Source organism: Gemmata palustris (genome assembly GCF_017939745.1).
GTDB classification, from domain to species: Bacteria; Planctomycetota; Planctomycetia; order Gemmatales; family Gemmataceae; genus Gemmata; species Gemmata palustris.
Genome location: NZ_JAGKQQ010000001.1, coordinates 5809089 through 5917304, shown reverse-complemented (window position 1 = coordinate 5917304; position 108216 = coordinate 5809089). Strand labels below are relative to the sequence as shown.

The 108216-nt window shown below is 61.9% G+C and carries 141 protein-coding genes, 1 tRNA gene and 2 pseudogenes (1 of these 144 cut by a window edge); 88 read left to right on the top strand and 56 right to left on the bottom strand.

Translation table 11 applies throughout. The features are described from left to right. The 8 genes from J8F10_RS24635 to J8F10_RS24605 all read left to right on the top strand — a co-directional run. Positions 1–639: the 3' portion of a pilus assembly protein TadG-related protein gene (locus tag J8F10_RS24635; protein ID WP_210658445.1), read on the top strand. The gene continues 615 nt to the left of window position 1, outside the view; only the last 639 of its 1254 coding nucleotides appear in the window; its start codon lies off the left edge, out of view; the stop codon is at positions 637–639. A 312-nt stretch (positions 640–951) separates the two neighbouring features. Beyond that, positions 952–3681, top strand: a complete 2730-nt coding sequence (locus J8F10_RS24630; RefSeq protein WP_210658443.1) for a PAS domain-containing hybrid sensor histidine kinase/response regulator — start codon at positions 952–954, stop codon at positions 3679–3681. A gap of 88 nt (positions 3682–3769) precedes the next feature. Further along, positions 3770–4183 carry a response regulator gene (locus tag J8F10_RS24625; protein ID WP_210658441.1) on the top strand — a complete coding sequence of 138 codons (414 nt, stop codon included), beginning with the start codon at positions 3770–3772 and terminating at the stop codon, positions 4181–4183. A 294-nt stretch (positions 4184–4477) separates the two neighbouring features. Further along, positions 4478–4735 (top strand): hypothetical protein, encoded by a 258-nt coding sequence (locus tag J8F10_RS24620; RefSeq protein ID WP_210658439.1) that lies wholly within the window; start codon positions 4478–4480, stop codon positions 4733–4735. Between the two features lie 467 nt (positions 4736–5202). After that, on the top strand, positions 5203–5337 hold the full coding sequence (locus J8F10_RS40005) for a hypothetical protein (protein WP_261363085.1): 135 nt from the start codon (positions 5203–5205) through the stop codon (positions 5335–5337). Positions 5338–5772: 435 nt separating this feature from the next. Beyond that, the gene (locus J8F10_RS24615; RefSeq protein ID WP_210658437.1) at positions 5773–7935 is read left to right on the top strand and encodes a hybrid sensor histidine kinase/response regulator; all 2163 of its coding nucleotides are present in this window, start codon (positions 5773–5775) and stop codon (positions 7933–7935) included. 86 nt (positions 7936–8021) lie between these two features. Further along, positions 8022–11021, top strand: coding sequence for a PAS domain S-box protein (locus tag J8F10_RS24610; RefSeq protein ID WP_315854158.1), 3000 nt, complete (start codon positions 8022–8024; stop codon positions 11019–11021). A 511-nt stretch (positions 11022–11532) separates the two neighbouring features. After that, complete coding sequence (locus J8F10_RS24605; protein ID WP_210658435.1) at positions 11533–11988, top strand: YcxB family protein; 456 nt, start codon at positions 11533–11535, stop codon at positions 11986–11988. 88 nt (positions 11989–12076) lie between these two features. On the opposite strand, the gene J8F10_RS24600 is transcribed toward J8F10_RS24605, so the two are convergent. The 3 genes from J8F10_RS24600 to J8F10_RS24590 form a co-directional block, all read right to left on the bottom strand. Next, positions 12077–12388, bottom strand: a complete 312-nt coding sequence (locus tag J8F10_RS24600) for a hypothetical protein (RefSeq protein WP_210658433.1) — start codon at positions 12386–12388, stop codon at positions 12077–12079. A 16-nt stretch (positions 12389–12404) separates the two neighbouring features. Continuing rightward, entirely contained in the window at positions 12405–12863 is a 459-nt protein-coding gene (locus J8F10_RS24595) for a hypothetical protein (protein WP_210658431.1), read from the bottom strand. Positions 12864–13474: 611 nt separating this feature from the next. Next, a complete protein-coding gene (locus tag J8F10_RS24590; RefSeq protein ID WP_210658429.1) occupies positions 13475–14188 on the bottom strand; it encodes a hypothetical protein in 714 nt (237 codons plus the stop codon). Positions 14189–14837: 649 nt separating this feature from the next. On the opposite strand from J8F10_RS24590, the gene J8F10_RS24585 reads away from it, so the two are divergent. Next, positions 14838–15164, top strand: coding sequence for a hypothetical protein (locus tag J8F10_RS24585; protein ID WP_210658427.1), 327 nt, complete (start codon positions 14838–14840; stop codon positions 15162–15164). A gap of 430 nt (positions 15165–15594) precedes the next feature. Here the strand turns inward: J8F10_RS24585 and J8F10_RS39230 are convergent, their stop codons facing one another. The 5 genes from J8F10_RS39230 to J8F10_RS24560 form a co-directional block, all read right to left on the bottom strand. Continuing rightward, on the bottom strand, positions 15595–16296 hold the full coding sequence (locus J8F10_RS39230; RefSeq protein WP_315854157.1) for a hypothetical protein: 702 nt from the start codon (positions 16294–16296) through the stop codon (positions 15595–15597). A 3-nt stretch (positions 16297–16299) separates the two neighbouring features. Then, positions 16300–16557, bottom strand: coding sequence for a hypothetical protein (locus J8F10_RS24575; RefSeq protein ID WP_315854156.1), 258 nt, complete (start codon positions 16555–16557; stop codon positions 16300–16302). A 590-nt stretch (positions 16558–17147) separates the two neighbouring features. Beyond that, positions 17148–17708, bottom strand: a complete 561-nt coding sequence (locus tag J8F10_RS24570; RefSeq protein WP_210658425.1) for a sigma-70 family RNA polymerase sigma factor — start codon at positions 17706–17708, stop codon at positions 17148–17150. Between the two features lie 38 nt (positions 17709–17746). Continuing rightward, positions 17747–17992, bottom strand: a complete 246-nt coding sequence (locus J8F10_RS24565) for a hypothetical protein (protein WP_210658422.1) — start codon at positions 17990–17992, stop codon at positions 17747–17749. Further along, on the bottom strand, positions 17971–18159 hold the full coding sequence (locus J8F10_RS24560; protein WP_210658420.1) for a hypothetical protein: 189 nt from the start codon (positions 18157–18159) through the stop codon (positions 17971–17973). Before J8F10_RS24560 ends, J8F10_RS24565 begins: the two co-directional genes overlap by 22 nt. Before the next feature lie 394 nt (positions 18160–18553). Here J8F10_RS24560 and J8F10_RS24555 point away from each other — a divergent pair, with 394 nt between their 5' ends. From J8F10_RS24555 to J8F10_RS24540, 4 genes are all read left to right on the top strand, one after another. After that, the gene (locus J8F10_RS24555; protein ID WP_390891118.1) at positions 18554–19960 is read left to right on the top strand and encodes a DUF1573 domain-containing protein; all 1407 of its coding nucleotides are present in this window, start codon (positions 18554–18556) and stop codon (positions 19958–19960) included. An 859-nt stretch (positions 19961–20819) separates the two neighbouring features. Next, positions 20820–21890: a hypothetical protein gene (locus tag J8F10_RS24550; RefSeq protein ID WP_210658416.1), complete on the top strand. Its 1071-nt coding sequence runs from the start codon at positions 20820–20822 to the stop codon at positions 21888–21890. Between the two features lie 8 nt (positions 21891–21898). After that, positions 21899–22795, top strand: a complete 897-nt coding sequence (locus J8F10_RS24545) for a DUF1559 domain-containing protein (RefSeq protein ID WP_210662116.1) — start codon at positions 21899–21901, stop codon at positions 22793–22795. A gap of 413 nt (positions 22796–23208) precedes the next feature. Then, on the top strand, positions 23209–24249 hold the full coding sequence (locus J8F10_RS24540; RefSeq protein WP_210658414.1) for a hypothetical protein: 1041 nt from the start codon (positions 23209–23211) through the stop codon (positions 24247–24249). Here the strand turns inward: J8F10_RS24540 and J8F10_RS39225 are convergent. From J8F10_RS39225 to J8F10_RS24485, 13 genes and pseudogenes are all read right to left on the bottom strand, one after another. Further along, a pseudogene (locus tag J8F10_RS39225) lies at positions 24203–24499 on the bottom strand (hypothetical protein); the annotation flags it as partial. The gene J8F10_RS24540 and the pseudogene J8F10_RS39225 sit on opposite strands and share 47 nt — an antisense overlap. Before the next feature lie 560 nt (positions 24500–25059). Continuing rightward, a complete protein-coding gene (locus J8F10_RS24535; protein ID WP_210658411.1) occupies positions 25060–25443 on the bottom strand; it encodes a TubC N-terminal docking domain-related protein in 384 nt (127 codons plus the stop codon). Continuing rightward, positions 25440–26828, bottom strand: a complete 1389-nt coding sequence (locus J8F10_RS24530; protein ID WP_210658409.1) for an AAA family ATPase — start codon at positions 26826–26828, stop codon at positions 25440–25442. The genes J8F10_RS24535 and J8F10_RS24530 overlap by 4 nt, the downstream gene beginning before the upstream one ends. After that, the gene (locus J8F10_RS24525; RefSeq protein WP_210658407.1) at positions 26825–27280 is read right to left on the bottom strand and encodes a hypothetical protein; all 456 of its coding nucleotides are present in this window, start codon (positions 27278–27280) and stop codon (positions 26825–26827) included. The genes J8F10_RS24530 and J8F10_RS24525 overlap by 4 nt, the downstream gene beginning before the upstream one ends. 84 nt (positions 27281–27364) lie before the next feature. After that, positions 27365–27733: a helix-turn-helix domain-containing protein gene (locus J8F10_RS24520; protein WP_210658405.1), complete on the bottom strand. Its 369-nt coding sequence runs from the start codon at positions 27731–27733 to the stop codon at positions 27365–27367. A gap of 113 nt (positions 27734–27846) precedes the next feature. Next, on the bottom strand, positions 27847–27975 hold the full coding sequence (locus J8F10_RS40000; RefSeq protein WP_261363084.1) for a hypothetical protein: 129 nt from the start codon (positions 27973–27975) through the stop codon (positions 27847–27849). Continuing rightward, positions 27972–29057, bottom strand: a pseudogene (locus tag J8F10_RS24515) (hypothetical protein); the annotation flags it as partial. The pseudogene J8F10_RS24515 and the gene J8F10_RS40000, both read right to left, overlap by 4 nt. Then, positions 29006–29275, bottom strand: coding sequence for a hypothetical protein (locus tag J8F10_RS24510; protein WP_210652645.1), 270 nt, complete (start codon positions 29273–29275; stop codon positions 29006–29008). The gene J8F10_RS24510 and the pseudogene J8F10_RS24515, both read right to left, overlap by 52 nt. 63 nt (positions 29276–29338) lie before the next feature. Then, complete coding sequence (locus J8F10_RS24505) at positions 29339–29479, bottom strand: hypothetical protein (protein WP_210658402.1); 141 nt, start codon at positions 29477–29479, stop codon at positions 29339–29341. Positions 29480–29613: 134 nt separating this feature from the next. Then, entirely contained in the window at positions 29614–30387 is a 774-nt protein-coding gene (locus tag J8F10_RS24500) for a hypothetical protein (protein WP_210658400.1), read from the bottom strand. 130 nt (positions 30388–30517) lie between these two features. After that, positions 30518–30886, bottom strand: coding sequence for a hypothetical protein (locus J8F10_RS24495; protein WP_210658398.1), 369 nt, complete (start codon positions 30884–30886; stop codon positions 30518–30520). Continuing rightward, complete coding sequence (locus J8F10_RS24490; RefSeq protein ID WP_210658396.1) at positions 30883–31377, bottom strand: hypothetical protein; 495 nt, start codon at positions 31375–31377, stop codon at positions 30883–30885. Before J8F10_RS24490 ends, J8F10_RS24495 begins: the two co-directional genes overlap by 4 nt. Beyond that, positions 31370–31759, bottom strand: coding sequence for a hypothetical protein (locus tag J8F10_RS24485; protein ID WP_210658394.1), 390 nt, complete (start codon positions 31757–31759; stop codon positions 31370–31372). The genes J8F10_RS24490 and J8F10_RS24485 overlap by 8 nt, the downstream gene beginning before the upstream one ends. Before the next feature lie 258 nt (positions 31760–32017). On the opposite strand from J8F10_RS24485, the gene J8F10_RS24480 reads away from it, so the two are divergent. Then, positions 32018–32299: a helix-turn-helix transcriptional regulator gene (locus J8F10_RS24480; protein WP_315854155.1), complete on the top strand. Its 282-nt coding sequence runs from the start codon at positions 32018–32020 to the stop codon at positions 32297–32299. 164 nt (positions 32300–32463) lie between these two features. Then, positions 32464–32919, top strand: coding sequence for a YcxB family protein (locus tag J8F10_RS24475; RefSeq protein WP_210658390.1), 456 nt, complete (start codon positions 32464–32466; stop codon positions 32917–32919). 88 nt (positions 32920–33007) lie between these two features. Here the strand turns inward: J8F10_RS24475 and J8F10_RS24470 are convergent, their stop codons facing one another. After that, the gene (locus J8F10_RS24470; protein ID WP_210658388.1) at positions 33008–34186 is read right to left on the bottom strand and encodes a tyrosine-type recombinase/integrase; all 1179 of its coding nucleotides are present in this window, start codon (positions 34184–34186) and stop codon (positions 33008–33010) included. Between the two features lie 152 nt (positions 34187–34338). Between J8F10_RS24470 and J8F10_RS24465 the strand changes: the two genes are divergently transcribed. After that, a tRNA-Asp gene (locus J8F10_RS24465) sits at positions 34339–34412 on the top strand. A 168-nt stretch (positions 34413–34580) separates the two neighbouring features. Further along, a complete protein-coding gene (locus tag J8F10_RS24460; RefSeq protein ID WP_210658385.1) occupies positions 34581–35609 on the top strand; it encodes a tyrosine-type recombinase/integrase in 1029 nt (342 codons plus the stop codon). Here the strand turns inward: J8F10_RS24460 and J8F10_RS24455 are convergent. The 5 genes from J8F10_RS24455 to J8F10_RS24440 form a co-directional block, all read right to left on the bottom strand. Then, positions 35578–35829, bottom strand: coding sequence for a helix-turn-helix domain-containing protein (locus J8F10_RS24455; RefSeq protein WP_210658383.1), 252 nt, complete (start codon positions 35827–35829; stop codon positions 35578–35580). The two genes, J8F10_RS24460 and J8F10_RS24455, sit on opposite strands and share 32 nt — an antisense overlap. Before the next feature lie 80 nt (positions 35830–35909). Continuing rightward, a complete protein-coding gene (locus tag J8F10_RS39995) occupies positions 35910–36035 on the bottom strand; it encodes a hypothetical protein (RefSeq protein ID WP_261363083.1) in 126 nt (41 codons plus the stop codon). 194 nt (positions 36036–36229) lie between these two features. Continuing rightward, positions 36230–36553: a hypothetical protein gene (locus tag J8F10_RS24450; RefSeq protein ID WP_210658381.1), complete on the bottom strand. Its 324-nt coding sequence runs from the start codon at positions 36551–36553 to the stop codon at positions 36230–36232. An 11-nt stretch (positions 36554–36564) separates the two neighbouring features. Beyond that, a complete protein-coding gene (locus tag J8F10_RS24445; RefSeq protein ID WP_210658379.1) occupies positions 36565–36759 on the bottom strand; it encodes a hypothetical protein in 195 nt (64 codons plus the stop codon). A 261-nt stretch (positions 36760–37020) separates the two neighbouring features. Beyond that, positions 37021–37470, bottom strand: a complete 450-nt coding sequence (locus J8F10_RS24440; protein WP_210658376.1) for a hypothetical protein — start codon at positions 37468–37470, stop codon at positions 37021–37023. 117 nt (positions 37471–37587) lie between these two features. Between J8F10_RS24440 and J8F10_RS24435 the strand changes: the two genes are divergently transcribed. Beyond that, positions 37588–38922, top strand: a complete 1335-nt coding sequence (locus tag J8F10_RS24435) for an IS701 family transposase (protein WP_210652997.1) — start codon at positions 37588–37590, stop codon at positions 38920–38922. 227 nt (positions 38923–39149) lie between these two features. On the opposite strand, the gene J8F10_RS24430 is transcribed toward J8F10_RS24435, so the two are convergent. The 8 genes from J8F10_RS24430 to J8F10_RS24400 form a co-directional block, all read right to left on the bottom strand. Then, positions 39150–39722, bottom strand: a complete 573-nt coding sequence (locus J8F10_RS24430; protein WP_210658374.1) for a hypothetical protein — start codon at positions 39720–39722, stop codon at positions 39150–39152. Between the two features lie 151 nt (positions 39723–39873). Next, on the bottom strand, positions 39874–41265 hold the full coding sequence (locus tag J8F10_RS24425) for a hypothetical protein (RefSeq protein WP_210658372.1): 1392 nt from the start codon (positions 41263–41265) through the stop codon (positions 39874–39876). 50 nt (positions 41266–41315) lie between these two features. Beyond that, positions 41316–41471, bottom strand: a complete 156-nt coding sequence (locus tag J8F10_RS24420; RefSeq protein WP_210658369.1) for a DUF1232 domain-containing protein — start codon at positions 41469–41471, stop codon at positions 41316–41318. Positions 41472–41511: 40 nt separating this feature from the next. After that, complete coding sequence (locus tag J8F10_RS24415; protein ID WP_210658367.1) at positions 41512–42282, bottom strand: ParB/RepB/Spo0J family partition protein; 771 nt, start codon at positions 42280–42282, stop codon at positions 41512–41514. A 3-nt stretch (positions 42283–42285) separates the two neighbouring features. Then, positions 42286–43362 carry a hypothetical protein gene (locus tag J8F10_RS24410; RefSeq protein ID WP_210658365.1) on the bottom strand — a complete coding sequence of 359 codons (1077 nt, stop codon included), beginning with the start codon at positions 43360–43362 and terminating at the stop codon, positions 42286–42288. A 623-nt stretch (positions 43363–43985) separates the two neighbouring features. Further along, the gene (locus J8F10_RS24405) at positions 43986–44297 is read right to left on the bottom strand and encodes a hypothetical protein (RefSeq protein WP_210658362.1); all 312 of its coding nucleotides are present in this window, start codon (positions 44295–44297) and stop codon (positions 43986–43988) included. Positions 44298–44391: 94 nt separating this feature from the next. Further along, the gene (locus J8F10_RS39990; protein ID WP_261363082.1) at positions 44392–44517 is read right to left on the bottom strand and encodes a hypothetical protein; all 126 of its coding nucleotides are present in this window, start codon (positions 44515–44517) and stop codon (positions 44392–44394) included. Positions 44518–45389: 872 nt separating this feature from the next. Next, the gene (locus tag J8F10_RS24400; protein WP_210658360.1) at positions 45390–45854 is read right to left on the bottom strand and encodes a TIGR03067 domain-containing protein; all 465 of its coding nucleotides are present in this window, start codon (positions 45852–45854) and stop codon (positions 45390–45392) included. 375 nt (positions 45855–46229) lie between these two features. On the opposite strand from J8F10_RS24400, the gene J8F10_RS24395 reads away from it, so the two are divergent. The 5 genes from J8F10_RS24395 (at position 46230) to J8F10_RS24375 (ending at position 48204) form a co-directional block, all read left to right on the top strand. Beyond that, the gene (locus tag J8F10_RS24395; RefSeq protein ID WP_210658358.1) at positions 46230–46469 is read left to right on the top strand and encodes a hypothetical protein; all 240 of its coding nucleotides are present in this window, start codon (positions 46230–46232) and stop codon (positions 46467–46469) included. 357 nt (positions 46470–46826) lie between these two features. Further along, complete coding sequence (locus tag J8F10_RS24390) at positions 46827–47060, top strand: hypothetical protein (protein ID WP_210658356.1); 234 nt, start codon at positions 46827–46829, stop codon at positions 47058–47060. A gap of 89 nt (positions 47061–47149) precedes the next feature. Further along, on the top strand, positions 47150–47359 hold the full coding sequence (locus tag J8F10_RS24385; protein WP_210658354.1) for a hypothetical protein: 210 nt from the start codon (positions 47150–47152) through the stop codon (positions 47357–47359). Beyond that, positions 47356–47592, top strand: a complete 237-nt coding sequence (locus tag J8F10_RS24380; protein WP_210658352.1) for a hypothetical protein — start codon at positions 47356–47358, stop codon at positions 47590–47592. Before J8F10_RS24385 ends, J8F10_RS24380 begins: the two co-directional genes overlap by 4 nt. A 180-nt stretch (positions 47593–47772) precedes the next feature. Further along, positions 47773–48204 (top strand): TIGR03067 domain-containing protein, encoded by a 432-nt coding sequence (locus J8F10_RS24375; RefSeq protein WP_210658350.1) that lies wholly within the window; start codon positions 47773–47775, stop codon positions 48202–48204. Between the two features lie 96 nt (positions 48205–48300). Here the strand turns inward: J8F10_RS24375 and J8F10_RS24370 are convergent, their stop codons facing one another. Further along, positions 48301–49092: a PEP-CTERM sorting domain-containing protein gene (locus J8F10_RS24370; protein WP_210658347.1), complete on the bottom strand. Its 792-nt coding sequence runs from the start codon at positions 49090–49092 to the stop codon at positions 48301–48303. Positions 49093–49338: 246 nt separating this feature from the next. Next, entirely contained in the window at positions 49339–50007 is a 669-nt protein-coding gene (locus J8F10_RS24365; protein ID WP_210658345.1) for a GP88 family protein, read from the bottom strand. 200 nt (positions 50008–50207) lie between these two features. Here J8F10_RS24365 and J8F10_RS24360 point away from each other — a divergent pair, with 200 nt between their 5' ends. From J8F10_RS24360 to J8F10_RS24310, 11 genes are all read left to right on the top strand, one after another. After that, on the top strand, positions 50208–50690 hold the full coding sequence (locus J8F10_RS24360) for a hypothetical protein (RefSeq protein WP_210658342.1): 483 nt from the start codon (positions 50208–50210) through the stop codon (positions 50688–50690). A gap of 166 nt (positions 50691–50856) precedes the next feature. Continuing rightward, on the top strand, positions 50857–51117 hold the full coding sequence (locus J8F10_RS24355; RefSeq protein ID WP_210658340.1) for a hypothetical protein: 261 nt from the start codon (positions 50857–50859) through the stop codon (positions 51115–51117). An 11-nt stretch (positions 51118–51128) separates the two neighbouring features. Next, positions 51129–51464: a hypothetical protein gene (locus J8F10_RS24350; RefSeq protein ID WP_210658338.1), complete on the top strand. Its 336-nt coding sequence runs from the start codon at positions 51129–51131 to the stop codon at positions 51462–51464. Between the two features lie 101 nt (positions 51465–51565). Continuing rightward, positions 51566–52036 carry a J domain-containing protein gene (locus J8F10_RS24345; RefSeq protein WP_315854154.1) on the top strand — a complete coding sequence of 157 codons (471 nt, stop codon included), beginning with the start codon at positions 51566–51568 and terminating at the stop codon, positions 52034–52036. 214 nt (positions 52037–52250) lie between these two features. After that, on the top strand, positions 52251–52439 hold the full coding sequence (locus J8F10_RS24340) for a hypothetical protein (RefSeq protein WP_210658334.1): 189 nt from the start codon (positions 52251–52253) through the stop codon (positions 52437–52439). A gap of 212 nt (positions 52440–52651) precedes the next feature. After that, positions 52652–53008: a hypothetical protein gene (locus J8F10_RS24335; RefSeq protein WP_210658332.1), complete on the top strand. Its 357-nt coding sequence runs from the start codon at positions 52652–52654 to the stop codon at positions 53006–53008. A 158-nt stretch (positions 53009–53166) separates the two neighbouring features. Then, positions 53167–53505, top strand: coding sequence for a hypothetical protein (locus J8F10_RS24330; protein WP_210658330.1), 339 nt, complete (start codon positions 53167–53169; stop codon positions 53503–53505). Positions 53506–53508: 3 nt separating this feature from the next. Further along, positions 53509–54069 carry a hypothetical protein gene (locus J8F10_RS24325; protein WP_210658327.1) on the top strand — a complete coding sequence of 187 codons (561 nt, stop codon included), beginning with the start codon at positions 53509–53511 and terminating at the stop codon, positions 54067–54069. Then, positions 54062–54748, top strand: a complete 687-nt coding sequence (locus tag J8F10_RS24320; protein ID WP_210658325.1) for a hypothetical protein — start codon at positions 54062–54064, stop codon at positions 54746–54748. The genes J8F10_RS24325 and J8F10_RS24320 overlap by 8 nt, the downstream gene beginning before the upstream one ends. Further along, complete coding sequence (locus tag J8F10_RS24315; RefSeq protein ID WP_210658323.1) at positions 54738–55040, top strand: hypothetical protein; 303 nt, start codon at positions 54738–54740, stop codon at positions 55038–55040. Before J8F10_RS24320 ends, J8F10_RS24315 begins: the two co-directional genes overlap by 11 nt. A 116-nt stretch (positions 55041–55156) precedes the next feature. Next, positions 55157–55378: a hypothetical protein gene (locus J8F10_RS24310; protein ID WP_210658321.1), complete on the top strand. Its 222-nt coding sequence runs from the start codon at positions 55157–55159 to the stop codon at positions 55376–55378. A 14-nt stretch (positions 55379–55392) separates the two neighbouring features. Here the strand turns inward: J8F10_RS24310 and J8F10_RS24305 are convergent, their stop codons facing one another. The 4 genes from J8F10_RS24305 to mobF form a co-directional block, all read right to left on the bottom strand. After that, positions 55393–56001, bottom strand: a complete 609-nt coding sequence (locus tag J8F10_RS24305) for a hypothetical protein (protein ID WP_210658319.1) — start codon at positions 55999–56001, stop codon at positions 55393–55395. A gap of 94 nt (positions 56002–56095) precedes the next feature. Beyond that, positions 56096–56458 (bottom strand): hypothetical protein, encoded by a 363-nt coding sequence (locus J8F10_RS24300; RefSeq protein ID WP_210658317.1) that lies wholly within the window; start codon positions 56456–56458, stop codon positions 56096–56098. Positions 56459–56460: 2 nt separating this feature from the next. Beyond that, positions 56461–56835, bottom strand: a complete 375-nt coding sequence (locus tag J8F10_RS24295; protein ID WP_210658315.1) for a hypothetical protein — start codon at positions 56833–56835, stop codon at positions 56461–56463. Continuing rightward, the gene (gene mobF / locus J8F10_RS24290; RefSeq protein WP_210658313.1) at positions 56828–57814 is read right to left on the bottom strand and encodes a MobF family relaxase; all 987 of its coding nucleotides are present in this window, start codon (positions 57812–57814) and stop codon (positions 56828–56830) included. Before mobF ends, J8F10_RS24295 begins: the two co-directional genes overlap by 8 nt. 381 nt (positions 57815–58195) lie before the next feature. On the opposite strand from mobF, the gene J8F10_RS24285 reads away from it, so the two are divergent. Both J8F10_RS24285 and J8F10_RS24280 read left to right on the top strand, forming a co-directional pair. Then, a complete protein-coding gene (locus tag J8F10_RS24285; protein ID WP_210658311.1) occupies positions 58196–59041 on the top strand; it encodes a hypothetical protein in 846 nt (281 codons plus the stop codon). Positions 59042–59408: 367 nt separating this feature from the next. Next, positions 59409–59945: a hypothetical protein gene (locus J8F10_RS24280; protein WP_210658308.1), complete on the top strand. Its 537-nt coding sequence runs from the start codon at positions 59409–59411 to the stop codon at positions 59943–59945. A gap of 19 nt (positions 59946–59964) precedes the next feature. On the opposite strand, the gene J8F10_RS24275 is transcribed toward J8F10_RS24280, so the two are convergent. The 8 genes from J8F10_RS24275 to J8F10_RS24240 form a co-directional block, all read right to left on the bottom strand. Further along, on the bottom strand, positions 59965–60123 hold the full coding sequence (locus J8F10_RS24275; protein WP_210658307.1) for a hypothetical protein: 159 nt from the start codon (positions 60121–60123) through the stop codon (positions 59965–59967). Next, positions 60124–60507, bottom strand: coding sequence for a hypothetical protein (locus J8F10_RS24270; RefSeq protein ID WP_210658305.1), 384 nt, complete (start codon positions 60505–60507; stop codon positions 60124–60126). It abuts the gene before it with no gap. Continuing rightward, positions 60504–60980 (bottom strand): hypothetical protein, encoded by a 477-nt coding sequence (locus J8F10_RS24265; RefSeq protein ID WP_210658302.1) that lies wholly within the window; start codon positions 60978–60980, stop codon positions 60504–60506. The genes J8F10_RS24270 and J8F10_RS24265 overlap by 4 nt, the downstream gene beginning before the upstream one ends. A 61-nt stretch (positions 60981–61041) precedes the next feature. Further along, positions 61042–61659: a phage replication initiation protein, NGO0469 family gene (locus J8F10_RS24260; protein ID WP_210658300.1), complete on the bottom strand. Its 618-nt coding sequence runs from the start codon at positions 61657–61659 to the stop codon at positions 61042–61044. A gap of 247 nt (positions 61660–61906) precedes the next feature. Further along, positions 61907–62185: a hypothetical protein gene (locus J8F10_RS24255; RefSeq protein ID WP_210658298.1), complete on the bottom strand. Its 279-nt coding sequence runs from the start codon at positions 62183–62185 to the stop codon at positions 61907–61909. A gap of 144 nt (positions 62186–62329) precedes the next feature. Beyond that, a complete protein-coding gene (locus tag J8F10_RS24250) occupies positions 62330–62500 on the bottom strand; it encodes a hypothetical protein (RefSeq protein ID WP_210658295.1) in 171 nt (56 codons plus the stop codon). Then, positions 62497–62916 (bottom strand): hypothetical protein, encoded by a 420-nt coding sequence (locus J8F10_RS24245; RefSeq protein WP_210658293.1) that lies wholly within the window; start codon positions 62914–62916, stop codon positions 62497–62499. Before J8F10_RS24245 ends, J8F10_RS24250 begins: the two co-directional genes overlap by 4 nt. Then, positions 62909–63085, bottom strand: a complete 177-nt coding sequence (locus tag J8F10_RS24240) for a hypothetical protein (RefSeq protein ID WP_210658291.1) — start codon at positions 63083–63085, stop codon at positions 62909–62911. The genes J8F10_RS24245 and J8F10_RS24240 overlap by 8 nt, the downstream gene beginning before the upstream one ends. A gap of 115 nt (positions 63086–63200) precedes the next feature. On the opposite strand from J8F10_RS24240, the gene J8F10_RS24235 reads away from it, so the two are divergent. The 12 genes from J8F10_RS24235 to J8F10_RS39985 all read left to right on the top strand — a co-directional run bounded on the left by J8F10_RS24235 (position 63201) and on the right by J8F10_RS39985 (position 68642). Further along, entirely contained in the window at positions 63201–63407 is a 207-nt protein-coding gene (locus J8F10_RS24235) for a MerR family transcriptional regulator (protein WP_210658289.1), read from the top strand. Then, positions 63404–63592: a hypothetical protein gene (locus J8F10_RS24230; protein ID WP_210658287.1), complete on the top strand. Its 189-nt coding sequence runs from the start codon at positions 63404–63406 to the stop codon at positions 63590–63592. Before J8F10_RS24235 ends, J8F10_RS24230 begins: the two co-directional genes overlap by 4 nt. 29 nt (positions 63593–63621) lie before the next feature. Next, positions 63622–63927: a VRR-NUC domain-containing protein gene (locus J8F10_RS24225; protein WP_210658285.1), complete on the top strand. Its 306-nt coding sequence runs from the start codon at positions 63622–63624 to the stop codon at positions 63925–63927. Positions 63928–64276: 349 nt separating this feature from the next. Continuing rightward, on the top strand, positions 64277–64663 hold the full coding sequence (locus tag J8F10_RS24220) for a YdaU family protein (protein WP_210658283.1): 387 nt from the start codon (positions 64277–64279) through the stop codon (positions 64661–64663). A gap of 254 nt (positions 64664–64917) precedes the next feature. Next, positions 64918–65685 (top strand): hypothetical protein, encoded by a 768-nt coding sequence (locus J8F10_RS24215; protein ID WP_210658281.1) that lies wholly within the window; start codon positions 64918–64920, stop codon positions 65683–65685. Then, complete coding sequence (locus J8F10_RS24210; protein ID WP_210658279.1) at positions 65682–66590, top strand: hypothetical protein; 909 nt, start codon at positions 65682–65684, stop codon at positions 66588–66590. Before J8F10_RS24215 ends, J8F10_RS24210 begins: the two co-directional genes overlap by 4 nt. A 148-nt stretch (positions 66591–66738) precedes the next feature. Further along, positions 66739–66909, top strand: coding sequence for a hypothetical protein (locus J8F10_RS24205; RefSeq protein ID WP_210658276.1), 171 nt, complete (start codon positions 66739–66741; stop codon positions 66907–66909). Further along, positions 66906–67064, top strand: coding sequence for a hypothetical protein (locus J8F10_RS24200; protein WP_210658274.1), 159 nt, complete (start codon positions 66906–66908; stop codon positions 67062–67064). Before J8F10_RS24205 ends, J8F10_RS24200 begins: the two co-directional genes overlap by 4 nt. Before the next feature lie 320 nt (positions 67065–67384). Next, on the top strand, positions 67385–67744 hold the full coding sequence (locus J8F10_RS24195) for a response regulator (RefSeq protein ID WP_210658273.1): 360 nt from the start codon (positions 67385–67387) through the stop codon (positions 67742–67744). Continuing rightward, positions 67741–67917 (top strand): hypothetical protein, encoded by a 177-nt coding sequence (locus J8F10_RS24190; RefSeq protein ID WP_210658271.1) that lies wholly within the window; start codon positions 67741–67743, stop codon positions 67915–67917. Before J8F10_RS24195 ends, J8F10_RS24190 begins: the two co-directional genes overlap by 4 nt. Beyond that, a complete protein-coding gene (locus tag J8F10_RS24185; protein WP_210658270.1) occupies positions 67914–68429 on the top strand; it encodes a hypothetical protein in 516 nt (171 codons plus the stop codon). Before J8F10_RS24190 ends, J8F10_RS24185 begins: the two co-directional genes overlap by 4 nt. 84 nt (positions 68430–68513) lie before the next feature. Next, on the top strand, positions 68514–68642 hold the full coding sequence (locus tag J8F10_RS39985) for a hypothetical protein (RefSeq protein ID WP_261363081.1): 129 nt from the start codon (positions 68514–68516) through the stop codon (positions 68640–68642). A gap of 77 nt (positions 68643–68719) precedes the next feature. Here the strand turns inward: J8F10_RS39985 and J8F10_RS24180 are convergent, their stop codons facing one another. Beyond that, positions 68720–69055 (bottom strand): hypothetical protein, encoded by a 336-nt coding sequence (locus J8F10_RS24180; RefSeq protein ID WP_210658268.1) that lies wholly within the window; start codon positions 69053–69055, stop codon positions 68720–68722. Between the two features lie 181 nt (positions 69056–69236). Here J8F10_RS24180 and J8F10_RS24175 point away from each other — a divergent pair, with 181 nt between their 5' ends. From J8F10_RS24175 to J8F10_RS24010, 34 genes are all read left to right on the top strand, one after another. Next, complete coding sequence (locus tag J8F10_RS24175) at positions 69237–69566, top strand: hypothetical protein (protein WP_210658266.1); 330 nt, start codon at positions 69237–69239, stop codon at positions 69564–69566. 278 nt (positions 69567–69844) lie between these two features. Further along, complete coding sequence (locus J8F10_RS24170) at positions 69845–70633, top strand: terminase small subunit (protein ID WP_210658264.1); 789 nt, start codon at positions 69845–69847, stop codon at positions 70631–70633. After that, complete coding sequence (gene terL, locus J8F10_RS24165; RefSeq protein ID WP_210658261.1) at positions 70611–71975, top strand: phage terminase large subunit; 1365 nt, start codon at positions 70611–70613, stop codon at positions 71973–71975. The genes J8F10_RS24170 and terL overlap by 23 nt, the downstream gene beginning before the upstream one ends. Further along, positions 71972–73348, top strand: a complete 1377-nt coding sequence (locus tag J8F10_RS24160) for a phage portal protein (protein WP_210658259.1) — start codon at positions 71972–71974, stop codon at positions 73346–73348. Before terL ends, J8F10_RS24160 begins: the two co-directional genes overlap by 4 nt. Next, a complete protein-coding gene (locus tag J8F10_RS24155; RefSeq protein ID WP_210658257.1) occupies positions 73345–73551 on the top strand; it encodes a hypothetical protein in 207 nt (68 codons plus the stop codon). Before J8F10_RS24160 ends, J8F10_RS24155 begins: the two co-directional genes overlap by 4 nt. Further along, complete coding sequence (locus J8F10_RS24150; protein ID WP_210658255.1) at positions 73529–74272, top strand: phage minor head protein; 744 nt, start codon at positions 73529–73531, stop codon at positions 74270–74272. The genes J8F10_RS24155 and J8F10_RS24150 overlap by 23 nt, the downstream gene beginning before the upstream one ends. A gap of 200 nt (positions 74273–74472) precedes the next feature. Beyond that, positions 74473–75096 (top strand): HK97 family phage prohead protease, encoded by a 624-nt coding sequence (locus tag J8F10_RS24145; RefSeq protein ID WP_210658253.1) that lies wholly within the window; start codon positions 74473–74475, stop codon positions 75094–75096. 8 nt (positions 75097–75104) lie between these two features. Continuing rightward, complete coding sequence (locus J8F10_RS24140) at positions 75105–76394, top strand: phage major capsid protein (RefSeq protein WP_210658251.1); 1290 nt, start codon at positions 75105–75107, stop codon at positions 76392–76394. Positions 76395–76457: 63 nt separating this feature from the next. Then, entirely contained in the window at positions 76458–76901 is a 444-nt protein-coding gene (locus tag J8F10_RS24135) for a hypothetical protein (RefSeq protein WP_210658249.1), read from the top strand. 51 nt (positions 76902–76952) lie between these two features. Further along, a complete protein-coding gene (locus tag J8F10_RS24130) occupies positions 76953–77519 on the top strand; it encodes a hypothetical protein (RefSeq protein WP_210658248.1) in 567 nt (188 codons plus the stop codon). Next, positions 77519–78616, top strand: a complete 1098-nt coding sequence (locus J8F10_RS24125; protein WP_210658246.1) for an O-antigen ligase family protein — start codon at positions 77519–77521, stop codon at positions 78614–78616. Before J8F10_RS24130 ends, J8F10_RS24125 begins: the two co-directional genes overlap by 1 nt. Then, positions 78613–78882, top strand: a complete 270-nt coding sequence (locus J8F10_RS24120) for a hypothetical protein (RefSeq protein WP_210658244.1) — start codon at positions 78613–78615, stop codon at positions 78880–78882. Before J8F10_RS24125 ends, J8F10_RS24120 begins: the two co-directional genes overlap by 4 nt. Beyond that, the gene (locus tag J8F10_RS24115; protein WP_210658241.1) at positions 78883–79515 is read left to right on the top strand and encodes a head-tail connector protein; all 633 of its coding nucleotides are present in this window, start codon (positions 78883–78885) and stop codon (positions 79513–79515) included. Further along, positions 79502–79909: a phage head closure protein gene (locus J8F10_RS24110; protein WP_210658239.1), complete on the top strand. Its 408-nt coding sequence runs from the start codon at positions 79502–79504 to the stop codon at positions 79907–79909. The genes J8F10_RS24115 and J8F10_RS24110 overlap by 14 nt, the downstream gene beginning before the upstream one ends. A 3-nt stretch (positions 79910–79912) precedes the next feature. After that, positions 79913–82000 carry a hypothetical protein gene (locus tag J8F10_RS24105; RefSeq protein WP_210658237.1) on the top strand — a complete coding sequence of 696 codons (2088 nt, stop codon included), beginning with the start codon at positions 79913–79915 and terminating at the stop codon, positions 81998–82000. Positions 82001–82021: 21 nt separating this feature from the next. Next, positions 82022–82375: a hypothetical protein gene (locus J8F10_RS24100; protein ID WP_210658235.1), complete on the top strand. Its 354-nt coding sequence runs from the start codon at positions 82022–82024 to the stop codon at positions 82373–82375. Positions 82376–82486: 111 nt separating this feature from the next. Next, a complete protein-coding gene (locus J8F10_RS24095) occupies positions 82487–83002 on the top strand; it encodes a hypothetical protein (protein ID WP_210658233.1) in 516 nt (171 codons plus the stop codon). Then, a complete protein-coding gene (locus J8F10_RS24090) occupies positions 83002–83442 on the top strand; it encodes an HK97 gp10 family phage protein (protein WP_210658232.1) in 441 nt (146 codons plus the stop codon). Before J8F10_RS24095 ends, J8F10_RS24090 begins: the two co-directional genes overlap by 1 nt. Then, complete coding sequence (locus tag J8F10_RS24085) at positions 83439–83849, top strand: DUF3168 domain-containing protein (RefSeq protein WP_210658230.1); 411 nt, start codon at positions 83439–83441, stop codon at positions 83847–83849. The genes J8F10_RS24090 and J8F10_RS24085 overlap by 4 nt, the downstream gene beginning before the upstream one ends. Before the next feature lie 26 nt (positions 83850–83875). Next, positions 83876–84280 (top strand): phage tail tube protein, encoded by a 405-nt coding sequence (locus tag J8F10_RS24080; RefSeq protein WP_210658228.1) that lies wholly within the window; start codon positions 83876–83878, stop codon positions 84278–84280. Between the two features lie 12 nt (positions 84281–84292). Then, positions 84293–84658: a hypothetical protein gene (locus tag J8F10_RS24075; protein WP_210658225.1), complete on the top strand. Its 366-nt coding sequence runs from the start codon at positions 84293–84295 to the stop codon at positions 84656–84658. Next, a complete protein-coding gene (locus J8F10_RS24070; protein ID WP_210658223.1) occupies positions 84655–85113 on the top strand; it encodes a hypothetical protein in 459 nt (152 codons plus the stop codon). Before J8F10_RS24075 ends, J8F10_RS24070 begins: the two co-directional genes overlap by 4 nt. A gap of 123 nt (positions 85114–85236) precedes the next feature. Continuing rightward, complete coding sequence (locus J8F10_RS24065) at positions 85237–86970, top strand: hypothetical protein (protein ID WP_210658221.1); 1734 nt, start codon at positions 85237–85239, stop codon at positions 86968–86970. Continuing rightward, positions 86970–87569: a hypothetical protein gene (locus tag J8F10_RS24060; RefSeq protein WP_210658219.1), complete on the top strand. Its 600-nt coding sequence runs from the start codon at positions 86970–86972 to the stop codon at positions 87567–87569. The genes J8F10_RS24065 and J8F10_RS24060 overlap by 1 nt, the downstream gene beginning before the upstream one ends. A 1-nt stretch (position 87570) precedes the next feature. Then, positions 87571–88140 carry a hypothetical protein gene (locus tag J8F10_RS24055; protein ID WP_210658217.1) on the top strand — a complete coding sequence of 190 codons (570 nt, stop codon included), beginning with the start codon at positions 87571–87573 and terminating at the stop codon, positions 88138–88140. Continuing rightward, positions 88137–88532: a DUF6950 family protein gene (locus J8F10_RS24050; RefSeq protein ID WP_210658215.1), complete on the top strand. Its 396-nt coding sequence runs from the start codon at positions 88137–88139 to the stop codon at positions 88530–88532. Before J8F10_RS24055 ends, J8F10_RS24050 begins: the two co-directional genes overlap by 4 nt. Beyond that, positions 88532–91159 carry a phage tail protein gene (locus tag J8F10_RS24045; protein WP_210658213.1) on the top strand — a complete coding sequence of 876 codons (2628 nt, stop codon included), beginning with the start codon at positions 88532–88534 and terminating at the stop codon, positions 91157–91159. The genes J8F10_RS24050 and J8F10_RS24045 overlap by 1 nt, the downstream gene beginning before the upstream one ends. Beyond that, positions 91160–92098, top strand: coding sequence for a hypothetical protein (locus tag J8F10_RS24040; protein ID WP_210658211.1), 939 nt, complete (start codon positions 91160–91162; stop codon positions 92096–92098). A 9-nt stretch (positions 92099–92107) separates the two neighbouring features. Continuing rightward, positions 92108–93079, top strand: a complete 972-nt coding sequence (locus J8F10_RS24035; RefSeq protein WP_210658209.1) for a hypothetical protein — start codon at positions 92108–92110, stop codon at positions 93077–93079. A 6-nt stretch (positions 93080–93085) separates the two neighbouring features. Next, positions 93086–93355 carry a hypothetical protein gene (locus J8F10_RS24030; protein ID WP_210658206.1) on the top strand — a complete coding sequence of 90 codons (270 nt, stop codon included), beginning with the start codon at positions 93086–93088 and terminating at the stop codon, positions 93353–93355. Further along, positions 93352–93561: a hypothetical protein gene (locus tag J8F10_RS24025; RefSeq protein ID WP_210658204.1), complete on the top strand. Its 210-nt coding sequence runs from the start codon at positions 93352–93354 to the stop codon at positions 93559–93561. The genes J8F10_RS24030 and J8F10_RS24025 overlap by 4 nt, the downstream gene beginning before the upstream one ends. After that, the gene (locus J8F10_RS24020; protein WP_210658202.1) at positions 93558–93956 is read left to right on the top strand and encodes a YcbK family protein; all 399 of its coding nucleotides are present in this window, start codon (positions 93558–93560) and stop codon (positions 93954–93956) included. The genes J8F10_RS24025 and J8F10_RS24020 overlap by 4 nt, the downstream gene beginning before the upstream one ends. A gap of 203 nt (positions 93957–94159) precedes the next feature. Further along, the gene (locus tag J8F10_RS24015; RefSeq protein ID WP_210658200.1) at positions 94160–94504 is read left to right on the top strand and encodes a phage holin, LLH family; all 345 of its coding nucleotides are present in this window, start codon (positions 94160–94162) and stop codon (positions 94502–94504) included. 100 nt (positions 94505–94604) lie between these two features. Beyond that, a complete protein-coding gene (locus J8F10_RS24010) occupies positions 94605–94748 on the top strand; it encodes a hypothetical protein (protein ID WP_210658198.1) in 144 nt (47 codons plus the stop codon). Positions 94749–94955: 207 nt separating this feature from the next. Here the strand turns inward: J8F10_RS24010 and J8F10_RS24005 are convergent, their stop codons facing one another. The 4 genes from J8F10_RS24005 to J8F10_RS23990 form a co-directional block, all read right to left on the bottom strand. Next, positions 94956–95231: a hypothetical protein gene (locus J8F10_RS24005; RefSeq protein ID WP_210658196.1), complete on the bottom strand. Its 276-nt coding sequence runs from the start codon at positions 95229–95231 to the stop codon at positions 94956–94958. A gap of 12 nt (positions 95232–95243) precedes the next feature. Beyond that, positions 95244–95549, bottom strand: coding sequence for a hypothetical protein (locus tag J8F10_RS24000; protein WP_210658194.1), 306 nt, complete (start codon positions 95547–95549; stop codon positions 95244–95246). Positions 95550–95896: 347 nt separating this feature from the next. Beyond that, the gene (locus tag J8F10_RS23995; RefSeq protein WP_210658192.1) at positions 95897–96082 is read right to left on the bottom strand and encodes a hypothetical protein; all 186 of its coding nucleotides are present in this window, start codon (positions 96080–96082) and stop codon (positions 95897–95899) included. Between the two features lie 489 nt (positions 96083–96571). Then, positions 96572–96742, bottom strand: coding sequence for a DUF1328 domain-containing protein (locus tag J8F10_RS23990; RefSeq protein WP_210658191.1), 171 nt, complete (start codon positions 96740–96742; stop codon positions 96572–96574). A 316-nt stretch (positions 96743–97058) separates the two neighbouring features. On the opposite strand from J8F10_RS23990, the gene J8F10_RS23985 reads away from it, so the two are divergent. After that, positions 97059–97301: a hypothetical protein gene (locus tag J8F10_RS23985; RefSeq protein ID WP_210658189.1), complete on the top strand. Its 243-nt coding sequence runs from the start codon at positions 97059–97061 to the stop codon at positions 97299–97301. Positions 97302–97410: 109 nt separating this feature from the next. Further along, a complete protein-coding gene (locus tag J8F10_RS23980) occupies positions 97411–97647 on the top strand; it encodes a hypothetical protein (RefSeq protein WP_210658187.1) in 237 nt (78 codons plus the stop codon). 23 nt (positions 97648–97670) lie between these two features. On the opposite strand, the gene J8F10_RS23975 is transcribed toward J8F10_RS23980, so the two are convergent. Further along, positions 97671–98219: an HD domain-containing protein gene (locus J8F10_RS23975; RefSeq protein WP_210658185.1), complete on the bottom strand. Its 549-nt coding sequence runs from the start codon at positions 98217–98219 to the stop codon at positions 97671–97673. 578 nt (positions 98220–98797) lie between these two features. Between J8F10_RS23975 and J8F10_RS23970 the strand changes: the two genes are divergently transcribed. The 3 genes from J8F10_RS23970 to J8F10_RS23960 are packed head-to-tail and all read left to right on the top strand — an operon-like array spanning position 98798 to position 100909. Next, a complete protein-coding gene (locus J8F10_RS23970; RefSeq protein ID WP_210658183.1) occupies positions 98798–99487 on the top strand; it encodes a hypothetical protein in 690 nt (229 codons plus the stop codon). Further along, positions 99484–100161 (top strand): hypothetical protein, encoded by a 678-nt coding sequence (locus tag J8F10_RS23965; RefSeq protein ID WP_210658181.1) that lies wholly within the window; start codon positions 99484–99486, stop codon positions 100159–100161. The genes J8F10_RS23970 and J8F10_RS23965 overlap by 4 nt, the downstream gene beginning before the upstream one ends. Then, complete coding sequence (locus tag J8F10_RS23960) at positions 100148–100909, top strand: hypothetical protein (protein WP_210658179.1); 762 nt, start codon at positions 100148–100150, stop codon at positions 100907–100909. The genes J8F10_RS23965 and J8F10_RS23960 overlap by 14 nt, the downstream gene beginning before the upstream one ends. A gap of 466 nt (positions 100910–101375) precedes the next feature. Here the strand turns inward: J8F10_RS23960 and J8F10_RS23955 are convergent, their stop codons facing one another. Beyond that, the gene (locus J8F10_RS23955) at positions 101376–104915 is read right to left on the bottom strand and encodes a hypothetical protein (RefSeq protein WP_210658177.1); all 3540 of its coding nucleotides are present in this window, start codon (positions 104913–104915) and stop codon (positions 101376–101378) included. Positions 104916–105505: 590 nt separating this feature from the next. On the opposite strand from J8F10_RS23955, the gene J8F10_RS23950 reads away from it, so the two are divergent. Beyond that, positions 105506–108160 carry a cation:proton antiporter domain-containing protein gene (locus J8F10_RS23950; RefSeq protein WP_210658175.1) on the top strand — a complete coding sequence of 885 codons (2655 nt, stop codon included), beginning with the start codon at positions 105506–105508 and terminating at the stop codon, positions 108158–108160. Positions 108161–108216: the final 56 nt, after the last annotated feature.

Here is a 108216-nt window from a genome sequence, read left to right as displayed (position 1 = left end):
TCGAACACGGGCCTGTTGTCACTCACGATGAAGGTCCGGACCGGGGTCCGACCGACCCTGGACCCGCTCGCGTTCCTCCCGATCCCGGACACCGCCAGCGCCCCCGTTCGGAGCCCGACGCCGAAGGTCGTCAACGGGCTCGTGGCTACGCTCCAGCCCGGGGTGTACAAGGGCGGGATCAAGATCAAGGGGGTGTCCACCGTGGTTATGGCCCCGGGCGTGTACATCATGGAGGGGGGCGGGTTCCAGGTGGAGGGCCTGGCAACTGTGTTGGGGCTGGGCACAATGGTGTACAACACGACGAGCCCGACCTATGCGTCCGGCCCGATCGCCGTATCCGGGTTGGGCAAGGTGGTTATGACGGCCCCGCTCTCGGGCACGTACCAGGGGTTCAACTTCTTCCAGAACCGCGGGCTCGCGCAGCCCATCTCACTCACCGGGCTGGGACTCACCACGATCACCGGAGCGATCTACGCGCGGTCGGCGCACGTGGACCTGAACGGGAGCGTGGCAATCGGGTTGGACATCCTGGGCGGCGCCTACGTCGTAGATTCCCTCACATCGAGTGGGATCGGCGGGGTCACGATCGACCTGAAAGAGAACCCGCCCCGGGTTCCGGACGTGCGCGTGGTCGAGTGACACGGCCGGCGCTCTGAATTTGACCCAATACAAGCACGAATACGGGACCGAAACGAGTAGGGGACGGTCCCAAATTAGAGCCCCGAAAAATGGCCGAAGCTGTCGGCCGTTCGGGTGGCATACGGTGCCATTTGTAATGGGATTTGGAACCCGGATTCAGCCGGGCGCATCGGCCACGGACCCATTCGGTCTCCTTACAAAATTATTGTTATATTACAATAATTATAATGAACTTGGATTTCAATTTTACGCCATCATGCGTTATATTATTTTTTGACGAATGGCGGATGACTAGCTCGGAGTAATATAATTGTGCCAAGTATTTCAGAACGACGGTACCGGGGGGCCGTTATCGAACCGAATCGTAACGCACTGGAGAACGGCCGAGGCGCGGAGAGCGGTCCCGACGCGGTCATCTTGTTCGGTCCAGGCGGGGGCGTCAGGCACGCGGGGCCGGCCGGCGACCGGCTCCTGGGCTACGAACCCGGCACCCTAACGGGGGCCGACGGATTCGGGCACCTGCACCCGGACGACCGGGACCGGGTCCGGGCCGCATTCGGCGCTCACCTGGCGGACCCGACCGTTGCGTTCGCCGAATCGTTCCGGGTACGGCACTGGAGCGGAACCTGGCGCTGGCTCGAAGCTCGGGGCGTCAACCTGCTCCACGAGCCCGGAATCGGGGCCGCGGTCGTTACGTACCGGGACGTGACTCGGCACCGGGAGGTCGAGGGCGCGCTCCGGTCCGCGATGGAGTGGAGCCTGGACGCGGTCTACGTCCTCGCGTGCGACCGGGCCCCGGACGGGAGCGTTGTGGACTTCGTGTTCACGGACGTGAACCGGAACGGCGCGGACCTGGTCGGGCTGGCCCCGGCACAGGTGGTGGGCCAGCGCCTGTGCGAGCTGCTCCCGATAAACCGCACCGGGGGGTTCTTCGACAAGTACGTGCGTGTGGTCGAGACCGGGGCGCCCCTGGAAGAGGACTTCCCGATTACCACGGGCGACGGGCGCAACTTGTGGCTCCACCACCAAGTCGTCCGGGCCGGGGACGGAATCGCCATCCTCACGCGCGACGTGACCGCGCGAAAGGGCGCCGAAGAAGCTCTGCGGCGGAGCGAGGAGCTCCTGCGCACGGTCATCGCGCACATCCCGTGTGCGGTGTTCTGGAAGGACCTGGACTCGGTGTACTTGGGGTGCAACGATCTGTTCGCCCGCAACCACGGGCTGCCGGGGGCGGCCGCCGCGGTCGGGCACACCGACTTCGAGCTCGGGACCCCGGCACCAGAGGCCGAGTTCTTCCGCGCGTGCGACCGGCGCGTGATGGAATCCGGGGAAGCTCTGTTGGGGTTCGAGGAGCCGCTTACCCGGGCGGACGGGGCCCGGACCGTTCTGCTCACCAGCAAGGTGCCGCTCCGGGACGGAACCGGGGCCGTGGTCGGGGTGCTCGGGGTGTACCAGGACATCACCGAGCGCAAGCGCGTGGAGGACGAACTCGGCGAGTGGAAGGCCCGGTACGAGGCCGCAGTCAAGGCGACCGGCCAGGTGCTCTACGACTGGGACGTGGGGACCAACCGCCTGACCTGGGGCGGGGACTCCGAAAGCACCCTCGGGTACCGGGAATCGGAACTCCCGGACGCACTCGCGGGCTGGACCGCGCTGGTCCACCCGGAGGACCGGGAACCGTTCGAGCACGAGGCCGAGCGGTGCGCGCGGGCGCGGAGCCCGTTCCGCATGGAGTACCGGGTGCGCGGGCGGGGCGGGAGCTACGTCACGGTCCACGACCAGGGGCACTTTATCCCGAACCCGAGCGGCGCGCTGACCGAACGCATGGTGGGGTTCGTGTCCGACGTGTCCGAGCGCAAGCGCCTGGAAGCCCAGGTGCGCCAGTCGCAGAAGATGGACGCGGTGGGGCAACTGGCGGGGGGCGTGGCCCACGATTTCAACAACCTGCTCACCATTATTAACGGGTACGCCGCCATCCAGTTGACCACCCTGGCCCCGGACGACCCGATGTACCCGATGGTCCAAGAGGTCCGGGAGGCCGGGCTCCGGGCACGGGACCTGACCCGGCAGCTCCTCGCGTTCGGGCGCCAGCAGGTGCTTCAACCCGTAGTCCTGGACCTCAACGAAGCCCTACAGGACGTGACCCAGATGTTGCGCCGACTCATCGGCGAGGACATCGAGCTGGTCACGGTTCCGGCCTCCGATGTGCTCCGGGTTCGTGCCGACCCGGGTCAAATCGGTCAAGTGCTCATGAACCTGGCCGTGAACGCGCGCGACGCGATGCCGACCGGAGGGGCTCTGACCGTCGAGACCCGCAACGTGGTCGTCGGGGGCGCGCCTGACGGGCGCGAGGTCCCTCCGGGCCGGTACGCGGTGCTGTCCGTAACGGATACCGGCACCGGCATGTCGGACGATGTAAAGAACCACATTTTTGAGCCGTTCTTCACCACCAAAGATCCGGGCAAGGGGACCGGGCTCGGGCTGGCGACCGTGTACGGCATCGTGAAGCAGTCGGGCGGGCACATCGAGGTGGAAACGGCCCCCGAGCGCGGGACCACGTTTCGGGTGTATCTGCCCGGGTTCGACGCCCCTGTGGTCGCCGACGAGAGGGCCGACGGGGGCGCCGCGCCGGTCGGTGGGGAGACTGTACTCCTGGTGGAGGACGACGCCCGGGTCCGGAAACTCACGCACCGGTTGCTCCAGCAACTCGGGTACACGGTGCTGGTCGCGGGCGGAACCGAAGAGGCCCTGCGGGTCGCGGCCGAGAGCCCGGCCCCGGTGGACCTATTGCTGACGGACGTGGTCATGCCCGGTGCGAACGGGCGCGTGCTGGCCGAGCGGCTCGCGGCCCGGTGCCCCGGGGTCCGGGTCGTGTTCATGTCGGGGTACACGGACGACGCGGTGGTGCGCCACGGGGTCGAGTACGCGCGCGTCAACTTCCTCCACAAGCCGTTCTCCCCCGAGGCCCTGGGGCACAAAGTGCGTGAGGTGCTCGACACGGGCGAGCCGTTCCACCCGGGACCGCCGGGAACCCACTCGTGAGCCCGTCGGGATTTTGTTGTATCCGGTCCGCGCTCGAGATAAACTCCGCGGTATCGCTTCCACCAACGTTCCGCCCCGCCACCAAACCATGAGCGAGCCCGCGCGCTCTGCGCTACACGTTCTGATTGTTGAGGACCGGCCCGACACGGCACAGTCCTGGGTCGATTTGTTGACCTTGGGCGGGCACACGACCCGGGTTGCGTCGTGCGGCCCCGACGCGCTCTCCTCGGCCCAGACCGAGACACCGGACGTGGTGCTCTTGGACATCGGGCTCCCGGGCATGGACGGGTGGGAGGTCGCGCGGCGACTGCGCGCGGACGCATCGGGCCGCCCCCCGTTCATCATCGCGATGACCGGGCGCGGGACCGTGAGTGACCACCACCGGTCCGAGGGCGCGGGCATCGACCTGCACTTGGTTAAACCGGTGGACCCGTTTGTCCTGATTCAACTTTTGAACCAGTTCCGCTCGGTTCGGAACCGTTCCGTCGCCCCGTCCGAGTGACCCTCACCGCGTCCGGCACACACTGGCGAGTGGGGCGTCGGCAGTTGTTACCAGCGATGTTTATTGATGCACCTTCTGTGCAGGTCAAAGTGAAACGGTGTATTGCGTAGCTGCAGTGCGAAACCCGCGCGAGCCCCTCGTCGTGTTCCTATCTACCGCGACGCGAAGCGAATGGGGCCGGCGCTCATTGGCGAGGTGATTTGGGGGATTCCCTGACAGAGATGGCTCGCAGGCGCTGCCAGATTTGCACGCCCCTACCACTTCCAACCGAACGCCCACGCGCGGAGAGGGAAAATGACCGAGTACGAACGGCTGTCCTTGCGGTTGCTCCAATCAATCGCCCAAGGCATCGCCATTCAAATCACGAATGATTCGCTCGAGGGGAAGGGCCAAATTACAAAGATGCACCGCGCGGCGGATTGGATCGCCGGCCTCAATGACCTGATCCGAACTACGGACGAGGCCATTACGTCAGACGCGACCGGGTACCCCGATCCCGAGCACGGGAAGAGATCCCAGGCGCGTGAGTTCAGTTTAGAGTCGCGTTGCTGACGAGGGGCGGTTCGCTGCGCGAGGAGGTCCGTTGTCCGTGCCGCGACCGCTCGCCCGCGGGCTGGCTTTACGCAGTCAGAAGTGATGGCGGGTGAGGCGCTCTCGCACCCTTTCTCATAATCGCGGTACCTTTTGGGACCGAATCACACGAATGTTTTGGTGCGATGTTTACACGAACTACTCGGATCGCTCGTCGGCTACTCGAACAATTTGGAACCCTCTTGAGCCCGCGCAGCGCTTCGCCGCACGGGCGCTCGCCCATGTTCTTTTTCGTGGACCGGGAGTTCGGGAGTCGTGCGGTTTTCCTCGTCGTTGATCCCCGGAACGAGGCCGGCTTTCCCAACCAGTTCCGGGTCACCGAGGGAGCTCATCTTGAGAGCGCACCGGGGCGCGACGGTGACATACTCTTGCGTAGTACGGAGCACCAACCGCGGCCAGCGGTCGGAGTTTCTTCGACCGTTTCACTGGTGTACCGAGCGTTTCTCGACGAGTCGGAAGTGGAAATCACGGGGTACTACACCGTGGCCTTTGGAGCCCCAATCGTGGCCCGGGATTGGGGCGCGTACTGCCAGTTGGTCGGGCGCCCGGGCGCCGGCCCGTGACCCGTCTACTCCCGGATCGATGCGCACCACATTTCTCGCGTTCAGACAAGAAGCGCCTGCTACCCGCTCGCGCCCGGTGTGACGACTTCGGCCACAAGTAGCGGAACAACCCCTTCTGCAACCGCATCAACCCGGACCGTCTCGTCGGCCGGGCTTCGTTGAGAATCGCGTTCCCGCCTCTGCGCGACACCACGCCGGTGAGCTTCCAAACGGCCCACTCATCCTTGACCAGAAACTTCCCATCTTGCTCTTCTGTGCCGGGGCCGGGCGCCAGAAGGCGTTTCCGGAAAGCGCGACCACCTACCAACTGGGAAACGGGCCGAAAGCGGGCATTGGAGCCTATTATGAGGGGTTTCCCTGACACCTTCGCCGTGGTTCCAGCTCTACGTTTTCAGATGCTATTAGTGGCAATGGTGGATTTGTGGAACCCTCAAAATGACACTCGCGTTGATAGTTGCGGTCGTGACCTCTCTCGCCCTCTTAGGGCTCGTGATCGTTCTCTTCCGGCGCCAGGTACGAGGTCGCGATCATGCGGCCACGAGTTTGAGGCTCGCGAACGAAGCCCTTGAAGTGCGCCTCCGGATGCGCACCGCCAGTCTAGTTGCGACCAACGACGAACTGCGCCGCGAGATCGCGGAGCGCGTTCGCATCGCGGACGACTTGCGGCCGAACGCGGAGCGCTACCAGGCACTGGTTACCGCAACGGCCGCGATCGTGTGGGGGGCGAGCGCAGACGAAACGTTTGAAACGGCGCCCCCGGAGTGGGCCGCAAGCACCGGCCACGCGCCCGACGAGTTTCGTGGTCGAAGGTGGCTGGACACCGTTCACCCGGACGATCGGTCCGCGTTCGCGGACGCCCGGGCGTCCGCGAACGCGGACCCGCGTGAGTTTAAAATCGAGTACCGCCTTCGAGATACGGACGGTACGTACCATCGCATGTCCGTCCAGGGCATACCCCTCCAGAACGCAGACGGAACGGTACGGGAATGGGTCGGCCTGCACGCCGATGTAACGTCTGAGCCGGGTCGCGAGTCCGAATGCCCGGCGCCGCTCGCACAACTCGCCCTCCAGATCGAGCACCTGCCTCTCGCGTACTTCGTAAGCGACGCTAACAACCGGTTCACGTACTGGAACCGCGCCGCCGAACGGGTGTTCGGGTTCGCGCGCGCCGACGTGGTCGGCAAGTGCCCGTTCGAGGTCATCGTCCCCGCACGAGAGCGGGGGCTCGCCGAAAGTACGTTCGCCCGGCTCGCAACCGGGGATCGGGACGCGCACGGGCTCTTCGAGAACGTCACCAAAAGCGGGCGCGAGATCACGTGCGAGTGGCACAACGCGCCGCTGTTCGATGCCACCGGTGCGTTTCAGGGCGTGCTCGCGCTCGCGCAAGACGTGACCGCGCGCCAGCGCCTCGGGGACCAGGTGCGCCAGGTGCAAAAAATGGACGCGATCTGCCAACTGGCGGGCGGGGTCGCGCACGACTTTAACAACCTGCTCACCATTATTAACGGCTACACCCGGTTGTTGGCCGGCGCCTGTCCCGACGGCACACCAGACGGGGAGGCGCTCGCGGAGATCCGCGACGCGAGCGAGCGGGCCACCAACCTGACCCGCCAGCTCCTCGCGTTCGGGCGCTTGCAGGTGCTCCGCCCCCACTTACTGAACGTGAACGGGCTGATAACGGAGGCCCAAAAGGTGCTTGCCAAGGTGGTCGGTGAAGGCGTTCGGCTGGTTTGTTCTTTGTCCCCGGGGCTCGAACTCGTCACCGCCGATCCGGATCAGATCGAACAAGTTCTCATGAACCTGTGCGTGTACGCCCGAGAGTCGATGCCCCAGGGCGGCCGATTGACATTAGCCACGGACGCGGTGGAGGTGGGCGCCGGCCCGACGGGGGATCGCGCGGACGTGCCACCGGGCCGGTACGTTCGGCTCACGGTTACCGATACCGGCTACGGCCTGACGGCCGACGTAAAAGCTCAGATTTTCGAGCCGTTCTTTTCGCCGCAGGGGGTCGGTAAAGGGGCCGGTCTCGCGCTCGCGGCCGTGTTCGGCATTGTCAAGCAGTCGGGCGGCCACATCGCCGCGGAGAGCACAATCGGGACCGGAACCGCGTTCACCATCCACTTGCCGGTCGCGGTTCAAACGGCGCCGCCCGCCGGGTCGAAATCGATCGCCCCGCTTCTCCCGCGGAGCGGAGAAAAGATCCTGCTCGTCGAGGACGAGCGCCCGATCCGCGCGCTGGCCGCGCTCGCACTTCGCGGGGCCGGGTACACGGTGCTGGAAGCCGCGAGCGGCGAAGACGCGGTCGAACTCTTCAGGGCCCAGTCGTCGGTCCACCTTTTATTGACCGACGTCGTCATGCCGGGGATGAACGGTCGGGAACTGGCCGAAGTTCTCCGCGAGCAGGAGCCGAATCTGAAGCTTTTGTACATGAGCGGGTACACCGATGACGCAAAAGTCCGCCACGGCATCGCGTCGATCGACGCCGAGTTCCTTCAAAAACCGTTCGAGGTGGACGATTTGCTCCTGAAGGTGCGACAGGTGCTCGACGAGGACGGATCGCACACCCGCTCACAAGAGCTCGCAGGCTCCGCTCCTTGATAACGACGCTCCACGTGCGAACGCAGAGACCTCTACTGATGATCGTGATCCCTTCACCTGCCCGAATAGCCGCCCCGATCGCCACTGTGCTGATCGTCGAAGACGACCCCGGTATCGCCGAGTTGGAGCGGGTGCGGCTCGACGACGCGGGCTATCGGACCGTCGTCGCCGCCACAGCGGACGAAGCCTTGGGGGCGCTCGCGGCCACCGAAATCGATCTGATCCTCCTGGATTATCAGCTCCCCGATACCACTGACGGGCTGGACCTCTACGTTCGGATAAAGGAGGCCGGGTACGACGTTCCGGTGATTCTTGTAACCGGGTTCAGCAGCGAGGCGACCCTCATCCGGGCGCTGCGCATCGGCGTTCGAGACTTCGTCACCAAATCGGTGGAGTACCTCGACTACCTCCCGGACGCCGTCGGGCGGGTGCTCGGGGAGATCCATACCGCGCAACAGTTGGCGAGCATCATCGCATCAGCCCAGGACGCAATCATCGGTACCGGTCTGGACCGCCGAATAACCCTTTTCAACCCGGCCGCGGAGCAGATGTTCCGGTGCCCCGGGGTCCGCGCGCTGGGGCGCCTGATTACCGATTTCATCCCCGACCAGTTCTCGCCCGCAACGGACGCGAGCGAACCGGTCCGGTTCGAGACACAGACGTTGCCCACGCGCGGGGTGCGCCAAGACGGGGACGAGTTCCCCCTGGAAGTCTCGGTTTCGTTCGGATCGACGGGAGGGCAGCGGTACTGCACCCTTATCGTGCGAGACGTGACCGAGCGGGAGCGCATGGCGGCGGAGCTGAGGCGGACGAACGAACTGCTCGCAGCCGTGGTCGAAGGGACTACAGATGCGGTGTTCGTTAAAGACCGGGACGGCCGGTACCTGCTCGCGAACTCGGCGACTGCTTCGTTTATTGGGCGGCCCGCGGGGGAGATTCTGGGGCACGCGGACGCGGATCTGATCGAGGCCGGCAGCGCCGGGGTCATGAGGGACAACGACCAGTTCGTGATGAAAGCGGACCGCGCGGTGACGAGCGAGGAGCCGCTCGTCATGGGCGGCCAGCACCGGACGTTCTCGGTCACCAAAGCCCCGTACCGTGACGCGAGCGGCGCCGTCATCGGGGTGATCGGAATTTCCAGAGATGTGACCGAGCGGAACCGGCTGGCGACCGAGCGCGACGCTCTGCTGGCCCGCCTCCGGCTCCAGATCGAGCGCATGCCGTTGGGGTACGTGTTATTCGACGCGGACGCACGGGTCATTGAATGGAACCCGGCGGCGGAACGAATCTTCGGGCACGCGCGCCATCAGGCGCTTGGGCTGAGCGGGTTTGATCTCGCACCGCCCGCGTTCCGAAGTGAGGGCGAGACCCTGCTCGGGCGCATTCGGAGCGGGGACATGGCGGCCCACTCCGTCAACGACAACCTGACCAGGGACGGACGGGTCATCACGTGCGAGTGGCACAATACCCCGTTACTGGACGAGAACGGGAGATTCATTGGATTTTTGGGCCTGGCCCAGGACGTCACGGCGCGCCGCTCGGCCGAGGACGCACTGCGACTCCGGGACCGCGCGATTCAGGCCGTGACCCAGGGGATCTTGATCTCCGACGCCGAACAGCGGGACGATCCGGTCGTGTTCGCCAGCCCGGGGTTCGCGCGGATGACGGGGTACGCGGCCGAAGACATTTTGGGCCGGAACTGCCGGCTCCTACAAGGGCCGGACACGGACCCGGATGCCGTCGCCCGGCTCCGGACCGCGATTCGCGCCGGGGAGCCCTGTACCGTCGAGTTACTCAACTACAAGAAAGACGGTACCCCGTTCTGGAACGAACTGTCCATTTCCCCGGTGCGGGACGCGGCGGGCAAACTGACGCACCTTGTCGGCGTGCAGACCGATGTGACCCGGCGGCGCCACTTGGAGGAACAGTTCCGGCAGTCCCAGAAGATGGAGGCCCTGGGGCGGCTCGCGGGCAGCGTGGCTCACGATTTCAACAACCTGCTCACCGTGATCAACGGGTACAGTACGCTCCTGCTGAAAGAAGTCGCACTCGAGAACCCGTTGCGGGAGTACGTCGAGGAGATCAAGCACGCCGGGAACCGGTCGGCCGACCTCACCCGTCAGCTCCTGGCGTTCAGCCGGCAGCAGGTGCTCGCCACGCGGATTTTAGATTTGAGCGCCACGGTAAAAGGGTCAGAAAAATTGCTCCGCCAACTGCTCGGGGAAGCGGTCCAGTTGCGGGTGGTAACCGGTCCGAACGTGTGGCCGATTCGGGCCGACTCGGGGCAGATGGAGCAGGTGCTGATGAACCTGGCCGTGAACGCGCGCGACGCCATGCCGACCGGCGGCACACTGACCGTCGAGATACGGAACGTGGAACTGAGCACGAAACACGCCGCGGAGCACCCGGGGGCGCGCCCGGGGCCGCACGTGCTACTGGCCGTATCCGATACGGGAACCGGGATGACGGACGAACTGAAGGAGCGGATCTTCGAGCCGTTCTTCACAACGAAGGAACCGGGGCGCGGGACCGGGCTCGGGCTGTCTACCGTCTACGGCATCGTCGAACAAAGCGCCGGCCACGTGACCGTGACGAGCTCGGTCGGGGTCGGAACCCGATTCGACATCTATCTCCCTCACGTACCGGAAGCGGTCCAGAGGGAGGAAACAAAAAGCGTGGCGCCGCGGCCCGAAGGTGGCCCGGAAACTGTTTTAGTGGTCGAGGACGAGCAAAGCGTCAGGGTGTTCTCCCGTCTGATCTTGACCAAACTGGGGTACACCGTCCTGGAGGCGTCGGACGGGGCCGGGGCCTTGAAAGTTGCGACCGCGCACGCGGGGCCGATCCACTTGCTCCTGACCGACGTGGTTTTACCCGGGATCAACGGACGGCTGGTCGTCGAGCGGCTCCGGGCGGTTCGCTCCGGGTTCAAAGTATTGTTTATGAGCGGCTACACGGGCGAGGCCCTGCTCCAGCACGGGATCCGGCACGAATCCGAGCAGTTCCTTCCTAAACCGTTCTCACCCGCCGTACTCGCTGCCAAAGTTCGCGCGGCTCTCGATCAGCGTGCGTGCTTCGCGGAACTGTGATTCATGTGCGGTACCAACCGGCTTTGAAGTAGCTGGCCCCTCGCTCCTGGACGGGCGTGACCATTTCAATGAACTGCTTCGCAAGGGGAAAGTATCGGCATCGGTACCAGCCCAGCTCCGGGAAACGGCCGCGGTGAGTTATATGGTCCCGATCACCTCGCTGCTCTGTGTACGAGCCCGACTGTTCCCCGGGGGGGGCACCCTTCGGACCGGAGGGGGAAGGGCCCGTGAAGCCCCCGGGTCTGGTTCCTGAACCGGTACTCGCACGGTTTTGCTCATGCCCGGTTCGCGGATGCCGGGCTGATCCGCCCAAGCCGGCCCCGAAGAAGAGGCCTCCCGAGAAGGAGCCGGGCGTCACACTTTTCCCTCGCCGGATACAATCCTTTGGAACTATCCCTCGCTTAACTTCGATCCATTGGCCCCCATGTCCTCAGATGTTCCGATCGTGGTGCGCGTGACCCCAACCTTTCGCGAGTTCCTGCGATTGAACTGGGTGGTTGGAATTCGCCGGATGAGGCTCGTCGCGCTGATCGCACTGTTCTGGCTGGGCGTGCTTGCTTGCGTCCCTCTCATGGCGTTGGTAAAGCCGAACTTGGTCCAGTTACCACAGGGAGTGGAGGGATACGCCTTCGCGGTGCCCGCCCTTCTTCTCGCGGGCGCCGTCTTTGTGTACACCCCAATTGCCACCTACTTTGCGGCTCGGAAGCGGTGGGAGACAGCTGAGGAACTTCGGGAGCCGCGAACCTACACCTTCACGGACGACGGGATAGAGGTAGTAGGGAAAAGTTTCTCGGGGTTTATGACGTGGCCGATCATCATTCGCGCCGAGCGGGCTGGAGGGTTGGTCATGCTCGCCACGAGGCAGCAGCAGTTCTACTTGCTGCCAGTTAAGGCGTTCGAGCAACCCGAGACTTGGGCGCGATTCACCCAGTTAATCGAGGCCAATGTCCGCGACTGCCGGCTCTGAAAAATGCCACCCCAGCTCCTTCTGAGTAGTTGCCGAAGTATTCCATAATGTGAGCGCATTTGGCATTCACCACTTTTGAAGGCTTGCGCTACGCTGCAACAACATCTGGCCCGAATACCCACTTCCGCACGAAGTCGCTGACGGCCCTGAGTCGCTCGTCGCTGATCGTTTCACGGTAGTGGGACGACATGTGCCCGGACTCGTGTGCCATCACGTAATCGACCGCGGGTTGATCCTTGGCCTCGTCGGCAACGGTGCGGAACGTGTGGCGCAGCGTGTAGAACCCGAGCCCCGTTCGCCCGCCGAGCTTGAGTGAGCGGAGCAACTTCCCGAATTCTTTCGCGAGCGTCTGATCGGCGCTGTCCTTGGCCCACGGCAACCCGTACTTCGTGATGAGCACCAGATCCGTATTGGACTCATCTTTCGGTTTCGGGCCGGGGGAAGTCGATCAGCCCGGTCCCAAGGTTCACGGCACTTTGTGGCAGCCGCCCGCAGTCGGAGTCCCCGAGCTCGCCGTTGATACCCAGGAGAATCATCGCTCGCATCGGCTTGTTGGCCACCGCGAGTAACTGGTGGATCACCGCGGGCGCGAACAGCTTCGGCCCCTTCTTGGCGCGATCGACGCGGACTACTTTCCGGGACGGCCGCTTGAACGCCTGGCCGCATCGCACCGGGCGGTCGATCGGGTCATTGTCACTCGCAAACTTGAAGGCCACTCGGATACGCTGGATCACGTTCCCGAGCGTGACCGGTCCCCACTTCTCGGCCATTGTCGCGCGCAGCTCAGCGAAGTCGTCGGGGCCGAGGTCGGCGACGATCCGGTTCTTGCCGAAGTGATCGATATAGATCGCACAGGCAGCCTTGTAATCGTCCACGAGCGCTGCGCCAGTTCGCCGGAGTTGACGAGATTCTGTTTCGCGTTCAGGAACCGGTTGGCCAGATCCTTCACCGTAAACCCGGACTTATCCTCGCGGGGCTTGCGCCCGGAGTGGAGCGCGTCCTTCTGTTCGAGGTACTTGGCCAGCGACCCGTCGGGGGCACCCACGGGCCGAAATAGTGCATCTCCCCGCGGATCTTCTTCGCCCATACTCCAGCAGCGTGGGGAAACAGTGGGAATTCGGGGTAGGGTTTGTTCGGTTTGGGAGACTTGCCACCGGGCGCACCGGGAGTAGAATTCGCTTCAGACATGTGACGGCTCTTCATGCGGGTGTCACGGTGTCGGGGTCAGTTGTTACACCAACTGACTCCACGGCCAAACGATACCATGTGTCAAAGGCCGAAAGGCGAGAAGGCCGAAAGGTGCTGATCGCCTAGGATTGCAAGGGTTTGGGGACGTAGCTCAATTGGTTAGAGTACCGGACTGTCGAACGATCAAGTCGCACTAAAACCCTGGGATTCCCGGGGTTTTTGCATTTCTCAGTGACACCAGTTGCCCTACGTCGCACCCGCGCGCGGGTGTCAACGGGTGTCAGATGCCTGTACCCTTCTACAAACCCTTCTTGGTAAGCAGTTTGCTCTTCCAGTGACGAAGAAGCGCCCCAAGCGTTGGTGTTGGCGGCGCCACTGGGTCGCGTTGGCTTAGAAAGAAAATGATCTGCGCCATCAGCGCCTTAAAGGCAACTTCGCTGAGGCAAGCTACCTTTGAGGAATCCCGCAAGAAGCACGGGTCCACGCAACTCATCCGCCGCAAGTCCACAAAACTCTCTTCCAATAGCCCATCGATAGCCGGCAGGAAGAACCTTGCTTGGTTTTGATTTTTACGGATGATGTCCCGCACTAGTCTCGGGCCAGAATCGGTAGCAACAGTCTGATCCTCGCGAATGGTTGACAGAGGTTGAATCATCGCAATGAAACGATGCTTCGGTACCCGACCTGGCACGAGGTCGCACTCGTGGTTGAGAACGATCGCTTTACTTATCTGACAGTAGGCTGAGACATTTTCCGAGTTTGGTGGTTCAAGGTGAAAAGCACCGCCTTGGACGGACGATTTGGGAAGAGCGGGCGATTCACCAGCAGCCGGCGGCCAGGAATAAAGACCAAATATGCGACGATCAGGTTTGGAAGTATTCGCCTCGCGAACAACATTGATCGTTGCTCGCTGATCAGCTGGAGGGCGGAGGTGAATGTGCGGCACATCCGAAAAAATTTCCCCCTGGGCCGGTTCCAGGGGGAGAGAGCGGTAGAATTGTTCGTCTGCCATTGAGCGACTCGATAGAACTTATCCCTCTAAGTCTGAGGGTAGCTCTATCATTGTACGAGTCGTTGGCCTAGTAATCGCGTCCCACGCGCGTGCCGCCTCAGCAGTTGTGGCGACGCGAGACGTGTGAGCGATTATGACCTCTTGCACATCCTCGGCCGGAGCCGGAGAAACTTCTTCAAAAACGTCCGTGGTCTGCCCAATGGCGCGAACGTCAACTAATCGCTGAGAGCTGCCCGTTTGCTGTACGGTAATAGCTGGCGCGTTCGACGCCGCAACTAACTGTGGCTCGAGAGGGAGCGACAGGGTCTCAGTCACGACGGCAACTTGTAAGGCTCGCACTACCATTTTAGTCTTATTCATCGGGGCGACTCGGCTTAGGATTCGCTCGTGCGTTAATTTGATCCAATTCGCTGAGCATATTCTGCAAGACGGTTATCAGCGATTTCACTCGCTCAGGCTGTATGACAACGGACGCCTCCATTTCCCGAACCAGCCCGTCTTTGCACACTCGTTTTGAGACTATTTCGGCGCCTAGATTACCCGCAGAATCAATCTCGTGCGTCATCACATGTGGGATAGCGGACCGCTCACTGAAAAGAACGATGTTGACCGCGAGACTTGGGGTTAGACCGACCCACGCGCCATCCGAGTGAATCACCCGGAAGTAGTGACTCTTTATGTAATTGATGACCATCTGATCGGACGCATCATCTGGCTTCTCTACCGCTCCTGGTTCGTCGGCCATAGCACGTTCATCCTTCCCGCATTTGGGTTAGAAGCCACCAGCCAAACCGGGGCTGTGAACGATGCAAAAGGGCGTAATTGCCGCAATAGCCAAAACGCAAAAAAGCCGCACATTGTAAAAACCGTTGCAACCGTTGTCAACCTCGGTTGCGGCGGCCTTCTTCATCATAAGTCACAGAGTGCCGGCCGGCAACGCGGCGCGGGCGAGTTGTGTCGCGCGCAGGCTTTGTAGCGGTACTGTTGTGCGCGCCGTGCGCGCGGGATGCGCAGTGCCAATTGAATCAATTATGCGTGAAAAATAGTCTGTGTGGAGATTGCGTTCTCTCGCATTTTGCTCTTGCCTGCAGTTCAAAAGTGTTATTTGAAATCCCAATCATCCCCGGCGTCACTGCGGTCCGATCCCGGGCAGGTCGCGCCGCTTCCCTAGCGATCTTCGCCCGCGGCCCGAGGCTGACGCCCGCGTCCCTGTTCACTCACGGAACATCGTCGCCCGCCGGCTCATCGTGGCGCGTTTCGGGTCGGCACCGACGGCCACGGCGAGCTGGCGTTGCCGTGAGCGTTCCGCGCCCCAGGAAGAGAAGTAGACACCACGGGAACAGAGCGGGCCAGGGAGCAATCCCTGGCCCGTGTCGTTTCACGATTTCGAGCGATTGGTACCGCCGCTACTCCTTCCCGAGCACCACATCAACGACCCAGCACCCGCGCACGTGCGGCCCGGGACCGCGACAGTGATCGAGCATGTCGGCGCTGTCGCACCCGGCGTCTTGGAGAGCGTCCGCCAGGATCGGCATCGCGCCGAAGTCCCGTGACTCATACATCTGAGACGCGAGCGCCAGAACGGTGGAGGTGCGCCACGAAGGGGAGAAGGCCACGGGGCGGAACGGGTTGCCGAAGATGTCGCGGAGCAATCCGGAAAGGAGGCGTTTTGTCTCAGCCTCACCCACCCATTGAAGGTAAGCCCGCTCGTCGTCCGACGAACCCTCTTCTTCACGTAAATCGCAGTAGACTCCAAAGGTCTCATTCACGGTTAAGTCGCTGGCATACCATGCGTCATTGTCATTCTGCACAGTTCGTCCTGCCGCACGTGCCGCAGAAACATGCGCATAGCGGTCTGACGGGAGTTGAGGGACCGCGTCCCATGCTCGGCGGTAGGCAGCGTCCAGTGCATCTTCGCTCTCCCTACCGTCGGCAACTTCTTCCGCCACCCGCACCGCTTCGCGACTCCTCTCGTCAATGAGAAGATCCCAGAATTGGCGAACGCTCCCGGTGGCGAATAGTCTTAATTTTCGGCATGTGACGCCATCCCGTAACCACTCCAATATCTGCTTTGGATCTGGGTACGTCAGCCATTCCGCTTCGGTCACGGTTCACTCCTTGCCGAGCACGAGGTCCACAACCCAACACCCGCGCACGTGCGGCCCCAGTCCGCGGCAGTGGTCGAGCACCTCGGCGCTGTCGCACCCCGCGTCCTGGAGCGCGTCGGCCAGAATCGGCATCGCGCTGAAGTCCCGCGACTCGTACATCTGCGAAGCGAGCGCGACCGCGGTGGAGGTACGCCATGAAGGGGAGAAGATGACCGAGCGGAACGACAGCGGACCAAAGATGTCCCGGATCAGGCTGATCACGATTTCGCTCGTTTCTCCTTCACCTGACCCGAATGCTTTGTCCCTGGCGACTTGCAGCGTTTTCCTGATCACGTCTTGGGCGTGATCCACATAGTTCCTCCCATCATCTGCGCGGCAAACAGAGCGAGCGGACGCGGCGGCAGAGCGCTCAACCCGCTCCGCCGAGGGTAGTCTCTGAAAATCCACGAGCCGTGACGGGGTCGGAGGGTGGCGTTCCACTATCGCGTGCCGTGCGTCGCGGGTTTCCTCCCATGTCGCTAAGCCATCGGCATAGCGCTCTCCAATCTCTACTGCAGCCCTGCCGTGAGGGGCAACCAGATCGTGCCACATGAGTCGGCAGCACGCACAGCCCAAGAGACGCAACTTCCTTTCCCGTAGAACGAAAGTTGCGTTGTGATCGAACTGCACGTCGAAGATCATCAACTCTGGGTCGCCGCATGCTAGCCATTCTGCCTCGGTCATCGGTCGCCCCCTGGAACTGCTCCCAGCATGACCGATCCGGCGTCCGGTGCAAGTGCGAACACCAGCTCGAAACGAACACGGGCCGCCTCAGTGGGCGGCCCGTCGCTGTTCACACTCGACCACATCGCTCATCCGACTTCGGCCACGTCCCGGAGCTTCTCCCGCGCGATCGTCACCATTTCCCGGACCCTTGTTCCGCTGACGCCCAGGTCCGCCGCGATTTCTTCCCGTGGCTCCTCGTGTCCTAAGCGGCGCATCACCACGTCGCGGTACCGCTCGGACAGCTCGGCCCGGCGGAACAGCGTGGCCAGCTCGTCGGCAGCGGCGAGCGCGGCCCCGGTCTCGCGCTCCCGCCCCTTCGCGTTCGTGAGCGGGTCGCGTGCCTTCCCCGTCTCCGGATTGATCGCCCTCGGAAGCGACTGGAACGCCCCGGGGTTGCTCGCGCGCTCCTGCTCGAGTCGCCGGATGACGGCCCATCGCACCGCCTGGCGGACCAGACCGGCGAACCGCCCGCCGCGCTCCGGGTCGGTCTCCCCACTCACCTTCCGCGCGAGCTGCCACAGAGCGTACCCGGCCGCACTCTCGAAATCGTGCGCGAGCCACGGGAACCGGGTGCCCCACTTGCGCGCCACCCCGCCGGCGAGGGGCCACCATCGTTCGACGAGTTCGTTTACCTCGGGTGCGGTCATGCTGCGGCGCCCTCCCGGGCACGGGGTGAGACGGGCGATTACTTGAATCGGAGCCCCTTCGCCAACTCCGCCAACCCCTTGACCATTGCGTTCGTGTTCTTCGCCGTTTCCTCGGCGGCCTTGATCGTCTTTTTCGCGAGCGTGTCGCTCCCGAACCGCTGCGCCGCGTTGTCCGCATCGAACGTGCCCGGGCTGTTGAGCGTGAGCCGCTCGGCCGACGCCACCCCGTTCGCGATCGCGTCGGCGGCCCCGGCCAACTTGTTCAGGAGCTCGATGCGCCCCACCTCGACCTGCGCCCCGGCGAGTGCCTCCTCGCGTACCCCTTGCGCTTGTACAGGGTCGCTTGCTCGGCAGTTGGGCCGAACGTGTCGGCCTGCTCCCGGAGCGCCCTGGTTACGTCCTCGACTTCCTTCACCAGATCCTTCGTCGCGGCGCTCGTGCTACTGAGCAACTTGCCCCCGGCCCCGCCGGGGGGGCACGTACAGCTTGGTTGGAGCAGTGCAGCGTAGGCGTCACATTTGTTGTCGGAGCAGGCGCTCGCTACGCTGGCTTCTGGACTATTTTCGCGGCCGCCAAGTAATCTCAGACCGCCACGAATCCAAGGGAGGCACACCCGAAGTGGGAGCGGCTCCGATGTGCAGCAGAGCGGAAAAAGTGAGTGTATTATCTGACATAAGTGAAGGTTACTGTTGAAAGACCGCGGTGCGCCTTCGATGTACAAATTTGTCAACAGCTTTCGCGACGCCTCTCCGCCTGAACGTGATTTCCGGAAAATAGTCTTGCTCATTATTGCCAGCGCCGTTAACCTCTCAAAACATTCTTTCGACAGCCTGGAATCCTGAGAAATGAAGAGAGTCGTCTTCATAGTCGCTGGGTCAATTATGCTTTTCGCGAGCGCAATGAAGGCGCACGCGCTGGCGCACACCACTGTCAGTCCGCAAAAGATCTCGTCCGATTGGTGGCTGCAAACGGTGTCCGTGGGTGCCGAACTCCTCGTCGGCGCTTGGCTGATCGCTGGTGTTTGGCCCCGAGCGGTTCGCGCCGTGGCGACGCTTTGTTTCGCGGGATTCTCCTGTGTTGCTGCGTTCAAGTTAATCCAAGGGGAAGAGTCCTGCGGGTGCCTCGGGAACCTGACAGTTCACCCGGCGTACACCCTGGCCGCTGACCTGTTGCTCGTGTCTGGCTTGTGCTGGGTCCGCGTCCCCGTGTTTGAGCGCGTCAGGCCCTTGGTGCCCGCCTGCTTCCTTTTGGCTCTGGCGGTTTTGGCTGTCGGTGTCGAAATGAGGATTTACGCATCGGCGACTGAGTTGTCCCGCGGGCTGAGGCTCGACGCGACAAGCCACGAGTTCGGTGAGGTCGAACAGAATCAGATTCTGACCCACGAGTTCACCCTGACCAACAATACAACCCTCCCGGTGGAAGTGGTGGAGACGAGTTCCACCTGCGGTTGTACGACGGTGAAGGATGTGACTGGCCGTGTGATCCAGGTTGGGGAGTCGCTTGTGATTCCCGTCACGCTGAAGACGGGGGAATCCGAAACCCACCTGATCGGTCGGATCACGCTTTACTGCCGACCAGCCGGAAGCACTAGTCCCCCGTCGTTTTTTCAAGAGTTAGCGGTGACCGCAAGAGTCCAGCCGGATTACTGGGTTCGTCCGCTTGTTGTGGATTTCGGGGTGATCGAGTCCGATGCGCCGGTAATCAAGGTTTTCAAGTTGCGCCCGAATCGCAAACCAGACATTCGCATCCGAGAAGTCACCTCGAGCCACCCTGCCTTCACCGTTCGAGTTTTGGACGCACGGAGCGACGAAGGCGACCTGCAGGTCGAGGTGCGATTCTGCGGGCGGAGCCTGACCAACTCGGGAGTGGTGGAGACTCCGCTCCAGGTCGTCACCGACAGCATGAATCGGCCTTCGGTGCGAGTCCTCGCCAGAGCTGTGTTCCGATCCCCAATCACGGTGGAACCGGACAGTTTGGTGATCGCGTCGAATGTGATCGGACCGGTGGAACGCGAGATCGTCGTGGTGGGGGGCAAGCCGTTCGGTATTGATGGCGTCACCCCAACGGGCGCGATGATGACCGCAATCGCTGAGCAGCAATCGGATCGTCGATGGACTATCAGAGTAACGGTTCCTCCCGCAAAGGGACAGGGCTTTCGTGCAGAAGTTCGCTTCCGCACCACCTTGTCCGCTGATCCCGGAACGAACGAGACTCGCGACCTGATTGTCCCTGTGTTTCGCCTTGCCCCCTAACCTGACCGGAGACCAACATGCTTCGCCAGTTCGCATTAGGTGTGTGTGGGTTCGTCGCGCTGACGTGTGGCCTCGTGCTGTGTGTCCAAGCGTTGCCCGCTCTCCAAGCAGCGCCCACACCGGTTACCGTCGGTTGTTCCGTTCCGGACGCGGCCACGGTGGCCTGTAAATCGCCAGCGAAAACCTGTGAGGGCCAAGACAACCTAAACGCGTGCAATCTTTTGCAGGGACTTGATGCGAACACGATAGGCGAGCATGTAGAAATGTTTCCAAAATCCTGTTTGTCAACAACCGATAAGAAGGTTTGCAACGCCCCGCTCAGGAATTGTTCGCGAACCGTGACGTGCATGTGGGACCCTGCAAAACTCCCCAAGTGTCAGGAAAACCCGACGACTACAATTTGGGTGCAGGCGAGTAAACCGGAACTGGGCACGTTTCCCGAGGGCGGTCAGTGTGCAACGGCAACGGCACCGTAAGTGAATTTGAACGACTCGTGCAGTTTCCGATCCGCAAATCGCAAGGTCACACGTCGTAAAGTCGCGCGACTTTACGACGTGAAGCCGCCGGTGCTCCGCGATGGCGGCTTTGGAGTCCGGGTTGAAGTTTGGCTTCGTTCTCTGCTTGTCCGCAAATGTCGGGCCGCGACGTAATAACCCAGCCGGAAGGTCGGTCCTCTCTCCCTTCCAGACCGCTGATCCCAAAAAACGGTTGCCTGCACCGACAGTCTTCCGAGATCTTCGAGCGAGTTCCGTGATTGAGATATCGTCGCGGCACAACTGCCCCCGGTGGAGAGGGCGCTCCCCCAGAATAACCACACAGACCCGCAGCGGAAGTCAGCGATATGGACTCACTAGTTCGGTTGACCATTTGCCTGTGCTGCTTTTTGCTTTGTTCGGATTTGTATGGCCAGTCGGCGGACCCGGTCGCGCTCCTTCGTGGAGTAGAACAGGCAAGGAAACCGCTGCACGGTAAACTCCACCTGAAGTGGGCGACGAAAGCCGGCGAGAATAGAGGCGCTCTTGAGGTCGATGTCGAATTCGACCGGGATAAGTGGCGATTTACTCAAGTTGAGCGTGTGGTCGAGTCCCGTAGCGAGCAGGCCGCGGAGCGGGACCGCGTAATCCGCGCCAACAAGGGGGACCCCGGCGCGGCGGTCAAAGCGGGGTTAGGCAAGTTGGTCACTCAAAAAACCCTGTCGGTGTTCGACGGGAGCAAGTTAGTGCAGTACGCCGACCAACTCGGCGGGTACATTCGCGTCCACGAGAAGGGATCGGCTTATTTGTGTTTTGACGTGCGCACCCTCGGCATCGCCCGAGGGTACACCCCGGCCTATTCGCTGAGCGAATGCTTGGGAATTGACGTTGCCGGGAGCGCCAAGACGGTCGGGAAAGAGGTGGTGGACGGTAAATCGTGTTGGCACGTGATCTTCTCTCACGATATTGCCGAAGTCGATTTCCACTACTGGATTTGCGACACCGAAAATTTCCGCGTCTGTCGGTACGAGTATCACTATCCGCGTGACAAACCGCAGCTCAGGGTTGTGACCCGACTCGAATACGCGAACGAAAAGGACGTGCTTCCCATCCGTGTTACCGCAGAGGAACACAGCGGTGCCGGAACGAAGGTGTCTACCTACGAGATCAGCAACGCCGACTACACGGTCCGGCCGGACGAAGCCATATTCACTTATAAAGGACTGGACATGCCTCCCGGGGCGATGGTCATCGACGACCGGGTGAATCGGGTGGTCGGGTATTTCAACGGGACGGACCTCAGCGCGGAGTTGGACGATGCGCTTCAAAAATCGGCCGCCGTCGCCGCCCGAGAGGTACAACCGCCGGGGACCAGTTGGCCACTTTACACCGTCTTGGCTCTCGTCGGATTGGTGCTCAGTGTGTTTGGCTGGTCGCGTCTCCGTCGCCGCACCTGAGGAACGTCATGCGCAGACGCCAATGCCCAAACGGGTACACACTGATCGAGCTGCTCGTGGTGATCGGGATCATCGCGACGCTCCTCGGCCTCCTCCTGCCTGCGGTCCAAAAGGTGCGAGCCGCAACTGCCCGGCTCCAGTGTCAGAACAACCAGAAGCAACTCGCCCTCGCGCTCCACAATTACCACGACCGCCGGGGACAGTTACCTCCCGGCCTGAGCGTGAAGAGCGAGGGGGCGCGTTTGCCGTTCCTGGGATGGGAAGCACGAATCTTGCCGGACATCGAGCAGGCGAACTTGTGGCGTCAAGTGGAGGAAGCGTTCGACAGCGATCCCGATCCGTTAAAGTTCTACGGCCACGTGCCGCACCACCGATTGCTCGGTAAGCCGGTCCTGCTGTTCAACTGCCCGAGTGACCCACGGTTGCCAGGGCCGAAACCCGGTATGTTCGGCCTGATCGCCTTCACTTCGTACCTCGGAGTGGAGGGTCGAAACCAGGATACGAAAGACGGCATGCTGTTCCGGGACTCGGCTGTGCGCATGATCGATGTCACCGACGGGACCAGCAACACGCTGATGCTTGGCGAACGGCCACCCGCAGCCGACCTGCGGTACGGGTGGTGGTACCGCGGGTGGGGGCAATCCCAGGACGGCTCACTCGAGATGTTGCTCGGCGCTTCCGAACGGAACGTCGTCGGTGAAGGTTGCCCGGCTGGCCCGTTTTCGTTCGCCCCCGGTCGGTTTGACAACCAGTGTGACGTATTCCACTTCTGGTCCCTGCACAGCGGCGGTGCAAATTTTGTCTTCGGCGACGGGTCCGTTCGCTTCCTAAGTTACTCGGCAGAACCTGTGATCTCCGCACTGACGACCCGCGCGGGCGGAGAGGTCGTAACCGTCCCGGAATGATCGGTGGAGCGCCGAGAACCCAGACGCCTCCTGCCTGAGGCAGGAAAGGGGGGCGGCCAGAAAAAGCCTACCCCAGCCAGTCATTGGCTCACCCGGAGGTAGGCCACAAAAAGGCACCCGTTCACTGGGGCACGCTGTACATGCGACCCTAACGGGCTTGTTGGTAGGAGCTTCTTAGCCTTGCCAACAAGTCTTAACAGGCCCTGACAAAACCCCGGATTCGGACCGTTTCCAAGGCATTTTCGAGGTTTTGTCAGGGCCTGTAAGCAAGTCCCGCCCAATGTGGGAGTGATACCCTAGGGCAGCGGTCGTCCGACTATCTGAATTTCGATGGCCTTTCGTCCTGGGAAATCGTCAAGGCGTTTGTTAGACTCGGTGCAATCCCACTACTTTCACTCGGATCAGAGGCCGAAATGCTGACTTGCTCTGAGCACAGAACCCGGCGCGAATTCGTCGGACTGGCCGCGGCCGCACTTACCCCGGCCGCCGCCCTTGTGTTGACGAGGCTCGCCCCCGCAGCCCCAACCAAAGCGGATAATCCGCCGACCGGGGTGGCCGTCCTCGACAATTGTGATCCGATCTACAATGGGAAGGACGCCTACGAAGACAATCTCTCACTGTTCGACGGGGCAGGCACGCTCCGGAAACGGATCACCGATCTGAACGTGTGCGAGGAAATTGGCTCCCCGCACCGGGTGGCAGTCGATTCGCACCGCCGGCGCGTGTGGGTCGCGGAAACGGTCCGCGCCCGGCTACTCGCTTACGACTTCGATGGGGGGCGACGGGTCGAGGTGCCCAACGTGAAGGCATCCGCAGTGGCGATCGACCCGATGACCGGGAACGCATGGGTAACGCTCCATGAGTCCATTGGACAGGGATCGGTCGAAGTGTTCAATCCCGACGGCCGGTCCATCGCGACCCATGAGTTCCGCGGGTACGACATCGCACATGACCCGAAGGGTGACGCCTTCTGGCTGGTCGAGCAGCAGTTGTTGAAGGTCTCGCTCGATGGGAAGGTGCTTGTCCGAAAGGACATTGCCGAGTATTGCGCGATGTCGGTAGCGGTAGACCCGCGGACCGGCGGGATCTGGGCCGTTACGTGCGGGTATGACGACGGGACGAAAGGTCGGAACGAGTTGCTCGGCTTTGACGCCGACGGCAAGTCCCTTGTTACCCGCGCGGTGGACAAGCAACCGATTCGGGTTTCCGTCGATCCGAAGGACGGGGCCGTCTGGGTCGTAAACGAGCGACGCGGGTTGAGTTGGTTCACTGCAGAGGGTAAACCGGGTGACACGTTTAAGATCCCGGCTCTGACGGCTGATGTGGACCGACGGACCGGGCACGCATGGGCCGTGACCGAGTCGGAACTGCTAAAGGTAGACCGTAAGGGTGAGGTCGTTGCGCGGGCTAAGCACAAAGGGAAGACGACCCAGGCCTGGATCGCGTGCTACTGAAACCAGTTGCACTTCGGCCTTTGCCGGAAAGAGTTTCGGTGGCCGACAGTTGCGGCAGGAGGAGAGTTGGCGGTCGGCCCTTGACCCTTTCGGCCTGTATGGCATTGGCCAGAAAGGTCAGCAAGTCCCGGCTCTGCTGCCGTCAAGTGGCGACCGTGGTCAACACTCGCTCGACGAACCGGCTTTCGTCCGGCGAGTCGGTACCGTAGCTCGTCCTCCGCCAACACACGGCGTGCCGCAAGGCCTGCTCGCGCCCCGAACGCCAGCCCCTTGGCCGCGCCGGGTAAGTACACCAAGGCGCGAGCGCGGGCTTCTCCGGCCGCCGTGAGTTGGCATCCGGGGAACGTCTCACTCCGATCCCGTGCGACCACGAGCAATCCCGCATCGGCCAAACCGTGAGTAACCACTCCCCCCCAGCCTTCCGGTCCGCGGTCGCTCCGCTCACGGGTGTCGAGACGCCCCGCTTCGCGCACATCGCGCGCCCGAGGTGCGCCGCGTTCACTCCCAAGCGCCAGTCGCGCACCGTAAGGAATAGCGTGTCAGTCGCTCCAAGTACTCGCACGAGCAGAAGATCCGATTCCCTGAGAGTCACAGTTGTCAAACTCCTGGTGTCACACCGCTACTCTGTGTACGAGCCCGACTGTTCCCCGTGGGGTGCCCCGCGGATCGGGTCGGGGAGGGACCCGTGAAGCCCTCGGACGGGTTCCTGACCCGGTGCCCACACTGGTTTGCTCACGCTTGGTTCGCGGATGCCGGTCCGGTTGTGACGGCGACTAACGGCCCCGGCTGCGTCGTGGCAGGGCGAGCGGCTCAGGCGGCGTTACGGCCCTTTGCCACCTTCCTCGCGCGATCTTCGATCGTCGCGCACGCCGCACGCACGCCCGTCATGTCATTGCGGTGGTGAGCCTGAACGCACCGGCCGGCAACTTCCTGAATCACGGGGTCGTTCCCGGAGATGCCGAGCGACTCGACCAGGCCATCGGCCGCGTGTTCCAACTGCATTGCTTCCGATGCGTCCCATGCGGCAAGGCGGATCAGCAGTTCGGGCTTGTGTCCGATGATGGCCTCTTTCAACGCGAAACTGAGCGGGCTCGGGGATCGGTAGTGGATGTTCCGTCCCTCCGGCCAGAGACGAACACCGGCGACGCTCAGGTCGGTGAGCAACTCTGAAACGGTGAGGGTTGCGGTGGTCATAGCACCCCCTCGCTATCTGGGGGTTCAATGTGGGGTGACTCCCCACACTCCTCAGACTCCCTTCTCTCCCTTCTTTCCCCTTCTTGAAAACTGCTTGTATTTCCAAGAAAGGGAGAGAAGGGAGAGGGGGGAGAGAAGGGAGTCTGGGGAGAGAAGGGAGTGGGCTCGGGGCGGAGCTTCCAGTTCAATGGCTCACCCAACCCTGACCACCATTCGCCACGCACTTTGCCCAGGTTGTGATTCCACAACGCGCCCTCGCTCTTGAGCTGGGACTTTGCTTCCTTCACGTTGTCGAAGGTGAAAGAAGCCTTCTTCGCTGCTTCCATGATCTCGTTGGACGGAAAGGCGTACTTCGCGAGGAACGTCTTGAGCCATTCCTTGCACCGCTCGACCTTCGTTCCGTCCTGCTTCTTCGCCTTCAACGCCGTGTCCGCGTCCATGCTCACCGCGGTGAAGAACCGCACCCGGCGCAGTTGCGCGCGGACCGCGGCCAGGTCGTCGGCCTCGAGGTGGCGGAACTGCTCGCGCTTGACCACGGCATCGGCGTCCGGCTCGCTCAGCGGAGCGAGGCCGAACGGAATGCTGGTGTGCTCGAACCCGGGCAGGTTCTCTTTCACCGGCATGAGCAACCGGCGCGTGTCGTCGTCGGCGTCCTCGCAGATCAGGTACGCGGCCCGGACCGCGTCCCGATACGCCGCGCTTCCCGCGATCCGGTCCACGGCCGCGGTGCCGGCCCCGCCCCCGGCTTTGTTCAGGTGCGCGACCATCGCGATCGTCACCCCGCTCGCCTCGGCCAGTTCGCTCAACGGGTCCAACACCAGGCGCAGCTCCGTCGCGCGGTGGTCGTCGATCTTCGCGCGGCCCACGAACGACGCGATCGGGTCGATCGTCACCAACTTGATCTCGGGCGACTTCTTCAGTTGCTCGCGGACCAGTTCCACGTGCTCCGGGGAGAGCGTGAAGTCGGACTTGGCGCTGCCGCGGCGCACGCCCTCCAAGATCGCGATCCGCGTCAGGTCGGCTCCCTCGGCCAACAGGCCCGGCAGGATCGTGTCCTCGGGACCGTCCTCGGCCGCGACGATAAGCGTCTTGGCGCGAACGGGATTGGGGTACGTGAGCCCGAGCGCGCACCGGCCCACGGACAGGTCGGCGGCGACGGACCTCAGCAGCGTGCTTTTCCCGCTCCCCCCGCGCCCCGCAATCAGGATCAACTTGCCGGACGGGATTCGGCCCGGAATCAAGTACCGAACGGGCTTGACCTTCTTCCCGGTGAGCGGCGTTACGATCAGTTCCGACGGCGCCGGGGCTTCGGCCCCGGGCTGGTGAAGGCGCACGCCTCCTTGCGTGCTCAGTTTGTGTTTGAGACCTTTGGGATTGGCGTTCAAACGAGCACCTCCCCGCGGTTGATCGCGAGCACGCCGTCTTCAACTTCGTCGAGCCGTGCTTCGAGCTGATCGAGGCGCGCCCTGAGATGGTCCATGCCGAGGGCTTTGTTGAGCAGCGCCCGGAACGTGCCAGCGTGATCGTCTTCGAGAGCGACGCGCAGGCAGAATGCGAGGAGTTGCCCCGCGGAGTCGCGGACCTTCTGAACCTCGGTCAGTGCCTCGAGCATGTCGAAAGATGCGAGCTCGCGCGCGTTGTGGTCACCCGTGACGGTCGCGGCCCACTCGCGCTTTTTCGCCTCGTCGAGTTTGAGCAGCGCGTCGGCGTACTGAGCGAACGGCCAGTTGAGTTGAAGGGAGTGATCCGGGTGAGCGAACGGCACCGGTCCTGACGGCACCGTGTGACCAACGTCGCGGCGCACGGGCTTGCTTTTTTCGCGGGTGTGGTTCATCATGTTGGTAGCTCCTCGAAGGCCTTGCCGGGCCAGTTAGTTTGTGTTGTGCGTCACACCTCGGTTACAGCCGGGGTGTCGGCGTTTTCAGGCAGCCTCACTGTCGGGGAAGTAATCGACCAGCCCTGATGGTCGGCGTCGGCGCGCTACCTTGGGCAGCGGCAGGCTACTCCTCTTCTTGCGAAACGCCTCGAGCGCTGAAGCGCTCACGACCCAGCGCGGCTTTCCGCACAGCGCAGCCGCGGTGTTCGTGGCAACCAATTCGCCGCTCGTGATCCACGCGAGCACTTTGCCCTGACTGACACGCAGAACGCTGGCCACCTCGTTAGGGGTCAGACCGGGTGCGGCGTGCAACTCGGTGCGGACCGCTTCAATCACCTCGTTAACGAACCGAGCGAAGTCGTCGCGGCCACGCGCCGGGGCGGGCTCGTTCGGACCATTTGCGGGCTTAACCACGACAGCTCTCCATCTGGATTGCCAATCGATTTTGTAAAAAGTATCGGCACTACCTATTTCAAAGTCCAAAATGAAGCGCGGGTCGGTACCGCGCTCCAGATTCACCAGGTGGTTCAGGCCGCGATCGCTTCGGACTGCAGCTTGATGAGGCCTTGGGCGATCAGCCGTTCCTTGATCGAGTCGATCTTGTCCGAGGGGTACAGGAAGTACCGGGTGTCCCTGTAGATTTTGGCAACGCTCAAGCGGCGGTCCAGAAGTCGTGCCAGTCTGGGGTCTCGATGACGGCCGCCAGTTCCACCAGCGGCCCGACGTGTTCCACGCGCCACCGCGCGCCGGTTAGTTTCATCCGGCGATTCACCAACTGCTTCACCGAACCCTCGATTAACCCGCTGCCGATACTCCGACCATTTGCCAGCCGTTGCGCGTAGCCCAACCGCGTCGGGTGCGAGCCGAGGTAACGCGCCAACGCCCGCAACACGTCTCCGTTGGATTCCGACGGCAACGCGCCGAACGTATCGGCGATCCACCGCTCGATCCCGGCTTTCCCATCCGTCACCACGGCCAACAAGGCGCTCTGCCGACGAGCGGTCGCCTCCGCCGTCTCACCCCAGATCGCCTTCACCGCAGTCCCGATGTGCTCGATCGCGTGATACACGTCCAATACACCGGCGGCCTGGGGCAACACATCGGCCGCCAGATTCCAGATCCACTCCGCGCCGTCACCCAATACCGTCACGTCGCTGGCGGTGGTCACCTTCAGGCGATCCGCCTCCGCTCGCACGCGCTCCGCGAAAATGCTCGCGCCCTCGACGTTGGCCACCACGGTCCGAATCGTTGGGGGCGGCAACACGCGGTCGCTCCACTTTTCGGGCGTCGCGGACTTCCCCCGCTCTCGCTTGCAAACCACGCCCAACTTGATGTCCCGCCATCCGGTCGTGGTGTTCACCTTCCCGGCGTCGATTTGCACCTCGACGACTCCCCCGGCCGTTGCGAATCGTTCGGCGTCGGCGCGATGCTCGCGGGAGGCCCTCAGACTCTTCGCGGCGGCGTGTGTGAGTTGGCGAATCACCTCGTCGTCTAACTCCCAACCGGCCAACTCACGCAGCGTTACTTCCGCACGCGCAAAGGAATCCCTCGCACCGGCCAGAACCGCCATCCGCTGTGCGGCGGTCGTTACATACCCCTCGGCTCCCAGAACGGCATCGGCCGGGAACGCTCCGCCATCGGCGCGGATGGCGTACTGACGGCGGAGGCGGATGCGCCCGAGTGCCGTCAAGAGCCAGCGGGGGCGTCGTCCTTTGAGCCTGCTGCCCGACTTTTTTGGGAAGCATCGGTGGTGTCGGCGCGACTCTGGACGGCGGAAGCCAACGTGTCGCGGACGAGTTCGCGTCCGGAGTCGAGGGCGACTCGTTCACAAGCGGCCAGTACCGTACCATCGGGAGCGGTGGCACCGACGTGTCGCATCTGAGCGAAAAACGCCAGCGCCTGCTCCAAAATCAGTCGTTCCGCGTCGGTCTGGTACTCGATGGTTAGCGTCGGCATCCGTGCCTCCCAGAGTCAAAAAGTGCAAGGACCAACAGCCTAACCACTACCGCCTGCCAAAATCTACAGGGACACCCGGAAGTACCGCCCGGCTTGCACCGCTTCGGGAATGTGGCCCTTGTGACGCAACCGCTCGAGCTTCGCGAAGTGGACTCCGAGGCGGTCGGCAGCGTCCTGTCGGAGCAAAAGCGTCTGGGAACCCATCGTCAGCCTCCCGTTAAGTGTCATGGCACGCGGCACACCATTACTATCGCTCGCCGATTGCCTAAGGCACGCCCCAGAGAAGCCGAAGAAGCCGAGGCAGAAGCCGAGAAAAACCGAGGTTCCGGAGATCCGGGTTATAACCGTCGGATCGCATAAACCCCACCCACTCCCTTGCCGTCGTCGCCTGGTGTGCGGATGTAGTCGGGCAATTCTGCGACGGCCAACTTGTCTTTGATTTGCCTGATGTAATTGGAGTAGTCGGGCGGTACTCCGGCCGCCTTGGAAAGCACTGCACCCTCCTCACCGGCAGCGATCACGAACGCTAGCGTTTTGCGCTGGTTGGCTGTCAGCTTGACCGGTTCTTTAAACGATTCCACAAACAAGTGCTGCCCTTCGATTCGGTACGGACTGAATTCGTCGGCTGATTTTGGCTGTTCGGCATCATTCTTTTCGACCCGTTGCGGCTCCTGGGGCGCTTGGTGTGATTCGTTGTGGTGTGCGGAGGTGGCCCGACGGCGCTCGGCTGCATCAACTTCTCGAGCCCTTCCGTCAAGAATGACGAGCAGTTGGTACGCCTGCGCGTCATCCTCCATGTCGCATTCTTGCATCCCAGCCAAGGTGGCGAGAACGTTCCACTCATACTGGTTCCATCCTGGTGGGTTGTGACCCAGTGCGATCAACTTGCAATTCAGGTCAATCGTCGCCACGGTCTTGTTCAGCCCCCTGATGCAGCGTTCAGCCCATTCGGGGTGAACGGCCATATGAACCGGTTCGGCTCGGAGTCTCTCCGTCGCCTCTTTTTGAAACGCTCGCACATCCGGCCGATGGATGTAGGGGGCAAGTGAAGGCTCGAGAGCCGCCAGGCGAAGGGCGATTTGGTTACGCAAAAACTCAACAGTGTCTGACATTGGTTCCTCGTACTCGGGAGTAGCCGCGCCGGCGGCGGCCTTGGGCGGGCGGGTACGAGACCGCCGTTCCTCGGTCGCCGCCTTCACCGGGTAGCTACTCCCGGTGGCGCGGTGGTCGCACAGTTTACACTCAGCTCACTGGCCGCGCGAACCGCGGTTTGTTCTTCGGCGTGTCGGGGGCTTTGGGCAGCTCCCACATCACGTCAAAGATCGTGACGTAGATCATGGGCAGCAGCGTGCGTAGCGCTACAACACCCCGGAAGATGTCGTCCAGCCGAATGCCCTCGTCTTCGGTCAGTTCCGGGGCGAGGTCGGCGTCGCGGAGTTCCTCTCTGAGTCGCTCTCGCTCCTCGGGTTCCTTGAAGTCCTTGAGCTTGTCCCGGACCTGGAGGATGAGCTGGCACAGCTCGGCGCCCACGAGGTTCGGACCGCTCGCACTGAACACGTCCGCGCGCGAACGCGGTCTCCGTTCCACAGGCTTTTTCCCTTTGGCTTTCATGCTGCCCTCCGCTCGGATGTTTGCCGTTGTTGGTTCGTGGTGATGCCGGGCAGCTCGAGCGCGCCCAACCGCTCCCGCACGATGTTCAGCACCGGTTGCCAGATCCGGAGTTCCTCCGCCGTGCCTTGGATGTGCTCCGGGCCACAACCAGTAAGGGACCGTTCGGTATTAGGATCCAGCCCCGCTGCGACGATGGCGGCGAGTCTCGCAGCTTCAGCCGCGGCATCGTCGGGCCACTGCTCGAGGAACCGGTCCACCTCGGTGGTGAGCAGTCGCAATGCGGTGCCGATCCGGGCCGCGGACTTCCCGATATCGCTCGCCGCGATCGCGAGACCGCGCGCGTGCTGCTGAACTTCCGCCTCCTGGTGTTCGGGGGAGAACTCCTGGAAGTAACGACGCCGCGATAGCGGAGCACGGGCCAGCGCGAGCAACGGCGTCGGGTCTGCGGGGAGCGTGTTCCGCTCACCGGCGAACGGGATGAGATCAGCCATGACGTGCGCCCCCTTTCAGCTCGGCCGGCGGTTCCTCGAGCAGCTCGGACGTGATGAACGCGACCGCGGACTCGAGGCACCACGCGAGGCCGGCCAGGTCGCCGAGCACGTTCTTCGCCAGGGAAGCCGGGTAACCGTCACCGGTCGTTGGGTGAACCCCCGCCCTGTTCAGTTCATGGATGAGCGAACCCGGGGTGTGCTCTTCCTGGAACCGCTCGATCATACGGAGCAGATCCTGAGCGGCCTTCGCGATCACGTTCGCGTCGGTCATAAAGCCGGACTTGGCCAGCGCCCGCCAGAGTTTGAGGGCGTAGGCGAGATCGGGCGCGGGTGCGCGGGGGGGCTTGCTCCGCGGCGCGGAGGCGGGTACAGTTGCGGGCATGGGTCGTTCACTCCTGTTGCAGGGTAGGGACACTCATCACTGGCTCGCTCGGAGTGCTAGCTCCGGGCGAGCCTTTTTCGTAACCACTCATCGGCCGTTTGGTGAACCATAGTCAAGCGCAATTGTCCGGTCAACTGCTCTTGTCGCTTTTTGTAATCGCGTTAAGTTTAAGAGCAGGATAGCCGATACAAGACTTTTGATTCCGGAATGCGGGCGTGCGGTCAGCTATCGCCTTCTGGGAGGGTTGGAACTGTGCTTGTGGCAACCGGCCCGACGTTTGGCGAACGCCTTAAAGAACTGCGTGAGGCAGCGGCCTTATCGCAATACGCGCTTGCCAAGAAATCGGGGGTAAGCAAACAGGCCATTTCACTTCTCGAGAAGGGCGAATCGGAACCGGCCTGGGTCACCGTGCGAAAGCTGGCACGTGCCCTCGGCATCTCGGTCTCTGACTTCGACGTCGGTAACCTGCCCGGAGAGGCGGATAACGACGACGCTGATCCGCCCAAACCGGCCCCGAAGAAGAAGCCTCCCAAGAAGTAGCCCGGCGTCACACTTTTCCCCGCCGGACACGATCCTCTAAAAAAATTCCGCGCTCAACTTCGATCCAATGGCCTCCCATGCCCTCAGATACTTCAATCGTGGTGCGGGTGACCCCAACCTTCCGCGAGTTCCTGCGATTGAACTGGGTGGTTGGAATTCGCCGGATGAGGCTCGTCGCGCTGATCGCACTGTTCTGGCTGGGCGTGCTTGCGTTCGTCCCTCTCATGGCGTTGGTAAAGCCGAACTTGGTCCAGTTACCACAGGGAGTGGAGGGATACGCCTTCGCGGTGCCCGCCCTTCTTCTCGCGGGCGCCGTCTTTGTGTACACCCCAATTGCCACCTACTTCGCGGCTCGGAAGCGGTGGGAGACAGCTGAGGAACTTCGGGAGCCGCGAACCTACACCTTCACGGACGACGGGATAGAGGTGGTAGGGAAAAGTTTCTCCGGGTTTATGACGTGGCCGACCATCATTCGCGCCGAGCGGGCTGGAGGGTTGGTCATGCTCGCCACGAGGCAGCAGGTGTTCTACTTGGTGCCAATTAAGGCGTTCGAGCAACCCGAGACTTGGGCGCGATTTACCCAGTTAATCGAGGCCAATGTCCGCGACTGCCGGCTCTGAAAAATGCCACCCCAGCTCCTTCTGAGTAGTTGCCGAAGTATTCCATAATGTGAGCGCATTTGGCATTTGCCAGTTTTGAAGGCATGCGCTACGCCGCAACAACATCCGGCCCCAACACCCACTTCCGCACGAAGTCGCTGACGGCCCTGAGCCTCTCGTCGCTGATCGTTTCGCGGTAGTGGGACGACATGTGCCCGGACTCGTGACCCATCACGTAATCAACCGCGGGTTGGTCCTTGGCCTCGTCGGCAACGGTGCGGAACGTGTGCCGTAGGGTGTAGAACCCGAGCCCCGTTCGCCCGCCGAGCTTGAGTGAGCGGAGCAGCTTCCCGAACTCCTTCGCGAGTGTCTGATCGGCGCTGTCCTTGGCCCACGGCAACCCGTACTTCGTGATGAACACCAGGTCCGTATCGGACTCATCCTTCGGGTTCGGGCGAACTGCCAAGGCATCCCGGAGCGCCGCGACGGTTTCGGGCCATAGGGCGCACCGGCGCGGGATGCCGGTTTTGGGCCGGGGGAAGTCAATCAACCCGGTTTCGAGGTTCACGGCACTCTGCGGCAACCGCCCGCAGTCGGAGTTCCCGAGCCCGCCGTTGATGCCCAGGAGGATCATTGCTCGCATCGGCTTGCTGGCCACCGCGAGTAGTTGGTGAATCACCGCGGGCGCGAACAGCTTCGGCCCCTTCTTGGCTCGATCGACGCGGACCACTTTCCGGGACGGCCGCTTGAACGCCTGGCCGTACCGCACCGGGCGGTCGATCAGGTCGTTGTCACTCGCGAACTTGAAGGCCACTCGGATGCGCTGGATCACGTTCCCGAGCGTGACCGGCCCCCACTTCTCAGCCATTGTCGCGCGCAGCTCAGCGAAGTCGTCGGGGCCGAGGTCCGCAACGATCCGGTTCTTGCCGAAGTGATCGACGCAGAGCGCGCAGGCGGCCTTGTAATCGTCCCACGAGCGCTGCGCCAGCTCGCCGGAGTTGACGAGGTTCTGCTTCGCGTTGAGGAACTGATTCGCCAGATCCTTCACCGTGAATCCGGACGTGTCCTCGCGGGGCTTGCGCCCGGAGTGGAGCGCAACCTTCTGCTCGAGGTACCTCTTGAGGGCGCCGTCAGGATCCCTCCACGGTCCGAAGTAATGCAACTTCCCGCGAATCTTCTTTGCCCAGCGATTCGTTACGTGGGGAAACAGTGGGAAATCGGGGTAGGGTTTGTTCGGTTTGGGAGACTTGCCACCGGGCGCATCGGGAGTAGAATTCGCTTCAGACATGTGACTGCTCATCATGCGGGTTTCACGGTGTCGGGGCCAGTTGTTACACCAACTGACTCCACGGCCAAACGATACCGGGTGTCACTCCAGGTGTCAAAGGCCGAAAGGTGAGAAGGCCGAAAGGTGCTGATCGCCTAGGATTGCAAGGATTTGGGGACGTAGCTCAATTGGTTAGAGTACCGGACTGTCGATCCGGTGGTTGCGGGTTCGAGTCCCGTCGTCCTCGCTAGAAAACAAAGGACTTACGACGAGTCCTTACCTGCCTTGAAGTGTTCGGTACAGAATCGCGGTACAGAAGAAACCCCCGGCCCGGCTGCAACCGGACCGAGGGCCAGCAACCCGAAGGCTGCCGTGTGGTGCTCCCAACACGGTTTCTCTTGCCGGAGGGTGTTCTGTGGCCCGCACTCCCAAGCCCTGGTTCCGGGCTGATCGCAACGCGTACTTCGTTACAATCAACGGCGACCGCCACAACCTCGGCTCCGATAAGGCCGAGGCGGATCGGCTCTTCCATGAGCTGATGGCGGTCAAAGACCTCCCCGCTCCCACAGTTCCAACCGGTCCCACCACCGTCGAAATCTTCGACAAGTTCCTCGACTGGTGCGAGAAGCACCGGGAGAAGCGGACCTTCGAGTGGTACCGCGACCACATCCAAGACTTCCTGAATTTCTCCCCCGCTGTCTGCCGCCAACCCGTGGCCGACCTGAAACCGTTCCACGTCGTCGAATGGGCGGATTCGCACGAGGATTGGGGACCGGCTTACCGGCGGGGCGGAATCGTTGCCATCCAACGGCCCTTTAACTGGGGCGAAAAACTCGGCTACATCCCGGCCACCCCAATTAAGCACATCGAAAAACCGAAGCCGAACCGCCGAGAGAATGCCGTCTCTCCCGCCGACTGGAAGAAGATCAAGGCCCACTACCCTCCCGGTGATCCCTTCGCCCTTCTGCTGGAGTTCTCGTGGGAGAGCGGGTGCCGCCCCCAGGAGTCGAAGCGGATCGAGGCCCGCCACGTCGAGTTCGGCCGCGAGCGGGTCGTGTTCCCGGCGGAAGAGGCCAAGGGCAAGAAGCGGCCCCGGGTGATCCACCTGACCCCACCCGCCCGATTGATTCTCGCCGTCCTGGTGCGCGACAACCCGACCGGCCCGGTGTTTTTAAACGAGGATGGCGTGCCGTGGACCGCTCAAGCGATGTCGTGTCGGTTCGGGCGACTCAAGAAGCACTTCGGGATCAAATTCGCAGCCTATGACTTCCGGCACGGTTTCTGTGAGCGGCTGCTGGAGAGCGGTGCTGACCACCTCACCGTCGCGGAGCTTCTCGGTCACGCGGACGGTAAAATGGTGGCGACCACGTACAGCCATTTGCACACCGCTGATCGCCACCTTCGGGACACGCTCAAGAAGGCATCTGGAGATGCTTCAGCGTGACCGCCTTTTTGCGGGCCGGGGCCTTTGCTGGTCCCGGCTCACTCTTCCCCACCTTGAACGTTGCGAGCGCGCCGTCCAAATCCTCTACCGAAACTCTGATGGTCCCGCGCTTCCCCTTCCGCCCGAGCCGCACGTGCGGGAGGGTGCCATCGGCGATCCAGGCGTAGATCAGTGATTCCGACACGGCGGCCCGCTCCGCCGCCTGCTTTACGGTGAGCACGTTACCCTCCGAAAAAGGAGGGGCGGTCCTTGCCCATTAATCCTTCAGACAACGGTTTCCGTCACTGCCGGGAATTCAGATCAGGAATCCCCGCTCCGTTTCCTGCCGTCTTCTTGGGTCAGCTTCCACACGCCCCACCCGATGATCGCGGGCAACGTGACGTAGCAGAAGATCTGAGTCATCAGAGCGAGTTCTTCCAGGTCCATGTGATGCTCCTCAGTTTTGCGAAGGTTCGATTGGTCCCCGCCACCCACCCTTCGCGTCGATGTACGCTTGAAAGGCGGTGAGGAGGTAGTCGGTCATCATCTCGTACCGGTCAGCCGGATTCATGCGCATCAGGTCCGGCAGAGCACGACAGATAAGGTCAGCTGATGCGCCCGCGACCGATTTCGCTGTTTCGTCACGGTCTATCACGTCGTTTCCTCTGAGGGGTTTGTGGCGGGATGCCGTTTTTGAGATAAAACTCCCGGTCCATTTGCTTGAGTTTCCGATGAAGCCGCCATTGAATGAACGCAATGCGTGCGACCACCACGATGGCGAACAGGAGCGAGCCGAGGAAGAACGTAATCCCCGGCCAGTAGGTACCGTCGGCGACACGGGCTCGGTCGAAGTCGTTAGCCGGCTCGAACCCGTGGATCGCAGCCCAGCCGAGTCGGGCCAGCAGTACCAGCCCGAGGATGATGCCGGCTACTGCTATGAACGAGTCATACATCCGACTCAGCACTGGATACTCCTCTACAACAGACCAAGTCGCCGTATCTTGTTGTCCATCATGCTTGCTTCTTCAAGGAGCGTGCTGGTGCCGTTTATGAACAGTGCGCCATCCATCGAGTTGGCAGAGCAAAACGCAACAACAACCAACCACGATGACGAAGGACCGTGGTATATCTGCCAGCTATACCCTTCCACCTCTCTGTTGCGCTGGTGCATGATTGCTTCCAGACCAGGATGAACGTCGCGGAGCCGGAATCTAGCATTGCTCGCGACGGACAAGATTGCATGCTCGTCATAATCGTCCAGCACTATCCCATAAGAATGACCATGGCATGAGAACCTGAATATGGCACGGTCTGGGAGCAAGGTTGTCGGCCGCAAGTCAAGCTGTTCGATCACTCGCCTGATCGACGGCTTAACGGGCCGAGTGCCAGATATACTGCCGAGGAGATTTTTCATGATTCGGTTGAACATGGGTTACCTCTCGATTTCTGGGGATTGTTCTTTACCCTTGTCCGACGCCTTTGCCTGTTGCTGCACTTGAGCCCGGATCTCAGCCAGCGGGCTTTTCAGTTGCCCCAGCTCCTGATTGGACACGTTCATGCCCTGCTCCGGGGCGATCTCGGACTGTTGATCTGCCGTTTCGGGCGTTTGTTCAGGATTCTGAGACTGTTGCGTTTCCTGTGAAATCTCCACCTCGGCTGATTTGTCAACCTTTGGGTGCATTCCGTTGTAAATCTCCTGTGGCACAGGGACTAAAGGTGTCCCTGGCTCACCTGCCCCCACTTGCTGCCCGAAGAACACCTGGTGCATGGTGTTGTTGACATCCTTGAGTGCCTCCCGAGCGATCCCAGGCAAGGACTGTTTGACCTCTGGCCAGATCGCCTTCCGACGTTCGGCAATGTGCTCAGTGACCTTTTGAGTCATACTGTACTTTGCGCGACTTCCTGTATTCGAGCGGCTGAGGCTTAGCGTGTAGACAGGCGCCGGCCCGTCCGAGACGATGGGGTTACCACACCACCCTCGCCCCGGACGGACGCGGCCATGCCATCATCGCATCCGCTACCCTCGTCGTGCCACTGGTTTTCGGTTCTCGCGGCGGCGTTAGACCCACGATCGGCTCCGCGGCTGGCATGGTTGCTGGTCGGAGCCGTTCTGGCTCGGGGCCGGCGCACCGTTACGACCTGGATTCGGTCCGCCGGGCTGAGCGATGAGTATCGCCCGTGCTACACCACGGTGGCCGCGCTTGGGGGCCGGACCGACCGCGCGGCGTCACACCTGCTGCGGGAGGTCGTGAGGCCCCTGGCGGCGGAGGCCAGACGGCTCACGTTGGCCCTGGATGACACCCCAACGGAACGATACGGGGCAACGGTACAAGGGGCCGGGGTGCACCACAACCCGACGCCCGGGCCGGCCGGCGGACCGTTCGTGTACGGGCACGTGTGGGTGGTCCTCGGGCTCCTGGCCCGGCACCCCTCTTGGGGCATCGTTGCGCTCCCGCTGCTGGCCCGGTTGTACGTGCGCCGCAAGGACCTTCCGGGGATCCCGGCGAGGACCCGGCCCGGGTTCCGGACCAAGCTGGAACTGGCCGTCGAGTTGGTGCGGTGGGCCGCCTCGTGGCTCGGGCACCTGGGCAAGCCCCTCTGGGTGGTGGCCGACGGGGCGTACGCCAAGGCCCCGGTACTCAAGCCCCTGCGGGAGCTCGGGGTGACGGTGGTGAGCCGACTGAGGAAGGACTCGGCCCTGTGGTCCGTGCCCGGCCCGCGGGCGCCCCACCAGCGCGGACCGAACCGGACCTATGGGGACCAGCGAATCGAGTTGGCCAAGCGAGCCGGACAGACCCGCGGGTGGGCCACCGGGACGTTCGACTTGTACGGGAAACCGACGGAGAAGAAGTACAAGACGTTCGTGGCCACCTGGCGCCCGGCCGGTGGGGCGATTCGCGTCGTTCTGGTGGACGAGCCCACCGGGTGGGTGGCGTTCTTCTGCACCGACACCGCCGCGCCGGTGGGCGACATCCTCGGAAGTGTCGCGAGTCGCTTCAGCCTGGAGATCGCGTTCCGCGATCTGAAAGAAGTTGTCGGGGCGGGTCAGCAGCAGGTGCGCCTCGTGCGGGCCAACGTCGGGGCGTTCCACGTGTGCCTGTGGGCGCTCACGATGACCGAAGCTTGGGCCTGGAATCGGGATGCCAAGGCGTTGGCCGGGCACCGGGCCGCAAGTCCATGGGACGACGGGGAACGGCGACCGAGTCACGCGGATAAGCGCCGCGCCTGGCGCCGTGAGCTACTGCGGAACGAAATTCAGGCGGTTCTGCGGCCCGGGATCAACGAGGCCGAATTACAAGTCGCCGCCGAACGACTACTCGACTTGGCCGCTTAATGGTGATGAAGTTGCGCAAAGAGCAGGTCATAGGCACCGGCTTGGATGACGGCGTTGATGCCTGTTCGGACGGTTGCTTGCTTTGCTCAGTCTGCTTGTTCTCTTCTGCCATGACACACTCCTTGACATGGGCGAATGGTGGTGGTAACGATCAGTCGTCACTGGCCTCCAACCCGTGACCTGGTGATGGCTATCCTGAATCGAGCGCACTCATACGTGGATGGTCATCACTCACCGGACATCTGGCGGAAACGCTCCGCCTGAATGCTTTGCTTCTTCCGTTCGCTCACCATCAGCTCGATCTCGCGTTTCTCCCGTTCGATAATCAGTCCGAGTAGCAGTGCCGATGCGAGCCCGGAGAAGACCATCCCGAAGGCGAGAGGCGGGCTGATGTTCCCGAACACAGCTGTCACGAGCAGCCAGAAGAACACCTCGCCCATAACCTGCACGCTCTGTGATTTCGGGAACCAAACACTGAACCATGTGGTTCCCACATACTCCTCCACCTCCTGACTGCTGAAGCTCATCACCTTCTGAATCACCCATGTCAGGCAGAGGAACCCGGACACGGGGATAACCCATTGCATGCCTTTCTCGATCTGCATGACCGCTGCCGCGATTGGCAGGAAGAGCCCCGCTCCGGCTAGCTCCACCAGGCCGTGCGCACGCCGGCCCATCGCTCCCGGTTTGACCATCAGCACCCGACTAGGTGCGCTCATGAAGCGAAGTGCCAGCGTGATGAAGATCCCGATTCCTTCAGCGGTGAAGTAAGGGATTGGCTTCTGTTCTTCTTCTCGCATCGCTATCTCATTGTTGAAATTAGCGGCAGTACGTGATACTGAATTCCGTGACTGTGGCGGTGGTGTAATACCCAATCATTGCGCCTTGAAAGCGGTGGACCTCTCGGAGCAAGTCCTGAACAAATTCGCTGGTACCCAACCTGGCCCGCAGTCACTCGCGAAAATCGCACACGTGGTATGGCAATCCGTTGAACGTTCGTCCGGCTGAGATCATCACCGCCACGCCTCTGGGCAACGACAAGAACTCCTCGGGCCGGACGTGCGGGAGATACGTCTCGCTCCAATGCACCCCACCACCGCTCACGCCGAGTGCCTGGTCGTACCACCCCGTGGGCTTCTCACCGCCTTTGCCCCCGCCACCGCTGAACTGAAACGTCCGCTTCTGGCCGATGAGATCGGTAATTAATCTATTAGTCTCATGGCAGTTATTTCCAAACCCCAGAACCGTAGCGTGGTTGGCGATGAACGACATGGTCTCAGGCGTGGTGCCCTCACCCCCGAACGCCGTCTTGAGCCCGCTGACGTGCTGCGTGAGGTCGAAATGGATGAGCTTCTGCGAGCGCGCAACTGCCGTCACACTGGCATCCCATGAGGCGTGTACGAGCTCTTGACATTCATCTCTTACAAGCACAATAGCCTTATCCACCTGACGCGGATCGCGTCTGAGGGCGTGCTCCTGAAAACAGAACAGCCATATCGCTTGGAACATCTGGTTCGTGGGGTTGCGTGGCACGATGGGTGCGTCTAGCACGACGATCTTGCGTTCTCGCTCGATGGCATCGAAATCTACGGTCGTCTCGGTGTCAAACACGCCCCGAAATGCTCCGCTTGTCAGCCGTCCAACTGAGCCGGTCAGATCCGCTAGCGGGGCACTACGAGCCTTCTCGCCGATGCCCGCGAACGTCTGCATAAAAAACGTCAGCACGCTCTTCAGGTCGTGTTCGTCCTCCTTGCGGTAGTGCTCGGACGCATGGGCGATGAGTTGCGAGCACAGGCCCATCTTCCCTTCCACGAAGGCCTCGCTCGCCGCGACCTCCAAGCTGGGCGGGCTGGTCTTCACCACCATCATCAGGTCTTCAAGGGTGGGTTCGGAGCCCACTAGTTGTGGCAACCGGATGCCCATCTGTGTGGTCTCGGTAGTGAGTTGACCAAAGAACGGATCGTGCTTACCCTTCTCTCCGCGGGTGCCGATTTCCTTGACGCGGTCCAGGAACTCCGCCGCGCCGTAAGCGTCCTTGTACGAGAGCAGGTGCTTCAGCAGGTGGAGCTTGTGCGGCCCGTGTGGGCTGATTTTCATGAACCGGTGCTCGCACCCTACCTCTCGGCAGAGTTGGAGCACGGTTTCCGGTTCCGTTTGCTTCGCGGCCACGAACACCATCGGGTGCCCGGCCCTCATGAATGCCTTGAGGATGCCCCGCGTACTGAAACTTTTGCCGTTGCCGGTTGTCCCAAGCACCAGGACGTGTGCGCCCAACTCCTCGAGCGAGAGCGGAATCCCGGCGGTTTCAACCGGCTTTCGCCGGCGTAGGCGGTTCAGAATCATGTGAAGCCTCCAGTAAGGCCCCGGCCACGAGCACCGGGGCGTGAGTGTGTTCAGACTTGGTTACCTTCCCGTAGTTTTTTGATGGCGTTGATGATGACGATGACGTCATCAATGGCCCCCACGGGTCCGAAGACGATCTCAGGAACGAGGTCGATGGGCGAGATGACGTAAAGCAAAGTCAAAAGAATCAGCCTGACACGCCACATGATGGCGGCCTCCAAAACGAAGAGATTGAACTGCGGGGACTTACGAGAGGACAGCAGCGAGAGCGTCAGGCGGGATATCGCCGAGCTTGTTTAAGCGGGCGATAAGGGTTTTCAGGTGCTCCACCAGCGCGGCTGCGGCATTGACCGGTGGCAGCTCGAACGAGATCGTAAACTTCTTTTTCTTGGGCTGTTTGGGCTGTTTCTTGCCCTTCATCGAGTTCACGAGGGCAATGGCGTCGTCCTTCTTCAAACCTCCTTCCACGATCTTCCTGGCGGCTTCCCGTTTCATCTCCAGCGTGGGAAGCGTGGCCACGGCGTAGGCGGCATTGAAATCGAGCTTCTTGTCCAAGATCAGCTGACGCAGGTCTTCGGGCAGGTTCCGCACGGTGAGGTACTTACTCACGGTGGGCTGGGGGAGCCCGATCTTCTCGCCGGCCTCGGTCTGTGTGCAACCCTCCTCCTTAATGAAAAGCATGATGTCATTGGCGACCTCCAGCGGTGACATCGCTTTACGGATGACGTTCGCCGTTAAGCGGAGCTTGGCCTGCTCCGCCTTCGTAAACGGCCGGTCCACCTTCACAGCCTTCAGCTTGAGGCCCAGCAATTTACACGTTTCGTTCCTGATGAACCCGTCCAGGAGCATCTGCTTGTCAGGCAGCTCCGGGTGGACGCATACGATGGCGGGTTGCAGTTGTCCTCCGTTGGCCCGGAAGCTGGCCGCCATCGCCAGGACGTCCTCCGTGGTAACCGCGCGGTTGTCGGGAGGCGGCAGGCAGTCGAACGGGTTCAGTTCAATGATCTGCTGCATCATACGCTATTCCTCCTTTGGTGCGTTGTGGGCCAAAACAAGTTGCCAGAGATAGATGATGTGTATAGCACTTGCATGTGATGCAGCTTGTTGAAGCGCATCTTTGTGAGGCCGATCAGGTCGACGTAGCTCCATTGTCAGCATCCCAGTACGTGGCATGGCCCCGCCCGCGTGGACGAACCCGTATTTGGTCAATCGCCGAGCATTTTCAGGTGTTCCGCCGAAACTGATTAGACGAAGTCCAGGACCGGCGTATGGTTCAGGATGAGCTAGATACGCGATCTGCGCCATCAGTCCACGGAAGAGTTCCCATGCAGAGCTGTGACTGCTAATGCCTTTTTGCTTGGGCCGGTCATCACAAGACAGAATGAGCAGATCACGAGATGGCCACGCATAATCTGTAGTAGGGTCCAGATCATTGTCGCTTATTTCGCCATTTCTGAACCGGTCAGCCGCCGCTGGGTTTAGTGGAAGCACTATGCTCACACCCGAGACGGGGGTGTTAATCACGCGATCATTTATGTTCCACCAGCGGCGCATAAAATCTGTGAACTCTGCAGCGGTCCATTTAATAGCTTTTTCACCTTCTTCAAGTTGCTTTTCGAGAGAGAAATTAGCTCCGTCCCGTGCGGTAGTTCGTCCCACACTCCGCACAACATCGAACACACCTTCTTCGAGCTTCTTCGCACTATCGCAGAACGTAGTATCAGCACCGAAGACCTTGCCATGTAACCAACCGATCATCCCTTTGATCCCAACTTGCCACGGATTCACCTGCCGATAGCCACCGGGACTGGAAAGAGTCGGCTTTGCCGCGTCGATGACGAAAGGGTGCAGGTTTAGTTTTTGCTTCGTCCTTTCAAGCATTTCATCCGCAAAAGCATCGAGCATAGCCCAGGGCACCGCCTCTCCCCGCAGCATAGGCCTCCAATTCGTTTCTCTCGCCGAACGCCCATAGTCCTCCCGCATGATCTCGAACCACTTTGACTTCTTCGGGATTGCGTGTTCATGCTCTTTGAGAGCTGCAACGCCTTCGTCGCTAAGTCGTGCATGCGTGCGTCCCTTCTCGGCATCTTTAGCCACGTGATTTTCCTCCGAAGGTCAAGCTTTTCGTTCTTCGTAAAGCTATCTTAGCGCTTGTGTGGGTGTTGCACAGCAGTGACGAGTGCGCGCGCACTGCGACGGTTTGACAGCCGTGTGTGCTGCACAGCGGTTTGAATTGCAGTGAAACTAGATCCGAGGTGGAGAGAAGCAGCCCCCCTGCCAACAGAACGCACGGGTTCCGCTGGCAAGGAAGGCTCTGAAACTGAGTCGTCGGTCTCGGTTGTTGTCTGACGGAGGTGCTTACTTAGCGGGATCGCAGGTCAGCGGTCTCGATCCACTCCGCACAGCCCGGCGCTGGATGCGCCCTGACGGTACGATCGCACCGGACTTCTGACAATGGAGCCGGTGCAAGTGTCACTTACTGGAGGGTCTTCCTGCGGTGCCGCTGCCGGTCATGTTCCCGGCCTCCTTTTTTTTCGCTTGACGCGAACTCCCGATTTACGGCATAACTGATCTTGCAGGTATCAGTGCCCTATCTCTCCCGAGGTAGGGCACTTCTTTTTTACACGATACTTAGATACATTGCAATTCTTTTGATCCACCCTGCGACTAAATCACTCGATTTCTGATTGCACCCACCAGATGTGGCGAGGGTCTTTCCCCTAGTACATGGCCATGCTCCAGTTATAGATTGCGTAGATCCAGTACGTAATTACAGCAATAATGGCTCCAACCACTGAAACAGAAAGTCCGAATGAAGTCACGATCAGGGTCGCCCCGACCTGGTCACCGGCACCGACCAGTATTGCCACGAGCACCCCTGCGCACCCCATCATGAACCCGACTACCGAGCCTATCGTTGCTGCGACTACGGTCATGCTCGGCCTTCGCCCGCGTGCCAGGCCGATGGCCACGGGAATCAGCGCGAGCCCGGCCAACACGACGTAAACCACACACGCGATGAGGAACGGCATGCGTAAACCTCCGATGGAACGGGAGCTGTATCATCCTCCATCCACTAACTGTGTGCAACGGTGTCCTGATCAAAAGGGCGCACGAACAGGAAGTTCACTTCCCAGCAAGCACGTTGGGAGCAGCGGAGTAATAGGAGTTCGACGGCCGGTCACAGTGACAGCAGTGGCACCCGGTGGTCATGAATGAGAGGGCGGCTATCGTCAGGATGAGAGTTCGCATGATGAATCTCCGCAGAGGGCGACGCGGGAGGTTCATGCACCAGCCGTGCCCGGTGAGTGCCTGACACGAGTTCGCAGTGTGGCGGGTGCGTGGCAAAATCGGTATTCCCGGAGAATTGACAGCCGCTCGCGATCTGTGCTACTCAGGAGGTGCTGCGGCGAGGAGAAGAAAGAGGGCTACTGCTCGCAAGGTAAGTCACGCCTCAAAGCCGACGGGGCGCTGTTGGCCCGCAGCAAAGGAATGCCGAAGGCCGTGGGGCTGATACCACGGTAAGCAGTGGTCGCATTGCCGAGCGGGTGGGAGGCCCGTAGCTCACACGTCCTTCAGATCTACGCAATCGATTCGTCAGTCGCGGACTGGGGGTTTCGGTCTGTTTTGGCCCGGTGGCTCTGTCGGCATCACGTAAGGGCCAGGCTCAAGGACGCCTTTTTCCAATCGCTGGATACGCTTCTTGAAATCCAGCTCCCACTCTTTCAGCTGTTCGATTTGGCTCTCCCGTCCCTTCGGAGATTCTTCCAATCGTTTCCTCAGCTCCGTTGTCGCCACAAGTGCCCTATGATAACCCTTCAGCAATTGCTGCGTAATTTCTTGTCCGAGAACATCTGGATGCACGGGCTTCAGCAGTGGTCCTAGTAACAAGAAAATCCAAGCAAATATCGCAGTTGCAGCCGTTCTGACTTTGGCAACAGCACACATCGTGGCACCGGCATTTAGCCAAAGGTGAAGGTGTAAATTCGCTCACAAGAGAGCGTTTTGAGCGTGATCATCTCCGATTAGTATCCCCGATTCAACTACGCCTTATTCAGCAGGGCATCGACGTGGCAGCCACGAACGTGTGGCCCCGGTCCCCAACAGTGCGCGCCTTCGCTCCGTCACTTGGCTTTCATCCGCTCCAGCGTGAGCAGCATGAGGCCGTCGTCCTTGCCGGACTTGAACTCCTTGGGCCGCACGGACGGGTCCGGCACGAAGTACGGCATACAGATCGTCAGCCGGTCCCCGTCGAGTTTGTAAATGCACGCAGCCGTCGTGTCCTTCTCCTGCCCGTCAAGGGAAGTCAGGTCGAGGTGCTTGGGCGCCTTGCTCGGGTCCAGCTTGATCGTCATCTTCCGCTCGCGCCCGGCCTTCGCGGTGCTGCTGAACGTCAGCCCGTCGGCCACGATCACGATCCGCATGGCCTTGGCCTCGGCATCGTCCTTGGTCAGCTTCTTGCCCTGTAGCTCCACCTCGACCGCCCGCCACTCGCCTTGCAGCCTTTTCTGCTCGTCGGCCGCCGGGTCCGCTGCGGAGGCGGTGGTGCAGAAGGTCGCGAAGAAGATCACGAACGTCACGCGGCTCATCGGTGCTCTCCTGGTGCGGGACACACGGTCCCGATGTGCGTCACTGCCGAACCCATGAAGAGACGCCGGAACGAGTGGTTCATTCCACCGGGCTCGGAAGTGATGACGCCGCGCGGGTGGGGTTGGTAGGAGTGCATGCCCCCGGCTTGACCGGGAGTGCGGCGAGAAACAAGTGCCGGGCGTTGCCTTCGGCCTGTGCTCTCCAGAGCTTCGGTCATCGGTGAGCCCGCTCGGTGGCGATTGTACCAGTAATTCGGAGGCTGAACGCCTCTCTGCCCGCCGGGTGCTCAGGCGATACCGCAGTGCTCGAATCACCCGGGCCACCATCGGACGGTATCGGTAGACCGAGAGGAGCAATTGAACACGAGGATGGGTATGAAACGTGTGGTGTTCCGCTCGTTGGGGCTTCTGGTCGGGGTGCTTTTTCTGTTCGGAACAGGGGGGATGGTGCTTGAGGGGCGATACAAAGATGCCGTGATGATGGGCTGCCTTGGGGTGCTGTTTACCACATACGGGGCGTTTGGGGAGCACAGGATTCAGTGGATGTTCGCGATGCTCTTTGGCGGTGAATACAAGCCGAACCAGAAGAGCGGACGGGGGAAGTTCACTGAGTGAGTTTTGATTCTCCGAACGATTCTTGAAGACGTGTGGGCGAGTCCTTCGGACCGGGCTCTTCCGCGACTCCGCTGTTCGCTTCGGTGCTGCGCACGCCTTCGGCCCGCTACGATCCCTCTCGCAAGATCAGGGGGAATTCTCCCCCTCCCGCTGCAAGCCCGCCGCTGCGCGGCCCTGGCGGCTGCGCTACGAGTATTTTCCCCTGTCCGCTGCGCGGCCATTCCTCGCGGACGCTCTGCTTCAAAATACCCTTCGCTACGGGGCCTTCCGCTCCTCCCCCGACGCTTCGCCAGCGGGTCAGAAGTTAATGGCGGCTTTGCTCGCCATACACTTCAGAACCACGAAAGGAGCCGAATCATGACCCACTTCACGTACCACACCGCAATCCGCGAAATCATCATCCCGAACGAGCCACTCAACGTCGTTCACGAGCGGCACCTCGTCTGCCGGGGGTTCTACCGGGAAAAAGGCGTGTGGGTTCGCCGCAGCTACGACAAGGGGCCGTTCGACATCAGCCGGATCTGGGGCGTTGGGATGCCCGGCCATCCAAAGCCCGAGGAACTGGGTCAGGTAGAAGTCGGGGCGAGCTGAGTTGCGCGACGCATTGAAACGTGATACGAATGCGGGACGACGGTATGAGGCCGCCGCCCCTGTACAACCGCTAAATGGAGTTAGCGATTATGACTGATTCTAAACATATTTCCGAAGAGAACGCAAGGAGCCTACTGGCCGCCTTGCAAGCCATTCTTCCCTACGCGAAAAACGAGATCGGGTTTATCAACCTGCGGAATGACGGAGGCTGGAAGGACGAGGCCGAGGCACGGGAAGCGAACACAGCCCTCATACATGCTGAAAGCGTGATCGTCGAAGTGAAAGGGCTGGCCGCATGAGCACAAGCAACGCCACCCGTGCCGAGCGCGCACAGGCCGCTCTCATGTCTTATGTCGAGGCAAAGGGCGAAGTATTTGAGAATAGTGGCAGTGAGATCGGCGACCTGATTGCCGACCTCCTTCATCTTTCTGTCCAGATCGAGGACAGGGATAACGGACCGACCACGGTGTTGCGGATCGCCCAGATGCACTTTGGCGCCGAGCGCGGCGACCCCGAAGAGGAGGCTGCGTGAGCTGGCCGAACGGTGCAGGAAGGTACCCCACCTGACCGCAGAGAGGAAGTTGGGTAACTGACTCTCCCCAAGTCGCCGAAGGGACTGTGGTTACCCACAGCTCAGAGCCCTCCGCTTGGCCACTTCATCTTGCTTCCCCAAACTCTTATCGGGTATTCGTCAGATCCTGGAGGTAAAGTCATGCTTGCAGTCGTCGTCCTGTCGGTGCTCGCCGTACTCCCCGATCCGACCGAGAAGTGGCCGGAGGCGGCTCGCACGGAGCTGAAAAACCTTCAGGGACACTGGCGGGTGGAGAAGAACATCAGTGCCGGGGATGAAATGATGCCCCCGGAGGAGCAGATCGCCCAGTTCAAGGGGCGGTTCCTGATCAGCGAGGGCGGGGACGTGGTCGAAGTGGTAGCCATCGACCCAACCACCGACCCGAAGTGTATCGATTTTCGGGGCATCTTCCCGGACCGACCGAACGCCGTCACCGAGGCCGTCTACAAGTTGGACGGGGATACGCTCATCCTGCATCTGTACATGGGCGAGGGAAAGAGCCGACCGGCCGGTCTGGACCCTCAGAAGGAGAAGGGATTCGAGCTGGTGGTGCTCAAACGGGTGAAGAAGTGAGTTAACTGCCTTGCAGCCTCACCAGTCGCCTGGGAGATTGCTCATGCAGTCCACGCCCGACCTCGGGCGTGTCCAACTTCAACAACAGTTACGGGCTCAGACCGCCTTCCGCCGACGGAAAGCAAGAAGCGTAACCGCACCGGTGGCGAGAAGAGTGAGCGAGGCGGGCTCAGGAGTGGGGGTGATCGGTGCGGTGACACCGGCACTGCCGAAGAACTGGTCGGACTGGATACCGCTCGTCGGATTCGGCCCCAAGGTGATGACCGTCGTGGTAGTCAGGTCGAATGGGGACGGCTGGACCCCAAGAGGCGTTGTGAACCCCAGATTCGAGGTGTTGAACGGTCCCGCTCCATTGGGAGGGATGAAAACGAACAAGGGTGAGGTCACGAAGGCACCGCCCGCCGCCGTCGCGTCGAACACGCCCTGAAATGTCCGCAAGTCACCGGACGTGGTGTTCTGAAACGTGTCCGAGACAGAGGTCACTAAGCTCTTCGGGTTACCGGACGTGAATCCGGTATCGCCCGAGGTGATGGTTACGGTGCTAAAGTCCGCGCCCGGCAGCCGGGTGACCAAGCCGCTCACCGTCACTTCAGCCGGACCGCCGCCCAGTAGGCTGGACGTGCCGCCGAGGGATGAGAACGAGAAGTTCGTCAGCAGTGCATTCAGGGATGCGGTGTCGGCGGTGATCGACCCGTTAATCAGCCCGTCCGCGTCGAGCGCGCCGCCGTCGGAGATGGCGATGACTGGGCCGCTGGCTTCCTGTACGGTGACGGTGAACGCGGCGTTCCCGGTTGCCGGTGCGGCGAGCAGGAGGGCGAGGGCGAGCGGTCTGAGGTACTTCAAGCTGATTCTCCAAGGGCCGGAAGAGGGGCCACTCGAAACGGGCATCGGAACTCAGGGCCTGTGCGGAAACGCCGAATTTGGCCAAATTTTCAATCAAATTTTCGATTTATCGCACAAACTCTCGGGCCATCGTACAGGCCTGTCAATTCCGGAGCTAGAAGAAAACCGCCCTGACATTTGAGCACGGGCGCGAACTGATCTTCAAAGCCTCGAAGTGTTCCGGGGAGGGATGTCGAAAGACATTGAGGAGAACAAGCCGCGTTACGCCTCGCGCAAGCGGCTTGTTCCTTACTACCTCCAACAAAAACCGCACGTACCACAGTTCACTTCGTCACTGCGGTGATCGCCGACTTCGTTTGGGCAGATGAGGGTTAACCCGATCCGAGACGGTGAGTTCTTCCGCAACGGGAAGTCACGAAAGATCAAATCCACTTCCGGGATCGGTTCCTCCTCTTCAACCATCATCCACGCCACGCGCACGTTTTCTGGCAGCTCCGGCGGTGCTCCGGTTTCAGAGTCCGCCGAGAAGAACAGCCGCATGTTGGGCTGCTGTGCCAGCTCGCAAAGAGCGGGGTAGATGGCCTGCACGCGCCAGCTCCTCGAATATCCGAAAAAGCGCGTGTTCGGCGAACCCTTCACCACCTCGATCCATTTGCGGACGTAGGACGGTGAAAAAAAATCTCCGGCGCAATGGATGCGAACGACGAACGCCGCACCCTTCCGCCGGATCTCCTCGATCATGAGCGTCGGAAAGTCCTTCCGCTTGCTCACCTCGTAGCAGTATTGCAGCCGCTCCTGGACCTGGGGGAACAGGTAGCGACGGCGTAGTGCGTAACACTTTTCCCTACACAACTCCGACGAACCGGGGCATGTGAGGGCGGCAGGTAGATCCCAGTGAAAGATCGCCTGCGAGAGTTTCTGATTCCCTTGAATCAACAAATTACGAACGTCCCGAGCCATGACAGACTCCAGCCGTTTAGCCCTCTCCTGCGTCCCAACGTGGAGCGAAGAAGAAAGGCAGAAACGGGTCAGGAGTGGCACGAAATATTCTGACTGTCGATTGAATTATTGTGTTGACACGACCGTTACAACGCGCTACGGTCGTCTTCAGTAACCGAGGAAGAATTCACTTACCGAGGTAAGCAAAAAGGAGAATAGACATGGAAGTCATTGAAACAGGGCACATTTATAAACCCGCAGTTCGCAACGCAGGTACTCGTGGCGAGAATGCCCCCGCAAGTGCAGATCGTGATGCCCGTGAACAGCGTTTGATCTTCGTCAACAAGCAGCCAGGGCAACAGCACGACGGCACCACCACACAGGAAGTGATTCGCATTCTGATCGACCGTACTCGTCACTGTGCCAACTGCATGCCGCACCCAAACAACGAGCGGATCGTCTACCACCTCCGCATGGCGTTGGTGCTCCATGAGGCTCGTGCGTTGGAGAGGAAGACCGAGAAAGGCGATTTCTTGCCGGAGTACTTGACCACCGGTGACGACGGGCACATTGCCGTTTCGGAAAGAGCCGCAGGGGACCTCGACACCACCGTGCTTATTCCCCATCGCCACGATTGGGACCGTCAGTGCAACCACCCGGCGGCACCAACCACCGGCCCAAAATTAGTGAAGACCCACGGATAACAGTTTGGAGCAACGATGACTGAGAAGGAAACATGCTGGAACTGCGGCAAAGAGATGGATCGAAGGAATTGCTGGTACAAGCGATTCTGCACGACCATCTGCCGGGTCAACTGGCACCGCAAGCAGAAGAAAGCACTTTCAACAACTCAAGCCAAGGAGCAGGACAATGCAGACAATTAAACAACTCAACGAGTTATTCGATTCGGTAATACCAGCACACCCTGAATGCACCTCGGAGGAGAAGGCAGCAGCCCGCGTGCTTCACGCGGCAGCGGTGGAATGGTCAGCCGCCTATTGCCTGCTCATCGCACGCCGGATGCTCGCAGCAGCCAAAGACGCCGAGATGACGCCGTTCTTCGAGCAACACGCCCCGAAGGCCCACGTGAGCATCAATCCGGGCACTCCCACTGATTTTCCGATTTACTGAGGGAGGTGGTGATGAGTGCTCGACTGGTAGACGAAAAGCCGCTGTTCATCCCGCTGAACTCTGAGTTCTGGTACGCATTCCGCCGCGGGGAGAAGACGGACGAGCTTCGGCTGTACGGGCCACGGTGGAATGAGAGCACCTGCCGCGTCGGCCGGAAGGCGGTGTTGTCGAAGGGGTACGGAAAGGCGCATCGCATCTCCGCCGTAGTAGCCGAGTTTCACAAGCGAGACGCACGCTCATTCGGGAGCACCACCCAGGCCAACATCCTGCGGCTCTTCGGCAGCCTGGACAAGCCCATCGCCCAGATCAAGTTCATCGATTTCGACAGGAGCAAGTACCCGATATGACCGCTCAAGCATTTCCTTTGTCGTGGCCCAACTCCTGGCCCCGCACCACCTCTCCAGCTAAAAGCCAGTTCAAGACCAGCCTGACTACGGCAATCGACAACGTGCAGAGCTCACTCCGCCGGTTCTCCGCCGACAGCGGAAAGAAGGTCGAGAGCGTGCTCGTGTCGAGCAACGTGACGCTGATGGACCGCAACCCCAAAGACGCCGGTGTCGCGGTGTACTTCACCTGGGACGGCATCTCGACGTGCATCGCCGTGGACCGGTACCAGCGAATCGAAGAGAACCTTCAGGCGATCCACCACGTCATCGAAGCCGAACGGACGAAACTCCGGCACGGTGGCCTGAATCTGGTCCGTGCTGCCTTCCGTGGGTACGCTGCTCTTCCGCCGCCACAGACGTCGAAGGCGGACCCCTGCACGGTGCTCGGCGTGAAACGCGGTGCTACAGTCGCCGAGATTGAAGCAGCCTACCGCGAGAAGGCGAAGAAAGCTCACCCCGATGCCGGTGGCAGTCACAATGCAATGGCGGATCTGAACGCCGCCCGGGACGCTTTGCTGGGGCAAAAGCCATGACCAAAGAACCGGATACGAGGCTCGTTGAGGGATCATGTGAAGATGTTCATGGAATGTCCTCAGATGAAATGTATGCCAAATCTTCGGTAGGTGCGCCGCGCTGTCATATGAAATCCATGCATACCGAGTCCAGCGACATCGAGTATGGGTGTGAGTTATGGTGGCAGTGTCGGGTTTGTGGACACACAAAACGGAAAGGCCGGGAGCCAAGGTCATGACAAGCAATATGAACACAACCCCCATTCCCGAAGGCCTCCTCTATCCCGCCTACTCCCTCGAAGACCTTGAGGCCGAGCTGGATCACGCGAAACGAGCTGGAAACAGAAAGAAGATCAACACGATACGCGAGGCGATCAGGCAGCGCGTGGCAGAGAGATGGAAGGAGTCCGAATCATGTATGTGACGAGAACAATTAATTATGGATGGCACCAGATAAAAGAGGTGTATTCTGCCACTTGTTGCCGATGTGGGCAAAAGTATAAGAGAACGGCATCAACGGGCTACAACAGCCTTACTTCTTCCGGGAAACGGGCAGAGTACCGCGCCACGCTTAAGGCGGACGCGGAGCGATTAAGCAAAGAGCCCATTACGTGTAATGCCTGCCAGAAGGCCGAGATGGCAGCCGTATCGCCTGTGGAAATTGTAAGTAAAGCGACACTTGATGAGATTTTAGCCATCGAGACGGAGCGAGAAAAGCTCAAACAGCGAGAGGCCTCAGTTGAGCGAGAGTTCAGCTCGCACCGTGATCGCCTCTTTCTTTACCAAGACGAAACATACGCACAGTCGAGTTGCAGCTTCGGCTGGGGTGATGAGCGTTTTACGGTTTACGGCTGTCGCGTGAGTAAAACACGACCGTGGGAAACCACCAGCGACACAGTTCATGCCCCCATATCGGAAATCACCTACTTAAACGATACCTTGGCCAACCGGAAGGCTAAGGTGAAAGGCCTCCAGGAGGGGGCCAACTTATGACCAGAGAACACCGAATCGACATCCTTCGCAGTCAGATCAATTACTGGGCTGGCGAGTCCTATAGTCCCCGACTGACGCGGGAGGAGCGTAACTGCATCGAAGCCAAGATTCAGGGCTTCAGGGATGAACTGAAAGAGCTACAGGAAGGAGCTTAGAGTATGAAACCAGAACAAATCAAAGCCGCGTTGAGCAAGAATGTTACGGTCAGTGCTCGTCGTAAGCTTCATATAGCAGCTAGCCGTAAGGGATATGTTCCTTTTCGAGACGCAGCTTATATCCTCGAATCAGCTATTAACACAACTCTCACCACCGCGCTTGTGGATGAGATCAGGGCTCTGCGGAAGATATTGAAGATAGAGGCCATAGACTCAAAAGAGAGCTGGGAGCTTTTTCGGGAAAAGTATTTTAAGACTGATTTAATGCAGCTTGCCAAGGAAGCCATCCACCGCACAGCCTGGGTAGATGAGTTGGAAGCAGACAACAAGGAAGGAGCATAGACAATGACGACACTGGAGGAATTGGAGCCCTGTCCGTTTTGTCTAGCAAAACTGAAAGCACATAACTACATCCCTGCACATTGCGAGCATCCTTATAATGGCTGCAGTATTCAGGGGAAAGATTTTCCATTTTACAGTCATAGGAGCTGGAACACCCGCCCCCGTGAAGCCGAACTCGAAGCACGCAACAAAGACCTTGAGCGGAAGCTGGAGGTGGCTGAACGGGGATTGAAATGGGCAAATGGATATGTCCGTGCGAATCGTGGCCAGCTCGACCTACCCCCTGAATCACCCACCCCAACACTGCTAGACGAAGCCCTCTCCCTCATCTCCACCCCATCGGAGACGGCGGCAAGTGATAGCGGGGAGGTGGAGAGCCTGAAGCGGCAGTTAGAGGCAGCTCGCGTCCACGCCTACGTGACCGATGCTGGTCGAATCTGCGACGCTGACAAACGCATCAATTACCGCGAGCAGCTAAAGCGTTCTGAGGAATATGTGAACCTCCTCATTGCAAAAGCAGCAACCCCACACCCCACCCCAGCAGAGGAGGCAGGCCATGAGTGAGCTAATTGCGAAGATCGAGGCGTTGTATCTGGCTGGCGACGAACACTGTGAACACTGCACGGACTGGGAGCAAGCGTTAGAAGCGTGCAGAGTGCTAATCCGCCAGCACGAGCAGCAAGCCGCCCTCGCCTGGGAGCGGTCGCGGCCGGTGAAAGTATGGGATATCCAAACTTTGTTACTATCGCGGCTTTCGGCAACAGAATGGCGAAGCGGATCACTCCGTGATTTGACACACAATGTTATCGAAATTCTCCGCCCCTACCTCCGCACCCCTGAGCCAGCATCGCAGGCGGTAGTGGATGACATGCTGCTTGACCCTCGCCGCTGGACGCTTGAGATGAACGAAGCGTGGCATAGGGCGATACCAGACTTACACGCCGCATTTGCCGCGTTGCGGGCGTTTCGCACCCCACCACACCCCGCACCGCAGGCGGCAGGGTGGTTTATCCCACTGGACTGCATGAGCGGGCTTGCTGAGGACACTTTCGTAAAGATGATCGCCACCATCCGCCACGGCGGGGAAGTTGACGTAATCGCCCGGATCGACGGGAAGGAATACCGCTGGGAGTGTGACGGGCTGAAATACGCCAAGCTCCGCACCCCACCACACCAAGCCGACGGGTTTGAGGCGTCTCAAAATCAACGGTGTCGGGCGGAGGAGGCAAGCCATGCAGAATGAGATAGACCGGGAGGCGTTTCAAGCAAGGCTTAACCAGGATGATTATGGCTATCCAGAAGGGATGGAGCCGCACTTGTTTTGGTATTGGCAAGCCGCCCTCGCTTGGGAGCGGTCGAGGAAGCCGCTTTTCGTCGATGACATCCCGCCTCCACCACCAGACAAGGTTACTTTGATCAAAGCCTACCGCGAGAAATGGGGCTGCACCTTGCTCGAAGCAAAGACCGCCGTTGAGGCTCATCTTCGCACCCCGGAGCCAGTAGAGGTGCCGCCGGGACAGGGGCAGATGCCGTAATGTGCCCGCGAAGCGGATAATTTTAATTCCGTCCGAATTCCAGTAGATAAAAATTTCTGAAAGCTTTAGAGTTTGAAGTCGAGCCGCGTTCTTGCGGTTCCCCCTCTGGAGCGCGCATGTCAACCTGGAAGGTTCTTGTCATCGGCTTGTTCTTCGTCACCTGCCTGGCCCTCGGGTTGGCCACAATCGCAGTCCCGCTCGACATGAAGGGCGGTGAGCGGTGGGCGTGGCTGGGTGGGCTTTTTGCCACGACGGCTTTCACCACCACCCTATTCATCCTGTTCTTGAAGTACGCCGAGCGGAACATGGATGCGAAGGCCAGCACCGTCCGGTACTGAAATCACCCGGGATATTACACCTCCGGTTCGATCCCTTTGCCCTTATTCTGTTCCTGAGCCTTCGCTGCATTGACCGTTTGGCGGATCTGGGCAAGCGGATCGGGCGTCGGGGGTGGGAACTGGGGTGTTTCCCCACCTATCTCGGCACTGCGGGCTTTTTCTTCACTCAAAGTCGGCTCCTGCCACCGCTCAGGCGGCCTCCCGTCCACGGCGTTTTCAATTATTCGGTTCAACGTCTGCTCGCTCATGCCCCGATTGACGTAATCCGTCCAGTCGATGGCGAAGCTCAGGAGCTCAAGCTTGCCGTCGTGGTCCAGATCGGAATACAGAACCCCGTCCCTTCTCCCCCCTTCCATGTTCCCCTGTACCTCGGCGACGGCCTCCTGGAACAGTAGCTTGGCGTCAGCCTCGGTAATCCCCTCCCGCTCCCGCATCTCCCACGCATCCTCTGCTCGTTCGTGCTCGCGGCCAACATAAGCGTGGGCCACAGCTAAATGGATCTGTATAAGTTTACGCCACTGCTCATCCGTCAGACGAGGCTCCGATCCCGGCTCCAGCTCCAGCTTCAGCTCAGGTTGCCGCCTGATGCTTACCTGCTGCAACAGCTTCTGAAACCAGCCCATGATCATTCCTCCTCAAAGGTGACCGACTCCACAACTGCACCAGCAGTTAGCTGTAACCAGGTGTTTGAACAGGATCAGCCGCCGTGACTAGGCCTTAGGCCAAGTGGATCACGTCTGCTGCCCACCAGCCCGCTCCGTGGTGTTTCGGTTCCATCCCTCCACTGCTGTCTAACGATCCACCGAGCAGCATTTGTACGTCGAGGAATAAACGATCCCGCTCGGCTTCGGTGAGGCGGCCGTGCCAGGTTAGAAGCTGTCGCACCTGCTTGCCTCTTCTATCTTCACCCGCGTGAAACAGAGCGAGCTTCCCGATGCTAAGGTGATAGGCCGTTCCGCACCCGAATGTGTCGACAGCCTCACCAAAACGTTCTGCTCCATCCGGGACGGTACCCTCAGCGAGCAGGATATCGAACAACTCGGCATCGTTGCCGCGGAACTCACGCACGAATGTAAACATGGCTATTCCTCCTCGAAGCTAATGGATTCCACAACTCCACCGGCTATCGGCTGCAGGTAGCTGATTCGCCCCTGGCAGACGTAATCATAAACGCTGAGCAGTTCCCGCCCCTTCACCTCCAGCACCAGCTTCACATCCGACAGAAACACCAGCCGGAACGACGTGCCGTCACCAGCCGCAGAACACCGGCTGCTCGCCAACTGCATGTACACCGCGAGCCCGATCTCCCCGGCATCGTCCTTGACGTGCAGCACATTCAGCGGCTTGTTGCTCTGCCGTGAGTGGCATTTGCCCGGTGCGAACAAAGGACCGTCTTCACCACTCTCGTCCGCCACGGCTGCGCGGCGGAACCCGGCCAGTTCTCGTGCATCAGCCATACGCGATGTACCTCTCCCGTGGCTGCGATTCCTGGTTCTGCTGGCGGGCTTTGAACCACGCGACCTGCCGCAGCTGCCGCATCCGCACCATCCAGTCCGGCGGAGTGGGATTCAGCAGTGAACTCAGGGCCTTCCGCTCTGAGTTAGTCAACCGACTCATCCACCGTTCCTTCTGCTCTCCGGTAACGAACAGGTCGGGACGCTTCGGCAACCGTTCCCTTGCCGCGAGCCGGGCCTTCTTCTTCTTGCTCAGCCCCTCGCCTAGCCGATCCAGGAACGTCGAGCGGTTCGAGAATTTCTTAATCATGCCCGGCGTGACGCCCTTCAGCTCCCACCCGGCGTTGTGGCGTGCGGACCGCGTCTTGTACCCGAGGGCGTGCATGTTCTCCTTGAGCTTCGCGTGAAACGCCTTCTCCATCTCCGGGGCCTGCTCCCACGCATACTGCGACTTGAGGGCGAACCACCCCTGCCGGTCGTTGTTCCACGAACTGTTCCCGAGCGTGGCGTGCAGGTGGAATCCGGGATCGGACTGTTTCGTCACCGGGTCCGGCCGTGTCGTCTCGTGAGCGTGGAGCACCCCGAGCCAGTTACCGGTGGTGACGATGTGTGACTTCTTCCCGTTGCTCGCATCCTGCACCGCCGCGTGCTGCTCACCGAGCGACAGTGCATGGAGGGCCGCGTTCTGAACGGCCTCGATCAACCGCTCCCGATCCCCCGTCAGGCTGATCGCAATCGCCACGCTCTTCACCGGGGACAGCGTCACATCCGTCAGGCACACCTGCGTCTTCCTCGGAGTCAGCTTCACGCCCGTCGTCGGGTGCAGGCCATCCACCAGTCTCGAAAATTCCTTGTGCGAAACCTCCCCCTCGAGCCCGGCCATCTCCGCCGCCTTTCCGAACCACACCGGCGTCGCGGCTTGTTCAGTCATGTAGTAAGCTTTCGCGGTTTTGGCGTTGTAGCGCGCCTCGAAGTTCAACATGGTGGGGCCTCGGCTGGGGTGCCGATGCACTATAGGCGGGTTGGTGGAGGGCGCAAGAAAATTGGACTAGCAGACACTCTCCTTGATCTGGGATATTCACCGTGAATATGGCTCTAAAACGGGGCTTCTGAGGTGCGGTGAATGACTTCGCCCCAGAGGTTGTTTATGTCGCCCCAGCGAGGTATGAAACTCTCGGCACAGTCAATCGCCGGTAAAGAAGCGCGCTCGCCGTGCGACTCGAATGTAACAATAAAGGTGATGAGGGAAACAATAAACAATTCTTCTGGTTGTTCACTCGCTGCTACCATTCACGATGTCGTATCGGCGATCCTCTGACCTTGCTAGATCGCCAGGCGATAGAAATCAAAAGGAGATCGGCTCGTGAAGAAATTCCTATTGGCCCCCTTAATTCTCGCTGCATTCGGTGCGGCTTCGGCTTTCGCGGGCGGACGCCCGGTGATGTACGTCGTCGTCGATCGGGTCGAAACGACTCGAGACCAGTCGTCGATTTCGATGATCAGAATCTGGGGCAGTTTTACCCGTGCCAAGAGCCCGACCCTACAGCTAGCCGAGTTCAGTAAGCCGATCGATGGCTACGTCCAATTCGGCCGCGGAAGCGACAAGGAGGCCCCAAAATGGCAGAAAGCTGCTGGGACCGGTAAAGCTGTTCTCGTCGGCAGTTGCGCTGGAGCGGGGGGATTTGAGACGGTGGCGATTCATCCGGCCAACGAAAAGCCAAAAGACGTCGGAGACAACGATCCGTATCCGACTGGCCGGATCGAACTTTTCGGCGACATGTTCGCCGGCGGCCGCGACAACCATCTGCCCGAAGTGAAAACCCTGTTGGCATTTGTTGCAGCCAAACAGAAAGTAAGTCCGCTCTGTAGGGGCGCAGCAGCCATCGTTGCGCAGAATCGAGGCGCGCAACCGGTCGATGACGCCTGGGTTGGGCAATGGACTGTCGAATTTGCGAATGGGGTCGTGGAAACGTGCGACCTCGTCAAGGGGGGCACGGCGAATGTCACCGAGCCAAAGCGGCGTTCCCCGGGAAAAGTCCGCGACGCAATGAACGGCGTTGTGGTGCTCGCGTTCGATGATGATCGGATCGAGCGGTGGACCAAGATCGGAAATCGGATGGTCGTGGAGCACTGGGCTTCATCGGATCAATTTCCTGGCGGTGTACCCGTATTGGGAATTGCGGAGCGTGCCGCTGGGGCGAAGAAATGATACTCGCCGTCAGGAAAACTCGGTTGGGCAAGTTGAATATTGCGACCTGTGCTCCTTTGGTTTGTCGGAGGGGCCGAAACCCCTCCGGTCAGTTAGCTGACTGGCCTCAGATCGGAACGTCATCGAACGCCGGGTGCCCGCTCGTTTGGCCGCTGGCTCCCAGGCTCTGGGGTAATTCCGGCTTAAAGTCGGTCGGATAATTCACCGTCAATACGTCTTCAAAACAAGGGTTTTCTGACGCGGTGAATGACTTCGCCAGAGGTGTCGTATTGAGCTTCATGTGAATTGAAAGTACGGTGTGACGAGGTTACAATCGGCGAGGAGCCAACTTCAATAGATCGTCTCCGGCCGCATACCAGGAATCACGATGTCCAGGATTTTGGTGTTCATTCTGAGCACGCCATTTCTTGTCGGATGTTCATCCGGGTCAGCGCCACCCGAGACGTCCGAAAGAGAGGCGAGTGCTTTGGTTTCAAAGCTGGGCGGGAGGATGACTCAGGAAGTCGAGTTGCCGGATAAACCGATATCCGTCTTCCTTGTTAGATGCCAAACAATAACCGAAGAGGATTTGCGTAAGCTGGCCGGGGTTCGGAGGCTTCTTACCCTCCACCTTATGTTGGCAGCGGTAAATGACGACGCACTGAAGGGATTGACCGGGTGCGAGAATCTAGGGCTGCTGGACCTTTCTGGTACGCTTGTGACGGATGAAGGCTTAAAGGTGGTAGCCGGACTAAAAAATATCTCCCATCTCGATTTGTCGATGACGAAGGTTACAGATGCGGGTCTGAAGGAGTTAATCGTGCTCAAAAAGCTAACCAACCTGAATTTGAGCGAGACGAAGGTAACGGAAGCGGGAATCGAAGAGCTGAAGCGATCTCTGAAGGAATGCGTTGTCGAGAGGTAAAAGCCTGCCGAACTTTTGATTACCGATCCCGTCCCCGAACCTCCGGCAGCACCTGCGAGAACACCACGCACGGGAGCAGCATCACGGTGACCGCCCCGACGAACGCCAGCAGCGGTACGCCTTCCCGTTTCGGTTCGGAGAGCTTCACTGCGAGCCGTTTCGTCTGGGCGGGTGTCACTCAATCCTCCAGCTCCGGCCAGAAGAACGGTTTTCCGTCGCGCTGGATGATGCGAGCGCGACCTTTTCTCAACATCTCTGTGGCAAAGAGCATTGCGATGTTGTGGCCAAAACTGATGTAGTCCACGTCGCTGTCAACGATTCGGGCGATTGGCAGCCGGCCAGTTTCAACCAATAAATCCCCAATCCGTGGCTCCAGCAGGTGCAGCGAGTCGGGATGGACATAGAACCTGCCGCGGTCAGATCGCCACCAATCATCCTCTCCTGTAATCGGCACTTCGTACTCACGGAAGTCGGACCTCTCATCAAAGAATCCAAACCGCATCCCGATATGCTTCGCCATCCACGCAGCGGCGAGCGGATCGGTGTAAAAGTGCCTCTTCACGCCACCCCCGCTTTCTGGCGCTCAGCGATCTCCTGCTGGTCCAGCGCGTGCTCCATCTTTGCAAGAGCGTCCTGAATCAAACGCCAGCACTCCCAATACGTCTCGATCGTCTGTGCCTGCTGCAGGATGACCTGCGATTGGTCGGTGATTTTCTGCCGCGCAAAGGCGAAGGCTTCCTCCGTTGAGGCGAAAAAAGGCCCGTTGGATCGCACTGTCCCCGGCCCTCCTGATGCCGTCAGCGGCAGTTCCGGCTCCTTTGCCGTGGCGTATTCGATGATCTGCTGAGCGGTGAGCCCGTCTCGGACCAGTTTGGTGACCTTCCAGTGCGACAGGCCGTGAACGTGAAGTGATCGGGAGATGTGCGTTGGATGTGTGTTCAGATCGGTGGCGATGGCCATTTGGCTCTTGCCCTGAACGTAGCCTTCTATCACGTGCGGGAAGAGGGCCGGGTAGTCGATGCGTGGTTTCGTCATGCGGGTTCTCCGTTGGTTCGTTGGAGGGGCCGAAACCCCTCCGGTCAGTTAGTTACGTGACTCAGTAGCCGGGGCCTTCATCGAAGTATGACGGGACGCTGTCATCGGTACGAGGCGAGGATGAGGCCGAGTGCATCCCGGAGCCGGAAATCGTGGCGTATTCGTTGGACTTCTCGATCGTCTTCCGCAGGTACTCGGGCAAGGCCTCGAACACCGCCTTATCCATTCTCCTCTGCTCCAGGTACATCCAGAAAATCAACGGCTCGTGAACGTGGGTTGGAGCAGGCATCCCCTTGGGCAGCGGCATCACGGTGTCAACATTCGCGTAGGTTTTGTCGTCGTTCACGGAGTGACGAACGTTTATCATCGCCGGGCGGCCGAGCAGTTTGGTGAAGTCGATGCCTTCGCTCAGCGGGTCACCGCCGACCCATCCGCGCACCATTTTCGGTAGCTGTGATTTCTCGGTCATCGTCACGCTGTAGCGGTTACTGACCAACAGTGGTTTGCCGTTCTCGGCCAGCTCATCGGGCACTTCCCAGGCAAAATCCACCTGGCGGCGGATGTTCCCGAAATTGTTCTGGTGGCTGCCGAGGTCAATGATGCGAACCAGCACTGCGATGTGTGGGCCTTCTGTAACTAGCTTAAATTCACGTTTCTCCTGTGGGGCGATATAGGTCATAACTCATGTTCCTTCTGTTGAGACAATTCGATTAAAAAACTCTCGGTACTCTGAACGGTTTTTGCAATAGCATCCCCGAAATCGAATTCGAGGACGGGGTACTGTTTCAGGCGTGCTATGTCATGGGCGTGCTCCTTCAAAATCATGTCGAGTTGAACCAGACTCCGCGCCCCTATGATCGCATCGTTAACCATCGTGTACACACGCTTGCGTTCGCGGGCTGATGGAAAGGGCGGAAGAATCTGCATTACGGCCGCGAATCGAAGCGGCGTTGCTCGTTGGCTCGCCGGATGATCCGCAGTACCTCACGAGCGTGGCTCATCGTCTGTTCGGCTTCCTCCTCGGTGATGACACCGCTCAGGACGTGCGGGTCCATCAGCGTCAGGGCCTCCAGGTTGGTGGTCGCCGTGAAGTGCAGTTGCTCCGCGTACACCATCGGATCGACGTTTCCCACGCGCTCTGCCGTGTCGAGGAAGACTTTGTCGGCGTGTGGAATTGGACCTTTGTTTTCAGTAACTAGTTTCATGGTGCTTCTCCTGTTGTAAACATTGCTCTATTGACGCCTTTTGGTTGCCTCCTTGGCATCGCTTCACATCGGCGATTGTCAGCCCAATGATCAGGGCAACAAGGATGAATATCAACATTGGTAGACTCAACTCTGGCATAGCTACTATCCTTCGCATTGTTCGAGTTGGTAGCCTTTGGTCTTGGCTTCAACGCAAACCATTTTTAGTTGTTGATAGCCATTCTTGAAGCCATCCAAGTAAGCCCCAAGGCTCAGGCCGAGTACACTGAGCAAAAGTGCTCCGATGAAGAACGAGACGATCAGCGCCATCTTCATTGCTTACCACCCTTCTTCGGCGCGATACGATCCCAGCAGTCCGGGCCGTACTTCTCCGCACATTCTGCGATGTCTGCGAGCCAACCGTATTCTGCTTCACGGGCGGAGCGACTGACTTCCACCGCCACTTCGTTCTTCTCGATGCCCTGTGAGCGGTTGTGTTCGTCCAGTACGTTCTGCGTGAACTCGGTGAGCGACATCTCCGACTTCTGCTGAGGAATCACCCCGTACCGCTCTTCCGCCTTGATTTGCAGGGCAAACGCCGACACCAGGGTGATGCAGAGTGTTACTGCGAAGGAGAATCCCCACAGGTCCATTCCCTGAGCTTTCGAGGAGGTTTTGCGGCGACGTGTCTCGACCCGCACCAGCTTCCCGCCGATGCGTTTCCATTCCACGATGGTTTGCTGCTTACTCATGAACGCCTCGCTTCGATTTGCCGCCCTTACGTCCCAGCAGGCTTGCGGCAGCACTCCTCTGTTCCAGTGTGGCGTCCGGGTTTCTCAGTACGCTGGCAGCGTCGGAAAGGGCCTGATCGACCTTCTTCTGTTCGCCTTCCAGGCTGGTACCGTTAATGTCTCTCATCATGGTTTTGCTCCGTGTTGATGTGAAATGAGTTGTTGACTTGTTCCTTGCTCTTGTGGGAAGCTATCACGGTTAGAAATATCAATCAAGCGTTATTTACATCAATGTGAAGTGAATTATGGGATACCTAGAGACTTCAAAGACTTACACGCTCACGGACGCGGCCCGAATGATCGGCATGGACCGTGGCAACCTCAGCTACTACGTCCGAAAGGGAAAGAACCCGCCGCCATTCGAGCAGATCGGCGAGCGCTATTATTTCGACATCGACAAGCTCAGGGAGTGGTACAGGACCACAAGGCACTGCCGGAGGAACCAGTCATGATCGATATCGCGCGCAAGATCGACGAAGCCGCCAAGAAGCTCGCCACCGGTCCCACCGTCACCTCAAAGGACACTGACCGAGCGTTCCGGGTGGTGTTCGCGGAAGAGATGGAAAAGATGTGGGATGCGATCCGCAAGCTTCAAGAGCGTCAGCATCAGCAGCAAACGAGAGGCTGGGACGAGTGAAGCGACGCGGAGCCACTCCCGAATCGAAAGTGCTCAGTGTGGTCGTCGCGTGGTGCCATCACAACCGAGTGTTCGTGTGGCGGAACAACACAGGGGGTTTCAAGCACCCGGTCACCGGCAAGTACATCCGCTTTGGCTTTCCAGGCTCACCAGATCTTCTCGGGATGACTCGTTCCGGCCGGTTCCTCGGCATCGAGTGTAAACGTGAGGGCGGACGCCTTGAGGATTCACAGAAACGCTTCAAAGAGCAGTGCGAGGCCAGTGGAGGCATTTACCTGGTGATTCGGTCCATCGACGATCTGGAAGCGCATCGCGAGGCGATTCTTCGTGGCTAGAAAACCCGCCTCAAATCACCCCTGGCACAGGCAAAAAGGGGCCGCACAGCTCATGAAGCCGATCCGGGAGTATCGAGATCCCGATGGTACGCTTGTCCGCGTTTATCCGCCATTTACCTGCGTTGTTGCCGATGAGCGGTATTTTGAAGAGTGGCTGGACGGAGAGGATTAGCCCGCGATAAACGGCCCCACCCTTCCGCATAAATAGCGCATCAAGAAAACGCTTCCCATTCACGCTGAATCGTGCTAACGGTTGCTGAAGGTCAGGGATAGCGTGGCCGCGCGAAAAGCTACTCCCCGAAGTAGTTTCCCTGATCATAACAGATTCGGGCGACCTTTCGGGAGGTTTATGACCAGCATCCACACCATTCCTCTACATCTCGGCGATTTCCTCTCCGACACGGTGCATCTCTCACCAGCCGAGCTTGGCGCATATTTCCGACTTATTGCCTTCCACTACCGCTTAGGTCCAGACGGACTTCCAGACGACGAGACACAGCTCCGCCGCGTCACCGGCATGGACAACAAAAGCTGGCGCTCATCGCGTGAACTGATCCTCGGATTCTTCGAGAAGAGTGGTGACAGAAGGTGGGTACATGCGAGGGTACAGAAGACCCTATTTGGAATTGCACAGAAGACGGGACAGAATCGCGATAAGGCATTGAAAAGGTGGAATTCACCAAATGCCGCAGCATCAGATCAGCAATGCCACGGCAATGCCATCCATAAGCCATAAGCCAAAATCCAGGAGAGAAGGTAAACCTTCTCTACCCCCTACCCCCCAGTTACCCGATTTCGTCAACCCGACAATCTGGGCGGCGTTCAAGGAAATGCGACGTGTCATGAAGAAGACCATGACGCAGGAAGCGGAGCGGTTAGTGCTGCGGGAATTGGAGCGCCTTAAGGATCTGGGCCATGATCCGACCGCCGTTCTTGAGCAATCCATCCGAAAAAACTGGCAAGACGTATACCCCCTCAAAGGAGACACACATGATAACCCTCGCAGATTCACTGACAGCAACACTTCAAACGCCCCATTCTCTGGGGCAAGTAGCCACCAAGCCAAACCCACATGGCGCTCCGAAGGTGAGCGACTCGCCGCCAAATACCGAGCGGAGGCGGAGCGCGAGCGACAAGGAACGCCTTAGCATTGCCCTTTCTCAGGTCTGTGCCCTTCAGAAGCAATATGGAAAAACACAAGCCGAACTGGAAACGCTCGTGGAAGGGTTCTGCTGGGCGCTGGAGGATTACCCGATGGACCGAATTCTTGGAGCCCTCGCTCAGTACGTCCGCACAAAGTCCGACATCCCGGCTCCAGCCGACCTTGTCGCCATCATCGACCCTCCACGCGAGCCGCTTTCTGCCGCTGTTTACGTCGGGCTCAAGCAGCGGATCACTGAGGGCTATTACCCCCTCTCTGAAGAGCGGGCTTTCATGCGTGCCTTTGAAGCCCAAGAAATCGACAAGGCCAAAGGAACGACGGAGTACCAGCAGGCATGGGAGAAGCACCCTCGGAAGGGGGCGCTCATGATTGGAAGCGAGGAATGGCGAGCGAAGAAAGAGGCCGAGGATCAAACCACTCTTGCAGAAATCGAACGGTGGCGCGAAGCGATCGCCGATCCGACCCCTCAACCCGTTCAGCATTCAAAAGAGGAGCGGGTGCGTCTCACGGCAGAGGAGATGCGACGCACGGGGGCGAGCGAAACCGATGTGCAAGAATTTCTGACTTCGATCACTGCGGGCAAGGAGGCCACATGACAAACATAAGTAACGAACTCAGAGAATTGCTGGAGGTGAATGCCCCGGAACTGCTAGCGGAGCGAGAAAACGAGGATGCTGAGGCGATGCGACAAGCATGGTTCCGCGTCATCGAGGGACATCTGCAGCGGCAGGCGAAGCGTGAAAACGCGCCCGATGTATTACACGCGACTGATGAAAACCCCAACAGAATCAATGGGGAAGTATGGCAGGACGGTGATCGTGTATTGCACGAAAGCGTTCCCGACCATTCCGAGCAACAGCTCGACATGGTGGAGCGGGTGGCGATGGGTTCAGAACAGGTTCAATTGGGTTCAAAATTGAACCTATCGGAGGAGCTGGAGACGGCGCTCAAGCATCTCGTCGCGCTCAAAGATCACAAGGAAGCAGCTGGCGGCAAGACGCTCTACTACGAACGCGAACAGCCCCTGGCATGGGAACAGGCACGGCGAGTGCTCGTCGCTGTCGAAGAACGGCGGAGTATGAGTTCAGAACAGGTTCAGAATAGGGACACATTGAACCTATCGGAGGCAGCCCGACTCACACCAACAGACGCGATGCCACTCGCAGCTTCGGCACCGTTCGAGGAGCCGGATGAGGGTACGATGGACTGGAAGGAACTTGCCTACGAAATGGCAGACCAGCTCGGAATGGCATTGCTGAGGCTGAGGCACACCTCAGAGTGGACGGGCACTCTTCGCAACCACGAAACTGGCTTGTCCTACACGTGGGAGGAGTCCTTCGCTCGCTCCATCGAGAAGCTACCGGGCCTTTCTGTTGACAGGCGTTACTTGGAAGCGAAATCACTTCCAGCGAAAGACCGACGTGCAGAGTACCGACGACTCGACGCGGAAATAGCCACCCGAGACCTCAAGGAAATCGCAGACATCAGGAGGAAGCCATGATCTGTCACATCTGCGAAGGCAGCGGATGCCTCCTGTTCATCAAAGTCTGGGAGTGGTGGCCGTGCCCCTGCTGCGGAGGTGCCGGCGTCAGTGTTCAGTACGGACCTGCGCTGATCGGGCCGGGAACACGGAAAAGGAGGAGGAAGCCATGAATGAAAAACATCAGGGTGCTATCGCCAGGTGGAAGGAAATCATTGTCGCTTGCGATGCCGACACGTCGGAAGAGGAACGCCGGTACATGGACTGGGTCATGAAAAATGCAGTGGTCGAATGGGCTGACGGCGAGATCGTGGAGCATATCGTCGAGGTTGCACCATGACCCAAGATGAACAGATTCAGGACCGATTGCAACGCATCGTTAACGCTCTCATGTCCCGCGAAGCCAAAATAGACGGTCTGAGAGCGGCATCCGATTTGGCCCGCATTCTGGGCTATCGGCTCGAACCATCCCTAACCAGCAAAGAGGCGTTATGAAAAACATTTATCAGCTTTTAGCACTTGTGACGATTTGGGCATCGTCAACCGTCGGGGCTATCGCGACCGGCACGCCGCAAGTTTACATTGTCTCGGGGCTCGCCAGTGCGGCGTTGTTCCTTCTGATCGGCGCGACGAGCTAGCGTGAACGTCGCTGTGAAACACATCCACCTCGAACCGCAACCGGACGGTAGCTTCATCGACTGGGGCAGACACTGGCGTCGCCGTGGAATCCCTGGAGACGGACCGGCGCTGTGGTACACTGGCGAGGCTGCGGAAGTGCTGCGACTCGAACTCAGGCACACTCAGAGGAGCTGGCAATGACCGTGACCATCGTCGACGACTGTGACACGATTCGTCAGATTTGCAATGTGGTCGCCCGGAGAATGGATTTTCGGACCGAGTGCTTCGTGGATGGACAAGAGTTCCTCGACAATTACACCCCAAAGGCTGGTGTCGTGCTGCTGGGCATCACCATGCCCCGCAAGAACGGTATCGAGGTGCTTATCGAGTTGAGGGAGCTGGGGTGGAATCTGAACGTGGTCGCAATGAGTGCGGGCTACGGCAAAAAGGATACCCCGTATTTCCTCGATCTGGGTGCAAAAAGTTTCTTGCCAAAGCCGTTCAGACCTGCAGAAGTGGCAACAGAGATTAACCGGGCGTTGGGGAGGGCTGTGTGAGGGTCGAGGAAGAGAAGGGATACGTTTTGCTGGAGGAGTATCTCTCCGGGAGAATCACGCTGGAAGAGTTCGAGCGGGGAACAGCCTGCATGCCGTTGGGCGCGGCTATGAGTACGCGCTTCATGGCAGTGATGCGATTGCTGGAACGTATCGAGAAGGGCAAGAACCCATGACCCGGTTCGAGGAGCGAATTGAACCGACTAAGGAGCGGTTGGATAAAGGCGATATCGAGATCATTGAAACGGATCGCGGCGGGCGGGAGGTTCGGTCCCGGCGGACGTTCTGGCCCCTCAACCGCTACTTCGGCATGAAGCAGATCACCCGGGATCAGAAGTGGTCCGGGGAGCGATTCTCGCAACTCTTCGCCATCGGCGGCGAGCGATCACGATATTCGCAGTGGAAGTACGGGGTAACGCCTGGTGAGTTCGATCCCGATGGCGTTCAGAAGGCCCGTGATGAGTTCAATGCAGCCCGAGCGGCGATCCGTGGCGTGAAGGAGCAGCGAATCGCGTTCGAGGTGTGCTGCCTGGGTGAGCGTGCGGGACGCGGGAACCTCGTTTACTTGTGCGCGGCTCTCGACGATCTGTGCACGCATTTCAAAGGTCAAGACGACGCGCGCCGAACGGGTGCGGATCGTGCTGTACAATTCGGGGCGGGGGAAGAGGCGGATTGGAACCAGTCGTAAGCGATCAGGAAGCGGATTATGAGCCCTGAGTCCCAATCGAGCCCGCCTATCGGCATCTTACGGTGTGCCAAATGCGGAAGAGTCGTGGAGTGCTCGATCGAGGAACTGCACCAGCACATCCGGAACGGGTGGCCCAAATGCTGCACCGAGGTGCAGACGCACGTGTCCGGCACGGATAAACCGCCCGCCGTCCCCAAAGCCGAACAAACTTGATTCTCACGACCGACGGCGACTCGGCCCTCTGTCGAATGAGTCGCCTCGCCCACGCTCTCGGATCTCATCCGGTCCGCCTACTCAGCCAACAGATCGACCAGTTGCTTGAGGCTCTTCATGCCGCCGACCTCGTCGGCCAGGCCTTTGACCCGGATGATGATCTCCACCGGGTTCGTTAGCCCCGAGTTGCGCATCCCCTGGGCGACGGCGTCGCGCTTGGCCTGGCGCTTCTTCTGGTTGGCCTTACTCTTGACGAAGTAGATCAGCGACGGGGCCACCTTGATCCCCCGCTCGGCCAGGGCCGTGATGATCTCCTTCGACCCCGCCTTCGGGTTCTTGGCCAATTCATCCCGAACGGCATCCGACTTGTTGACGGGCGTGCCGCTGGGGGACGGGCCGGTGGGCTTTGGCATGAAGTGCTCCGATCGGGCGAGCAGATTTGGAGTGTGACTAAGGATTAGAGGTACGAACTAAGGTCTTAGTTGGCCAACAATGCCCCGGCCCCGCCGGTCCGCGCCGTTTTTCCATAGGATGACCGTGCTCCCAGTATTCGGCTCGCGCCGATGCGCCGGGAGCGTCCACAGGGGTCGATTAATGGCGAAGAAGAAGGCGGCGGCTAAGGGGCAGCAGATCCACGAGACCAGCCCGTCGGGGGTGGAAGAGGCCCACGCGCTGGCCGCCGGGGCGGCGTTCGTCTGGCACTCCGGCCGGTTGATCGGGCTCGGGAGCTACGCCGAGGGCGGGCGAGGGGTGACGATCACGTGGGACGAGGGCGGGACCACGTCGCACGTCGGCGACATCAGCGACGCCGAGTGGGAGGTGTTCACGCTGGCGTTCACGGTCGGCGGCCGGGTGGCCGTGCTGAGCGACCTGCCCGAGTGGGATTGGATGTACGACTACCGATACCTCGAGGCATTGCGGTAACCGGTTCCCGGTCCGTCTCTCCTCGCGGATCGTCCTTGCCGGTCCACAATGATCCCGCCTGCGCGGGTGAGCGTGGCCGACGCGACGCGGCCGGGGCAGCAACTCCGGCCAAGCGTTTTCCGCGACACCCCGTCCACTCACACCCCCGACGCGCCTCCGCTCCACACTTCGCGCGGGTCACCTCGGCTACTTCGACACTGAGTAAGCAGCGGCAAAAGCATACCGACTGCGCCGGATAGAGCTCAACGCGGGTTGAGATACTCGGGCGTGAGCAGTCCGTGGCCGGACGCGAGATGCCCGCGGCACGTGAGGCGTGGAGCGTGGGTGTCATTCTTTTATCAGCTGGTCCTCTAACAACGAAACAAATGCTCACAATTGCCACGGGCGATCAACGAACGCACCCGTTACAACCTCAACCCAGAACTGCATTTAGCCTTCCGATTTTTCTTGCGCGATTCACCGTGAAGTGGCACAATTCGGCAGAATCGAATTTTTGCCACAGAAACACACCGCCGCCTCCGGGCGGCTTTTTTATTGCCCCGATGGCCACAGAACTGACCCCCAAACAACAGCGATTCGTCGAGGAATACTTAATCGATCTGAACGCCACCCAGGCCGCGATCCGCGCCGGGTACAGCGAAGATACGGCCGGATCAATGGGCCACGAGAACCTCAAGAAACCTGAAATTCAAGCCGCTCTCAAAGAGGCAATGGACGCTCGCTCGCAGCGCACCCAGATCACCGCCGACATGGTGATGGCCGAACTGGGCCGCCTCGGCTTCTCGAACATCCGCCATTACATGAGTTGGAACGATAGTGCCGTTCAACTCGTGCCGTCCGAAGAGCTGAACGACGACGCCACCCGGTGCATTGCCGAGGTCTCCCAGACGGTCACGGCCGAGGGCGGGACGGTCAAATTGAAACTGCACGACAAAGTGTCCGCGCTGGAGAAGATCGCACGGCACCTCGGCATGTTTAACGACAAGGTAAAACTGGAGGGCGGCATTACGCTCGCGGGCTCGGTCAACGTGTACCTGCCGGATAATGGCCGAGACAAGCGGGATTAAACCGCAACCGGGGCCGCAGGAAGTCTTCCTCGCGTCGCCGGCGGACCTCGCCATTTACGGCGGTGCAGCCGGTGGGGGCAAATCGTTCGCCCTGCTGCTCGAAGCCACTCGGCACATCAACAACCCGAAGTTCGGCGCGGTCATCTTCCGCCGGAACTCGACCGACATCCTCAAGGAAGGCGCACTCTGGGACGAGAGCCAGCCGCTGTATGGGGCCGTTGGTGGCGTTCCCCGCGAGGGCAAGCTCGACTGGTCGTTCCCGTCCGGGGCCGCGATCAGCTTCAGCCACCTCGAACACGAAAACACAGTTTACGCGTGGCAGGGGTCGCAGATCCCGCTCATCGCGTTCGACGAGCTGACGCACTTCACCAAGAAGCAGTTCTGGTACATGTTCAGCCGCAACCGCTCGACGTGCGGCATCCGCCCCTACGTCCGGGCGAGCTGCAACCCCGACCCCGATTCGTTCGTGGCCGGGCTCGTCGCCTGGTACATCGACCCGGAAACTGGGTACGCGCTTCCCGAGCGGAGCGGCGTCATCCGGTACTTCGTCCGCCAGGGCGAGGACATCATCTGGGCGGACCACCCACAGGAACTGCTCGACCGGTACACCGACTTGACCCGGCACGACGTGAAATCGTTCACGTTCGTCGCGTCCAGCGTGTTCGACAACCAGATCCTGCTCGACAAAGACCCCGGGTACCTCGGGAACTTGAAGGCCCAGGACGTCGTTAACAAGGAGCGCCTGCTCCGCGGGAACTGGAAGATCCGCCCCGCAGCCGGGCTCCTATTCAATCGCAGCAATTTCCCCCTCGTGGACGCCGCACCGGCCGAAGCACGAAGGGTGCGGAGCTGGGATCTCGCGGCAACCACGACCGAAGAGGGCGTCGATCCCGACTGGACCGTCGGGCTGAGGCTGTCACGGGACGCGCACGGGACGTTCTACGTCGAGCACGTGGAGCGATTCCGGGGCGACCCGAACACGGTCGAGAGCAAGATCATGAACATCGCCGCGAATGACGGCCGGGGCGTTCACATTCACCTCCCACAAGACCCCGGCCAGGCTGGGAAATCGCAGGCGAAATATCTCATCAACAAATTGGCCGGGTACAACGTGACAGCGGAACGAGAAACAGGTGACAAGGTGACGCGCGCGTCACCGGCATCGGCACAGGCGGGTGCGGGTAACATCCGCGTGGTCCGGGGTGCGTGGAACGAAGCGTTCTTCACGGAACTGGAGAGCTTCCCCAGCCCGAATACGCACGACGACCAGGTTGACGGCCTGTCCGGTGCGTTCAACGCGCTGATCGGTCCCAACGCCCAACCGAACATCCGGTCCCTGTGATCTGGCCCTTCAGCCGAAAGGCCGCCCCCACACCGCCGGAGAAGAAAAACTACGGCACGGTGCTCACCGTCGCACGAATGACCGCCCCGCCGTCGTACAGCTACGACCGCATGGCGTCGGAGGGCTACGGGCAGAACCCGGTGGTGCGCCGGTGCGTTGACATGATTTCCACGAGCGTCGCCAGCATCGAGCTGGTGTTGTTCCGGCAAAAAGACGGCGAACTGGAGCGCGTCGAGCGGTTCGAGGAACCCGATACCTCTCCGGCGATGCAGCTGCTCACACTCATGGACCGCCCGAACCCGCTGCAATCGGGCAAGGAGTTCCTGCGGCACCTGACCAGTTACTACTGCCTGTCGGGAAACGCCTTTGTACTCGGCAATTTCGGGCTCAACGGCCGCCAGAAGATACCCCTCGGGCTCGACCTGCTGCTGCCCAAATGCGTGCAGGTGATGGCACCGGACAGTGGCATCATGCCCAGAGCGTACCGTTACCGTACCGGGGCCAATGATTTCATCGAGTACCCGGTGGATCAGCTCACGGGCCGCAGCTCTGTGCTTCACCTCAAAACGTTCAACCCGCTCTCCCCGTGGTACGGCCTCGCCTCGCTCGAAGCGGCGGCCTTGGCCGTGGACCAGCACAACGCCGGGAGCCAGTGGAACTACTCGCTGCTGAAAAACGGTGCGAAACCGGACGGCGCGCTGGTGGTGAAGAACCAGGACGGCGGGCAGGGTTCGCTCACCGACGAGCAGTACAACCGCCTCAAGGCGATGATCGACCAGCAGTTCTCCGGCTCGTCCAACGCCGGCCGCCCGCTCCTCCTCGAAGGGGGCCTGGAGTGGCAGGAAATGTCAATGAACCCGAAGGACGCGGATTTCCTCAACGGGAAGCACGCGGCGGCCTCGGACATCGCAATGGCGTTCGGGGTTCCCCCGCAGCTGATCGGCATCCCCGGGAGCCTCACTTACGCGAACATGGAACAGGCGAACCAGGCGTTTTGGAACGGCACGGTGCTCACCACACTCGGCGTCGAACTGGAGGCGTTGAATCGCTGGCTGGTGCCGCTGTACGGCGATGACCTGTTCCTGTGGTACGACCCGGACACGATTGATGCACTCGAGCCGCTGCGGGCCGCGAAATCCGACCGCCTGAACAAAGCCAGCTTCCTGACCCCGAACGAAAAACGCGAGGGCGCGGGTTACGACAAACTGGATTCCGAGATGGCCGACACGCTCCTGGTTCCGTCCAGCACCGTGCCGCTTGACTTACTCGGTGCGATGGACTTATCGGAGCCCGGCAGTCCGGCCGATCCGAGCCCACAACCCGAGCCCGCTCCTGCACCGGAACCGGCCCCACAACCAGAGCCTGCCGAATGATCACGAGCTTCAGCGAAGAGGACGATAAGGTGATCCGCCTGCACTACACGCCCACACGTCCCATCGCTGGCGCCGATTTGCAGCTCCTCTATCAGGACGAGCTGGTGCGCCTGTACCGCCTCACCGTGTGGATCGGGATGATGGAGTGGATCGAGCACCTGATATTCCCCGGCGAAACCGATGAATCGCCGGACGCAACTTAACGCCTGGCTCGCCGCGATGGCCGTGTTCGAGCGCCGGGCACTGGGCGACGTGGGCCGCGCCCGCAACGCCATGATCCTGTACGCCGCGAGCACTTACCAGCGCCTCGGGTCCGTACCGAGCTTCGTCAAAGAGGCACATCGGAAGCGGCTCGAAGCGGTCATCACGCAACATTACAAACGGGTCATCCCGCACTTCGGCAACATGGCACTTTCACAGATCAAATCCCGCCCGGTCCCGCTGCAAACGAAGCGCCGCCCGTTCGCCGACCTCGCCGCCGAGTGGATCAAGCGTGAGGCATTGCGCAAAGCCACCATGATCGCGGCCACTGACTTCGACGATGTCCGCAACGCCATCCAGGACGGGTTCGACGAAGGAGAAGGCACTGACGCAATCGCCCGCCGCATCCGCAAGGTGACCGCACTGACACCGCACCGTGCCGCGACTGTTGCTCGCACGGAAACGCATGCAGCGGCCACGTTCGGCAGTGTCGAATCGGTACGCGAAGCCTCGCAAGAGCTGGGCGTGACGATGAAAAAAGAGTGGCTCGCCACGCGCGACGACCGCACCCGGCCCGATCACGCTGCCGCCGATGGTCAGCAGGTCGGCTTAGATGAGAAGTTCACCGTCGGCGGCGTGATGATGGACCGCCCAGGCGACCCGTCCGCACCTATCGAATCGATTGCAAATTGCCGCTGCGCAATGACCTTTGAAGAGGTCTGATGAAGTTCGACGTAATCTTTCACATGCACTACTGGCGTTGGACGCCGAAGTTCTGGAGATATCGGAATCTAACATGTTTCCGCTGGTCCCTCCAGTGGGGGCCAATGCTGTTCACGCGCTTCGCTTGAGTCAGTCGCTCAACTGAATACACCCCACCCCGCCACGCGCGGGGTTTTCTTTTACCGCAACCGAGGAACGACATGGAACGCAAACACATCGAGCTGACCGAATTCGAGGTCAAGTTCGCCGACACCGGCGTCGCCACCATTGAGGGCTACGCCTCCACGTTCGGGAACGTCGACAGTCAGAACGACATCGTGATGCCCGGCGCGTTCAAGGACTCGCTCGCCCAGCGCATGCCCAAGATGCTGTACCAGCACGACCCGCACCGTATCCCCGGCGTGTGGGAGAGCGGGGCCGAGGACAGCAAGGGGCTGATCCTGGTGGGCAAGACGCTCAACACCACCCTGGGGCGCGACGCCGCCGAGGAACTCCGCAGTGGGGCCATCGACCGCCTCAGCATCGGGTACTCCCCCACCAAGTCCGCTTTCGACAAGGCCAAGGGCACCCGCCGCCTGGAACAGGTGAAGCTGTGGGAGGCTTCGCTCGTGACGTTCCCGGCCAACGAGCGGGCCGTCATCACGGGGGTGAAAGGCGCGCACGAGAACGAGCGCGAGTTTGAAGAATTCCTGCGAGAGGCAGGATACAGCCGCGACGCCGCGAAGATCATCGTGGCCAAGGGGTTCAAGGCACTGTCCGGTCAGCGAGAGGCTGGGGGCGAGGAGGCCGTACTGACACACATTCTCAACCAATTCAAGATATAGGTAGCACCATGTCACTAGAAGAAATGAAACCCGCACTCGAAAACGCCCTCAAAGCGTTCAACGAGTACAAGGGGGTCGTGGAAACGATCCAGACCAAGACCAACACGCTCGAGGGCAAGCTCGACGCGCTCGACCTGGCCAAGTTCGACAAGATCGAGAAGGCCATCGGCGACGCCGTGGAACTGAACCAGAAGACGGAAGCCCGCGCGAAGGCCCTGGAGGACAACCAGAAGGCCCTGGAAGCCGCACTCAACCGCGGCCCGCTCGGCTCCGTCACCGACGAGAAGGCGACCCGCATCAAGTTCAAGAAGGCGATCAACGCGTTCGCCCGCAAGGACACCGGCCAGAGCGGCAAGAGCCAGCTCTACTTCGACGATTTCGTGAAGGAAGAATACCCGAACGACGTCGAACTGAAGGCCCTGTCCGTCGGCACCGACCCCAACGGCGGGTACCTGGTGACCCCGGAAATGGGCGGCATCATCAGCACCAAGGTGTACGAATCGTCCCCGATGCGTGCCCTGGCCTCGGTCCAGCAGATCGGCTCCCTGGCTTACGAGTACATCATCGACAACGACGAGGCCGGGTCCGGCTGGGCCGGCGAAACGTCGTCTCGCCCCACCACCAACACGCCGACGCTGGGCAAGATCACCATCACCGCGCACGAACTGTACGCCAATCCCAAGGCGACCCAGACCGTGCTCGATGACGCGAGCATCGACATGGAAGCGTGGCTCGCCGGGAAGGTGGCCGAGAAGTTCGCCCGCGACGAGGCCACGGCGTTCGTCACCGGCAACGGGATCGCCAAGCCGCGCGGCATCATGAGCTACACCTCCGGCACCGACATCACCGCCGAGCAGGTGGAGCAGGTGAACTCGGGTTCGGCCAGCACGTTCACGTATGCCGGACTGGTGGACCTCCAGAACGCGCTTAAGGAGCCGTACCAGGGGAACGCCCGGTTCCTGATCCGCCGCGCGTCCAACGCCTTCCTGCTGAAGCTCGTCGACGGCGAGGGCCGCCCGATCTTCAACATGTCCTACGACAAGAACGCAGGTCTCGAGCCCACCATCATGGGCAAGCCCGTGAGCTTCGCGGCGGACGTGGCGGCAGTGGCCTCCAATGCGCTGGCGATGGCATACGGGGACTTCCGCGCGGCGTACCTGATCGTGGACCGCATCGGGCTGCGCGTTCTGCGCGACCCGTACACCGACAAACCGTATGTGAGCTTCTACACCACGAAGCGCGTCGGCGGGGCGGTCATCAACTTCGAGGCCCTGAAGATCCAGAAGATCAGCAGCTAAGCATCGTAACCGGGGCGGGAGCGATCCCGTCCCTTTTCGCATTCCACTGAAAGGATTCATCCCATGAGAGACTTTACCAACCGCATCCAGGTGAAGCGGGTCATCAGCCCGGTCACCCAGACCAACAGCGACACCGCACTGGTGGGCCAGATCATCGACCGCCAGGGCTTCGAGTCCGTCACGTTCGTGATCGCCACCGGCGGCCTGACCGACGCCGACGCCACGTTTACCGTGCTGCTCGAAGAGGGCGACAATTCGGCCCTGAGCGACAACACGGCCGTCGCCGACGCCGACATGATCTCCCAGAGCACCAGTGCGCCCGAAACCGCCGCCAGCTTCACGTTCACTCACGACGATCAGGTGCGGAAGCTCGGGTACATCGGCACCAAGCGGTACCTGCGCCTGACCATCACCCCGAGCGGGAACAACTCCGGCGCGGCCCCGCTGTGCGCGATGGCCCTGCTCGCCAACGCCACCATGCAGCCGGTCGTTCAGGCAACCGCTTAACTCACGTCGGGAGGGTTTCGGCCCTCCCACTCTTTCCCAAAGGAGGGGACCATGAAGTTACACATCCTCATCGCCGCCGTGCTCGGGCTCTTCGCCACGGGTGCATCCGCGGCGACCTGCACCACGCCCATCTGCAAGACCGACGGCACGCTCTCCGTTAACAGCGGCGGCACCATCGACTTCGAGTCGGGCTCTGCCGTTGAAACCAGCGGGCTCACCTTTTCCACCGCCCTGACCGGCAACCCGCTGTTGCAAGTCACGAAGGCCACGGTCACCACGGCCCAGGCGAACGCCGGGCAGACGATCCTGGCCAGTGCCACCGGCAAATCCATTGTCGTCGGCGCGGGCTTCGGGTTGTACGCGAGCGGCACGGCTTCCGGGGCCACCTCGGTCAGCCTCAAGTGCTCGGGCGGCAACATTATCGCGACCTTCCCGATTGCGGCCCTGGTCGACGCCACGCCCGTCGGTGCGTTTTCCTCGGTCAACGGTGCGTCGATTACCCGCGGCACGGCGCTCGTGAGTGGGTGCCCGTCCGGTGAGGCGGTGCAGGTGTCCTCGGCCGGTACGCTCGCCACGACCACGCACCTGTTCATCAACTTGCCGTACACCGTGCAGTAATGCCGGTTCTCGTGCCCGCGCTTCTCCACGCCACAGCGCTCATCGTCGCCCTGCTCGTGCAGACGACGGCGAGCCCGCTGGCGGGAGCGTGGGTGCTGTTCTTCATCGCCGGGTGCGCGGCTCTTCTTTACCGGGGTGACTTCCGGGGGAGTAAGCCCGCCACCTGGCACTTCACTTTGATCTGGCTCGTTGCGATCAGCGCGTCCGCGTTCCTGTTGGCACCGGTCCGCGGGGGTGCCGCGACACTGGCGATCCTCGCCGCGATGCCCGCCCTGGCCCTGTGCCTGAAGCGGGAGGATCTCCCGAGCTACTTCGGGTGCTTCGGCACCGTGCTCGCAGTGTACGCCGCCGGTCTCATCACCCAGTACGCCCTCGGGGTCCAGTACACGGAATACAACTTCAACGGCGTGGCGTGGCCGCTCTTGAACCCGAACAACGCGGCGGCGGTGCTCAACTGCGGGCTGATCCCGGCCTTCTGGGCGGGCTTCCGCAACACGAAATACTGGCTCCTGGCGATTCTCTTCGCTGCAGCCCTCTACTGCACGCAATCGTTTGCCGGTGGGGCCTCGGCGATCATGGCCTGCGGGCTCATCCTGATCGGACAAATCGGGTTCCGTCCCGTTCTGGCACTCGGTGCGGCCGGTGGTTCCGCTCTTGCGGTCCTCTGTCTCGTCTCGCCCGGTGTGTACGAATCGCTTTTCGGCGAGGCCGTGAAATCGTTTACCTACCGCTTCCCGATCTGGGGGGCGTCGGCGTCACTGCTCCAACTCGCCCCGCAGACCGGGCTCGGGCTCGGGAGCTTCGCGTACTACTACGCACAGGTCCGTACCGAGGGCCTCTCCAGCGGGTTCTACGCGCACAACGACGTGCTCCATTTGGCCGTGGAAGCGGGAATCCCGGTCGCACTGATCTTCTGCGCCCTCGCGGCGTGCGTTGCTATCAGCACACGGAAACACAATGTGGCCCCCGCCTGCGCCCTGTTCGTCGTGTTCCTACAGGGCATGGTCGAGTTCCAGTTTTATGTCCCGGCGGTGAGCATCCTCGCCGGGCTCACCCTCGCGTGGCACGCCCACGCACGAAAGGAGTCACTCGCATGAAAAACTACCGCATCCTGAAGTCCTTCAAGGGCTCTCAAACGGGCCACGATTGCCACGAGTTCGAGGCGGGCACCGAAGCCCGGCTGTCCGATTCACTGGCCGAAGTCGTGGTGAAAGAAGGTTGGGCCGAATTGATTGCTCCAGTTCCCGAACCGGAACCCGAAATCGAAGCCGTCGTCGACGCCGAAGCCCGCGAAACGAAGGTCATTAAACCGGAAGAAACCAAGCCGGTGAAGCCGCTGCTCACCAAGAAGCCGAAGAAGTAAATGTCGCTCCGCCGCCACATCCGCGTTACCACGCCCCCGGCCAGTGAGCCGGTCACCGTGGCCGAGGCGAAGCTGTGGCTCAAGGTCGACGGGGACGATGACGACGACCTGCTGACGGGACTCATCGCCGCCGCTCGTGAGGCCGCCGAATCCTTCACTGGGCGCGCGTTCATAACCCAAGCCGTGACCCTCACGCTCGATCTCGGGTGCTCGGGATGGGCGAACGAGTTGCCCGACGGAGTGTACGACCTGCCGGTTTCCGCCCTGTACGGCGCACTCCCGCGTATCATCTCGCTCTCCCGCCCGCCGGTGAGTGCCATTACGTCGGTGACGACAACCGATACCACGAACACCGCCACCGCCTTTTCCTCCGCCAACTACACACTGGACGCCGCCGGGAGCCGCCTGCTCCTGAACGACGGGAGCTACTGGCCCACGAATTTACGCCCCGCTGCCGCGATCTCCGTACTGACCGCCAACGGGTATGGGGCCACCGGCGCGTCAGTGCCGCAACCGATCCGCCACGCGATTCTCATGCACGTGGCGAGCATGTACGAATCACGCCTCGTGTGCGACTTACCTGCCGCCTGCCGCGCCCTCCTCCAACCGTTCAAGGTGTATGGCGAAGTGTAGCGCACCGCTCTTTGCCAAGCTCGACAAGCGGGTCACCCTCCAGACCGAGACGCAGACCGCTGACGGCCAGGGCGGGTTCACCACCGCGTGGTCGGATGTGGTCACGCTCTGGGCATCCGTTGAACCGCTCAAGGGATACGAGCGGATGGTCGCCCAGCGCCTCGACACGCACCTCACGCACCGGGTGACACTCCGCTACCGCTCGGAAGTCTACACGGCCCGCCGCCTGGTGCTCGAGGGCCGCGTGCTCGACATCAAGGAAGTGCTGAACGAGAACGAAGCGAACCGGTACCTGAAGCTCCTGTGCGCCGAGCGCCTGGAGGACCGCGGGAGCTGGGAGACGACCCCGGGCAACTGGGAAACCATTGACACGCCGTGGGAGGCCATCGGGTAACACATGACGACACTGACCGGCACGAAGCCGAGAAACACCTACAAGGATCTGCTCCAGATCTCGAACGGCAACGCCGGGATCGACGCGACGCCCCGCGCGGTCGAGGACGGCGAGGGAACGCCGAGCCCGCTCCAGCTGTCCAGTAACGCGGTCAACATCGAATCCGGGTTCAAACTCGGGGGCACCGCCGTCTCCGTGGCCGGGATCGCTCTCCTGACCGCGACCGACGAGGCCGCCCAGCGCGCGGCCCTGGAACTGACCGTGCCCACCTATTTCACCGGCGACAACACCGGCGCGACCGACGTCGCTTCGGCCGTCACCACCCTATTCTCCGCCGACGGCACCTACGCCTTTCCCGCCGGCACGTACACGTGCGGGGCGGTTTCCGTCACCGGCCGGAACCTGACCATCGACTTCGCGGAAGGGGCGGTTCTCGAAGCTCTGTCCGGCACGGACGTCGTGTGGACGTTCACCAATTGCAACATCCGCATCAAAAACTTCAAGGGCGACGGCAAGAACCTCGCGCAGAACATGATCAAAATGGACGGCGGCACCTTGATCGGGGCCGACAACGTCCAGATCGTCAACATGGGCCGCCCCGGTACCACTGCTACCAATCTGGTCACCGGGCTGTGGCTCAAGAACCTGACCTCGGCCCGCATCGGCCGTGCCGTGTTCGCCGACTTCGCGTGCGTGGGCAACGGCACGCTGGGTGACGGCGTGGGAGCCTGCCGGGGCATCTACATCGAAGGGTGCGGGTGGGTGGACGTCGATCACTTCGAGATGAGCGGGGGGACCGCAAACGAGGACTCCGACTTCTTCCAGGTGCAGCTCAACAACGTCGGCGGGGTCATTAAAAACTTCGTCGCCCGGTACAACGGCAACACGCGCCGCTGTTTCAAACAGCAGTCCGGCCGGTGGACCATCCTCAATGCCGACATCCGCCCCGGGTCCGATTTCACCGCCGACAGCGTTTCCACCAGCGCCGGCACGTACAACGTGAACTGCGTCGATTACGCGGGGACCGGCACGAGTGACACGCTCGACGTGGTCAGCGGGTACATCGACGCCTCTGGGTACGCCACCGGCGTGAGTAACAACTCGGGTGCGAGCGTCCGGGTCCATTCGGGCGTCCACCTCAAGGGCGGCACGCTGGACGTGATCCGCACGAACCCGGATTCCGGCTCCCCCCAGAACCAGACCTCGATCGGGTTCTACGCGAGCCCGACCGCCGGACACAGCGGGGTGCGCGGCGCGCGCATCCAGAACTTCGGCCGGGGGGTGGTTCTCCAGGGCAATTACACCTACTGCGAGAGCGCCGAGTTCATCGACCCGACCGCGTTCATGGCCGAGGTCGGCACCTCCGCCCAGAAATCGAACATCCGGTTCACCGGCAACCGGTGCCGCACCCAGACCTCGGGCTACCTGAATCTGACACGCATCGTGCGCGTGTTCAACGTGCTCAACTTCGACGTCAGCAACAACGAGCTGATCCAGGACGGGAACACGGGCCACGCGACCCGGTTCATCGACTTCACCGACGCAAACGCCGTCGGCCGGTGCCACGGGAACAAGGCCCCGAGTGGGGTCACGGTTCAGAACGGCACCGCCGTCGGGCTCGAGTTCTCGGGCACTAACGGCGCGGTGCTCGTGCCCTCGGTCAACACCGCCGCCGTCGGAAACGTGGGCACCGGTGAGGACAACCTGCGCACGTACTTGCTCCTGGCCGGCAGGTTCAACACCGCCGGGAAGGGCATCCGCATCACCGCCTGGGGGACGGGGGCCAACAACGCCAAGACCCTCAAACTGTACTTCGGCTCCACCGTCATTCTCACCGCGTCCCTCACCACGAGTCAGGCGAACCGCTGGCGCGTCGTCGCCGAAGTCTATTCCACCGGCACCGACGCTCAGGATTACGTGGCCCAGTTCATCCAGGGCGGTACCGTCTCGCAGGCGGACGTGAACGTGGGCTCGTCTACCGAGGACGACGGGGCCACGATCACCATCAAGTGTACCGGCGAGGCCACCACCACCAACGACATCGTGCAGGAGGGGCTCCTCATCGAGTCCCTGACCGGCAACGCCCTTTAACCCGCCCGCAACGGAGGCCCCATGCCCAACTCCTATGAATTCCAACCGAACGACGCCTACAACCTGACCGCGACCATCGCCAGCGGGCAGACCACGAGCGCCGAGATCGACCTCACGGGGGCCGACTTGTGCGGGCTGTTCATGCCCGCCGCGTTCACCGGCACCACCATCAAGATCCAGGCCGCGCCCGCTTCCGGCGGCACCTTCGTCACCGTGCAGTCGGGCGGGGCCGATTACGCGCTCCCGGTCGCCGCGTCCAAGTACGTGCCGATTGAAAACCTGGCGGTCGTCGCCGGGCTCCGGTTCATCAAGCTCGTGTCCGGCTCCTCCGAAGGGGCCGACCGCAGCATCACCCTCGCCGTGCGGCCCGTGTAAATGTCCGCTCTGCTCACCCTCCTCAGTTCGATAGGCTCCGACATGTCCGTGATCTCAACTACTTTCGCCAATCTCCCATCCGCCGCTGCTGCCGGAAACAATATCTACCGTGTGACCGACATCGGAGGTGGGGCACTCTTCATTTCCACCGGCACGATTTGGAAGCCGGTCGGCGGGTCCTGCGTGCTCGCGTCCTCCTCCGTCTCTGGCGTGAGCGTAACCGGCACTACCAGTGAAACGACGCTGGCCACGGTGACGATCCCCGCCGGACTGATGACTGCCAACGGGGCGCTGCGGGTCCGCACGCTCTGGAGCTACACCAACAGCGGAAACAACAAGGTTCCGCGCATGCGCCTCGGTGGCATCGGGGGCACGGTCTTTATGGGGCCGACGTTTACGACCACCGCCTCGGCGCAGATCGACAGCGACGTCCGTAACCGCGGGGCGGCCAACTCGCAGGTGAGCTGGAACTTCTCCAGCTTGGGCATCGGCTCGTCGACCGGAGCGCCAACAACCGGCTCCGTCGATACCGCCACCGCCCAGGACCTGGTATTCACCGGGCAGCTCACCAACACCGGCGAGACCATCACGCTGGAGAGCTACCGCGTCGAGCTGGTGATCCCGTAATGGACTTTACCGTTTCCGTCTCCGGACCCGATCCCGCCAAGTGGGGGGCGAAAGCCAGAGTCATCGAGATGGAGGTGAAAAAGGCCCTCCTCGCGTCCGCCCAGCGGGTGGAGAAGGAAGCCAAGGAATCCATCGCCCGCGGCCCGAAATCCGGGCGGTTGTATCAACGCCGCTCGGTCACGCACCGCGCGTCGGCCCCGGGCGAGGCCCCGGCCACCGACACCGGGCGGCTCATCAATTCAATTAATTCGTACCTCGACAGCACCGCGCTCAGTAGCTTCGTGGTCGCGGGTCGCGGCATCGTCACCTACGCGCGCCACCTGGAATACGGCACCGCGAACATGGCCGAGCGCCCGTTCATGGCCCCGGCACTGGAGCGCAGCAAACCCTTCATCCGCGAACGCATGGCGAAAGCCGTGAACGACGGCATCCGCAAATGACGCTCGCCAGTAACGCCCTTCAAAAAGCGATCTACGACCGACTCACGGATCAGATCACCGACACGCCGGTCTACGACCACGTGCCGCAGGGTTCACCCATGCCGTTCGTCCGTATCGGCGCGATCACCGCCCTCAACTGGGACACCAAATCCGACACCGGCGACGAGCTGAGCGTGACAATCCACGCGTTCGACAGCGCGGCGGGCAAGAAGGGCGTGCAGACGCTGCTCGGGCAGATCAAGCAGGCGCTGCACCGGCAAGAAGCCAATCTCACGCTCACCGGACACGCGCTGGTCACACTCGAATACACCGCTGCCGACGCGGACGTGGAACCCCAGGGCGAGGTCGAAACCGACCGGTACCAGCACGGGGTGATCCGGTTCCGCGCGCTGGTGAAGAACAGTTAACCAACGGGCCAAGGAGGGCTTAACACATGACAAATTATAAGGGCAGGGACTTCCTGCTGAAGAACGGCACGTGGAGCGGGGGCACGGCTATCGCCGACTGCCGCACGCACAGCTTGCGCATCAACCACGAACTCGTGGACATCACCAACAAGAGCAGCAACGGGTACCGCACACTTCTCGAAGGGGCGGGTGTGAAATCGGTCACCGTCACGTTCGGCGGGGTGATGACCAACGACACCGGGTTCGAGACGTTCCAGGGGTACGCCAACGCCGGGAGCATCAACGCGCACGCGCTCGGATGGGCCGACGGGGACACGCTGGAGGGCAGCTTCCAGGTATCGAGCTTCGAGATCACCGGCGAGTACAACGGCGAGCAGACGTTCACCGCCACCCTCGAATCCAGCGGCAGCTGGACCTTCACCGGCGCGTAAGGGAGGTAGCACATGGCAACGCTCACACAGCAGACGGCGGTTTTCACCGGCCTCAACTTCACCTACGATTCCGCGTCCACCGGCGACGTGTTCGCCAACGACGGCAAGACGGTACTCGTGTTCCTCAACGCCAACGCCTCGAGCCGCACGCTCACCATCACCGGCAACGCCTTCTCCAAGCCCGGCTTCGGTGACATCTCCGCCGCCGACGCGGGCGAAACCGTGACCATCCCCGGCTCCGGCACCAACGGCGGCAAATGCGTCGTCGGCCCGTTCCCGCAGGACCGATTCAACAACTCGAGCGGTCAGGTGAGCTACACGCTCGACAACGCCACCGGCATGTCCGTGGCCGCGATCCGGCTGAACGGTTACGCATGACCGAGCACTTAGTTTCCCCCGACTACTCCTTCACCCTCGCGGATCGCAGCTTTACGCTCGACGGCAGTTTCGCCACACTCAAGGCCGTGCAGCACGCCTTCAAAGAGGATCTGCTCGCGGTACAAGCCCGAGTACTGGAGATGCGTCAGGACGAGATCGCCCTGCTGCTCGCCACCGGGTGTGGTGAGAAAGAACAGGACACCGGTGCGTGGCTCCTCGACGAGGTCGGGGTGACCGGAACCGAGTACCAGCTCCTGCGCGGGCACCTGATGGCCTGGCTCCTCGTGGCCATGACGCCCAAACGTGAACGCGCGGAGCGAAAGAAAACGATGGGGGAGCTGATCGGGCGGCTGACCGCCCCGTCCGGTTCCTCTGGAACGAGTACCAGGAACTCGCACTCGGCGTCCTCCGCTGGCCCCCGCCCGCGTTTTGGCAGAGCAACGTCTGGGAGCTGACCCGCGCGTTCGACGGGTTCGCCTCTTATAAGGGGGTGAAGAAGAAGTTTGATCCGACCGCGTATCCCGATGCGAAAAGCCGGGACGCACTGAAACAACGATTGGAGAGGGAACAGCAGCACCGTGGCGACGCTTGACGAACTGAAGATCACCATTACTGCCGACTCGGCCCAGCTGGAGCGCGCGTTGAAAAACGCCCAACAGCAGACCCAGGACACGGGCAACCGGATGAGAGCCGTGCTCACCGATCTGCGGGGGCAGTTCGCCGCACTCGTCCCGGCGCTCTCCGTCGCGGCTGTGGTGAGTTTCGGCCGGCAGGCGTTCGCCGCCGCCGACCACATCAACGATCTGGCCCAGCGGACCGGGTTCGCCGGGAGCACACTCTCCGCCCTGAACACCCCGCTCAAGCAGTCGGGATCGAGCCTGGACGAGTTCGCGGGGGCAATGGCCCGGCTCAACAACGCCCTCGGCGAGGCCCAGACCGGTAACCATGAGACGGTCAAATCGTTCGACCAGCTCGGGCTCAGCGTCACGAAACTGCTCGCGCTGCCGCAGGAGGAACGCTTCTTCGCCGTCGCACGAGCACTGTCGGGTCTGAAGGACATCACCCAGCAGCAGGCCGCCGCACAGAATCTGATGGGACGCGGGGCTGCCGTGCTGATCCCGCTCATCAACGAGCTGGGCGGCAATATGCAAAAACTTGTGGACGATGCCAAGCGCACCGGCAAAGCGATCAGCGACGAGGATCTGAAGCGCATCGACGAGTTCGGGGACAAGTGGACCGCGGTCGTGGAGCAGCTCCAGGTGAGCTTCACCGCGTTCACGCCGGTACTCGACGCGGTCGTGGAAGCGTTTCAGACGCTCCGCGTGCTCAACCCGGTCGAGCTCGGTTCCCGGATCGGCCGGACCATCGGCGAGGAATACACCGGCCAGGCCGGGTACGGACGTAAGGCGAAGGCCGGCGGGTTCGCGACCGAAGCGACCGTGGTCAGCGGTTACACGTTCGACGCCAAGGGCAACCTGGTCCCGCCGGGAGCGAAAGCGAATCCCGCCGCCGGGAGCAACGCCGGGCTGCTCAAGGGCACCGACAAGGACACCGAAAAAGCGGTCGAGGACTACGACACGCTCAACAACGAGATGGAGCGGTACCTCACGAACCTGGAGAACGAGCGCGAGCTGGCCGGGCTCTCGGGCAAGGCTCTGGAAGTGCGAAAAGCCATCCTGGAAGCCACCGCGATCGCAACGAAGGACGGCAATCTCCTGTCGGAGGAAGCCGTGCAGCAGATCACCGCCGAAGTCGAGGCGACTTACGACTTACAGGAGGCCCAGCGGAAGCTCGAGCAACAGACCCGGGATGCGACCGAAACCCAGCGTGAGCTGACCAACGCGTTCCGCGACGGGTTGACCGAGATCGTTCTCCACTTCGACAGCGCCCGGGACGCGGCCAAGAACTTCTTCGAGGAAATCGCCTCACAAATCATCAAGCGCAAGATCACCGGCCCGCTGGCCCAGGGGATTGGCGACGCACTCGGGGGTGACATCTTCGGGAGCATTGGTGGACTGTTGGGCTTCGCCGACGGCGGCCGTCCCCCGGTCGGGCGTGCATCGATTGTCGGTGAAAACGGTCCCGAACTGTTCGTGCCGGATTCCGCCGGGACGGTCATCCCCAACGGGGCGATGGGCGGGAAGTCCGTCACCGTTACCAACGTCTTCAACATCAGCACCGGCATCCAGGGCACGGTGCGTCAGGAACTCATGAGCATGATGCCCGCGATTACGGCCAACACCAAGGCCGCCGTCTTCGGGGCCATCGAGCGCGGGGGCAGTGAATCACGCATGGTCGGGAAGCGCAACTGATGCCCATTGATATGCCCGCCGCTCCCGGATTCGTTCGCAGCTCGTTCGGACTGGAAGCCCACACCCAAACCTTTACCTCGCCGCTCACCCGCAACACCCAGCGCCTGGTTCTGACCGGGGGCCGGTGGCGCGCCGATTACACGCTGCCCAAGATGAACGCCCGCCAGGCCGGGCCGTGGATGGCGTTCCTCGACCAGTGCGAGGGCATGGCCAACACGTTCAACGCTTACGACCCGGACCGCCAACGGCCGCTCGGTGCGGGCACCGGCACCCCGCTGGTGAAGAACGCCTCACAGACCGGATCAAGCCTCACCACCGACGGCTGGACCAACAGCACGCTGGTACTCAAGGCCGGGGATTATTTCTCGGTGAATGGTGAACTGAAGCGGGTGATCGCCGACGTGACCAGCGACGGGAGCGGGAACGCGACCGTCACCTTCAAGCCCGCCCTCCGCAGCAGCCCCGCCGACAACGCCCCGCTCACGCTCACGAAGCCGACCTGCACGATGATCCTGGAGAGCGACCAGCAAGGATTCTGGGAGTGCGACCACAACGGGATTTACCAGGAGAAAACCTTCAGCGCCTACGAGGTGTTCTGACGTGACCCGCAGCATCTCGGCCCCCAACGAATCCGCCTCGCAAGCCGCGACGATCTATCCGGTGTACTTCGTCAAGCTCCAGTTCGATACGGGCGACGTGTGCCTCCACACCGGGCTCGGCTCGATCAGTTTCGGCGGCGACACGTACACCGGCACCGGGGCCATCGGCTCCATCGGTGGCGTCGACGAGGACGCGGACCTGAGCCGCACCACGTTGGAACTCACGCTCCGCGGGCTCCCGACGGATCTGGTTAGCGTCACCCTCAACGAATACTACCAGGGGCGGCGGGCGACGCTCTATGGGGGCTATTTGGATGCTACCAGCCAGCAACTCGTCGACACCCCGTTCATACTGTACCGCGGGCGCATGGACACGGCGGCCGTCGAGCAGGAGGAAACCGTTTCCATCCGGCTGACCGTCGAGAGCCGGTTCGCGGCCTGGGACCGGCCACTGACGCGCCGGTACAACGGTGCCGACCAGCAGCTCCGGTACCCCGGCGACCGTGGGCTGGAGTACGTCGAGCAGACGACCGAAAAACCCCTGTTCTGGGGCCAGAAGGCCCCGGCATGAGGACAGAAGGCTGGGAATCCCTTCTCAACGAATACGTCGCGGCCAGCGCGGGCAAGGAGTTCGACTGGGGCGAACACGACTGCGGCCTGTGGTCCGGCACGTGGGTGCTGCTCTGCACCGGCCGGGACTTCGTTTCCCGGTGGAAGGGCACGTACCGCACGACTCGGGGCGCGAAGCTCGCAATGGCTCGGCTCGGGTTTAACGGAGTCGAAGCCGTTGCCGCCGATGCTCTTGAGGAAAAACCCGTACCGCTCGCCCGGCGCGGCGATCTCGTGCTGCACCCACAGGGGGCGCTCGGGATCTGCAACGGCCGCGTGAGTCACTTCGTCACCGCATCCGGTCTCACCACGATTGATACGCTCGCCTGCACGCGCGCGTGGGGCGTCGACTAATGCCCGCCGTCATCCCCGTCGTTGCTGCGGTTGCCGGTGCGGCCACCACCGCCGCAATCGGTACCGGGCTGCTCGCGTCGGCCGCCGGGTTCGTAGTCTCCGCCGCCGTCAACCAGCTCGGCTCCCGTGCCCTGACCAAGAAAGCCAAAGCCCCGTCGTTCTCCAATGAGGCGAGTGGCCGATCGGTCACCGTCCGCAGCAGCGTCGAGAGCCACAAGATCGTCTACGGCCGTGCCCGCGTGTCCGGCCCGCTGGTATTCGCCCACACCGCGCGCGGGATCAACTTCCTGGGTGATGCGGTGGACCGCGACAACGCGTTCCTGCACCTCGTCATCCCGCTCGCCGGGCACGAGGTCGATTCCATCGGCGACATTTATTTGAACGACGAAGTGGTTCCACTCGACGGGAACGGGTGGGCCAGCTCCGGCTCCTACTTCACCGAGGGCAACGCCTGGGTCCGGGTGCTGAAATACACCGGTGCCGCCGATCAAGTCGCTAGCACCGAGCTGATCCACGAGTGCCCGAGTCTGTGGACCGAGGCACACCGGCTGCGCGGCATCGCGTACATCTACGTGCGCCTCCAGTATTCCATCGACGTGTTCCCCAACGGCATCCCCAACATCTCGGCCGTGGTCGACGGCAAGAAGCTGTACGACCCGCGAACGGGTTTGACCGTCTGGAGTGACAACGCGGCGCTCTGTATCCGCGATTACCTGACCGCCGATTACGGTTTCGGGTGTGAGGCGGACGAGATCGACGATTCGTACTTCATTGCCGCCGCCAACGTGTGCGACGAGAGCGTCACGCTCGCTTCCGGCTCCACGCAGGCCCGGTACACGTGCAACGGGGTCGCGGACACCGCCACCGCGCCGCTCGAGAACCTGCAGCAGCTCGTCACATCACTCGCCGGGGCCGTGACCTACGTGCAGGGCGCGTTCCGGTGCCACGCGGCCGCCTACGACACACCCGCCGGAAGCATCACCACGGCGATCATGGCCGGACCGCTCCAGATGGTCGCCCGCGCCCCCCGCAAGGATCTGTTCAACGCGGTCAAGGGCACGTTCGTGGACCCGGACCAGAACTGGCAGCCGACCGACTTCCCGGCCGTTACCAACAGCACCTACCAGGCCCAGGACAACGGCGAACAGATCGTCCGGGACATCGAGTTACCGTTTACGAACCACCCGGTCGCCGCCCAGCGCATCGCCAAGGTGGTCCTCGAGAAGGGCCGCCAGGGGATCACGGTCACCGTGCCCGTTATGCACCACGCCCTGAAATACGCGGTCCACGACGTGGTGACGCTCGACAACGCCCAGCTCGGGTGGAGCGCCAAGCCGTTCCGCATCACCAAGTGGAGCCTGCAACCGCCCGGTCCGGTGGTGCTCACGCTCCAGGAAGAATCGAGCGCTAGCTACGACTGGAACAGCGGCGAAGAAACCACCGCCGACGCCGCCCCGGACACGAACCTGCCGAACCCGCTCAACGTTTCGCCCCCCGGCCCGCTGACCGTCACCGAGTCCAAGTACGTGACCCGCAACGGGGACGGGGTGAAGGCCAAGGCCACGCTCGCCTGGGTCGCGTCCCCCGACGCGTTCCTCGCCGCCTACCAGGTGCGGTACCGCCTCACCTCGGCCGCCGAATGGACGTACCTCCCGCGCGTCTCGGGAACGAACTCGACGGACATCGAGGACATCGTCCCCGCCAGCTACGTGTTCGCCGTCGCCGCCGTCAACACCCTCGGCGTGCTGTCCGAATATTCCACGCAGCCCCAAGCCATTAACGGGCTGTTGGACCCGCCGACCGAGCCGCAGAACCTGACCATTGCCACGATTGGCGGGCTCGCCATTCTCTCCTGGGACCCGTTCACCGGGCAGGACAACCTGGACGTGCGGATCGGGGGCAAGGTCGTGTTCCGGCACTCCCCGAACACCGCCGACGGGTGGACCGCGAGCACCACCATCGGCACCGCCGCTGCGGGCTCCGCCACCAGCCACGCCCTGCCACTGAAGCCGGGGATTTATCTCGCCAAGTGCGTGGACGCGAGCGGGATCGAATCCACGACCGCCGCCAGCGTCACCACGGTTCAGGCCACGGCCCTCGCTTACGCCAACGTCACCACCCTCACCGAGCACCCCACGTTCCCCGGCACCAAGACCGACTGCGCGGTCGACGGGAGCACGCTCAAGCTCTCCGGGAGCGGGGACTTCGACGACATCCCGGACCTGGACGCGGTCCCGGACCTGGACGGGTTCGGCGGGGTGGAATCGAGCGGCACCTACGACTTCTCCGGGGGCATCGACCTCGGGTCGGTCCGCCGGGTGCGACTCACCAGCCACGTACTCGCGGCCATCGACAACCAGCGGGACCGGCTCGACGACCGCACATCTCTCATGGACGACTGGCTCGACTTCGACGGGGCCGGAGCGGCCAGTGCGGACGCCAAGGTGTACGTGCGGGCCACCGACGACGACCCGGCGGGCAGCCCCACCTGGGGCGCGTGGCAGAAGCTCGATTCGGGCGAGTTCTACGCTCGCGGCTTCGAGTTCGAGTGCGAGCTGACCTCGTCCGACCCCGCGTACAACATCCTGATTTCTGAACTTTCTGTAACCGCCGACGAGGTAGCTTAAATGAGCCAACACGACATGGTCATCGACAACGCGAGCGGAGCAACCGCCCGTGCCGACATCAACGCCGCGCTCCAGGCGCTCGCCAGCACGAGCAGCGGAAATTCGGCCCCCGCCACCCCGTACTCCGGGCAGCTCTGGCTCGACACGAACACGCCCAGCACGACGCTCCAAACGCTCGCCATTTACGACGGCACCGATTGGATCACGCTCGGGTACGTGGACGTGACGAACAACAAGGCGTTTTCGTTACAGGGCGGGGTGCCGGGAACCGCGGCATCGGCCGGAACCGTGGATCTGAGCGCGGTTTACTCACGCGCGGTGGACGTCACCGGTACGACCACCATCACCGCGATAACGTTGGCCGAGGGCGACTGGCGCATCGTTCGCTTCACCGGCGCGCTCACGCTGACCCACGGCTCCAGCCTGGTGCTCCCGGGAGCCGCCAACATCACCACCGTGGCCGGGGATTTCGCCGTGTTCCAGGGGTACGGTTCCAGCGTGGTCCGGTGCGTCGGGTACTTCCCGACCCTCGCCCCGCCCAGCGAGGGCACGTACACGGTGGCCCTGACGTGCGGAACCAGCGGCACGATTACCGTCAACACCTCCAACGACACCGGCTCCTACGAGCGCCACGGGAACATGGTCACGGTGCGAGGAACGGTCGCGGTCTCTTCCGTGTCTTCCCCGGCCGGTCAGCTCCGCATCTCACTGCCGTTCGCCGCCGCCAACCTGGCCGAGGGCGGGAACGCGGGCGCGGGCATCTGCATCCTGGACGGGACCGTCTCCTCGAACGCGGGTGTGAATGCCGCCGCGGTCTCCGAGGGCAACACGTACATGACGTGCTACACGAACACCGCGACCTCGCTCTCGAGCCTGCTCGCGAACCAGATCCAGGCGGGCACCACCGTCATCTTCTCGGCCACCTACCGCGCCGCGTAAGGAGGGCCTATGGCATACCGAGCAAACGTCGTCGATTCCGGGGCTACACTCGGCTACACGTCCGATTCCACCGTCCGCGCGGCCAACAAAGCCGCTCTTCTGGCGGCGATTTCAACCGCGAAAACCATCGAGATCCCGGGCGAACTCTATCTGCCCGCCAACGCCGCCATCGACTGGCCCGCCGCCCGCACGCTCGAGGGCTGTGGGCAGTGGGAGGGGCAGGCGGCACTCATCGGCGACGGCAACATTTTGACCCTCACCACGGCGGGCGAGAGCCGCACCATGCGCAACCTCCGCCTCGCGAACGAATCGACGCGAGGCAAGCACGTGTACGCCACGCTCCCCTCGGCGCTCGGGCGCGTCGAGTTCACCAACGTCACCTTCGGCAAAGCCCAGCAGCACGTGTACTGCACCGGCGGGTTCGCCGTGGACTGGGTGTTCGACAAGTCCAAGTTCGAGGACGCGAGCAGCTACAGCCGGTTCTTCGACGGCGGGGTGTCGAGTCTCAAGGACATTGCCGTCACCTGCACGAACAATTACCGGCACGTGTACCTGTCGGCCGAGACCGGGGCCTACGTCGTGACCGTGGCGTCCTTCGGGTCCATCTACGAAGGGGCCACGAACGCGGGATGGTACCTGCTCGCCAGTTCCGGCGACATCTATTCCGTCGAGTTCCACGGCGCGCACTTCGAGCACAACGGCACGGCGACCGGTGGGGCGGACGTGGAGCTCCTGGCGAACAGCGGCCGAACCCTTCACAGCGTCGCCTTCTTCGGGGGCGGGTTCCACGCCCCGAGCACCGGACAGTCCCAGCGCATCGGGATGTACGAGGGCGGCACCATCGGCCGCGTCCTGGTCAACGGCACCATTGTCGAGGGCAACGTCGTACTCGCCCCGAACAGCAACAAGATCCACGTCAACGCCGTCCGCCACGTCGGCAACTCGCCGCAAGCCGCCTGGAAAACCGCAACGTACAGCTGAGCCCTCATGCCCCCTCACGAACGAGAGATTTATGAACGCACCGCCAAGCACGAGATCCGACTCGACGGCCTGGAGCGCCGCGTGGACGATCTCGAGCAGTCCTTCGAGAAGGCCAGCGAGAGCCAGCAAAAGAAATGGTTCACATTTGAAATGATCAAGGTAAAGTGGTCGAGCTTATGTTTGGGATTCTTAATCGCGGGGACCGTTATGGGGGGAAAAATCGACGAGAACAGGGCCATCGCGTTCCTGCGCAAGCTCCTGGGTATCGAGCCGTGACCCGGGTCGCCACGCGGTTCGTGCTCCGCACCCTCATGTTCGGTCAGCTCGTCACGTTTCTCACGTTCGGGCTCGTGAGCGGGGTGGCGATCAAGTACCTGGTCAACGCGGCCCAGGAACAGGCCCGGCTCGACGGGTACGCACAGGTGATTCTCCAACTCCCGCCCGCCGCACTGACGCAACTCACCGTGAAAGACAGCATGTGAAACACTACTATCCACACTTCCGTGACGTTCCCGCAGAAATTTGGCGCTGGCCGGACTTCACGCCCGCCGAAATTGCCTGCAAAGGAACACAGGCCATCATGATCGACTTCGACGCGCTGGATCGCTTGCAAGATGCCCGAACCCGCGCGGGCAAGCCATTTATCATCAACTCCGGATATCGCAGCGAGCAGTACAACCGCCGCATCGGAGGAGCCCCGCACTCCATGCACTTACATGGACGCGCGTTTGACATTTCGCTCTGCTCCCGCAGCGGACGCATGCTTTTTACCAAGCAGGAACTGCTCTCGGTGCTGAAGTCAGCAGGATTCACCGGCTTCGGGGTGCATTACAACAGTTTTGTTCACGCCGATACCGGCACTGCAAGGGAGTGGTAGCAAATGACATGGCTTATCAGACGGCTCAAAGAGCCCAGCACGTGGCGTGGGTTAACGATACTCCTGGTCATGATGGGGTTCGAACTCACGCCTGAGCAGAAAGAAGCTATCGCGATAGCAGGTGTTTCCATGATCGGGCTGATTGAGGTGTTACGAAAAGAGAAAGAACCACCTCCTCCCCAAATACCCGAAATGCAATCCGCGTGGCCTCCACCGTGGGCCAAAGACCAACAATCCAACTGAAAGGACTGACCATGGACATATTATCGATCATCAAATTGTGGTTCGCTGGCGTCAGCGCCCGTGTCGCCAAAGCCCTGAAAGCCACCAGCACGCTCATCATGGAAGGCGGTGGCGACTTGCTGCTGGACCTGGCCGCCGAAGCCGTTAAAGCCGCCGAAGCTACGGGGGGCAGTGGCGAGGACAAATTCAAGGCCGCGAAGAAGGTGGTGATCAAAGGCCTTCAGCAGCGCGGTCGCAACATCGTCGTCAGTGCGATCCACAGCGCTATCGAAATGGCTGTGGCCGAGATGAAAACAGGAAAATGATCCGGTTGATGGTGTTCCCACTCCTCGTGCTCCTGACGATCTCCGTCATCTCACTGACCGGGTGCGAGATCTTTCGGGTGACGATCCCGATTCCCCCGAAATGAAGACGAGCTTCGCAGACCGGATCAACTACGCCGAAGTTCGGCGCGCGAAGCCCATCGAGTTCAGCTTCGTTGAGGAATGCGTGCTGTGCGGCTTGGTGGCGGCCGGCATGTTCCACTTCGTGACGAGTATCCCGCTGTGAGGCGAACCCCACCTTCTCGGACTCGGCTCAGGCTCAAGGATGGCTTCCAAGACAGGCCTTCACCGCCGCCTCTGCATCGCCTCTCCGTCCGGGGTCTGCGGCGGCATTTTAAGCGCTTCGCGCTTTACCGCCTCCGAACCCCGGACTTCGAGGACGACGCGACGGCGACGGGAAGGCAAGTCAGGGGGCGTATTCACTGGGAATAAGTTACCCGCGGAGCATCTGCCGAGTGTTCGAGTGCTCAACCAGCTTCCACACGCTCTCCGCGACTTCCTTGGCCTCTTTCGCCCACGCCTCGGCGAGCGGGTTGTCGCTCGGGTAGACCACTTCCACCACCATTCGCTGGTCGTGCTGAACCGTCAACAGGCTCGCGCCTTCCACGCGCCCAATGGTCTCACGCAGCTTCCGCTTGAACGTCGAGCACTGGGTGACGCTGGCATTGCCGCAGGAGGGAGAGGAGCCGAGGTGGAGGCGGGAGATCATACGCCCCGCAGATCAATATTCGCCAGGCGTTAGGATCGTTGTCGCGCTCCGGTCGTGTTCGGTCAAAACCCACAGCTTCTCGCCGCTTTCCGTTTTGTAGCTCGACAGGATTCGCTCCCCGAATTTGACCGCGTGCTCGTTGGCTTTTGCGTCTTCGGGGTCCACGTCTCCCCAATCGCCGTGCAAGTGACGGCGGAGCATTTCGGCCATCTGGAAGTGGTTGGCGATCTGCGTCGCGCCGATGGTGGCAACCACGGTGCCCGGTTGAAACCGAATGGCGGGTTCCTTTTTGTTTTCTTGGTTCTTCTCCTGGGACATACCACCTCTCTTTCGGCACGCAGGGTGGCATAGCGCGGCGGATCGCGCAACCGGAAAAATCGCTCAACGTGGATTGCGCTTTCTTCCTTTTCGCGCTCTGCTGGAGGCAAAGGAGGATCGTCATGAAGACCTGTTTTTGTTGTCTGAAAGGCGAACAGACCACGTGCCGGTGTCAGGGCGAGACGTGCCGCCGATGCACGTACTGTCTCGGCCATTGTCGGTGCAGCCCGCCACCGAAAGATCCTCGGTGCGGTTTGCCGAAGAAGCCGCCCGTGAAGTGAGTTAACAACAGAGCCCGCCAATCCTCCATTGGGGACGGCGGGCGTTTTCGTTTCTCGAAGCGGTGCTTACGCCCCCTCTTCTTTCTCCTCTTCCAGTGCGTCCGCGGCCGCTACGGCGTCGATCACGTCTTTGGCCTCTTGTGGACCACCGGCCAGGCGGACGAGCCGCCGGACCGCGGCCACGAGAGCGTGGTGAACGTCCCAATCAGCCGCTGCTTGCTTGAGCTTCTCTGGATCGTACTTCCGCGCCATGATCGCCTCAGGAGATGAATGGAAGGGCCGAGTTATTGTAGTGGCACAAGGGTTGTGGACGTGGGTGGTGAAGTGCGCGCAAAAAAAGGTCGGCCGCTAAACCACCACACTGTCGCCCATTCAGTGTAATGATCGCGGCCGACCCGAGGTGAGAATACTCGGCCTGAGACCGCGGCTTACGCGTAAAGAACAAAGAGACCCGGAAATTTCCTGAACAGGGTCTCACAATTCGTGCCACAGTCGCAAAATTCAGAATCGGAAAGAATCCCCCGGCCTTCTCATCTTTCCTTCGCAACTTTCCTGATAGGATTGTGTCACGCCTACCGTATAGCCTTCGCTGCCACTAACACACCCGCCCTCGCCGCGACCGCGACCCGGCCGCCGGAATGCTGCACGTACTGTCCCGGCTCGCCCTCGGGACGCCGCCCAGGTTGGGTGAGGCCGCCCCGTGCGCCCTTGCTTCCCCGACCTGGGCGGTTCTGTTTCGGATTACGGCACGCTTGGTCCCTTGCGTCCAAAAATCAGTGCGACCACGGCCAGGATCAGGAAGATGACCAGCAAAATCTTCGCGATCCCCTCGGCCTCTGCGGCAATCCCCCCGAACCCGAACACGGCAGCAATAATCGCCACGATGAAAAACAGGATGGCCCAGCGCAACATGATCGTCTCGCCCGTTAGTATTCTTTTCCGCTCGAAACCGAGGGACTGAGTGCATTTCTAAGGCCACACGCTAAGAACCGGTCCGGCATTTGCTCATTACTTTGCTGGCGGGGTGACCGCAGCGGGTTGAATGGGCGACGGCCCACCGCGTGTCACCCCGCTATTTTCGTTTTCAGGCAGATGCCTTCCCAAGCCGATACGTTCACTTCCCAGCACTGCGCAAACCTACCACTTTGACCGCAGAAATCCCGCAATCCGATTTGCTTTCCCAACCGCTATAGCGCACTTAGGTATACTCACCTCGAGGGCGCGGGTTATGGGTAGCGTGCTTCTGACGTTGAACGGTTCGGAGATGTGGGCTTACGTCGTCGCAACCGACGAGGGCCTGCGCTTGCGCCTCGGGATCGACGACTGGCAGCGATTGAACCTCGTACCGGGATCGCGGGTTCCCATGCGCGAGTCGGGTAAGAACGAGGTGTGGCTATTCGTGACCAACGTGACCGAGCAGCCACCTGTGGTGTGGGTCACGATGGCGAGGAGAGTGCGGGTCGCAGGGTAGCGGTAATCATCTTTTCCCGAACCGCTTCCGCAACTGACTTGGACACGCCTTTGCGGAGGCTCGAGAATTCACAGTATTTTGAGCAGACCCGCTGAAGAGGTTGATCACTGTGAGCCCCACTATCCGCGAGGAAAACGGCAGGTTCGTCGTCGAACTCCCCGAGTGGGGTGTGGAGGAGTGCTCGACGCGCGAAGGGGCCGAGGCAATCGGTGAAGGGTGGAGTGTGTTGCGCGCCCCGAGTGTACCGCCAGAACAGGTCGAGGCCACTCTGAAGCGGTTGGCGCGCTCGGACATCTGGGCTCACAACAACCGACTCGCGCGTCAGGTCTTCGGGCGGTTGGAGTAGCTGCGGCGCGCGGACGATCGTGCTCATGCGCCCTCGCCGAGCCGATGCTGGACCAATTCTCGCTGTGCGGCTTGAAGCCTCTCGAAGGCACGCTTCCACAGGGCCGAGTCGCCGTGCCGAAGCACTTCGAGCAGTATTCCCTTCTCACCGAGATACGTTCGCGCGAAACCCTTGTCGTGCGCCACGATGCTGGACGTGTTGTCGATCAGGTCGGCCAGCTTGATCGTCGCCCCTTCCGGTGACGAGCGGGCCAGGTGCTCACGGGCGGCCTGCTTTCGCACCGCACGGTTCCCCTCGACTATAGGGTCGGTCACCTCGGCCACCAGCGCGGCGACTCGCTCGCCGAACACGTTCCGAAGTTCGGACTCAGTGACTTCGGTGTCTTCCAGCACATCGTGCAGGATGGCTGCGGCGATCACGGCTTCGTCCGAGGTGTACTCGGCGACGATGCGGGCAACGCTTGAGCAGTGGTTGACGTAGGGCTCACCCGTGTACTTCCGCTTCTGTTGGTGATGGGCACACGTAGCGAAGCCGAGGGCAAGCGTTGGAAGATCAGTCAGCGGCTGTTTCATTTCACCTCTCTTCCATGCTCCTCGGCGCAGCGGGCACGAGTGTACTTTGCGAGTGACCAGCACCCGCTGCACGGAAAAGCCTGTTGGGAAAGGGAAACGTCACTCGCATGAGCCAGAGAATGGCACAGGACGGAGTTTCGCGCAAGAGGATTCGTGCTGTCGGTGTCAGCAGTGCGACCGAAGTCCTGCCGACCGCTTCGGGCGATTACGCCCATTTGTCACGTCCAGTCGATCTCGACAGGAAACACCCCTTTGGGCATACCTGTTCTCCATCACGCATCCCGGCAGGTGGCGGCCAGCAGATGCTCGTGCGTCAGGAAGAGTGTTGTGAACCCAGCGATGGCGATACCGCTCTAATGAGGGGAAGGCATCTGTGCCGTCAGAACGGCCAGTGCGAGTTGTCCGCACAGCAGCTAATTTGGCATCTTCTGCCGTCACCACCGTACCTGTCGTGGGTAGTGGGGGGGTGGCAAACATTGTGCGGCGGGTAGTCCCGCCGCTCGCCGATTGGTACCATGACGCTGCGACCCGTGCCGGTCTCGGAGCTTTCGCCCGCTCGGACCTGAAGGGAGACCGACGTGCAACGACACCTCTTCTTGCCTAAGCAATCGCTCAAGGACGTGCGCGCGCTTTTGCGGCTGGATGAGGGTCAAATTCAGGCACTGGATGAGTTGCTCGGCACCGGCGAATCGGTCTCTCTTGGGCGGCCGAATTTCGCTCAAAAAGTAGCGGAACGTCTTCGGCTGGAACAGGAGGCGGCCTCGTCGGTGACGTTGGTGGGCCAGTTTCTTCTCACCGTCGTTGAGGAGGGGCACCCGCCGGATGAAATCATTGACGACATGCGTCAATTTCTGGAGCAGTACCCCGAAGAAAAGGGCGCGCTATCGAGCCTCGATGCAAAGCGCAAAGCCCTTGTGGCCATGCTCACACAAAAGCCTGAACGTGCACGGGCTCTGAAAGTGCGCTATCTTCAAACTGTATCTCCCCTTGCGGAGTCCTTCCGCTCCGTCTGCGAACTTCGCCCGGTGTTCAAGCGTAACGAGAGCGGGGCGGAAGAGGAAATCGTCGGATACGTACCGACAGTGCAACTGCGAGTAACGGAGTGTGACACAGACGGGAACGAGACGTTGAATACTTTCAACATGTCTCCGTCGGCGCTAAAGCTGCTGGCGGAGGTCATTGGTCGAACGGAGAAAAAATTAACCGCCATCCGGCAACGTTTCGGGAATGAACTTCTCGGCGATGTGGCTCAAGGGGATCAGTCATGACTAAATCGAGAAAACGCAAGACCCCTTGGGATACTCCTTCCCTCACCGCCAAAACCCGGTCTTCTCCTCCTTCGCACCGAGATCCTGATCTGCCGGCTCGTGAGCCAGTTCAGGACGTGATTTGCATGCAGGGGTTGTGGGTTTTCGATCCGATGGCGAGTACGTCGGAGGATGCACGGAATTTTTTGTGGACCGGGCTCCAGTTGCTCAGAACTAAGGCCAAGTCTCTTGAGCTCACTGACGATGAAGTTCGTCAACTGATGCTCACCTCTTTCACTGCGTTCCATGATGCGGCCAACGGCCTGTGGGGAGCGCTGCAAGAGATGACGGCGAAGGGTGGCTGCGGGTCGCTTGCAGCTGTCGAGGCATGCTGCCAGATTAGCACGGGGCACGGGAGTGGCCGTCTCTCGCTCCCGGCACCACGAAATGCTTTGGTACTGCCTTCGCCCAACTGTCTGCCTGTGCCAGTCGTGCCCAATACCTGTGAAGGCGTAGGGCCGTTAGCGGCAACCGCGCCCTTGCTGGAGACGGAAAGCACGAATATGACTTCGGAAGTCGAATCGTATCCGGTCGCCGACTTCCCTGAGCCTACCGAATTTGGATGGACGCCAGAAGGGTACGAAGTCCGCGCGGCCTTCAAGCGGTACAGCGAATCCAACCATGCCGATCGTTGAGTCGCCCGTGTTGGGATATCCCCTTTCACAAGGGGATATTTTGCGTGGCGTCACGCTGTTCCTAACCCGAGCGAACGGCACTGAGGCCGCTGCTACCAAATTCAAGTTTTGCCTCGTCGTTTCTCGTCCGTGCGTTCTTGCACACAAACCACAAATCATCGTTGTCGGCGTGAAAGAATACTCAGAGGGTGTGCCGCACTCGGTGAACACCTTTGAAAAAGTCATAGATTTCATGACGGTCCAGAGGGACGGCGACGGGTCTCCTGACCAGTTTTATTTAGGGCAACTCCCCGGCGAATCAGGCAGATTTTGCGCACGCCTCGACTCGTTTCACACGATCGAAATTCCGACACGAGCAGATGCCCGTCAACAGTTTGTTGATGGGCACCGAATTGCGGCACTCAGCGCCGATTTTCAGAGGGCATTACATACCCGTATCTTCAGTGCGTTCGCGGAGATGGGTTTCGATGATCACGCGTGGCCATCAGATACTGATTTGGAGTGGTTAGTCGCTCAAGGAAGGGCGGACATTAAGAAATTAGACGGCGAGGCAGAGCAGCTTCGAGCGGCCAAGAGCTCTCACGTAGCTGCTGGAAAAGAATTTACTCAAGACGGCCAGCTAGAGAAAATCGAGAAAAATCTTGAGGTCCTACAAGGGAAGGTCGCACCCTATGAGGCAGAGCTTGAGAGGCGATTGAGAACCCGAGATTTACCGATGGTAGAGGCTCCACCACCTCCACCGCAGTGAAGTTGATGTGCGCGGCGGGTACAGAATCCGGTACAGAAAGCATCGCATTCCGTACCAAAACAGGATAAAATGTGGGAAGTCGCGGCGTCTTCTGAATGCCTGTGACGCGATCTAAACCAAACACCCAAGCCAGGTTACGCCGAGAGGGCGTGGTAGCGAGTATCCGGCTGTCGATCCGGTGGTTGCGGGTTCGAGTCCCGTCGTCCTCGCTGAACGCAAACGCCGCAAGGGTAATACCTTGCGGCGTTTGCGTTTGCCTGTTAGTAGGTCGCCATCCCGTATCGTTGTTGATGTCAATCCGGTCACGGCTCAACCGGTACGGCGATCGACACCGTACCCACGAGTTTGAAGAGCGACGCGCCGGTCCCGAGTTGGGAAAGAACGGCGTCGGGATTCGGGGCGCAAGTCTTTTGAACGTTGCTGCGGGTCTTGTGCCGCTTCCAGAAGCTTCGCGCCCCACTTCCGCTCACTCGCCAGATCCTTTTTCAGCTTCGCGCCCCGCTCCTTCGGGATACCGATCCGGCCGCGCGGGTGAGTCTTCTCGCAGAACCTCGGGCGCGGGTGACGGGAGCGCGCGGGCGGGCTCCGCGTCGGAAGGTACTGCGGGCGCCCCCTGCGGCAGCAGACTCAGAGCGACGTCCGCCGGGCCGAATCTCGGACGGGTGGGCCGGTCCGTCGCGGCGGGTGCGGGATCCGGGTGGGTGGTCCAAACGCTCACCCACTCGGCCCACGTCAGTTCAACTCTGCCGAACACTAACCGACGGGTTTCCAACGTTGGACCGAGAACCAGGCGCCGGCCCGCCGGGGTGAGCGGCCGCAACTCGGCCCCCGGATCGAACAGGTCGTAGAGCACCGGCGGGGACGCCTCGCGCGACCCGTACCACACCAGCAGGCCGTTCGGGGCCACATCGAAGTGAGCCGTCGGTGGTAGCACGATCCGCACCTGTTCGCGGATCAAATCGACCCCGGCCCGGCGGTGCAGGTAGACCAGGGCGTTCTCGAGCTCCCGGGCCGGACCGGGAGCGAGATCGGTCAGGAACCCGGCCCCGACCCACCCCGCGACCAGCCAACCGGACCGGTCCTCCCACTCGAGCCAGGCGGGTTCGCCAGCTCCCCCGGCGATCAACTCGAGCCGGATGCGATTCGTACTCAGGTGAATGTCCCCGACCTTCAGGGCCGGGCCGCCCCACCCCGCGCTCCCGGGGCCGGGATTGAGAACCGCGACCAGCTCGCGCGTGACGAACCGGCGGACCGCCTCCTCCAGCTCCCGGAGGGCCTGGCGGTGCGTCCGGGCGTCCCGCCAGTTGTCCGTCCGGGCGGCCTCCCGCTCGGCGCCCCGGAGCCGGGCGTACAGCCGGGGCAGCGTCCCGGAGTGGAACCCGCGGTGGACCAATCCCTTCACCGTCTCCCCGTGCGGCCCGACCGCGGCCGCTCTTAGGGCCGCGGGCCGGTTCGCACGGAACAGGCGCCAGTTCTCCCGCATCTCCCAGACCAAGTAGGTGAGCGCGTCCGGCAGCAGCCACAGGGTGCCCATTACCAACAGGAACGCCAGCGCCTCGCCGAGGTACGGGGCGAGCGGCGCGACCAGCGGCGAACCGTACCCGAGGGGGGAGCCCGGGTCCCGCACCAGGATCTGGGGCGACAGCAGGAGGAGCGGGTAGACGAACTTCGCGCACAACAGCGTGAGCGGGAGCTTCAGCGGGTTAATCATGGGCTCGATCAGGACGACCGTGTAGAACCGCACCAGGAACGCGAACGGCATCCAGATCAGCCCGGCGAGCACCCGCACGGTAACCGAGAACGCCCCCCCGCGCCCGCGGAGCCGGAGCCAGTCTTCGGCCCGGGCGAGCGCCCACTCGAGGGCGTACAGCAGGTCCCGGAACAGGTCGTTCACCCACTCCAGAATGGCCGGGACGGACCCGAGCAGCTCCAGAACCTCGCGGGCGGCGGCCAGCAACAGTTGTTCGACCGCCCGCCCCGGCCGACTGTTCACCGCGAATACGGCGGCCGCGAACGTGACGCCCCGGGCCGCCCACCCGCCGTCCCACAACTGCTGCCGGAACGCGATCCAGAGAACCCCACTGAGGGCCAGCGGCTTGAGGCCGAGGTTCAGCAGGGTCTGCACCCCGGCACTGGCGACGAGCGCCCGCGCCCACGGGGTGTTCCACACGCGCATCGGCAGGTCCCAGCACACGAACCGGGCGCCCCGGTACCCCGCCCGCAGGGTCGACGACACGGCCGCCCGGACCGCGGCCGAGCGGACGGCCGTCAAGAAAAACGCCCCCAGTAGTACCCACCCGAGGTGGAACCACCACTCCGCGTTCCACCCGCCGAAGAACGACGGCTCGGGTTCCCCGTCCGCGAGCGCCCCGGCCGCGCGCCGGTCGAACACGAGCATCCAAACGAATTCGGCCAGCAGGAACGCCCCGAGGAACGGGACCGCGACGTTCGTGACCGCCCAGCGCCCGGACCGGGTGCCGAACGCGATCGCCGTCGCGCCCTCCAGTAGCCGGGTGTACGATTCGCCCCGCCGGTACACCCCGTCCATCTGGGCGGCCAGGCGCTTGTCCAGCCGCAGCAGGGGGTCGGCGCCCAGGTACTCTGGCGCGCCGCTCAGGTCCGGGAGCTTCATCTGCCCGCGCGCGAGCGCGTCCCGGACGTCGGCGAACCGGAGGAACCCGGCCGACGAGATGCGGTCGAGCAGCTCTTCGACCGCCTTCTCGAGGGCCGCCCGTTCGGGCAGCGCCGCGGGCTGCAGCCCGGCGTCGTGGAGCGCGTCGGTCAGGACCGGGCGGAACCGCTGGCGGAGCCGGGCCTCGGCGCGGTCGAGGGCCCCGCGCAACAGGGCCGCGAGGGCCTGCCGGTCCGCGTCGCTGAGGCGGGCCGCGGTCAGCCGGTGGGTGGCCTTGCGGAGCTGCGCCGGGACGCGGACGAACCGCTCGCTGTCCAGGGGCCGGCGGACCGGGCGCTTCCCCGCGGACATCAGCCACTCGGCCGCGTCCAGAGCGTAGATCACGTCCTCGTGGTCGCGGCAGGCCCGCTGGAGGTCGTACAGGATCGCGGCCTCGACCGGCCGGGTGCCCTGGTCGGCCTTGTCGAGGAGGGTCGGCAGCACCCGGCGCCAGCTCTCGGCCTCGGTTTCGGTCGGCTCGAGGGCCCGGCCGAGGCGCGCGACCAGGGCGTGGATGTCCGCGCGCGCGGCCTCTTGTGCCGGGACCGTGAGGGCCACCGGGGCGACCCGGGCGGCACGGGTGTGGAGGATCGCCGCCGCGACCGTGTCGCCGCCCGCGCCGGCGCGCCGGGCCTGTCGCGTGAGTTTGTGGTAGAAGTCGTGGGACTCGTCCGACTGGTCGTCGGTCCGCGGGGCCGGGTCCGGGGCACCCGGCGGGCGGGTCTGGAGGAACAGTCCGAGTCCGTCCACGTCCCCGGCCAGGGCCGCCGCCACCGGGGCCGCCGACAGCCCCGGGAAGCACACCGGAATCAGGGCCGGGTTGAAGAACCGGAGCTCCAAGAAGTGCGCCGCGAACTCGAAATACGCGGCCCGGTCGTCGGCGGTCGGGGCGAGCTGCCCGTCCTGTTGAAGGACGTTCCGGACCTCCTCGAACTCGGCCGGCCCGATCGCCTCGATCCGCTCCCGGAGCCCGGCCGGGGTGAGGCCCTCCAGCCGCTGCCCGAGTTCCCGGTGGACGGACGCATGGAACAGGAGCCGCCAGTACCGACCGAGCAGGTCGTCGCGGTTCCCGGAGAGCGCTTCGGGGGACGGGCGCTCGAGCAGGAGGACGTGCTGGGGCAGCGAGTGGTCCGAGGGGAGGTAGAGCTCCTCCGGGTCGGCGTGCTTGAACAGGGTGAACCGGTCGACCACGAAACAGTGGCTGTGGGGCACGCGCCAGACCGCCCAGGTGAGCCCGGTCACCTGCTGGACGACCCGGGCGAGGACGGGTTGGTCGACGAGGACGGCGGCCGGGTCGAGGTCGCGCAGGATCCGGCCGAGTTCTTCAAATCTCATCGCCGGGCTCTCCTGTGGGGTCCGGGTTCGGGTCCGGGCCGCGCGACCCAGTTCGGGGCGCCCGGCTCGCGGAGAACCGGACCGCCCCCGGGACGTAGCTGGTGGGCCGGGCCGGATATCCGGCCCTTGGAGAGGGTCGTATGGCGCCCGCTCGTGGGGACGGTCGATCCGCTCCCGAGTGCGGGTCGGAAACATCCATCATAGGTGAGCGAGCCGTTTTGGGTGAGATTGCGGGCGGCGCGCAACCGGTTCGCGCCCGGCTCAGCATTCTGCGCCGCGTCACGTCCCCGGCTCAAATGCCGTCCGGTCGATCGTCCCCGACCGCACGGATCTCAAACTCGGAACCCAGCCGATCAGTTGTTCTCGCAGGGTGCTGCGAAGGGCGACGATCTTGCGGTCAACTACCGGGCCCGCCCGTCCGTCTTCACCTGTGGGGCCGAGCGCCACCGCCGGTGCCCGGGCCGGGGAGATATTTGGTGAGTCACCCCGCACTCGTATCGTGTACCGGGTGGGGGCGCTCGCGCCGGGCGCCCGCGGGTTCTCACGGCGACTCCCCGACGGTACGGCTTCGCAACCAGGAACGACGACGCATGGACGAATTTCCCCTCATCGCGACCATCGCCGCGGGATTCACCGCGGCCTGGGTGCTGGGGCTACTGACCCAGTGGCTCCGGCTCTCGCCCATCGTCGGGTACCTGCTGGCCGGGGTGCTGATCGGGCCGCACACGCCCGGGTTCCAGGGCGATCTGAACTTGGCCCACCAACTGGCCGAGGTCGGGGTCATCCTGCTCATGTTCGGTGTCGGCCTCCACTTCCACGTCGAGGATCTGATCGCCGTCCGTGCCATCGCCGTCCCCGGCGCGGTGGTACAGTGCCTCGCCGCGACCGCGGTCGGCGCGGCCCTGTTCGTCGGGTTCGGAATGGAGACGCGGACCGGGATCGTGATCGGCGTGGCTATGTCCGTCGCGAGCACGGTCGTGATGATGCGCGTGCTGATGGACGCCGACGTGCTGACCTCACCGGCCGGGCACACCGCAGTGGGGTGGTCGCTCGTGCAAGACGTGCTGACCGTGGTCGTTTTGGTCATGATTCCCGTCCTGGGGCGCCCCGCCGCGCCGGTCCCGGAAAGTGGCACCGGGACGGACCCACTGGTCGCCGTCGCGGTCGCCCTGCTCAAACTGGGCGCGCTCGTCGCGGTCGTGATGTTCGCGGGGTCGCGGGTCGTCCCGTGGGCCCTCACGCAGGTCGCCCGGCTCCGGTCCCGCGAGCTGTTCACACTGACGATCATGGTCTTCTCCGTCGCGCTCGCGGCCGGGTCGTTCGTGCTCTTCGGGGCGTCGATGGCCCTGGGCGCGTTCCTCGCCGGGATGATGGTCGCCCGGTCCCCGGTCAGCCACCAGGCCGCGGCCGACGCGCTCCCGCTCCGCGACGCCTTCGCGGTCCTGTTCTTCGTTTCCGTGGGCATGCTCTTCGACCCCACGTTCCTGCTCCGCGAGCCCCTGATGATGCTCGCCGCACTGGGCGTCATCCTGCTCGTCAAGCCGCTCGTCGCCGTACTCGTCGTCGCGGTGCTCGGGCACTCCTCGCGCACCGCACTGACGGTGGCGCTGGGGCTCGCGCAGATCGGCGAGTTCTCGTTCATCCTCTCCGAACTGGCCCACAAGCACGGGCTGATGCCCGAGGACGGGCACAACGTCCTCGTCGGCGCGGCGATCCTCTCGATTACCGTCAACCCGATCCTGTTCCGCTCCCTGGACCGCATCGAGCGGTGGCTGCGGCGGCGCCCCCGCCTCTGGGCCTTACTCAACAGCCGGGCCGAACGGAGCGTTACCCGAGCCAATACCGAGGTCGCTGAACAGATGGCGACCCACGCGACCCGGGGCACCCGGCTGGCCGTGGTCGTCGGGTTCGGGCCGGTCGGTCGGACGGTCGACCGCCTGCTCCGCGACGCGGGGCTGACCACGGTCGTGATCGACACGAACCTGGATACCGTGGCCGAGCTGCGGCGCCTGGGGCAAACGGCCGTTTTCGGCGATGCGTCCCGGGAGTCCATTTTGGAGGGCGCCGGTGTGGCCCGCGCGTCGCACTTGGTGCTAACGCTCCCGCACGCCTCGGCCCGGGCCGCGATCGTCGCCGCGGCCCGGAACCTGAACCCCAAACTGAAGACGTTCGTGCGGGCGCACTACCTGCGCGAGCGGGAGGAACTGGAACAGGCCGGCGTGACGGCCGCGATCTTCGAGGAGGCCGAGGCCGCGGTGGCCCTCGCCCGGCTCGTGCTCTCGGACACCGGGGCCGGCCGGGAGTCGATCGAGACCGCCGTCCGCGACATCCGCACGCGGCTCATTCTCGACAACGTGTCGAGCCTCCGCGCGCGCCCGGTGCGCAAGATCATGGTCCCCTGGACCCGGGTCCGGCGCCTGTCGACCGCGGCCACCCTGGACGAGGTCCGGCGGCAGGTCGGGCTGCAGCGGTTCTCGCGGTGGCCGGTGGTGTCGGCCGAGACCGGGCTGCCCGTCGGCTACCTGCTGGCGAAGGACCTGATCGGGCTCCACTCGGGCGGCTCGTGGACCGCCCTGATCCGGCCGCTGGGAACGGTTCGGCCCGATGACGACGTCGAATCGACGCTGGTCTACTTCCAGCGGGAGGGCGCCACTTTGGGTCTGGTCCGAGACCACGAGAGCCCCGTGGGTATCGTCACCATCGAGGACCTCCTCGAACAGGTCGTCGGCCGGATCGAGGACGAGTACCCGCGCCACCAGCAACTCGTCTTACACGACCTGGTGGTGACGGACCGCGACCTGCTGAACCTCTCGGGCCGGACGCCCGAGGAGGCGATCGCCGAAATGTCGGCCCGGATCCCCGCGGGTTACCTGCCGGCCGGTGCCGACGTCGCGGCCCTGGCCATCGCGCGCGAGCGCGAGCTGCCAACGAACCTCGGGCTCGGCGTCGCGATCCCGCACGCGCGGTGCCCCGACCTCGCGAACCCGCTGGTCGTGTTCGGCCGGTCCGCGGCCGGCGTCGCGTTCGACCAGCAGTCCCCGGACCTCGTCCACCTGATCTTCCTGCTCGTCACGCCCGCCGAGCAACCGAACCTCCACTTGTTACTGCTCGGTCAGGTCGCCCGGGTCGCGGGCGACCCCGAGAAGCGGCGCAAGCTCCTGGCCGCCGAGACCCCGTCCGAAGTCAGCGAGCTTTTGGTGATCGCCGCGCCGGTCGCCCCTTCGAGTCCGGCCAAAATGGTTTGACGCGGAAACGAGCCGGGGTGACCGGACCGCGTCGCCGCGCCGACCGTGTCGGCATC

Coding starts and splice junctions, on each gene's coding strand:
- J8F10_RS24625 (WP_210658441.1), top strand. CDS start 3,770: ATGAGCGAGCCCGCGCGCTCTGCGCTACACGTTCTGATTGTTGAGGAC.
- J8F10_RS24620 (WP_210658439.1), top strand. CDS start 4,478: ATGACCGAGTACGAACGGCTGTCCTTGCGGTTGCTCCAATCAATCGCC.
- J8F10_RS24615 (WP_210658437.1), top strand. CDS start 5,773: ATGACACTCGCGTTGATAGTTGCGGTCGTGACCTCTCTCGCCCTCTTA.
- J8F10_RS24605 (WP_210658435.1), top strand. CDS start 11,533: ATGAGGCTCGTCGCGCTGATCGCACTGTTCTGGCTGGGCGTGCTTGCT.
- J8F10_RS24590 (WP_210658429.1), bottom strand. CDS start 14,188: ATGGCAGACGAACAATTCTACCGCTCTCTCCCCCTGGAACCGGCCCAG.
- J8F10_RS24570 (WP_210658425.1), bottom strand. CDS start 17,708: ATGACCGCACCCGAGGTAAACGAACTCGTCGAACGATGGTGGCCCCTC.
- J8F10_RS24555 (WP_390891118.1), top strand. CDS start 18,554: ATGAAGAGAGTCGTCTTCATAGTCGCTGGGTCAATTATGCTTTTCGCG.
- J8F10_RS24545 (WP_210662116.1), top strand. CDS start 21,899: ATGCGCAGACGCCAATGCCCAAACGGGTACACACTGATCGAGCTGCTC.
- J8F10_RS24540 (WP_210658414.1), top strand. CDS start 23,209: ATGCTGACTTGCTCTGAGCACAGAACCCGGCGCGAATTCGTCGGACTG.
- J8F10_RS24535 (WP_210658411.1), bottom strand. CDS start 25,443: ATGACCACCGCAACCCTCACCGTTTCAGAGTTGCTCACCGACCTGAGC.
- J8F10_RS24525 (WP_210658407.1), bottom strand. CDS start 27,280: ATGATGAACCACACCCGCGAAAAAAGCAAGCCCGTGCGCCGCGACGTT.
- J8F10_RS24510 (WP_210652645.1), bottom strand. CDS start 29,275: ATGCCGACGCTAACCATCGAGTACCAGACCGACGCGGAACGACTGATT.
- J8F10_RS24505 (WP_210658402.1), bottom strand. CDS start 29,479: ATGGGTTCCCAGACGCTTTTGCTCCGACAGGACGCTGCCGACCGCCTC.
- J8F10_RS24500 (WP_210658400.1), bottom strand. CDS start 30,387: ATGTCAGACACTGTTGAGTTTTTGCGTAACCAAATCGCCCTTCGCCTG.
- J8F10_RS24495 (WP_210658398.1), bottom strand. CDS start 30,886: ATGAAAGCCAAAGGGAAAAAGCCTGTGGAACGGAGACCGCGTTCGCGC.
- J8F10_RS24490 (WP_210658396.1), bottom strand. CDS start 31,377: ATGGCTGATCTCATCCCGTTCGCCGGTGAGCGGAACACGCTCCCCGCA.
- J8F10_RS24485 (WP_210658394.1), bottom strand. CDS start 31,759: ATGCCCGCAACTGTACCCGCCTCCGCGCCGCGGAGCAAGCCCCCCCGC.
- J8F10_RS24475 (WP_210658390.1), top strand. CDS start 32,464: ATGAGGCTCGTCGCGCTGATCGCACTGTTCTGGCTGGGCGTGCTTGCG.
- J8F10_RS24470 (WP_210658388.1), bottom strand. CDS start 34,186: ATGTCTGAAGCGAATTCTACTCCCGATGCGCCCGGTGGCAAGTCTCCC.
- J8F10_RS39995 (WP_261363083.1), bottom strand. CDS start 36,035: ATGGACCTGGAAGAACTCGCTCTGATGACTCAGATCTTCTGCTACGTC.
- J8F10_RS24445 (WP_210658379.1), bottom strand. CDS start 36,759: ATGCACCAGCGCAACAGAGAGGTGGAAGGGTATAGCTGGCAGATATAC.
- J8F10_RS24440 (WP_210658376.1), bottom strand. CDS start 37,470: ATGACTCAAAAGGTCACTGAGCACATTGCCGAACGTCGGAAGGCGATC.
- J8F10_RS24435 (WP_210652997.1), top strand. CDS start 37,588: ATGCCATCATCGCATCCGCTACCCTCGTCGTGCCACTGGTTTTCGGTT.
- J8F10_RS24430 (WP_210658374.1), bottom strand. CDS start 39,722: ATGCGAGAAGAAGAACAGAAGCCAATCCCTTACTTCACCGCTGAAGGA.
- J8F10_RS24425 (WP_210658372.1), bottom strand. CDS start 41,265: ATGATTCTGAACCGCCTACGCCGGCGAAAGCCGGTTGAAACCGCCGGG.
- J8F10_RS24420 (WP_210658369.1), bottom strand. CDS start 41,471: ATGTGGCGTGTCAGGCTGATTCTTTTGACTTTGCTTTACGTCATCTCG.
- J8F10_RS24415 (WP_210658367.1), bottom strand. CDS start 42,282: ATGATGCAGCAGATCATTGAACTGAACCCGTTCGACTGCCTGCCGCCT.
- J8F10_RS24405 (WP_210658362.1), bottom strand. CDS start 44,297: ATGCCGTTCCTCATCGCGTGTGTGGTTTACGTCGTGTTGGCCGGGCTC.
- J8F10_RS39990 (WP_261363082.1), bottom strand. CDS start 44,517: ATGCGAACTCTCATCCTGACGATAGCCGCCCTCTCATTCATGACCACC.
- J8F10_RS24400 (WP_210658360.1), bottom strand. CDS start 45,854: ATGAGCCGCGTGACGTTCGTGATCTTCTTCGCGACCTTCTGCACCACC.
- J8F10_RS24395 (WP_210658358.1), top strand. CDS start 46,230: ATGAAACGTGTGGTGTTCCGCTCGTTGGGGCTTCTGGTCGGGGTGCTT.
- J8F10_RS24390 (WP_210658356.1), top strand. CDS start 46,827: ATGACCCACTTCACGTACCACACCGCAATCCGCGAAATCATCATCCCG.
- J8F10_RS24385 (WP_210658354.1), top strand. CDS start 47,150: ATGACTGATTCTAAACATATTTCCGAAGAGAACGCAAGGAGCCTACTG.
- J8F10_RS24380 (WP_210658352.1), top strand. CDS start 47,356: ATGAGCACAAGCAACGCCACCCGTGCCGAGCGCGCACAGGCCGCTCTC.
- J8F10_RS24375 (WP_210658350.1), top strand. CDS start 47,773: ATGCTTGCAGTCGTCGTCCTGTCGGTGCTCGCCGTACTCCCCGATCCG.
- J8F10_RS24370 (WP_210658347.1), bottom strand. CDS start 49,092: ATGCCCGTTTCGAGTGGCCCCTCTTCCGGCCCTTGGAGAATCAGCTTG.
- J8F10_RS24365 (WP_210658345.1), bottom strand. CDS start 50,007: ATGGCTCGGGACGTTCGTAATTTGTTGATTCAAGGGAATCAGAAACTC.
- J8F10_RS24360 (WP_210658342.1), top strand. CDS start 50,208: ATGGAAGTCATTGAAACAGGGCACATTTATAAACCCGCAGTTCGCAAC.
- J8F10_RS24355 (WP_210658340.1), top strand. CDS start 50,857: ATGCAGACAATTAAACAACTCAACGAGTTATTCGATTCGGTAATACCA.
- J8F10_RS24350 (WP_210658338.1), top strand. CDS start 51,129: ATGAGTGCTCGACTGGTAGACGAAAAGCCGCTGTTCATCCCGCTGAAC.
- J8F10_RS24340 (WP_210658334.1), top strand. CDS start 52,251: ATGACAAGCAATATGAACACAACCCCCATTCCCGAAGGCCTCCTCTAT.
- J8F10_RS24335 (WP_210658332.1), top strand. CDS start 52,652: ATGGCAGCCGTATCGCCTGTGGAAATTGTAAGTAAAGCGACACTTGAT.
- J8F10_RS24330 (WP_210658330.1), top strand. CDS start 53,167: ATGAAACCAGAACAAATCAAAGCCGCGTTGAGCAAGAATGTTACGGTC.
- J8F10_RS24325 (WP_210658327.1), top strand. CDS start 53,509: ATGACGACACTGGAGGAATTGGAGCCCTGTCCGTTTTGTCTAGCAAAA.
- J8F10_RS24320 (WP_210658325.1), top strand. CDS start 54,062: ATGAGTGAGCTAATTGCGAAGATCGAGGCGTTGTATCTGGCTGGCGAC.
- J8F10_RS24315 (WP_210658323.1), top strand. CDS start 54,738: ATGCAGAATGAGATAGACCGGGAGGCGTTTCAAGCAAGGCTTAACCAG.
- J8F10_RS24310 (WP_210658321.1), top strand. CDS start 55,157: ATGTCAACCTGGAAGGTTCTTGTCATCGGCTTGTTCTTCGTCACCTGC.
- J8F10_RS24305 (WP_210658319.1), bottom strand. CDS start 56,001: ATGGGCTGGTTTCAGAAGCTGTTGCAGCAGGTAAGCATCAGGCGGCAA.
- J8F10_RS24300 (WP_210658317.1), bottom strand. CDS start 56,458: ATGTTTACATTCGTGCGTGAGTTCCGCGGCAACGATGCCGAGTTGTTC.
- J8F10_RS24295 (WP_210658315.1), bottom strand. CDS start 56,835: ATGGCTGATGCACGAGAACTGGCCGGGTTCCGCCGCGCAGCCGTGGCG.
- mobF (WP_210658313.1), bottom strand. CDS start 57,814: ATGTTGAACTTCGAGGCGCGCTACAACGCCAAAACCGCGAAAGCTTAC.
- J8F10_RS24280 (WP_210658308.1), top strand. CDS start 59,409: ATGTCCAGGATTTTGGTGTTCATTCTGAGCACGCCATTTCTTGTCGGA.
- J8F10_RS24265 (WP_210658302.1), bottom strand. CDS start 60,980: ATGACGAAACCACGCATCGACTACCCGGCCCTCTTCCCGCACGTGATA.
- J8F10_RS24260 (WP_210658300.1), bottom strand. CDS start 61,659: ATGACCTATATCGCCCCACAGGAGAAACGTGAATTTAAGCTAGTTACA.
- J8F10_RS24255 (WP_210658298.1), bottom strand. CDS start 62,185: ATGAAACTAGTTACTGAAAACAAAGGTCCAATTCCACACGCCGACAAA.
- J8F10_RS24250 (WP_210658295.1), bottom strand. CDS start 62,500: ATGAAGATGGCGCTGATCGTCTCGTTCTTCATCGGAGCACTTTTGCTC.
- J8F10_RS24245 (WP_210658293.1), bottom strand. CDS start 62,916: ATGAGTAAGCAGCAAACCATCGTGGAATGGAAACGCATCGGCGGGAAG.
- J8F10_RS24240 (WP_210658291.1), bottom strand. CDS start 63,085: ATGATGAGAGACATTAACGGTACCAGCCTGGAAGGCGAACAGAAGAAG.
- J8F10_RS24235 (WP_210658289.1), top strand. CDS start 63,201: ATGGGATACCTAGAGACTTCAAAGACTTACACGCTCACGGACGCGGCC.
- J8F10_RS24230 (WP_210658287.1), top strand. CDS start 63,404: ATGATCGATATCGCGCGCAAGATCGACGAAGCCGCCAAGAAGCTCGCC.
- J8F10_RS24220 (WP_210658283.1), top strand. CDS start 64,277: ATGACCAGCATCCACACCATTCCTCTACATCTCGGCGATTTCCTCTCC.
- J8F10_RS24215 (WP_210658281.1), top strand. CDS start 64,918: ATGATAACCCTCGCAGATTCACTGACAGCAACACTTCAAACGCCCCAT.
- J8F10_RS24210 (WP_210658279.1), top strand. CDS start 65,682: ATGACAAACATAAGTAACGAACTCAGAGAATTGCTGGAGGTGAATGCC.
- J8F10_RS24205 (WP_210658276.1), top strand. CDS start 66,739: ATGAATGAAAAACATCAGGGTGCTATCGCCAGGTGGAAGGAAATCATT.
- J8F10_RS24200 (WP_210658274.1), top strand. CDS start 66,906: ATGACCCAAGATGAACAGATTCAGGACCGATTGCAACGCATCGTTAAC.
- J8F10_RS24195 (WP_210658273.1), top strand. CDS start 67,385: ATGACCGTGACCATCGTCGACGACTGTGACACGATTCGTCAGATTTGC.
- J8F10_RS24185 (WP_210658270.1), top strand. CDS start 67,914: ATGACCCGGTTCGAGGAGCGAATTGAACCGACTAAGGAGCGGTTGGAT.
- J8F10_RS24180 (WP_210658268.1), bottom strand. CDS start 69,055: ATGCCAAAGCCCACCGGCCCGTCCCCCAGCGGCACGCCCGTCAACAAG.
- J8F10_RS24175 (WP_210658266.1), top strand. CDS start 69,237: ATGGCGAAGAAGAAGGCGGCGGCTAAGGGGCAGCAGATCCACGAGACC.
- terL (WP_210658261.1), top strand. CDS start 70,611: ATGGCCGAGACAAGCGGGATTAAACCGCAACCGGGGCCGCAGGAAGTC.
- J8F10_RS24155 (WP_210658257.1), top strand. CDS start 73,345: ATGATCACGAGCTTCAGCGAAGAGGACGATAAGGTGATCCGCCTGCAC.
- J8F10_RS24150 (WP_210658255.1), top strand. CDS start 73,529: ATGAATCGCCGGACGCAACTTAACGCCTGGCTCGCCGCGATGGCCGTG.
- J8F10_RS24145 (WP_210658253.1), top strand. CDS start 74,473: ATGGAACGCAAACACATCGAGCTGACCGAATTCGAGGTCAAGTTCGCC.
- J8F10_RS24140 (WP_210658251.1), top strand. CDS start 75,105: ATGTCACTAGAAGAAATGAAACCCGCACTCGAAAACGCCCTCAAAGCG.
- J8F10_RS24135 (WP_210658249.1), top strand. CDS start 76,458: ATGAGAGACTTTACCAACCGCATCCAGGTGAAGCGGGTCATCAGCCCG.
- J8F10_RS24130 (WP_210658248.1), top strand. CDS start 76,953: ATGAAGTTACACATCCTCATCGCCGCCGTGCTCGGGCTCTTCGCCACG.
- J8F10_RS24125 (WP_210658246.1), top strand. CDS start 77,519: ATGCCGGTTCTCGTGCCCGCGCTTCTCCACGCCACAGCGCTCATCGTC.
- J8F10_RS24120 (WP_210658244.1), top strand. CDS start 78,613: ATGAAAAACTACCGCATCCTGAAGTCCTTCAAGGGCTCTCAAACGGGC.
- J8F10_RS24115 (WP_210658241.1), top strand. CDS start 78,883: ATGTCGCTCCGCCGCCACATCCGCGTTACCACGCCCCCGGCCAGTGAG.
- J8F10_RS24110 (WP_210658239.1), top strand. CDS start 79,502: ATGGCGAAGTGTAGCGCACCGCTCTTTGCCAAGCTCGACAAGCGGGTC.
- J8F10_RS24105 (WP_210658237.1), top strand. CDS start 79,913: ATGACGACACTGACCGGCACGAAGCCGAGAAACACCTACAAGGATCTG.
- J8F10_RS24100 (WP_210658235.1), top strand. CDS start 82,022: ATGCCCAACTCCTATGAATTCCAACCGAACGACGCCTACAACCTGACC.
- J8F10_RS24090 (WP_210658232.1), top strand. CDS start 83,002: ATGGACTTTACCGTTTCCGTCTCCGGACCCGATCCCGCCAAGTGGGGG.
- J8F10_RS24085 (WP_210658230.1), top strand. CDS start 83,439: ATGACGCTCGCCAGTAACGCCCTTCAAAAAGCGATCTACGACCGACTC.
- J8F10_RS24080 (WP_210658228.1), top strand. CDS start 83,876: ATGACAAATTATAAGGGCAGGGACTTCCTGCTGAAGAACGGCACGTGG.
- J8F10_RS24075 (WP_210658225.1), top strand. CDS start 84,293: ATGGCAACGCTCACACAGCAGACGGCGGTTTTCACCGGCCTCAACTTC.
- J8F10_RS24070 (WP_210658223.1), top strand. CDS start 84,655: ATGACCGAGCACTTAGTTTCCCCCGACTACTCCTTCACCCTCGCGGAT.
- J8F10_RS24060 (WP_210658219.1), top strand. CDS start 86,970: ATGCCCATTGATATGCCCGCCGCTCCCGGATTCGTTCGCAGCTCGTTC.
- J8F10_RS24050 (WP_210658215.1), top strand. CDS start 88,137: ATGAGGACAGAAGGCTGGGAATCCCTTCTCAACGAATACGTCGCGGCC.
- J8F10_RS24045 (WP_210658213.1), top strand. CDS start 88,532: ATGCCCGCCGTCATCCCCGTCGTTGCTGCGGTTGCCGGTGCGGCCACC.
- J8F10_RS24040 (WP_210658211.1), top strand. CDS start 91,160: ATGAGCCAACACGACATGGTCATCGACAACGCGAGCGGAGCAACCGCC.
- J8F10_RS24035 (WP_210658209.1), top strand. CDS start 92,108: ATGGCATACCGAGCAAACGTCGTCGATTCCGGGGCTACACTCGGCTAC.
- J8F10_RS24030 (WP_210658206.1), top strand. CDS start 93,086: ATGCCCCCTCACGAACGAGAGATTTATGAACGCACCGCCAAGCACGAG.
- J8F10_RS24010 (WP_210658198.1), top strand. CDS start 94,605: ATGAAGACGAGCTTCGCAGACCGGATCAACTACGCCGAAGTTCGGCGC.
- J8F10_RS24005 (WP_210658196.1), bottom strand. CDS start 95,231: ATGATCTCCCGCCTCCACCTCGGCTCCTCTCCCTCCTGCGGCAATGCC.
- J8F10_RS24000 (WP_210658194.1), bottom strand. CDS start 95,549: ATGTCCCAGGAGAAGAACCAAGAAAACAAAAAGGAACCCGCCATTCGG.
- J8F10_RS23995 (WP_210658192.1), bottom strand. CDS start 96,082: ATGGCGCGGAAGTACGATCCAGAGAAGCTCAAGCAAGCAGCGGCTGAT.
- J8F10_RS23990 (WP_210658191.1), bottom strand. CDS start 96,742: ATGTTGCGCTGGGCCATCCTGTTTTTCATCGTGGCGATTATTGCTGCC.
- J8F10_RS23985 (WP_210658189.1), top strand. CDS start 97,059: ATGGGTAGCGTGCTTCTGACGTTGAACGGTTCGGAGATGTGGGCTTAC.
- J8F10_RS23975 (WP_210658185.1), bottom strand. CDS start 98,219: ATGAAACAGCCGCTGACTGATCTTCCAACGCTTGCCCTCGGCTTCGCT.
- J8F10_RS23965 (WP_210658181.1), top strand. CDS start 99,484: ATGACTAAATCGAGAAAACGCAAGACCCCTTGGGATACTCCTTCCCTC.
- J8F10_RS23960 (WP_210658179.1), top strand. CDS start 100,148: ATGCCGATCGTTGAGTCGCCCGTGTTGGGATATCCCCTTTCACAAGGG.
- J8F10_RS23955 (WP_210658177.1), bottom strand. CDS start 104,915: ATGAGATTTGAAGAACTCGGCCGGATCCTGCGCGACCTCGACCCGGCC.
- J8F10_RS23950 (WP_210658175.1), top strand. CDS start 105,506: ATGGACGAATTTCCCCTCATCGCGACCATCGCCGCGGGATTCACCGCG.